The following is a 115,343-nucleotide window of genomic DNA, read 5'->3' as shown; positions in this document are numbered from 1 at the left end:
AGATACTATAAGTGCATTTGTTATATAAGTTTCTCGGTATAAATTTATAAATAATTCTTTATCTGTAAAATCTGTTAATGCATGTAATACTACTGTATATTTATTTCTCATTAATTTCTTATATAGTTCTTGTTGATTTATAATTTCCTCATCTTTCTCTATACGCCCATTATCAATACTATAAAAGTATACTTCAAATTTTTCTTTACCTAGACAATGCCCTAATTTATCTATTATAAATTTCTTATCTTTTATTTCTTTATCATAAATAATAATATTAATATTTTCATCTAACTTTCTTTTAGACTTAATAATCTGTGACCCTATATATTCTCCTGATCTTACATCTAAATCATAATTTTTATTTTTTCCCCAATCTTCTATGACTTTTCTTGAACTTTCTATAGCATGTTTCTTTTGATATATATTGCCTGCGGTAGATGTTTTGCTTACTCTCCAATGGTATAAAATTTTAGGAATATGCTCAATCTTTCCTGTATTCTCACACATTCTTAGTATAAATTCATAATCTTGACTACCTTCATATCCTTCTTTTAATTCTCCATATTTATCTATTAATCTTTTTCTTACTACAAGAAAATGACAAATATAATTATAACTTAACAAAGTCCTAGGAGACCACTTAGGCTTAATATGCGGTTCAAAAAATTTATTTCCTTTTTCATTTGTTTTATCTTCATCTGAATAAATAATATCTGGTTCCTTTTGTAAAATACAGTTAGCTACCTCAGATAGGGCATCTTGTGTTATAAAATCATCATGATCTAAAAATGCTATAAAATCTCCTGTTGCTAAAGAAATAGCTTCATTAGTATTTAATGCAATTCCTTTATTTATTTCTAGTTTCTTATACACTATTCTAGTTTCATTTTTTTGATAACTTAATATAATCTCTTCATTGCTTGAAAGATTACCTGCATTTACTAAACACAATTCCCAATAAGGATATATCTGTTTAATAACTGATTCTATTAATTCAATTAAAAATCTATCATCTACATTAAAAACAGGGACTACTATACTTATTTTAGGATAGTTATTTACTTCATTTATAAATTTAGTATTTATATCCCTTTCTTTCTTTTTACATGTATCGTAATAATTATAGGAAATAACTATCTGTTCTACTTTATTAATACATTTATAATATGTTTTCCTTATACCATCATATTTTATATGCTCATAAATTTTCTTAAGGTTATTCATTTTAACCCTACACTCCTATCTTTTTAGAAATGTAAATAATTTAATCCATACGATATTTAAAATAAGAAATACCACATTAATAAATATTATTTGTAAAATATTTAATACTTTAGCATATTCAATTGTTAATACTAAGTTATTTTCTGCATCTTTCCATGCAGTAATTCCTTCATTGGAGTTATCTGAACTCAACATTAAAGTATATACATGGCCTTTTTCCACATTTATTCTTAGGTTATCTAGTTCCAAATATTCATTATCAATTATTTTACTATTGTCAATTTCATAATTAAATATTTCTTTATCCCCGTCTAATAGAGAAATATTAGTATTCCCTGGATTTTCTCGATTAAAGGTTGAAAAAAATATTTCCATTCCTACTATAGTATCATTATTAGGTATAAGTGTCTGTATTATAGTATTATTCATATTAATGTCTTCTGTTATGCTTACTAAATTCTGTCCTATAATTTGCTCTTCATTCTGAGGAAATACCATAAACCTAACAAAAATAATAAGATTCACCATCAAAGTCAATATAAACAAAAAAACACATTTTTTTATTTTACTATTCATTTTCATCATCCTTACTTAAATAATAGAGGGAATTATTTATTCCCTCTATTATTTATAAACGAAATATTTTATTTGTTACTATAAATATTTTCTAATATATCTATGCTTGGTTCCCATTTCCATTCGCTAGCTGTTTTATATCCATTCATAACTAATTGTTGTCTTAATACTTGATCTTCAAGCAATCTTCTTAATGCTTGATGTGCACCTTCAACATCTCCTTGTTCAACCACTAATGCATTATACTCATTCGTAATATACTCATCATAACCTGTTACCTTACTAACAACACATGCTCCACCACATGCCATCATTTCTAATGGAGGGCCAAAAAATCCTTCTACTCTACTCATTTTGAGAAATATATCACAACTTGAGTAAATATACTTCATTTGTTCCATAGGTACCTTTTCAAAAAATCTATCACAGTGCCATTCAGGTTTTGGTCTTCCTGCCGAACTAATACACCATACCTCACAATCTAGTCCATTAATTGCATTAAATGCATCTTCCATACCTTTAAATGGAATATCTATAGGCCCTTCTAATAATATCCTTAGTTTCTCCCCTTTAGGTACCATTGGCTGTGTTTTATGTATAATTTTTTCATCTAGCCCATTTGGAACATAATGGGCTTCTTTACCAAATTCCTCTTTTAACCATTTCTGTATCCATTTAGCTTCCGTAATAATCTCATAATCCATCTTATATGTTTCTAAAGCTCTTCTATATTCATAGGATTCTTTTTCATAAAAACGGCTTTCATCAGACTGTACAAAATAGTACTTTTTATTCGCATTAATATGTTGAGCTGTATAGGCTGTAGACCATCCTGTTGCAACTAAGATATCAATATTAGTCGGCACATTCTCCATAGTCACTATATCCACATTCTGATTCGGGAACCAATCAATAGTTGTATTATCGTCTTCTGTAATAATTAAAACCTCATAGCCTCTTTTTTGTAATCGATTGATATGCTGACATATAACTGCAATGCCACCAGAAATTCCACATCCTGGTATTAAATATGCTATCTTAGGCTTCATTTTAATCAATTTAGTATGTTCTTCTAACATAATATTAAACCATTTATTATCTTCATCTTTAAAAGTCAACTCTAAATTATTCTCATGTAATCGTAAATTAGTTAAAATTTCATTTATAGCTTTAAACTTATAGCCACTATAAGCTAATCTAAGCCATAATTCGTGATCCTCTCTATATCTCATAGTAGTTTTTAAGCCCCCAACAGTCCTAAGCGCTTCTGTTTTTGCCATGACAGTACTTTGACAAGGAACACATATTTCTTTTAGCATATCATAGTTACAATCAGGGCTAAATATCTCTTGCCCATCTTCAATATTTATTTTTCTACTCCCATCAACTAATGCTCTCCAACCACCATACACAACATCTACATCATATTTTCTCATATATTCTATAGAAATTTTAATTCTATCTTGTTCTGCTATATCATCACTATCCTGAAATGCAAAATATCTACCTCTTGCTTCCCTAATTGCCTTATTTCTTCCACGAACTGCATTCCCACTATTATCTTTATAGTAAAATACTCTTACCTTAGGATGCTGCTCATATTGCTTTACTATATCAAGTGTTGATTGTGGAGAACCATCACACACCAAAATCAATTCAATATTATCATATGATTGATTAAGAATAGATTCAATACTTTGAATTAACACATCTGTTCTATCATAAATAGGTATTACTACTGATACTAAATCATCATAATTTTCAATATCTTTATCACTCATCCTTTTATCTTCTAAACTCAGTACGGGGTTTAGACGCAATTTTTTAATCACTAATTTAGGATTTTTTATAGCCTTTTTAAACTTTTTTTTAACTCTTCTATATTTATCTAAAGCCTTCCAACCTCTACAACTATAAATTTCATTTAGTATCATATCTTTTTCTGCATTAAGTTCTAACAAGTACTTACAATTTGCTTCTTTTTGCTCAAGTTCCTTGATTTGTTGATTAATGATATTTTCTCTTTCTAAAATTTCTTTTTTAATCTGTAAAATCTCTTGTTCTTTTTCCATTATTGTCTCTCTTTTATTTTCTAATTGTTTACTTATCTCTTTTATTAAATTTTCTCTATTCAATAATGTACTAGAAACTTCTCTAATAACATTCTCTTTATTTTTTAGTTCATTTTGTTGTTGAACTATAATAATCTCTTTTTCCTCTATAACCTTATTGCTAATATCTATTTTTTCTAATAAGTCATTAATTTTTTGATTCTGTTCCTCTATTATCAGCCGCTGTTTTTCATTTTCTAATGCTTGCAGATTAGTTTTATCATTAATATTATTTATTTCATTTTGATAATCTATTTTTTCTGTTTGGAGCTGCGTGTTAAGATTAGTTATTTCATTAATTTTTATTCTTCTATACATATTATACTTATATTCACGAACTAATGCCTCATTACTTCTTTTGACTTTTTGATATTTTCTTCTTACTTCATCTAAATTAACCCCAATATTACTCTTAAATACCTCTTCTAGTATAATATTAAGATTTTTTTCTAGACTGCAATACTTTCTAACAAACTCTTTTAGCTTAATAAGGTTTAGTTTACTATGGCTATATCCCTTCAATAAGTCTACATATATTTCTTCTGCTAAATACCTTTTAAATCCTCTTCCTGAAAAATTAGTATTAAAAGTATCATAAATATTTTTTTCATCTATCCATCCTGGTCCTCCATGAATATCATAACAATATAAAGGAATCCCCATTGCCATTGCATACTGAACAGTTTTTCCTATTGAAATAATTAAATCATAACCAATAAGTATTTCTGGAGTTATTAGTGTTTGTATATATCCTACACCATAAATATCCACTTCTACTCCATCTTCTCTTAATAAATCTATTAGCTGAATTTCTTCTATAGGTAAATGATTTGAAACTATCGCTACTTTTTTGGGCAAATCATTTCTTCTGTCCCATGTATACTTAAAAAATTCTTCATCTACGTAATTAGGAAAAACATAGATATTGGATTCTTCAACATTCTCTTCCAATATTTTTTTTCTAGTTTCTTCACTATTAGCTAAACATAGAGTTAGTTCATTTGCATAATAAGGTGCGACCTCTAAGGGTTCAAAGGGAGATAGAGAACTAAAAATTATTTTATACCCTTTTATTTGTTTTATAAAAATCAAATAATCTAATACTATTGTGTGATGTGCCCAAATTAAATCATAACTCTTTTCTTTTAATTCTTCTAATAATATATTGGTAACGATTATTTCACTTTTTTCAAATTTTTCTCTGATAGGTTCACCAAAGTTAAAAGTCGCTACCTCTACTATTGCTCCCATTTTCTTGAATTGTAGAGCTAAGCTTAAGCAATTAATTTCTGATCCTGCAAATTCAGCTATAGAATAATTAGTTATTAATATTTTTTTACCCTTTATTCTATCCATGTTTCCACCTCCTCTTATTTATGCAGATAAATCTTATAAACTATTCTTATCTATATATCCACTTATGTTTTGCACGAAATTGTCCTTCTGAAATAGGTATTCCTATTTTATTATTTACAGAATTAATTTCAAACTTAGCAATATACTCTTCTGTATCATAAGGATACATAATCATATCATCACATACACTAGCTGAAATATAATATGTGCCACTTAAAAAGTCGTTTTTAGGAATTACTAGTTTTATTTGTCCTATATTTTTTTCTAGTAGAATATCATCTCTTATTGTATTAAATAGTGTTACAATATCCCCTTTACTATCTCGTATAATAATTCCTATTCCATATTTAATTTGTTCTGTCATAAACTTTAAGTCTATACATATTTCTATATCTTCATCAGTATAATATAGTTCCTTATTCAACGATACTCCCATAATACAGATTTTATTTTTAGCCTTTATTGTATGATCTATCGCTCTTAATTCTGTAACTTCTATTTTCTTATTAAAATCCTCTAAATATTTTTTGTAACTTTCGCATACATCTTCTGCTTTACCTTGTAATTTTAATTTTCCTTTCTCTATCCATATAGCTCTATCACAAAAATTTCTTATTGCAGGTAAACTATGACTTACAAATAAAATAGTTGCACCTTTGTTTACCATCTGCTTCATTTTTTCAAAACATTTTTCTTGAAAATACATATCCCCCACTGATAGTGCTTCATCAACTATAAGTATATCAGGTTCAACATTTATAGATACCGCGAATGCCAGTCTAGCAAACATTCCACTTGAGTAGGTTTTAACAGGTTGATAAACAAAATCTCCTATATCTGCAAAGTCGATAATATCTTGTAATCTATGTTTTACCTCTTCCCTTGTTAATCCCATCATCATACCATTCAAATATATATTTTCAATTCCTGTATATTCCATATTAAATCCTGCACCTAATTCTAATAGTGCAGATATTCTACCTCTTACTTCTACATTTCCAGCTGTGCTATTAAGTACACCTGTTATAATTTTTAGAATAGTTGATTTTCCAGAACCGTTAGTACCTAGTATACCTACTGTTTCTCCTTTTCTGACAGAAAAAGATATTTCTTTTAGAGCATGAAATTCTTTATAATATTGTTTTTTTTTCGTTAAAGATAATGCTTCTTTTAACCTATCTGTATTTTTATCATATAATTTATAAGTTTTTGTTAACTTCTCAACCTTAATTACTGTCTCCATTCTTTTCTCCTATAATAAGTCTGCAAAATGTGGTTTTAACTTTTTAAATAAGAATGCTCCTAAAATAAATATACCAATTGCAATACACCAAAAATAAATTCCTTCATCTAATCTTTCATAAATAGATATATTGTATATCAACGAATCTCTATATCCTTGAATAATATAGTATAAAGGATTTAGCTTTAATATCTTTATCCACTTATCCGAAAATATTGTAGGATTCCACATAATAGGTGCTAACCAAACTCCAAACTGTAATATAACCACTACAATTTGACTCACATCTTTAAAGAATACATTTATTGTCGCTGTAACTAAGGATATTCCTATTATTAGAAAGATTAAACACCCTGTATAATATAATAACTGTAAATTAAATAAACTAGGTATATATCCATGAAGTAAAAATATATACATTAATATCCATATAAAAAACAAATGTATGAATAACGCAGATATAATTTTTACTAAAGGTATTATACTAACTTTAAAAACTACTTTTTTTACTAGATAACTATACTCCGTAAAGCTATTAGTGGCACTAACTATTGATTCCGAAAAGAAAAACCATGGTACTAATCCTGATACTAACCAAAGTAAATATGGGACTCCTTCTACAGGTACTATTCTAAACCCTATGTTAAATATAAACCAATATATTAAAATAGTCATTATAGGGGGTACAAACCCCCATACAATACCTAATGCTGATCCACTATATTTATTCTTAAAATCATTTTTAGACAAGTTAATTAACATTGTCCTACTATTAAACAACTCTCTTATTAACCTCATAATTTCTCCTATAATTTAGCATTCTACACATCTAATTTAAGCTAACCTACTATTAAGAAATATCCCTTACTTTAATCAAGTATTTTTATACATCTGTGAATAATATTCTCTATACTCACCTGACACAATTCTTTCCATCCACTCTTGATTATTCAGATACCATTCAATAGTTTCTTTAATACCTTGTTCAAATGTATAACTTGGACTCCATCCTAATTCAGTAGTAATTTTAGTATTATCAATAGCATATCTTCTATCATGTCCTGGTCTATCTTGAACATATTTAATCATCTCTTCTGATTTACCAAGGTTTTCAATAATTAGTTTAACAATTTCAATATTAGCTTTTTCATTGTTACCGCCAATATTATAAACTTCACCAATTCTACCTTTATGAAGCACAGTATCAATTCCTGTACAGTGATCTTTTACATGAAGCCAATCACGAATCTGCATACCATCCCCGTATACAGGAAGCTGATGACCCTTAAGACAATTATTGATCATGAGTGGAATAAGTTTTTCTGGAAATTGGTATGGCCCATAGTTATTAGAACACCTTGTAATGTTAATTGGCATTCCAAATGTTTCATGATAAGCTCTTACGAAAAGATCTGCACTTGTTTTAGATGCTGAATATGGGCTATTTGGTGCAAGAGGTGTTGTTTCTGTAAACATACCCGTTTTACCAAGTGTACCATATACTTCATCTGTAGAAACTTGTAGGTACTTTACACCTTCTTTAAACTTACGGCAGTATTTATCATGAGGATTTACTTTCCAATGTTTTTTTGCCGCATCTAATAAAACCTGTGTACCACGTACATTAGTCATTAAGAATATCTCTGGATTTTCAATACTTCTATCTACATGCGATTCTGCAGCAAAATTGATCACTGTATCAATCTTATATTTCGTAAAGATTTCATCTACGAGTTGTACATCCGTAATATCTCCTTTAATAAAGGTGTATTTTTCATCATTCTCGATATCTCTTAAATTTTCTAAGTTACCTGCATATGTAAGTGCATCTAAGTTAATAATATTATAATCATATGTACTAAGCATATGTTTAACAAAGTTTGTTCCTATAAAACCTGCCCCACCTGTTATTAATATATTTTTCATATCAAAATGCCTCTTTTCTTTTTAGTTTTCTCAAAAATCTATTACTCCATATGTGCTATTTGCATCATATATTGACCATACTCTGTTTTAGCCATAGGCTCAGCTAATGTTATTAATTGTTCCTTACTAATCCATCCTTGTCTATAAGCAATCTCTTCAATACATGCTATGTATAACCCTTGTCTTTTTTGAACCGCTTGTACAAAACTACTCGCCTCTGTAAGCCCTTCACAGGTACCTGTATCAAGCCAAGCCATACCACGTCCAAAGAGTTCTACTTTAAGCTTACCTCTTTTCAAATATTCTTCATTAATAGAAGTAATTTCTAGCTCTCCTCTCCATGAAGGCTGAATGCCTTTTGCAATCTCTACAACATCATTATCATAGAAATAAAGCCCTGGAATAGCATAGTTAGATTTTGGCTGTTGTGGTTTTTCTTCTAATGAAACAACATTTCCTTCTTGGTCAAATTCTACCACTCCAAAGGCATGAGGATTACTTACATAGTACCCAAAGATTACAGCTCCTTCTTCAAGCTCTGATGCCTTTCTAAGCGCTCCTGTAAAACCTTTGCCATAGAAAATATTATCTCCTAATACAAGTGCGACTTTATCCTGTCCAATAAAGTTTTCTCCTATTGTAAATGCCTGCGCAAGCCCTTTAGGCTCCTCTTGCACGGCATATTCAATTCTCATCCCCAATGTACTACCATCCCCTAATAATTCCTTATAGACCGGTAAATCTCTAGGTGTAGAAATAATCAGTACTTCTCTTATTCCTGCTAACATAAGTGTTGAAAGAGGATAATAAATCATAGGTTTATCATAAATAGGTAAAATCTGTTTTGATACTGCCTTTGTAATTGGATAAAGTCTCGTTCCTGATCCCCCTGCTAAAATAATGCCTTTCATAAGTCACTCCTTTTATTCTCTATTTACATATATAAATCCATAAATTTTATATATGTAAAATGATACTTTTATTACTTTATTATAGCATACTTTAAAATATCCTTCGGCTTTTTTCCGTAAATTTCTACAGTTAAATATTACAATTAAATTACATTTATTTGGTATATGTATTATTTTGTACTTATTTATCACATATAGTATAATAATATCTATCATGTTTTAAAGGAGTCTTCTTATTATGATTCGTGAAAATCAAAAATATCTAAATAGACTACAAGTCTTTCTAGATTTAATGGTTATACTTATTTCATTTTTAATCGCTTATTACATACGCTTTTACCAAATGGATGATGGGATACATGCCCTTACTTTCCAACAGAACTTACGCCCTATACTCCTCTCAATGCCACTCTACCTTATCTTCTATAATATATTTGATATTTATAGTACAAGGCGCACGAAACCCCTTCATGTAGAGCTTTCTGCAATTGCTAAAACGAATATTTTATGTGCTATCTTTATCATGGTAGGCTTATTTATCTTCAAGATTGTAGATTACTCTCGAAAATCTCTTGTGTTATTTTTTATCATTAATACTATACTTACGATGTCGAGTAGATTAGTAATTCGTCTGATTCTCAAAAAATATAGACGCAAAGGTTATAATCTAAAGCATTGTCTTATTATAGGTGCTACCGATAGCAGTGCTCTCTTTATTGATAAAGTCAAAAAAAATAAACACTGGGGCTATAATATCGTTGGTATTATCACTTCTCCCTTTAATCATCACAAAAAATTTAAAGGTCATCCTATAATAGGGAATACTATAGAACTCGAAAAAATCCTATCAGAAAAAGCTATTGATATCGTGATTATAGGAGTCTCTGGAGCAGACCTAAGTGAACTAAGACATATTCTTCAAGCTTGTGAGAAGTCAGGTGTTAAAACGCAGATTATTCCTTATTACCATAAATATATACCTGCCAAACCTTATATGGACGATCTAGATGGCTTACCTGTGATTGATATACGTCACGTTCCTTTAGATAATGTGTTTAAAAACTTCTTTAAGCGTAGCTTTGATATTATTTTTGCTTTGGTAGCTCTTATTATAACAACCCCAGTATTACTCTTTGCAGCAATTATGACTAAACTTTCTTCTCCAGGTCCTATTATTTATAAACAAGAACGTGTAGGACTAAACCGAAAAAACTTTAATATGTATAAATTTCGTTCTATGCGTGTTCAGACTACTGAAGAAGAAAGGGATAAATGGACTACTCAAAATGACCCTCGCAAGACCAAATGGGGAAGCTTTATGCGTAAAACAAGTATTGACGAATTACCTCAGTTTTTTAACGTTCTCAAAGGAGATATGTCCGTAGTAGGTCCAAGACCGGAACGCCCTTACTTTGTGGATCAATTTAAAGAAACTATTCCTCGTTATATGATCAAACATCAGGTACGCCCAGGTATTACAGGTTGGGCACAAGTATGTGGCTATAGAGGCGATACCTCTATTAAAAAGCGTATTGAACACGACCTTTACTACATAGAAAATTGGACCTTTAGTTTTGATTTAAAAATTATCATTCTTACGATTTTTAAAGGATTTATTAATAAAAATGCTTATTAGAAAAAGCCCTCAAAAATTATGTTTAAATAATTTTTGAGGGCTTCTATTCTTATATATGCTTCTTATTTTTCATCAAAATAGTCGCATGTTCTAATGTTTTCTCATAATCTCTTCTTTCTTTTTGAATAATAAAATTAACAGCCATACCCGTACCTAATAATATCCAAAAGATAGGTGCTACAGATACTACAGAGTCATTGAAAATGCCTGCTCCTAAATAACCTATAATACCTAAAAAGAATGCTATTCCTATTATCTCGAATTCACTATAGCCTTTTCTACAAGCATAAAGCTTTATACTTTGTACTATATACGTACCTATTAAAATCATAAAACCTACTAAAGCAACTACACCTTGATTCAGTGCAATTTGTAAGTAGAGATTATGAGGTTTATCCACTATCATATTCGTTGTGCCATAAGCATACCATTTCCCAAGATAATCATCTTGCGGGAAATATAAAGCATAATTATCTGGTCCATATCCTGTTATTAATGTATCTTTTAGTAAAGGTAAACTTCTAGACCAAATATATCCTCTAGCTGAACCCAAGCGTTCTTTTCCATAAAATCCCACCCGCCTAGGATCCTCTAATACATCTCTTTCATATGTAATCGGATTCACATAATATACTTCATCTTGCTCTACACCTAAATAAAAAATACGCTCTTTATCATATTCAACAAGCCATTTACTTGCCGTTTCAGATAGTTCTGTACGTCTATCTATTGTAATATGTATAAATCGTTCGTCCTCAAATCGGTATGTTTCCCCATCTAATATATTCGGAATTACATTTCCGTCTATATCTTGGAAAATTAGGGTTTGGTCTTCTGCTTTTTCCTGCCCAGCTGAACGAATAACCATATCTCCTTGAGACGTTTTTAAGATAACCTTATTCTCACTTTCCTGTAGCCCCTGAATGGGTAATTTTTGTTTAAAGTCTTCTTGTTCTGAAGGACCTTGCACAAGCTGTATGGCATCTGAGATTAAACTTGGAATTCTAGCAAAAAGCTTTCCACCTAGTGCACTATTTAAAACAATTACTCCTATTAACCCTATTCCTGCAATAGGTACAATCCATTTCCAAGATTTTAAAATCCTCTTACAAAATACAATAACAAACACCAAACTTGTAAGTCCCGCACCAATAAGCCCCGCTCTAGAAGTACTTCCTAGGAGAACAATAACACCACATACTGTAAGCCCTCCAAATACTACTCTATATTTTATATTATGCATAAATAAAAAGAGTGTTAAAAAGATTGGTACAATGAGTGCTCCAAAACTCCCTACATAATTATAATGGTACATTGTTCCATACATCTTTCCCGGACCATGTACACCACTTAATCCTTCTCTATACTGTGCATAGGCTTCAGGAACAATTAAATTTTTCCCAAAATCGGTTGTCAAAACAATATCCTTCCCAACATATTGACAAATGCCCAGTATAGCCACGATACATGTCAAAATTCCTAGGGGTATAAGTATTAATTGTATATTTTCTTTCTTCTGTACCATATAATATGTATAATACATCATCACTATATAGGCTAATAACACAACAGTTCCTTCTGCTCTATCTGCAACTCCCCACCAAGCTATATCTTGATGCTGAGATAAAACACCTGATAAAATGGTAAAAATCAGATATATTCCAACCCCTATACTCATTATCTTAAAAACTTTATCTACTTTTAAATCCTTCTTATTAAATGATAAAAAGAGCATAATTAACATCACAGCAGCAATACCTAGTATACTTCCTGCTTTATATTGAGAAAATATATCTACAATTTGCACTTGATTAAATAAATCTGCATACTCTTGATCTGTAATATCTACTATAGTCATCCTCATTATTAATGGTATGATGCCTACACCTATCATAATAGGTATATACCACAACCAAGAGAAATTAAATTGGTATCTCCCCTGACTTTCCTTGACTTTTTCCAACTGTATCACCTCTTTATTTTTCATAATGAGTTTATTATAACATAATTTTATAAAAGTAAGCAAAAAAGGTGCTCCCTAAGGAGCACCTTTTTTTATAATTCATTATCACAGAATTATTTTACTTGATTTGTGAAAGTAATTGATTTTGTAGCTGCATCGTAGCTGTAGCCGATTCCAAGACCGTCTGCAACATATTTGAATGGTACGTATGTTCTACCTTTTTCAATTACAACTTTTGTATCCATTGGTACGTTGATACCATTTTTATTCATGATGTTTGATCCGTTTTGGAATTGAAGAACAGCACCATCTTTGAAGATTGTTACTGTACCAACACCATTGATTGTACCGAAGTCAACTTTACCGAATTCTTCAGCTACGAATCTTACAGGAACCATTGTTCTGTTGTTTTTATCAATGAATGCAGCAGCATCAGCAGTTTTAGCTTCACCGTTTACTGTGTAAGCTGTATTACCGATTGTTAATACAATTTCTTTAGCTGCAGCAGCATTTGGAAGATCTTCTGTATTTTTTGTACCTACTACGAAGAAGTCTTTAACAGTGATTGCATCTGTTTTTTCTTCATCATCTTTGTCGTATCCTGGATGACCTTTAACGTTCATTTCAGAGATAGCTTCACCGTAGAGTTCTACGTCGAATGAACCTTCTGGAACATTTCTGTTTGTTGTTACTTCAACACCTGAAATTGTGATTGTAGAAGCTTCATCAGATGGTCTCTTAACTGTAACTTTAATTTGTCCAGCTTTCTCACCTCTTGTGATTACTTCTGATTCAATTTCAAGGTCACCTTCTGTAACTTCTACTTTTGCATCTTCAATTGAGAAGTATTTTGTTGGAGCAACGTAGAATACTTCATCTCTATCGAACATTTCTTCTTCTGTTTCAGCGATAGTGATTTTACCACCTACTTGACCTTGAAGACCAACTTTAACTGTCATAGCTTCTGCTTCTACTTTGAATGGAGCTTTTACAGTACCAATTTCTGCTTTAAGCGCTTCTTCAAATCCTCTGCTCTCTGCAGTAATTGTAATTGGACCATTTTGGTTTACATCTGCATATACTTCAAATTCCATTGTAATTGTGTTGATTTTATTTTTTTCAATTACACTTGTATCTAAAGTAATTTCACCTGTTTTTGCATCAACTGTTGCTGCACCTTTTTTCTCTGTATCATTTACTTTTACAGTAACAGCTGTACCTGTAGTAACATGTGCACCTTCTACTGTGAAGTAAACATCTCTTTTAGCATCTAAGCTGTCGATAGCTGTTTCTTTTAATTTTACATTAACTTTTTTAGCTTCTTTACCGCCTACTAATTCAACTTTTTTGTCATCTACTACAGAGATATTGATATCAAAGTCTGCAATATTAGCTACTACTAATTCTGTTTTAGCAAGTTTTTCTGATTTACCTGATTCTACTACATCTTTTACATCAACTTTTACTTCGCCAATTGAGCAATCTTTTCTTGGGTTTTCTGGTTTAACACCGATACCTTTAAGTACGATTGAACCTCTTTGTGCATCTTTATCAAAACCTGTTACAGTTACGATTAAAGATTTACCATCATTTGTTAATTTACCATCTGCAACTAATTTTGTATTAGCGTGGCCTCTTTTACCTTCTACTTCTACAGAACCATCAAATTCTAAATCTGATCTATTTGGTAATTCGATTTCGAATTTAACACCATCTGCATCATTGTAGAATGAACCAGCTACTTTTTCTTCGATAGTGATATCAGCGATTTCACCTACACCTTCGATAGAAACATTTTTTGCATCACCAGCTGTAGCTACGTATACTTTATCCCCAGCAATTTCTGATGCTGTTAAAGTATATTTTCCAGATGTAACTACTGAATCTTGGCCATCAACGATGATTGCAGGAGTTCCTTTTTTAACTTTACCAATAACAGGAATTTGAACTTCTTTATCACCTGCTGTTACAGTTACTCTAGCTTCAGTTTTTGATAAAATTTCTACTTTAACATCTTTCCCTACATATACACCTGTTGTTTGACCAGCAGTTGTATATTCATCTTTATTGAATTCGAATGCTTCTGTTTTTAAGAAGAAAACAGTATCTTTTGTTGATGATGCTCCTTCAATATCTACATTTAAGTATACATCACCTTTTTCTACTGGTGTATTTTCTACAGCAGAAATAGTTTTACTAATTTCATTTGTTGATTTAGCCATTGTTGTTACTGGTACTGCTGTTACTACCATAGCTGCAGCTAATACCATAGCTAATTTTTGACGTAATTTCATGATTAACGTCCCCCTTCATAATTATAATTCATTATATAACTTTCCATTTCATAGTAAATTATATATGTGTATATTTTTAAAGTCAATCTACTAAATGTAATTGTAACTTTCTTGTAATAAATTTTAGTTTAATTTTAGACGTGTATCGTAAGTTGCAATAACATCTTTACTTTCATTCAATACGTATACCGTAGCATCTGTATCAAATTCTGTTTCTACATCATCTTGAATATCTTCTAAATAACTCTCTAGTTTATTTTTAGCTGTTCCATCCATCTCATTCCAAGCTCTTTTAGCTATACTTAAGTTAGCATAATCTGTGTAAATCTCAATTTCCAAATCTAAATCATCTTCCTTAATAGTCATATTACGTACACGTATTGAACCACCATCAAAAATTCCACCTAAGTTTAAAGACGGAAAATCATCGTATTTATTTTGTATAAACTCTGTATATTTTTTAAGATCTTCCGCACTAAATTCACTATTTCCTTTGTACTCAAATCTAAAACTTCCTTTTGCAGATATTGTAAATGTTGCTTTTTCTACTTTTTCCCTCTTATCGTAAATTTCACCTTCAACTTTAATATCACCGCATTCTTTTTGAATATCTTTCACAATATCTTTTGTCATTTTCTCTAGGTTAGCTTTTGAAATATCTTTAAATTCATCACCAAACTTCATACTATCATAACTCATTTTAAACTCTAATTTATCCTCATCCCCTTTAAGGCTTAAGTCCCACTCTATATTATAGCGATCATCATATTCTTTCTCTAATTCTTTAAGTGCCTCTTCTAAGACTTTTGCAAAGTCTACATCCACATCTTCTTGCTCATTATCCTGTTTATTTTCTTCTTTATCTGTAATCCCTAATTTTTTCTCATACTGCTCAATTTTAACTTGCATTTTTTGTATTTCTGATTTAGCTACTGCAAGTTCATGATTTCTAGCTGCAAGTTCTGCTTCAAGTGCCGAATGAGTACTGGTATTGATTTCTACTGTATTTGTAGTGCCATTCCAGTTTACTTGACTTCCAATTAATTGTCCTGCGTCACGAAGTGATACATATACAGAATCTCCAATAAAAAATGGTTCCATATTAGGCACTTTATGCTCACCATCTACTTTAACATTAATATTGTTATAACGAAGCTGTACATTTTTTGTAAGGTTCGCGGCACTTACTGCAAATGCTCCTGTTCCGATAGCACTTGCCATAAGTACTGCCATGATTTTTTTACTTCTTATTTTCATTATCATTGCCTCCTTATGTAAAATCACTAGATTGATTTCCTTGATTAATACAAGTATATTATTGACTTTAAAGTTATTCAACTACTGTAGTCAAAACTTAATATTACATTAATATTAAAACAATATTAATGTATCCCCTTTTACTTAAATTCCTTAAAAACCCCACCTATTATTCTACCTTCTATATAACAAAAAGAGACATAAGCCTTAAGCCTATGCCTCTTTTGAAGGGGTAGTTATTCATTAAAATTATCTATTTGTAAATGTAGCTGTTTTTGTTTCGTTTGACCATTCAACTTCTACGTTTAATAGTCTAGCCATTTCACCTACTGGTACATATGTTCTACCATCGATAATTGTTACTTTTTCATCCATAGGAACTTTAACACCATTTACAAGTGCAATGTTGCTTCCGTTTACTACTTGAAGTACACGGCTACCAGCGAAGATAGTGATTGTTCCACCATTTTCTTTAGAGAATAATACATCTTTACCATTTACACCAAATACGTCTGATACGTATTTAACTGGTACCATTACACGATTTGATTTAGCAACATATGGTGCTGCATCCATTTCTTTCACTTCACCATTTACTGTGTATTTTCTTTCTCCAACTTTGAAGATACCTGTACCTTTTTTAAGACCGTTAGATGTATTGTCTTCTGTGTTTGGAGTACCAACTACTAAGAAGTCTTCAGCTGTGATTACATCATCTGCATGTTTAGAAATTGCTGAACCACCGATTGTTAAATCGAATGAACCTTCTGGAACAGTTCTATCTGTATCTACTTTGATATCTGTAATTGTGATTGTACCAGCTTCGTTTGATGTTCTATCAATTGTAAATGTAATTTTACCATCTTTAACTTTTACATTTTTAATTTGAACATCTTTAGCTTCTACTTTAGCATCTACTACATGGATACCGTTAGCTTTATCTTTAGCTACTTCAACTACGATTTCTTTACCACGTGGTAACATTTCAGCTTCTGTTTCAGTGATAACTACTTTCCCACCTTTTTGACCTTTAAGACCAACTTTAACAGTCATAGCTTCTGCTTCTACTTTAACAGCTTCTTTAACTGTACCAACTTTAAGTTCGATATCTTTTTCAAAGTTTCTGCTTGATGCTACTAATACAACATCACCAGTTTGGCTCGCTTTACCTTCAACTTCGAATTCGAATACAACTTTGTTTGCTTTTGTATCGCTAAGTTTAGCTGTATCTAATGTAAGACCTGTAACTTCGTCTTTTTCTGTTTCTTGAGTTAAGATGCCTTCTGCACCTTCAGTTACTTTAAGTGTATCTTTAACAATGTTTGCGCCTTCTAATTCGAAGTAAACATCTTGACGTTTATTTAAGCTTGCAATTGCATTTTCTTCTAATGTAACTTTTACAGTTTTACCATCTTTACCAGCTACAACTTCAACTTCTTCTTCAACGTTAAGTTTAACACCGAAGTCAGCTACGTTAGCCACTACTAATTTAGCATCTTCCATTTTGTCAGCTTTAACTGCTACTTTTACTTCACCAGTTTTTACTTCGTATCTTGGGTTTTCAGCTTGAACTTCGATCCCTTTGATTTTAATTCCGCCTCTTGATGCAGATGAAGTAATACCTTCTACTGTAAGTTCTAATACTTTTTTATCATTATCACGGTACTGAGCTTTTACTTTTACATCTTGACCAGCAAGCCCTCTAAGCCCTTCAACTTTGATATCTGAACCAAGTTTAAAGTCTAAGTCTGAGCTATTTGGAAGTGATACTGTGATTACACTACCGTTTTTAAGTGCTCCAGCAGTTTTTTCTTCAACTGTAATATCTGCGATTTGGCCTTCGCCATCTACAGAAATGTTTTTAGCTGAACCAGCTGTTGCTACTAAAGCTTTATCTGTTACAACTTCTGAACCCGTTAATGCATATTTACCTGATGTAGCTAATGAATCTTCACCATCTACAACGATTGCTGGGTTACCTTTTAATACTTTACCGTATACAGGAATAGAAACTTTATTTCCAGCTACCTTTACTGGTACTGTTACTTTAGCTTCTGTTTTTGATAAGATTTCTACTTTAAGACCTGTTGTTGCATCTACGTATACACCTGTTGTTTGATTAGCTGTTGTATAAGCATCTTTGTCAAACTCAAAATCTTCTGTTTTTAAGAAGAATGTTGTTGTTGTATCTTGAGTTGTTTGATTTGCATCAAATTGCATATCTAATGCAACACCTTTAGTTGCATCTAAAATAGTACCTTCTACAATAGATACTACTTTATTCATTTCATTTGTTGATTTAGCCATTGTTGTTACTGGTACTGCTGTTACTACCATAGCTGCAGCTAATACCATAGCTAATTTTTGACGTAATTTCATAATTAAGCCTCCCTTAAGTTGTCGTTAGGCAATTACAAGGTTATGTGTATGTAATGTTTTGTAATATTTATTTAATATTTTTTAATATATTTATAATAAAATAAAACACCTTGTAAATTGCACATCTTTTTTGTTTCACAGTCCGATTATACAAGATATATCTAAGTATTATCAAGCTTTTTTATGACATTGTAATATTTATGTAACCTACCAACATTAACCAATTATGGTTTTCCCTTGTATTTTCAAGGGGTATCCCCTAAGTAATTACAATATGGAAATTTTTTCTTTTACCTTGTCTCATTTAATATTTCGTAATAATTACTTAAAAATTTAAATGGCAGTAAAAATTTAATTAAGATATAAAAAAAATAACCCATAACTCTTTATACGAGTTATGGGTTATTTAAGGGGATAATGCTTGATTCCCCCCTATTATAACGAAACCTTGTCTTTCTTATCAACAGGCAAGTTATGGTATTCGATCTTATGCTTTACTTACAACTTCCTTTAAATAAGTCATAAATTCATCACGTAAATCAGCGCGATCAAGTGCAAAATCTACAGTAGCTTGCAGGAAACCAATCTTACTTCCTACATCATAACGTCTACCAATAAAGTCATAGGCATACATTTTCTCTTGCCCAGCTAACTTACAAAGTGCATCTGTAAGCTGAATCTCACCACCTGCACCAGCTTCTTGTTTCTCAAGTAATGGAAAAATAGCTGGTGTAATAATGTAACGACCAAGAACCGCCACATTAGAAGGTGCTTCTCCGATTTTTGGCTTCTCTACCATATTTTCTACTGTATACATTCTATCAGCAACTTGTGCCCCTTGCACAATACCATATTTATTCACTTGATCTTCTGCCACTGTCTGAACCCCTAAGATCGTTGATTCATACTGTTCATACATGTCCATCATTTGCTTTAAGCAAGGTACTTCTGATGTAATCACATCATCCCCTAGTAAAACTGCAAAAGGCTCATCCCCAATAAAAGTTTTTGCAGTGAGTACTGCATGTCCAAGCCCTTTTGGCTCTTTTTGTCTAATGTAATAAATATTGGCGATTTCAGATACGGATCTTGCAATCTCAAGAAGTTCATCTTTACCATGTTTCTCAAGTTCCATCTCAAGTTCTACAGACTTATCAAAGTGATCTTCAATAGACTTTTTAGTTCTACCTGTAACAATAATAATATCTTCAATACCAGAAGCTACTGCTTCCTCTACAATGTACTGAATAGTTGGTTTATCCACTATTGGAAGCATTTCCTTAGGCTGTGCCTTTGTAGCGGGTAAAAATCTTGTCCCTAATCCTGCCGCTGGTATAATCGCTTTTTTAATTTTCATCTTTCAAACCTCTTTTATTCTCTTTTTCTTTTTGCTTTGCTTTTCCCTATAACACTCTACTTTACTCTCTCAATACAATATATATTATCACTTATTTTTTTACCTTGCATCATCATTTCGTATTTTATCTTTAAGTTTACATCTTTTTCTGAGATTTCACTTTCAATTTCATGCGTAGTCACATAAATATTAAGTTTACCATAAGGTGTCTCATAATGGGTTGCATAAGGTTTCTCTACGTCAAAAATCATAGTAGATTCAAGGGCTCCACTGCGTTTAATCGAAACAATACCATTTTTAATTTTAACTAAGTTGTTAATCGTTACATTATAATGAGGGTCAACTTGCTTGAAAGTAATGTAAGAACTGCCATTACGTTCTGCTACTACCCCCTCTATAATCATTTCATCTACATTATCATGTTCCTCATACTGCTGAGATGTGACAAGTTTTAATTTTAAGTTCTGCATATTTTCTCCTTCTGCACTATCAAAAATGAGAGTGGATGCTCCGCTAAGCTTAACGGAACATGACACCCCCATCTTTATGCTACTCTTTACTTGATCATACTTTAGTAAGATTCAATATCTACTTTTTCTACTTGTGTAACGGGATAATCTAAAAAGATTTGAGCCATCTTCTGCATACGACTTGGATGATCACTCACATAGAATTTATATGTAGCAACCTCCCCATCACTTTGTTTATCTGTACTTTTAAGAAGTCTTTTAATATTAAAAGCTGCTTCTGTAGCTGGATTAATCAGTTTAATAGAAGGCCCTAATACCTTTCCAATTTGCTCAGTAAGCATTGGGTAGTGGGTACATCCTAAAATAAGGCTATCAATACCTGTACTTGCTAGTGGAAGAAGGTACTCTTCTATAACTTCTTTTGTGATTTTGTGCTGCGCCCAACCTTCTTCTACTAATGGTACAAAAAGTGGGCAAGCTCTATCATACACTTCAAGCTCTGGTCTTTCTGCTTTAAGAAGCTCGGGATACTTACCACTTGCTACAGTCGCCTCTGTCCCTATGATACCAATTTTATTATTCTCTGTTGCCTTAAGAGCCATACGTACACCCGGTTCTACTACTCCTTCTATAGGAAGACCTGGGAATAATGCTCTTAGCTCTTCAATACAGTTGGAATTTACTGTATTACAGGCAATAATAATGGCTTTAACATCTTTAGTTTGTAAAAAACGAATAATTTGTGCTGAAAACTTTGTAACAGTCTCTTTTGACTTACTTCCATAAGGCACTCTCGCTGTATCACCAAAATAGATGATTGATTCATTACTAAGCCTTTCCATGACAGCTTTAACTACAGTGAGCCCACCTACTCCTGAGTCAAAAATGCCTATTGGTCTTTTATCCATAACGTTCTCCTTACAGGCATGCTAAATCTAGTAATCTTGTAATAAGGTCTTTTGTCTCTATACCTGCTGCTCTCCAAAGCATTGGGTACATACTAATAGAAGTAAAGCCAGGAAGTGTATTGATCTCATTAAAGATAATACCTCCATCTTCTTTAACAAAGAAGTCTACCCTAGAAATTCCTTTACCTTCTACTGCTTCAAATACATCTTTTGCATAACGTCTAATTTGCTCTTTAATAGCAGGATCTAAGTCTGCATCCACTACCGTTTTAGAATCTGGGTTATTATATTTCCCATCATAATCATAGAACTCTGCCGCTGAGAAAATTTCACCTACACCCGATACTTCTATATCGCCATTACCAAGTACTGCAGTCTCTACTTCACGTCCTACAATGGTCTCTTCTACAAGCACTTTACAGTCATGCTCAAAAGCAAGTTTAAGACCTGCTAAAAGTTCTACTTTATTCGCTGCTTTTGAAATGCCTACAGATGAACCTGCATTAGCTGGTTTAATGAAGTATGGATAAGGGAAAGCCGCTTCAATTTTGCTCACTACTGCTTCTTCGTCTTTTAATTCTCTCTCATAAACAAGTACGAAGTTTGCTTGAGGCACACCTTTTTCTTTCACTACTATTTTAGTGAAGGCTTTGTCCATAGAAACTGCAGAAGCTAATACCCCGCAACCTACAAATGGAATTTGTGCAAGTTCAAATAGACCTTGGACGGTACCATCTTCACCATTTCTTCCATGTAATACTGGGAATATCTTATCTATTTTAATGTAAACGGGTACTTCTTCCTCTTTTAATACAACAAGGCTTCTTTGAGTGGCATCTGGACTAAGAACAGCCGGAATACCTACTTCTTGCCATCTATTGCAGGTAAAGTCTGGGTTATTACCTGTATAGAGTAACCATCTTCCCTCTTTGGTAATCCCTACAGGATAAACTTCAAATTTACTATGATCTATATGCTTCATTACAGTTGTAACGGATTTTAAAGATACTTCATGTTCAGATGATTGCCCCCCAAATAGGAGTAATACACTTTCTTTCATTCTTACTTTCTCCCTTCACTTATACGCTTAAGCTTAATTGTATTACTTTTATTATAAATATTCAAGACTTGCCCCCATTTGTGCATTGTCTCCATGTAAAATAAAAAATGGCTCTATTTACCGAGCCATTCTACAATTTTAAATCTTATATCATAAGGTTTATCTGCTTGGAAAGCTACAATATCATATTGTTCTTTTGTAAGGTTTTCTTGTAACTCTTCTTTGCCTTCTAAAGGCACCACGCCTGTTGCGGCATCTACATAGCATAAAGGTGGAAACATGACACACCACCAGTTTTGTCCCTTACCTTCTCCAATCACAATACGGCATGCCTCGTAGTTGCCCGCAGGGAATACAATATCTCCATAAGACTTCGTTGGGAAATCTTCATGTGTAAGCTCTGTATAAACACTATAGTCCTTACCCCAGTTCGTAATAATAGTCTGTGCGACCTGGGTAATCTCATCCATATGATCATTAATACGACTACGTGTCTCTTCAATACTAGGAGAATCTGCTAAGATAGGTTCCATATACATAAGCACTGCGTCACGTACATTCTCCTTAAGGAGCTGATCCTCTGTGGTATCACTATTCGCAATGACATGGAAGCGAATAACACTTTCACTTAAACCTGAAGAAATAGTCTGTGCATAATCCGTCATTAAGAAGAAAGAAAAAGCAAGCATAAAACAGATCACACTTGATATGTAAACAACTTCTAACCAATATTTATTGATAAACTTTGTCATGGTCATAACCTCCTCAAATAATCTAATAGGAGTATTACCATAACCTATATTTTTATACCTTAATTTAAATATATTTTTAGTTTTTTCAAACTATAGAGTATAATAATGTTAACCTTATACTCTAAAAAAGGAGTGTTTATTATGAATTATGATTTTGACCATCCTCTAGACCGCCTACATACAAACTGCTACAAAGTCGATGCAAAAGCTTACTATAACATGCCTGAAGATGTCTTATCCCTATGGGTAGCGGATATGGATTTCGCCACAGCCCCTTGTGTGCAAGAGGCTATCGTTAAAAGAACGAGCCACCCTATTTATGGTTATACTTTTATTCCTGATGCTTACTATGATGCCATCATTCACTGGATGCATTCCCGCCATAACTGGCTCATTCAAAAAGACTGGATCGTCCCTACACCTAATATTCTCTGTGGTATGTATATGGCTTTACAAACCTTTCTTTCAAAAGGAGACAAAGTTATTATCCAAAAACCTGTCTATAATAACTTTGAAACAGCTATCTTAAACAGTGGATGTGTACCTGTTAACAATGCGCTTCTTTATAAAGAAGGAACATACACCATCAACTTTGAAGATTTGGAAGAAAAGCTGAAAGACCCAAAGGTGAAAGCCTTTATTCTCTGCAATCCTCATAACCCTGTAGGCCGTGTTTGGACAAAAAAAGAACTTACCCAGTTAGGTAAGTTATGCGTTCAATACAATGTCCTTATACTGTCAGATGAAATCCATCACGACCTCATTTATAGCCATGCTCAGCATACTTCTATGGGCAATCTTTCACCTGAGATTTTAAACCAGCTTATCGTATGCACTTCACCAAGTAAGACGTTCAACTTATCCGGTATAAGTTCTGCCAACTTCATTATTGCCAATCCTTCCATTAGAAAGCAGTTTACAGCTCAGCTTAACTGCCTTTCTCTTCATAACTTATCACCACTTGCCATCGATAGCCTTATTGCAGCTTATACAAAAGGTGCCGAATGGGTAGATGCCTTAATAAGTTATTTGGAAGCGAATCGTAACGATGCTCTAAACTTTATCAAGAAAGAACTTCCTCTACTAAAAGTAACACCTTGTGAAGGCACTTATCTGCTTTGGATTGATATGAGCGCCCTTCCTTATAGCCAAGATGAACTCATGATCTTCCTCTCTCAAAAAGCTAAACTCTGGCTAAATGCTGGTACAACTTATGATAGTGATCATGTAGGGTTTGTTCGCCTTAATTTTGCTGTACCAAAGGCTGTACTTGAGAAGGCTTTAAATCAGCTTAAAGCTGCTTTTGATGCATAAAATTTCCAATCAGTGTAGATATTAAAGATAACCTATTTAGAAAGAGGGTCTTTATGTCTACACTTTATTATTTAACCTTTAATTTCTTATTCTATTCCTTTTTAGGTTATCTTATCGAACAGATTTATGCTCGCTTTACACATGGACATTTTAAAAGTGAGGGATTCTTATATGGACCTTTTAAACCCATGTATGGTTTTGCTATGACTTTTTTAATTGCCATGCTCTATTTGTTCAAGGTAAGTCCTATAGCCATGCTTGTCCTGTGTCTTGTTATCCCTACAGCTGTAGAATACGTCAGTGGTTTTTTAATTAAGACCTTTTTTCACGTCTTATATTGGGACTACTCCCTTGTTAAATGTAATTATCAAGGTCTTATTTGTCTGCCCTTCTCCTTAGCTTGGATGGGATTATGCTTTATTGGCATTTATTATTTTCAGCCTTTTTTAAATACCTTCTATATGAGCTTTGCAAATTGGTGGAGTATTTTATTTTGGCCATTTCTTATTTATTTGGCTTTCGACTTCTTCTTGACTGTACGTCGGCTAGCCGTTTGAGTGTGCGCACTTCCTCTAATAGGATGTATACGCTCTAAACTTAATTTAAGCTTTTCATCGCCACAGATTTCTTTCACTTTATCTACTTTGTATTTCACACCGGCCTTGCTCTTGCCATTGACTTCATTATAAATAGCACCAAAGGCCATCCCTACATAACGCATATCCAAACGATTACGCATCATTTCCTCAAGACCTGCTTCTTTTATATACCCTTCAAGTAAACTGTGTACCCTCATTTGGTCAGTCCACATATTCTTATTATAGGTATGAAGGATAGATTTTGGATTTTGTACATAATGATATAAGAATTTTGGTACAATACATAAACTCTCTACTTTTAATAAAGCTCTTACGTTAAAAACTAAATCTTCCATAAAACCTATACATTCTTCAAAACGAAGGTTATTTTTTTCTATAAAGCTTCTCTCATACAAGCAGCGCCATACACAACCCATGACATAGTTATAACGAGGCATAATATCATCTACCCCTACCATATTGCTTACTATAACTTTTATAACTTCCTGCTGATTTAAAATTTCTTTCTTCACCTTAAAGCGTTTAGGGACGCTATTATTTTTATCATCTTTATAATAATTACACAGACAAACAGGACACCCTAATGAATGGATCTTCTCATACATTAGGGCATACATATCTGGTTCAACCCAATCATCTGGATCTACAAATCCTACATATTGCCCACTAGCTCTATCAAGACCCGCATTTCTCGCAGCTGATACCCCTGCATTTTTCTGGTCAATCACGATAATACGTGAATCCTTCTCCTCATAAGCTCTACAAATGGCTAAACTATCATCCTTAGAACCATCATTAATAAGTATAATCTCAATATCTTCTAATGTCTGAGCTAACAAAGAATCTAAACATCTATTTAGATAGTTTTGAGCATTGTAGATAGGAACAATAATACTTACTAACTTCATCTCTCTCCTTCACTTCCTTTAAATAGTCTCTCTCTTTAGATTATACTACCAAAATGTAGAATATGTTAATTTTCATCTCTACTTAATCTATTTCTTCCTATTAGCATCTCCACGCTTAATTTATAGTATTCTTTTTTAAAAAGAGGTGATAACAAAATAGGCTATTTCCCTTTGCTATCACCTCCTTCTTATTATTTATTTTTTATTTTGTGTGACTTACTTCTACTACTTACCCTCTACACTCTAAGGCACCCACCTATTCTACTCATAACAGTCCTTTTCATTCCTTCAGTCCTGTGTTCCACACCTCGAAGTTGCATGTCTGAGCGAAGCGAGTTTGCAGCCTCCATAAGCCTATCAAACTTAGAGCTACTTATCATTCTGTAAACAGAAGCTGGAAAAGTATCATCACCTACTCCTTCCACAGCAGTTCTTTTTACTACTTCACTCCTGTGTTCCACACTTCGAAGCTGCATGTAAGGCTAGGTGCGCTACTCTGTAGGTTTCCTTTGGAGGAATGTCTAGAAGCTCTTAGTGAAGATAGACTCATGGTATTTAGCTGCGTGTCTGAGCGAAGCGAGTTTGCAGCGTTCATGAGACTATCAATCTTAGAGCTTCTTACATTCCGGAAACAGAAGCCGGAAGAGTAGCTCACCTAGCCCCTCCACAGCAGCTTTTCTACTCCTCAATTCCTGTATTTTGGATATCAACATTAACACCTATACTAATAGGCATATTTTGATAAGTCTCTCTAAGCCACCCCGGTTTATATTTGGCCCACATCTTAGGGTACTTACGATACATAGCTTGACCTATCCCAAGAAAATCTATATTCATTTCTTTAGATTTATCAATTCCCACACCTACTTGAGTAATAATTTCTTCTGCTAGAAGTGTTTTAATTTCTTCTATAGTCCCATCTTTTGTAAGGTTTGTACCACTTTCAGTAAGGTACTCTGAAATACTGCCTTTTACATCCATTTCAATCAGACATGTTGGTCCTTCTGGTGTATCTTTAAATTTAATCTTACTCTTTTCATCTTTAATTTGGTAAGTTAAGAGATTATCCTCATAGACCACTACCACAGGTGAATTCCTTACCTTTCCTTCTACTAGAAGTTGCCCACGTACTTCTTCCTTAGTAAGGTAGCCTACTAGTTCATTATTATGAATAACGGCCCCACCACTTATATCAATCTGGCCTTTCATTTCTTCTTTATCGGTCTGATCAACATGGAATACAGGTAGAGTGGAAACACCTGTGTCCTCCATTTCTTTAATATAAGTGCCTACTAATTGTTTTTTGAAAAAGCTTGTAGCACGCTCTTTATTATTAAAGTAGTCCATAATATAAAGTCCTAGTATAGGTTGCTCATTATTCTCTATTTCAGTTGTCGTACTCGCCTCACCATTTACTGCCAAAAGGGGTACATTTCTTGCAATAAGCATATCTCTCGATAAAGCATCTAGGGTAGCTTTAAAAAGTTTAGGATCCTTTAAAAGGTCTTCCCCTAAAAAAAGTGCTTTTACATGACTAAAGCTAACAGAATTCTTACTACGTAGCTCTATATCCGCAATACTCGTTGCTATGGTCGCTGACTGTGAAGTTAAATTGGTTTCTACATCTTTAGCGAGACTATCCGTACCTGAGAGCTTACCAAAGTCAGGAATTGTATAAGAAATGGTATAGACAGGCTGACCATCTAACAACCTTTCTGGATCGTACTTATAATCAGTATTTTTATCTATAGCAAGCTCTAATATAACAGACCGACTATTCACCTCTGTACTATCCCAGCATCCTGTTAGCATCATAGGGAGCATACATAAAACCATAATTTTTATAAACTTCTTTTTAATCATGTACACGCCCTCCTAAATTTCTGAGTTTTGCTAGGATAAGCAAAATAAGTGGCAATATAAATAAGAAGAAAATACCTATCTGCCCATTAAAACGTACTAAATAAGTATAAGACTCTGCTAAACTGCTTGGAATCATACTGATAAAGAAAACAATAGGAACAAGAGGCAGTGTCGTCACATTTTGCCTATGAAAATGTACAAGTCTACTGATTGTAAGAGAAGCCACATACATAGCCCCACTAATGTACATATAAATACTCATAATCCACCAGCACATCATAAAGATTTCTTGATTCTCCACAAAAGAACCAGGCAACTGTATACTCTGCATTAAAGTGAGTACCGGCCAAAGTTGTTTAGTACTTGTGACCATACCTACCCCTGTAAAGGTAAGGGCAATTAAAATCACTTCTACGATACTAATAATACCTACTGCCCATAAGCATACACTTTTTAATTTTCCTGGCTTATTGAGTAAACAACCTGTAATAAGTAGAAACTCTAGAGGCATAAAAGTCATACTGACATAGTACGCCCCTACCAGCATTCCCTGTGGCCTAGCTGTAAACATAGGTAGGAGTTGCTTATAATCTGTCTTAATAATAACTAAACAAAAAATGAGTACAAGAGGTGCAAAAACAAAATAAATGACTACTTCTGCCATACGCCCGCAAGCCTCAATACCTGATTTAATCAAATATTGAGCAGCAAAAAGTAAAATTAAAATAATCACCGGAAGAGGTGTTTTAGGTAATAGTACCTGTGATACCATCTCTGCAAACATACGTAATTCAAAGCCTGCACCCACAAGGAGTTTAATTACATATAACCCAACAATAACAAGGCCAATCCATTTGGTCAGCACCTTAGGGGCTATAGTATCTAGCCCTTCTCCTGGGAACCTTTTAAGAAGAGATGTAATCGCCCAGATGTAAAGGGTACCTATTGCGAAGCCTATAATCGGAAGCATATAGCCATCATGTCCTGCTATCTTACCTGCAATACGAGGAAGAATAAGCATAGACATATTGAACATTTGGAGAATAAGCAAAATCTTTGCCTGCCTTATTGAAACATTGGCATTATGTGTATACATGATTATTCATCCCCTTTCTTTGGTTCACCTTTTATATCTGTAGCAGTCTGAGCGCTATCCGGTCCTGGAGGTGTTTCTGTTACACTATTTGAATCTGATAAACGAATACGTGTCTTTTGATGCTCTCTTGCATAACGTGGTCTACGATTTTGTAGGAAAATAGGGAATCGAATCATCGTATCCCTAAAGTCTCTATAGCCATTTCTATCTCCCGCTGTATAAGGTGCAAAGAATGGTGTACCAAAACTTTCAAGAGAGGATAAATGTGCTAAAAGCCAAATAAGCCCAATTAAAAAACCATAGAGTCCAAACATGGCACAAATAATAATGAAGATATATCTGAGTAATCTATAGGCTGCTGTAAGGCCATAGTCAGGAATAGCAAAGGTTGCTATAGCTGTAATGGCAACAATAATAACTATCATAGGGCTAATAAGTTTAGCATCTACCGCTGCCTGTCCAATAACAATACCCCCAACTACCCCTATAGCATGTCCTACCGGTCCCGGTAGCCTAATTCCTGCCTCACGAAGTAGCTCAAAGGCCGTCTCCATAATAATAATTTCTAGTACACTGGGTAGGGCTATCCCCTGCCTGGATGCCGCAAGGGACACAGCTAATGACGTAGGCAACATAGCTGGATGGAAATTAAGTATAGCAAGATACACGCCTGGCAAAGCAAAAGATAAGAAAGATACAATATAACGGAGTATCCTTGTAAAGCTCATAATCTGCCATCTTTGATAGTAATCTTCCGATGCTTGATAGAAGCTGTTAAGCGTAGTGGGTACGACAATAACAAAAGGTGAGTTATCTACAACAATAGCCACTTTCCCTTCCATCAAACTTGAAGCCACTTTATCTGGCCTTTCTGTAGCCTGTGTCTGTGGGAATGGACTCTTCCAGCTATCCTCTATAAGCTGCTCGATATAGCCACTATCAAATACACCATCTATGGTGTATTTCTTAAGTCTTGTCCTTACTTCTTCTACTAAAGATTCTTGTACGATATCTTCCATATACATGATAGCTATATCTGTTCGGCTTCTTGTTCCTACTGTAGTCATTTCTACCTTAAGCTTGGTATCACGAATACGTCTTCTAACGAGAACTGTATTAAAACGGATCGTTTCTACAAAACCATCACGAGGCCCTCTAACGACAGCCTCTGTCTCAGGTGCACTAACACCTCTTGTTGGCCATCCTCTTGTGGCAATGACCAAACCCTTAGACTCACCATCAACAAAAATTGCAGTATCACCTGATAATACTGCATTGACCATATCATCCATTTTCTCTACTTCTTTAATATCAAAAGTCGCTGAGAAATGATCCATAATAAGCTTAGTCTTAGGCTTATCAACAGCAATACGTTCTTCATTTAAGTTTTTGTAGTCAATAATACGCGATAAGAAGAAGTTTTCTATAATATCACGGTTGACCATCCCATCAATATAAACACCATAAATACGAATAGGGGTAAGAGTACCTATATCGACCTCTCTTTTAACCACATCCATACAATTTTTGAAAAGGTAATTAATATTTTTTATATTAGCATCTAGAGATTCAGCTAAAGGCAATGTAATTTTATTGTCTTTATCATGAAATGCATCTTCCCTACTTGGGCGATTGACCCTTTCTATTTTATCCATACCCACTCCTCCTTCCTAATCCACAAATAAAATAAGCGCACTGCAAATGGCTATAATAATATAGGCGTAACCCACAAACTTTGTAAATTTAGCTTCCTTCTTTAGATGATTAACAGCAAGAAAGGTACGTGTCTGATGAAACGCCATATAAACACCAATTCCGAACATAACCAGCACAATATAAATACTCAGCATTTCCTGTAATTTTGCCATAAACACACCTCAACCTATTATGTTTTGCTTCTAACACATTTTGTGAAAAAATGTGGAAAAATATGCACTATACGAGGTAGAAAAAGTATATTAGAATACTTGTAAGATGGTTTTAAGCGGAAATTAGAAATAACGCCTCAAACTCGCTACGCTTAAACATGAGGCTAAGTACATTTCTCTTGATATCTCATGAAGTTCTAATCAAAAAGTTCCAAAGGCAGGTTCCATAACCCTCCTCCCCTTTCCCTCTCTATGCGCTCGGGTAAGCTTTAGGAATTCTCGTAGGCTTTCGGCATACAACAAGGCATCTAGCAAGTATTTCGGGAGGGGGGACGAAAGAAGGGAGAGCTAGGGGTACTCAAAATATCCATCAAGAATTTTGAGCGTAGAGACTAGAAGAATAAAATAAGATAAGTACTCTAGTTATGCTTAGTATAGAAATAATTAAGTATTTAAAGAGTTATTTGATAAACTTATTATTTGTATAGTAAGTATAAGTCATACTTATTTTAAAGTAAGTAATATTATAGGATGTAGTAGGAGGATATAAACGATGAGATTTACCGGGGATTTACTTGAACTTGACTTTGGTTTAAATGAAATGAAGCAATTCTTTGGATTAATGCTAGATGAGGACGTTGAAGTTGTTCAGCTAGGTCATGATGAAGAAATTTGCTTACGTATTACACGTGGTGATGTAAACCGTATTGAATATAAGGCAAAACACCACTTCTTTAGAGGGGTTAGCCTTTACATGCAATTTGCTGAGGAGGGGCAAACCACTTTTAACTACTCCGAGAAAGCTTACATCCCTGTTTGTGGGGCTATGTTTGATGTATCTCGTAACAGTGTTTATAAAGTGTCTAAAGTTAAGGAGCTTCTTGTTCACCTTGCTATGATGGGGCATTCTACTTGTATGCTTTATAGTGAAGATACTTACACAATTCCTGAATACCCTTACTTTGGTTATATGCGTGGCCGTTACAGCGAAGAGGAAATTAAAGAAATTGATGAATATGCTTATCAATTAGGTATTGAACTTATTCCTTGTATTCAAGCTTTAGCCCATATGAAACAAACTTTAAAATGGAACTATGCCCTTCCTCTTAGAGATACAAATGATGTACTTCTTGTAGGAAGTGAAAAAACTTATGAATTCTTAGACCATATGTTTAAAGCTATTCGTAGCACTTTTAGAACCAATCGTATTCATATTGGTATGGATGAAGCTTGGGACCTTGGTCGTGGACGTTCTTTAGATGTAAACGGTCATAAACACCACTCAGAGCTTATGTCTATTCATCTTGAACACGTTTGTAAGCTTCTTGATAAATACGGATTCGAGCCAATGATGTGGGATGATATGTTTATGCGTGGTGCTGCTCCAGATAGCAATCACTATGACTTAAATGTTAATATTGATCAAAAGGTCATTGATAGTGTGCCACACAACATGTCTCTTGTTTACTGGGATTACTACCATCTTGAAGAAGATTTCTATAAAAAATCCATTGAACTTAAAAAAGGTTTCCAAAAACCTATTATCTTCGCAGGCGGTGTATGGAAATGGGTAGGTTATGCACCTAACTATGAACGTACTTTTCTAACTACAAATGCTGCTCTTATGACTTGCAAACGTGAAGGCATCAAAGAAGTATTTGCCACAATATGGGGAGATGATGGTGATGAGGCGCCTGTTGATATTACCCTGCTTGGCCTTATCTACTTTGCTGAACATTGTTTCTTAGAAGAAGTCGATATGGATTGGGTAAATAGACGCTGTAAATACTTAACAGGACTTACTGCTGATGAATTTAGAAGTCCGGAAGAATTAAACCTAATTGAAGGTGTACCTTCTCCAAACATTGGTTCACTTAACCCTTCTAAACAATTCTTATATCAAGATATTTTATTAGGCGCTTTTGACTTCTATGTAGAAGATCTTGACTTATCAAGTCACTACTTAGCTCTTGCTGATAAATACAGTGCTATTGCAGCCAAAAGTTGTTCTTATAAATCTATGTTCAATATGTATGCTACCCTTAGTACAGTGCTTGCGACTAAAGCTACTGTTGGGGTCGAAATAAGACAAGCTTACCTTGAACAAGATACTGAGACACTTGCTATGATTGCAGAAGAAGTCCTTCCTATGCTTATATCAGATGTGGAAGACTTCACAAATGCTCTTCGTACACTCTGGTATGAAGATTGCAAAGGGCATGGCTTTGAAATTTTAGACACACGTCTTGCAGGTATTATGGGTCGCTGTAAAACAGCTATTTGGCGTATCGAACAGTACTTAAACGGCTCAGTTACTGTTATTGAAGAATTAGAAGAAGAACGTCTTCCATTTAAAATGGGCTGGCATAACCATGATGGCATGATTAATCATGACCAATATGTAACGATTGCATCTCAAAACGTTATTTCACACGGATTATAAAGTGCTTCCTTTTATACCACTTAACGGTTCATAAGCTCATTAAAACTATCCGTAGCATGCGTACGAAAGAGGTTATCCCTTTCACACAAAATGAAAATGAAGTTACGCTTGACCTTACTTCATTTAATGTAAACGATGCTTTCTACGCTGAAGGTTTTATCCTAGAAGAAATGTAATTGTATTTTTCTTCCTTTTTATTTACATATTTTTATATTTTTATTTAAAATATTTAAAATTAATTGTATAATAATTGTAATTACACTTAAAGGGGAGAATAAAATGAAACGTTGTCCAAACTGTCAATTTCCAAATATAGATTCGGATTTAAACTGCTTTAAATGCGGCACCTCGTTACCTGATGAAAAGACCGAAGAGTCTGACCAACTAGAATCCGATTCATCTTCTACTACTTTTGATACTAAAACGAATATAACGACCTTTATACATACACCTACAGAGGAGCCTCATACTGAACCTCAAGAAGCTATAGCTAAGACAAAAGAAGAAACCTGTGTTACAAGTGAAGTGCCACTATCAGATGAACTGCCTCCACCTCTTACTACCAAAGCGCCTACTTTACCTACACCCACACGTATTCTTCCTAAATATAAGTCACTTCCTAGGTTAAGTATTGCTTCAAAACTCTTAGGTCTTGTACTAGGGCTAGTCTTTATTTTCTTAAGTGTAGGCTTCTTGCTACTATTTCCTAGTATTTTCAGCATTGCCTTATGTATTTTAGGTATATGCTTTGGAACCGTTCATATGCTTATGGGCTTTATCATTGCGGCTGGACTCGATTGGCTTAACGATGTAGAGTGTAACCAGCGTAAACAGCAGGAACTTATGAATCATATCTATCATAAACTACCTGAATAAGGCTAAAACCTAAGAGAATTTTGCTTATTTTAAGCTTTCTCTTAGGTTTTTTATTGATTTTATGGCTTATTTATCGTATAAGTATTGTTAGAACTCCATTTTTATTATAAGCTTAGAGAGAGTTTTAGAAATATATTAGAGGGGTGCAAAAATGTCTGAACCTATTTTAGTTATTATGGCTGCCGGCATGGGAAGCCGTTATGGTGGTCTAAAGCAAATTGATCCAGTAGGAAGTCATGGTGAACTTATCATCGACTATTCTATCTATGATGCTTTAAGAGCAGGATTCAAAAAAGTAGTATTTATTATTAAAAAAGCCGATGAATTAGCTTTCAAAGAGTCTATCGGGAATCGCATTGCAGAGGTAGTAGATGTGGAATATGCCTTCCAAGAACTTGATAAACTCCCTAACGGTTATAAAGTTCCTGAAGACCGTGTTAAGCCATGGGGAACAGCTCATGCTATTTTATGTGCAAAAGAACTTATTAATGAGCCTTTTGCTGTTATTAACGCAGATGATTATTATGGCCCAAGTGCCTTTAAAGCAATTTATACATTTCTTAAATCAAATCCAGCAGATGAAGCTTACCACTATGCAATGGTTGGCTATACTTTAAGCAATACTTTAACAGAAAACGGTCATGTTGCCCGTGGTGTATGCTCTGTCAAAGATAACATGCTTTGCTCCATTACAGAACGCACACATATTGCTAAACATGAAGGCATTACTCAGTTCTTAGAAGAAGATACATGGACACCAATTAGCGATGACAGTATTGTATCGATGAACTTATGGGGCTTTATGCCATCTTTCTTAGATGAAATTGAAAAAGGCTTTACGTCTTTCTTAGATCAAGCACTCATAGCTAATCCATTAAAAGGTGAATATTTCCTTCCATCTGTAGTAGATGGTCTTATCCATGAAGGTAAGGCAAAAGCAACTGTCCTTCACTCTACTGACCGTTGGTATGGTGTAACTTATAAAGAAGATAAACCTGTCGTTGTAGAAGCCATTAAAAACTTCCAAGAACAAGGCCTATACCCAGAGAATATCTGGACATTACCTTATTTAACACTTGCAAATCACTTTAAGTTTGAAGGTGATATTTTAACAGTAAACCCTACTGGTAATGGTCATATTAATGATACGCTCCTTGTTACAACGGATGCAGGTAAAAAATATATTTTACAACGTCTTAATCAATCCATTTTCAAAGAACCTAAAAACATTATGGAAAACATTGAAAATGTACTTTCACACCTTAAAGCAAAACTTGAAGGTATGCCAAATGTTGATTTAGAACGTGAACTTTTAACACTTGTTTATACAGATTCTGGCGACTGCTACTATATTGATAAAACGGGTGATTTCTGGCGTAGTTACCTCTATATCGATCATACTATTTCTTATGACATCGTACCGAATACAGAAGTTTACCGTAGCTGTGCCAAGAAGTTTGGTGAGTTCCAAAAACTCTTATCCGATTTTGATGCTTCTATTCTTCACGAAGCTATTCCAAACTTCCACAACACACCTGTTAGATTTGAAACTTTCTTAAAAACATTAGAAGCCGATCCAGTAGGTAGAGCTGCTAGTGTTAAAGAAGAGATCGATTTCTTATTAGCTCGTAAAGAGGATATGCATGCTTTAACAGATAAACTTGAAGCAGGCATCTTACCATTACGCGTAACACATAATGATACAAAGATTAATAACGTTTTAGTTGATGCTGACTCAAAAGAAGCACTTTGCGTTATTGACCTTGATACGATTATGCCAGGTCTTGCAGCATATGACTTTGGTGACTGCATCCGCTCTGGTGCAACATCAGGTGCTGAAGACGAACCAGACTTAACAAAAGTAAACTTCGTTACAGAACTCTTCGAAAGCTTTGCAGAAGGCTTCATCGGGGCAGTAGGCCAAAACTTCGACGAAGAAGAAATTATGTCCCTACTTATGGGTGCAAAACTTATGACACTTGAATGTGGTATGCGCTTCTTAACAGACCACTTAGACGGCGACAACTACTTCAAAATCCATAGAGAAAACCACAATTTAGACCGTGCGAGAACACAGTTTAAGCTTGTACAAGATATGGAAAATCAATGGGATGAACTTACAGCGATCATCAAAAAGTTCATCGTAAAATAAAGATTTATAAACTTAAAAAGAGAGAAGCTCACTTACATAGCCTCTCTCTTTTGTTTTCTCCTTATTTCTTATACTACGCAAATATCATCCCTCTTCCCTTTTCCTATTCTCCTTCCTGTAAAAATTATTTAGTTCGCTCCCCCACTTTTTGAGCTGAAGGGGTGGGTAGGAGGTACTATGGTGGTTTCCTTTCCCAAAAGAAGTATTTAGTTCGCTTCTTCCAACTTCTGTGGGCCGCTGGGCTGGGTAGGGGTGCTATGGAGGTTTCCTTTCCCAAAGGACATATTTAGTTCGCTTCTTCCAACTTCTGCGGGTCGCTGGGCTGGGTAGGGGGTACTATGGAGGTTTCCTTTGAAAGGTTGCTTAGAGCACCTTAATGAAGGTGTACTTACAGGTTTTAGCGAGATGTTTGAGCGCAGCGAGTTTCGAGCGTTTGTAAGTATATCAAGTTTAGGTGCTCTTAGCGTTCTAGAAGTAGAAACCGTAATAGTACCCCCTACCCAGCTCCCACCCTCACACAAAAAAGAGGACCCTAAGTCCCCTCTTCCCATCCTCTACTCCACAGGATTAATGCCCCATATTTCATTAGCATACTGCATAATAGTCCTATCACTAGAGAATACCCCACTGTTTGCAATATTCATGAGGCTCATTTGTGCCCATTTTTTCTTATTCTTATAGGCCTCAAATACTTTCTCCTGCTCCTCTTTGAAGGCTTTAAAATCTGCTAGTACATAGTATTGGTCTGCTCTATCCCAGTTAACGCCGTTAAGTAAAGAATCATAAAGCTCTCTAAAGCATCCAGTACCGCCGTCATTTAGTGTGCCATCTACTAAAGCATCTAGTACACGCTTCAAATCCGGATTTTGCTCATAATAGGCTCTTGGATTGTAGTTATTTTGCAGCTTTTCTATATCTTCTACACGCAGGCCAAAGATAAAGTTATTTTCTTCTCCACTCTCTCCTACTATTTCTACATTGGCACCATCATAAGTTCCAAAGGTTGGTGCACCGTTAAGCATAAGTTTCATGTTCCCCGTTCCTGATGCTTCTTTACCAGCTGTAGAAATCTGTTTAGATAAATCTGCTGCTGGCACTAATTTCTGTGCGTAAGATACGTTATAGTTGGAAACAAACACGACCTTCATCTTCTTTGAAACTCCCTCATCTTTATTAATGAGGTCTGCAATAGCTAAAATGAGTCTAATAATACTTTTTGCTCTATAGTAACCAGGGAAGGCCTTTGCCCCAAAGATAAAGGTAACTTTTGGTATATCTAACTCTGGATTTTCCTTCAATCTAAAGTATAAATCTAATATATAGAGCGCATTAAGATGCTGTCTCTTATATTCATGAAGACGTTTAACTTGGATATCAAAGAGAGAATCTGGATCAATTGTAATGCCTTCTTTCTCTTCAATATAATGTGCAAGCTGAACTTTCTTCTCATGTTTTATAGCCATGAGCTCTTCTAAAAAGCCTTCATCCTCTATATATTTCGTAAGCTGTTTAAGCTTTGTAAGGTCCATTGCCCAGCTTTCATTTCCTAATCTATTAGTTATAAGATGAGCTAATTCTCTATTCGCTAATACAAGCCATCTTCTAGGAGTGATCCCATTCGTCTTGTTTTGGAACTTGTAAGGGTAGAGTGTATACCAATGATGAAGTTCTGTTTCCTTTAGGATTTCTGTATGCAGTTTAGCTACGCCATTAAGAGCGAATCCCACATAAATAGCTAAGTTAGCCATGTGCACTTTACCATCCTTAAGAATCAAGCACGGATTCATCTTTTCCATGGTATATCCCTTATGACCGAGTTCTGTTTGCAACCTTTCATCTATAGCCTTAATAATCTGCAAAATACGAGGGAACAGTATCTCCATAAGTCTTATATCCCATTTCTCCAGGGCCTCTTGTAAGATAGTATGATTCGTATAAGCAAAAGTAGTCCTTGCAATATCTAAGGCCTTGTCAAATTCCTCTCCTTCCTCATCTACCAAAATCCTAATAAGCTCTGGTATGGCTAAAACGGGATGTGTATCATTAAGCTGAATAGCATGCCATTTAGCAAAATCACCCCAAACATTGCCATGATGCTTTTTAAAATCTCTTACAATATCTTGCATAGATGCACTTACTAAGAAGTACTGCTGCTTAAGCCTTAAGAGTTTACCTTGATCATTCGAGTCATTTGGATAGAGTACACGCGTAATATCCTCTGTACGATTTTTCTCTTCTAAAGCTTTATCATACTCTTGATTGTTAAATAAGTTAAAGTTAAATTCACATAAAGGCTCTGCTTGCCATAATCTAAGGGTATTAATGATCTCTCCACCATAGCCTATAATAGGTACGTCATAAGGAATAGCCTTTACCGTCATATCTTGAAATTTAACTTCTACTGTGTAATCGTCTTTACGGATACTCCAAGGATCTCCATATCCAAGCCATTCATCCGCTTCTTCTAACTGACCTCCATCCTTAAAGTATTGTTTAAAAAGCCCATTTCTGTATCTTAGTCCATATCCCTGTACAGGTAAATGCATGGTGGCACTGGAATCCATAAAACAAGCTGCAAGTCTACCTAAACCACCATTGCCTAGTGCTGCATCTTCTTCTACTTCCTCAATTTCATTTACGTTAACACCTAGCTCCTTTAAAAGCTCAGCAATTTCATCATAGGCCTGCAAATTAATAAGATTATTTCCAAGTGCTCTGCCCATTAAATATTCTGCTGATAGATAATAAGCCGCTTTGTGGGCTTTATATGCTTTTCTTGTATCATGCCACTTATCAACAATCTGGCTCATAAGTGCTGTACTTAATGCACCCCATATCTCAGGCTTCGTAGCATATTTTAAGTTCTTACCATAAGCTATTTTACTATACATTTCCATATATTCTTTGATACATTGTTTTTCTATCATGATAGGTTCCTCCCATAAAGCTTCGTCATACTATATATATGCTGAGCCAGTTCGTCCGTGAGCACACCTTCCTTCATACGCCACTTCCAGTTGCCTCCCAGTATACCTGGTTTATTCATTCGAGCTGTATCATCAAGCCCCAATATATCTTGCATCTGAGTTACCGCAAGGTCACTTACACTGCTCCAAGCCCCCCTAATAAATCCCCAGTTATAACCTTCTTCATGGTCTAGCTTTAAATAACTCCTCGCATGTTCTCCTACTTCTTTTTCTATGTCTTTAAACCAGCCTTTAATCGTACTGTTATCATGAGTTCCTGTATATATAACAGAATTTTTGATGCAGTTGTGCGGCAAGTAAGCATTCTCCTCATCTGAATCAAATGCAAACTGTAAGACCTTCATACCAGGATACCCTGTCTCTTCCCTAAAATCTAAAACCTCCTGTGTTAGAAATCCTAAATCTTCAGCAATAATGTCCATGTTTCCTAAAGCGATCTTCAAGGCATTAAAGAGTTTTATCCCAGGCCCCTTTATCCATTTGCCGTATCTGGCCGTATCCTCTCCATAAGGTACTGCCCAGTAAGATTCAAATCCTCTAAAATGGTCTATACGAATGACATCATAAAGCTTAAGCGATGCTTCCATACGTTTAATCCACCACTTATATCCTGTACGCTCTAAATAATCCCAATCATAGATAGGGTTACCCCATAACTGACCATCCTCTGTAAAAGCATCAGGTGGGCATCCAGCTACGACTATGGGCATTCTCTTCTCATTGAGCTGAAAAATCTCTGGATAAGCCCATGCATCACTACTGTCTGCTGCAATATAGATAGGTAGGTCCCCTATAATCTTTATGCCTATTCCATTAACATATTCCTTTAATTCTTGCCACTGCTTATAAAATTCATACTGAATGAAGACCCAAAAATCAATCTTCTCTTTTAGCTTTGTTCGATATGCCCTTAAAGCCTCTGGATAACGCTGTTTAATAGGCTCATCCCATTCTACCCAACTTTTATTATTCATAGCTTCTTTAACTGCCATATAGAGACTATAGTCCTCAAGCCAATGTCTGTTCTGACTTCTAAAATTTCCTATCTCGCCTTTAAACTTATCTTTTCCTTTTTCATAGGCCTTCCTCAGTACAGGATACTTAGTATAAAAAAGCTTCTCAAAGTCAACTCTTTCACTACTGGCTTCTTGTAGTGGCACTAAATCTTCTTCCTCTAGCAATCCCTCATCTTTTAATCTATCTAAATCAATAAAATAAGGATTACCTGCATAGGCAGAGAAGCATTGATAAGGAGAATCTCCATATCCTGTATGACCAAGCGGCAGTATCTGCCAATATTTCTGCCCACTTTGTTTTAAAAAGTCAGCAAATAAATATGCTGACTTTCCTAATGTTCCTATTCCATATTTCCCCGGCAAAGATGAAATATGCATCAAAATACCGCTTCCTCTTTTCATACGCTCACCCCTTTAGTTTATAGACAGACATACCCTCCACAAGCTTTGATTCTCACATTTCTTTTCCATATCCCTTGCCCATATGTAATCATCTCTCCTCCTGAAACTTATTTTGGAATCAGTTCGGATAACCCCTACTGGTATAATATATGAATTCCTATTATTTTCCATCACTCTATTTAAAATAAATAAAAACATTACAACACATAACGCTATTGTACTTCATCTCTACCCTATAAAAAAAGCAACTTAGTCTTTTAACTAAGTTGCTTTTTTTATAGGGTAGAGTAGATAAAATATGTTAAATCAATTTTTCTCAATCTAAAATTGTTAAAATACGATCCATAATTACCGCTACTTGTGCTCTTGTAGTAGAGTCTTTTGGTTTATATGTACCATCTGGCATTCCACTTATAATACCAGCTTCATAAAGCTCTTTAACTGCATCTTGTGCAAATGAGCCAATTGTATCTGCATCTTTAAATGGCACGTAGCTTCTTTCTCCTTCAAGTTCCACTGCTAATGCTGTAAGTGATCTTGAAATCATTACTGCCATTTCTTGATTTGTAATCGAATCGTTCACACCAAATGTCCCATCAGGACGTCCTGTTACAATACCTTTTTCATATAAGCTTACAACTGGTTCTGTATACCATTTACCGATTTCCGCATCTTTAAATGGTGATGTTGCTGCTGTCCCTTCAAATCCAAAGGCACGTGCTACGACAGCTGCAAATTCAGCTCTTGTAATTTGTTTACTTGGTCCAAAAGTACCATCTTCATAACCTTTTAAGATACCGCGTCCTGCCATTTTTCCAATTGCCTCTGAAGCCCAGTGACCCTGTGTATCTGCAAATTGTACACTTGGTACTACTGGTTTCTCTTCCTCAACTGGTTGTTCTGGCTCTACCTTGTCGCTTGGTTTATTGGGTTTATTTGATCCACTTGAACTACTTGATCCGCCTGAGTTATTTGAATCACTTGGTTTATTTGGCTTACTTGGTTTTTCTGGTTCTACTGGTTTTTCTGGTTCTACTGGTTTTTCCGGTTCTACTGGTTTTTCCGGTTCTACTGGTTTTTCCGGTTCTACTGGTTTTTCCGGCTCTACTGGTTTCTCCGGCTCTACTGGTTTTTCTGGTTCTGCACCAGTACTCTCATCTGTTCGGTCTACTCCTACATTTGGTGTATCTATTGGAGATAGGAAATAATCAACGACTTTATAGCTTGCCGAATCAAGGAATTGATCGTTACGCATATCTATTAAGTCTCCTAAAGTAGCTTCTCTACCTAGGTTCAATAATTGATTACTTGTAATATATATGCTTAATTTATTACCGTCTCTTACAGTAAAGCTATAAGCCTCTTTATCTTTTGGCTCGAACACAACATCTTCTGTAAGTGTATCTTTAGTTAAGAGCTCTATCTGAATACCATAGATGTCTTTTGGGATATCCTGAACTTTTACTGTTACAGTGTTGTTCGCATTATTGTGTAAATTTATGCTTGGAGTAGCACCGAATACGGTACTACTTCCAAATATAAGCATTGCTGCAATAGCTGAGGCAAATTTAGTTCTCTTCATACATGTCCTCCTGTATTAATGATGTCGCTCCCTGATTAAGTATAATCTCTGGCATAGAATCATAAGAAGGTGTTCCATACCATAATGTTGTACTTGTTACCCTTGGTGTTCCAGTATGCTCAATTGTATCATATCTATACATCTTCGCCATAATTTCTGTTGGAAGCACACTTAACTGTGAACAGTCACCTTGTAGTTCTTCTTCTTTTTGCACATCTGGGATAAAGATAAATAATCCATCACTAATATCACTTGTTTCACCATCTTCAGGTACTTCAGCAAACATTAAGAGTTCACCATTAATCGGTCTTTCTACATAAGTCATCTCTTCATCTAAACCTGATTTTCCAGCGTATCTACCTACAATATGAATAGTATTATAAAGTGGATCTCCTCTATAAGTACCTACAATAACAAGTGTGCCTTCTTCAATTGCACTCACACCATCTACATCATCATACTCATAGTCTTGTCCCATAATACCTACTTTGTAATCTTCAAAGGCTACATTATCACCAGGGTAACTTAATGGTTCAACATCAAATTGGCTAAGGAAATCTTCATCAATGTTTTCACCTGTTATACGGATTACATCAGCATCATAAGTCCAAATTCTTGTATCTTTTGAAGATGCTCCAGGTTTATTGAAGTAAGTAATGAATTTGCTTGCATCTGCCGCTTCATTAAACTCAAAGTCACCTTCTTTAGCTGTAAGGTAATGGTATCCATCTCCTGCTTTTTTACCTACTGCTATCTCAAATGTTCCCTCAGGTAAGGTACTATTATTTTTAGCTTTTACCCTAATACCTGTTACTGGTGTCTTTTTATTGAAAGATAAGATTAGGGCTGGTCCTGTAGTTGTTAAAGCTGGTCCTGTAGTTGTTAAGGCATCTCCGCCTACAAATTCAATACGATATTGACTTCTATCAATAACATTGTCATGCTCAATTCTAACTTGCCCTGCATTTACTTTTCCATTATTAACGTCAGCATTTACTATATTTCCTAGTGAATCAATGGCTCTTACTTCGTATTTAAATGCTTTATTATTAGCTGAGCCTATTACATCCTCATAAGTAGTGTCTGTAATAAAGGCAATTTGTTTACCATCTCTGAAGATTTCATATCCTAATAAATCTTCTTTAATACTTTTATCTGAACGAATGGTGATCTTAACTTTATTTGCATTTGATTCACCTTCTGAAGGATCTGCAACGGATGCTGTTGCATCAAATACCACATCTTGGATTCCCGTACCACCATTTAATCTATATCTTCTTGACTCATCTGTAAGGTACTGAATCTTTCTTTCTTCTTGAGAGTAATTTTTCATCTCCGCTTTTACAGCATCTGATAAGTCCATGCCCCACTTGGTGAAGAATTCTGTTAAGTCTTTTTCTGCTGCCATACTTGCAGCTACTGCGAACTTATCCTCTCCAGTAAAGCCATTTACTTTACCACTATCGTATACCTTGAATAATTTATTATAGAAACTTAATGGTCCATTAGCTTTATCATCTGCACCATTGTCATAGGCAAGATGTAACTGCCAGTACATACCTAACTGTGTAAATCCATCGTTTGACATTCCTTTATCGCCTACTGCGACTTTTTTATAAATGTCTTCGTACTTATCAGATAATTCTAATCTTGATGGAAGCCTATTATCTTTACCATCATAAGTCTGCATCATAAGTGAATAAATATTATTTGTAATTTCAGCTTTGCCTAATCTATCCATATTATGACCAATTTCATGGGCAATTCCCCATCCAAATAGACCATTTGCATTGCCTTCACCTGTTACAGATGTTGGTTTTCCTTGTACTAATGCACCTGTTGAACCGTATCCAACACCAATATGGCTACCTGCTGCATACATAAATGCATTCGCGAACATTCTCATATATCTTATATTTTGTCTGCTCTTAAGGACATCTAATGGATTATCAAGTCCATATGTAGTATGTGTGATCTTAATCACTTCTTCCCAAGCAAGCATATTATTGTAAAGTTTCTCGATTTGAGCCTCTTTATCTGGTGTAGCAGCTGTAATACCTGCAAGTACTTGATCTGCTGGTAGAGATAACAGGATATTTCTTCCTGATATTTCTGTAGAGTTTGCTGGGTTCGTATCTTTATTGTTTAGTTTATTAGGCGCATATGCTACAAGATCATCAATATATTTTGATATTCTTGCTTTTCTTTCTGTTTCGCTTAATTCATACCAGTTATAAAGTTCTAAAGTTGGGATTTCTTTTACTGCTCCCTCAGTATCTCGAATGTGTAACTTAATTTGGTCACCTTTGTTACCTGAGTATCTATAGTATAATGATCCCCCCCTTGTAACTTGAAGGTTTGTTATCCTTTCGATTTCAATGATATTTCTACCATTTACAAGTTCAATAGGTGTGTCTGATAGCGAGTTTGCTTCTGAATAATACTGGGTAGGTATAATCTCTATCTTCTCTCCCTCTGGGATATCTGCATAGATTGTTACCTTCTTACCTGCATATCCTACTAGGCCTAATGGGCTCCAGTCATTGATACGTTTAACATCCTTACTTGCATCAATAGATACAAAATCATTTTTAATCATACCTAATTTAGAAGTATCTTTTGCAAGTAATGCTTCTGCAAGGTTAAGCTCATCCGCTAAAATAGTTGAATCTACATAATAAGAGTCTTCATCCTTTAATTTTGCACGAATTGCATCAATATCTTCTTTTGTTACATCTGGTGCTAAAGTTGTAAATGCATCATCTGCAAATAATGATTTGATTTCCTCATCTACACTATAATAGTCATAGAATGCTATTTCTGATGCACTATGTAATGCTGGTCCTCCATCTCTCATTCTACCTCTTACACCAATTTTCTTTACTTTTGTTTTTGGGAATTCAAATACAGCATACGCTCTTCCATCTTTATCTGTTCTAAGTTGGCGTGTTTTATCTGTTATAATCTCTTTTCCAGGACCAGATAAATCATCCCCCTCTTCCCATACAGTAATATGATATCTTGTAAGGGTGTTTGTATATTTAGGATCATCTACCCTTGGTACAAAAACAACATAGTTCATCTCATGCGGTGTTTTAAAAGTAAAGTCTATTCGGCCACTTACCCACCAGTCTTTTGCAGTCCAGTGTGTTGCATAGTCATTATCTACTACGTTTTTAATACCATCCTTCGTGTCATTTAAATTATATTCTAGGTTAAATCCGTTTGGATAGAATGTCTCATCTACGTTACTAGGAACTGCAAGTTTTACATCTTCGATTTCACTTACATCGATTCTATTTTTACTTGGTAAAATAGGCCCTTCAAGTGTCACTTTCTCTGGTGTTCCTGTCACGACTAGTGAACGATTACTCTCACCTATATTATTACCTGCAACAACATATAAGTTATATTCTACATCATTTTTAAGACCGCCTATAGCTGCTGATGTAGCTACTATTTTACCATCTTCACTTCCTGCTGGTATAAATTGCTTATACTCTATATCATCTGCACTTGCTTCTTTATAGAAGACTTTGTAATAAGTAGCATTGTCTGTTTTTCCCCAGTTAAGTTTAAGCCCACCATTCATCTCTTCTACTTTTAAGAAATCTGGAGGTAATGGTTTTTCTGAAGGTTGTGGAATACCTCTGTATTCCTCTGATGGTGTTCCCATCCAGTCCTCTGATGTAGCTCTAATCATGAAGTAGTAAGGTGTTAAGTTTTCAAGCCCTTTTACGGTTGCACGTGCTTCATCTACATTTAACTCACCTGTATACTCGCCTGATTTTTCCCCATAAAATACTCTATAGCCTTCTACGTTTGGAACTGGATCCCATTCAAGAGTAATAGCTTCATTCTCTTCAGTTAATATAACATTTTTAATTGCAGTCTTATCATTAGGGGATACATTGGATGCAATATCCTTAACAAAGGATACCTCTTCCATTACAACATAGCTAGGATTTCCATCTTCCCCAACTACCTTATCTACTGAAACGGTTACTCGTTTCACCGGAACTCTTTTTCCAAGATTAATAACAATCTTATTTTTATCTTCTGAGCGTCCAGTGTATCTTATACCTTTATAGCCTTCTACTGATGAACCAAAAGTTTGGATCTCTCTTTTTGTTTCGCCATTTTCCTCATACTCAACAATGACAGTTCCACCTTCAAGTCCACCTTCAGCTACAGGGGATACAAGCTCAATCACTTGTGCTTCTATACCTTTATCACCTAGATTAATAGGTATCTCAAGTTTTCCTTCATCTGAAGTTTTTTGTATTTTAACTTGAGTTTCGCCTGTGAATAAATCTGCTACACTATTTCCATCAGCAATTTCAAGCCCTGCATCTTTAATGGATTCATCAACGGATACCATAACACTTTGTGAAATAATAGCCGCTAAATCCGTTTGTACTTCTTCTCCTTTAGCTTCAAGCTGTTGTTTCACATATGTTAATTCTACAATATCAACTTTATCGTCTCCGTTAATATCATGATCATGAATACCATCTTTTATATTTTGTTCTATTTCCTTAAGGTCATCTTCTGTTACCTTTTGATCTCCATTAATGTCTCCATAAGAAAAAGTAGCATCACCTGTCCCTACAGTTACATTTTTTGAATAATCGCTGATGATGATATCTTCTGTGGTATAAGTTTTATAACCTTCACCTTCATATACGAAATTATATGTACCTAGCTCTAGATCTTTTATATTGATATAGTAAGAACCTATGACATCTTCTGTAGTCATTTCCACATCGTGAACATTCTTAGCAACGATTTCTACAGGGTAATTCCCTAGATTCTTAGCTACTTCTGGCTTAGCTCCAAGTTGTATTTCTACTATACTACTATTACCTTTTTTTAAGCTTACCTTAATATCTTGACTCTTTACTTTTTTATAAGCAAATGGATAGTCAAATCTGATAGAAGTAGATATATTACCCTTAGCATTAGCATCTTGATCCTTAATATCTACGGTCTCACGTGCATATACTGCTGTTAATGGTGTAAATGTTTGTACCATCATCGCACATGATAAAATCATTGCCATTTTTCGAATTAATTTTGGCACTCTTTCACTCCTTTTCATATTTATAGTTGCTACTAAAAATATTAATTATCATCTAATCTTTTTTCTTTACTATACTAGCATTTCTATATACATATGACAAGCAAAAATTTACCTTTTCTTAACTGCCTGGCAACTTGTTATTAACAACTTATTCATTTTTATACATACTGGGATAACGATAACATGGATTAAAATGCTGAAAATACCCCCTCACTTCGCAATCAGCAAAATGAGGGGGTATTTAATCCCTAAAAAGTTTATTTTTTCTGGGCAATCTTCTGTTTCCCATATGTTGACGGGGACATACCATAGTATTTCTTAAAAAGCTTACTGAAGTAATAAGCATCTTCATAGCCTACCGCTTTAGCTACCATATTAATAGGTATGGTATTGTTTTCTAAAATTTGCTTAGCCTTCTCAAGTCTAATTTGAATGAGATAATTAATAGGGGAAGTTCCTGTTTCTTCTTTAAAAATCTTAGAAATATAAACAGGACTTAAATACATATTTTTTGAAATATTATCAAGAGATATATCTTCCATATAATAAGAACTCATATAGTCAATAAGACTTTGTACGATAACTTTCTTATCTCTGCTTGCAAATTGCGAAGCTTCTAAAGATGGTGGTTGACTGCATTCATCCATTTCACGGTAAAGGATTAAAATCAGCTTCATCACTAATGCTTTAAGCATAAAGCTATGTCCAAGCTCTCTTAATCTCTGTTCTTTCTCTATTTCTTTACAACACTGCTCGAATTCATTTCTATATTTCTCAATGGTTACAATAGGTGGCCAACTTAAGGATTTCATATAATTAGGTGCATTACAGTCTATATTAAGATTACCTATACCAATATGTAACTCTGTACATGTTATACTAGCGTCTACTAATGCCTGATGATGTACACCAGGATTAAATACCATCACATCCCCTTTTTTAAGCACATAGTGCTCCCCTTCAATGGTATAGTGAGCCTGACCTGAAGTGACGATAGAAAGTTCTACAAAATCATGTGAATGATAGGTAGTTGGGTAAACATTATCTTTATTGGTTACTGCATGAATAATAAACATAACATGCGGATTAAATGAATCTATACACTGTATGGGAATTAACATAACAACCCTCTTTTACTTCCATTAATATTATACTTTAAAACTATTGTATACCATGATAAGAAAATACAGCAATAGGTTAATATAATACATTTTTATTTCTACCATTTTTTATATAATGAACTGTGTTAGTTTGAATTAACTTATTAGGAGGGACATATATGGAGACATTTAAATGGATATGGGGATATCTGAAAGACTATAAGTTTAGATATGGCGCATGCCTTGTTTTAGTACTTATAGCAGCTTTAATCAGTATGATTAACCCTATCCTAGGTGGTACTATTGTTGACCGTGTATTAGAAGGTGGCGAAACAAATATCTTAGTACCTATTCTACTTGTAACAATTGCAACAGCTCTTGTTAAAAACATCATATCGTATACTTACCAAATGAACTTTGAGCGTATCTCTCAAAATATCTTGTTACGTATTAGAAAAGACTTATTTGATAAGCTTCTAACTTTAGATGTAGACTTTTACAAACAAATGAAAACGGGTGACCTTATGGCACGTATGACAGGAGATACTGACCTGCTTAGACACTTTATTGCCTGGGTTGTTTATAATATCTTATATAATGTAAGTGTATTTGTAATCGGGATTGTGTGTATGTGGTTTATTAACCCTATACTTACTTTAGCCATGCTTCTTGTTTGCCCATTCATTGTACTTTTCACAATGAAAATGAGTAAACGTATTGGGCCTACTTTCCACAAAGCCAGAGAAGCTTACTCTAGACTTAACTCTGTTGTACAAGAAAATATCAGTGGTAATCGTATTGTTAAAGCCTTTTCTAAGGAAAACTATGAAATTGAAAAATTCAATAGACAAAATGCCTTTTATAAGGAAGCAAATATGGACACTGTTCATGTAACACAGCACTACTTACCTATTCTAGAATTCTTAGCAAGCTTCTTGACTGTTGTTATGATTTTTGTAGGTGGAATCTTAGTTATTTATGACCAAATGACAATAGGTGACCTTATGGTCTTTAACGGTTTACTTTGGGCCCTTAATAACCCTATGCGTTCTGCTGGTTACTTAATTAATGACTCACAGCGCTTCATTGCTGCTTCAGCTAAAATCCGTGAACTTTTAGCGACTGAGTCTAAAATTCAGAACCGCGAAGATGCACATGCTCCTGAGCGCATTAAAGGTAAAATCGAGTTCAAAAATGTATCTTTCAGTTTTGAAGATACAGATGCGCTTAAGAAAGTATCCTTTAAAGCGGAACCTGGCCAAACCGTTGGTATTATCGGCCATACTGGTGCTGGTAAATCTACTTTAATTAATTTAATCTGTCGTTTCTATGAACCTGTTAGTGGTCAGGTCCTTGTGGATGGCAAAGATATTCGTAGCTATGATATTAAAACACTACGTGAAAGCATTGCTATGGCTATGCAAGAGGTCTTCCTTTTCTCTGATACCATTGAAGCTAATATTCGCTATGGTGTACCAAGTGCTTCATCAGGCCAAATTCAACAATTCGCCGCTATGGCTGAAGCCGATAGCTTTATCCGCAACATGCCTGAAGGCTATGACACCATCGTAGGTGAAAGAGGGGTAGGTCTTTCTGGTGGGCAAAGACAACGTATTGCTCTTGCGCGTGCCCTTATTAAAGACCCTTCAGTGCTTATCCTAGATGATACAACTTCTGCACTTGATATGGAAACAGAAATGAAAATCCAACAAAAACTTAACGAATCGACACGTAAGCGTACAACTTTTATCATTGCACACCGTATTTCTTCTGTTAAAGCAGCGGATCTTATTCTTGTACTTAAACGTGGACGCGTTATTGAACAAGGTACACATGATGAGCTGATGGCACTTCAAGGTGAATACTACAAAGTATTTAATACACAGTTTGGTGACTTTGATGAAGAACTTGCTGAGCTTACACAAAAGGAGGCGAACTAGATGGCACGTAATACCTTCGACCAGGATGAAACGTTAGAACAAGGCTTTAACATGTACCATGTGAGACGCCTTTATGATTATATGAGACCCTATTTAAAACCGATCATATGGTGTATGTTCCTCATGGTTATTTCAAGTCTACTTGGCCTTTTAGGCCCTTATATTATTAAAATAGCTTTAGATGATTTAATTCCAGCTAAAGATTTAACAGGACTTTGCATCGCTACAATAGCCTTTATTTTATCTCTTATAGGCATTAGCTGGATTATGAAAAACCGTCTTATCACTATGGGGCGTGTAGGTCAAGATATCTTAATTGATATGCGTCATGATCTATTTGTAAACCTTCAGAAATTACCTTTTACATATTACGATAACCGTCCTCACGGGAAAATTCTCGTAAGGGTTGTAAACTACATTAACTCTTTAAGTGATTTATTAAGTAACGGTTTTGTTAACTTAGTAGCAGATATTTTTAGCATTATCTTAACTATGGTGTTTATGTTTGTACTTGATACGAGGCTTGCACTTGTCAGCTTAATTGGTGTACCCATTCTTATGAGTATCATGTACCCACTTAAAGCGCTTCAAAGAAAGGCGCATCAAAAACTTAGTACGAAGCAATCTAATATGAATGCTTATGTAAGTGAAAGTATTAATGGTATGCGTGTTACACAAGCCTTTGCCCATGAAGAAGAAAGTATGCGTGTGAATGAACACGTATGCGAGGAATACAGTAATGCTTGGCTAGGCGCTGTTAAACTAAACTTCTTAGTTTGGCCTATTATGGATAACGTAGCAACACTTACTGTTGCGCTTGTTTACTTCAGTGCTGTATTTATCTTTGTCGATGATATTTCAGTTGGTCTTCTTGTTGCTTTCGTAGCTTATGTATGGCGTTTCTGGGGTCCTATTACCAACCTTGGTAACTTCTATAACACCATTATTAATGCTATGGCAAACCTTGAGCGTATCTTTGAACTTATGGATGAAAAACCAACTGTACATGACTGTGATGATGCAACTGAGCTTCCTAAAATCGAAGGTCATGTAGAATTTGAAGATGTAAAATTTGCTTATGAAGAGGATGAAATGATTCTAAAAGGTATTAGCTTTGAAGCTAAACCTGGTGAACGTGTAGCTATTGTAGGACCTACAGGTTCAGGTAAAACAACCATTATCAACCTCATTAGTCGTTTCTACAATATTAACGATGGTCGCATCTTAATTGATGGGCACGATATTAGCAAAGTTACCCTTACTTCTCTTAGAGGCCAAATGGGTATTATGATGCAAGACTCTTTCATCTTCTCTGGTACAATTATGGAAAATATCCGCTACGGTAGACTGGATGCGACAGATGAGGAAGTTATTGAAGCTGCTAAAGTGGTTAAAGCCCACGACTTTATTATGACTTTTGAAAACGGCTATGAAACAGTCGTTAATGAGCGTGGAGATAGACTCTCAGTAGGTCAAAGACAACTTATCTCCTTTGCAAGAGCACTTCTTGCTAACCCTAAAATCCTTATTCTTGATGAAGCCACTTCCAGTATTGATAGCCAAACTGAAGTACTTCTTCAACAAGGACTTGATGAACTCCTTAAAGGTAGAACATCATTCGTTATCGCTCATAGACTTTCTACTATTAAAAACTCCGATAAGATTATTTACATCCAAGATGGTCAAATCTTAGAAATGGGTACACATGATGAACTTATCGCTAAAGGCGGTGGCTATTGTCATCTTTATACAACACAATATGAATTGCTTAGAGCGTAGCATAAGCTAAAAATTTAAACATGCATGAGAGGGAGAGGGCCTCTTCCATACACTTATTTCCGCTTTTGGAGAACTTCTAGTCGCTATCTAACTCCTGAAGTTCTTCCCAAAAGCTCCAAAGGTGTATTACAGAGCCCCCTCCCTCTTTTCATGTTCTTGGAAGGAGTAGCCTAATGCTTCGCTTAGGATAGGGGCAAAAAAATAATGTAGTTGTGCACTATATGTGGCACTTCCTTCATAAACTAGTAGTGATACACATCCTGCTAAGGGAAGTAAGGGGGAATAGTGATCATGATTCTTTTTATTTTAGTATGGATGCTTGTTGTGATAGCCTTTATAAAATGCCTCGCAAGTGAAGCAAAAACATGGGATGAAAAAATCATTGAAATTGTATGTGAACAAGTACTAGATACCCCAAATGAAGATATTCTTGAACCGAACTTAGACTTAGATGGTTTTATTGATGTACTTGAACAGCTTTATGCTGACTACTTCACTGAAGAGGCCTTCAAGCGTTTTATCCAAATACGTTATGGTGATAAATATCATGTAGTAGCTAATGAAACTGGTAAGTTTATTAACATTAAAGCTATTACAGTAACTCAAGATAAACAAAATAGCCAATCTTATCATTTCGAAGCACGCGTGGAAATAGAGGATCACTTTAATCAAGTTATACCTGTTAAAGTCCTAGGCCATGCTACTCTAGTGAATCATAAGATTACACAAATTGAATTCCTTGACAAAGCCCTTCTTAGAGCTCTAACTCAGTAAATAGCGTGATTTATAAAGCCATCCTCTTAAAATAGACTATTAACTACTAAAGGCAATTAACACCCCTAAAAATTTGAGGTATTAATTGCCTTTATCGTTGTACTATACACCCTATCTAAAACTCATGTTCATGTCCTTTAAAAAAGTTATAGTAGCAGCGTACACTTTCTAATTCAGTCCACTTTTTCACAGATACGGGATACTCATCTAGGTCATATATCTTGGCACCTTTAATAGCTAACAGAAAAGGGGAATGGGTGGATATAATAAATTGGCACCCAAAATACCTAGCGGAGTCTTCGATAAACTTAATTAATTCTAGCTGCCTTTGTGGAGATAAGCTATTTTCAGGCTCGTCCAATATATATAAGCCATTTTCAGCTATTTTTTCAGTAAAATATCTAAAAGCACTCTCGCCGTTAGAATACTCACGAATATTATCCATAAGATTGCGTCTTACATACTTAGACTGGGTCCTACTTCTTGACTGATTCACCTTTTTAAGCTGTTCATAATCCTCTAAGGACTTCATCTTAAACTGGGAATACTTCAAATCCAAATACTCTACAAATAAATCTTCTCGTTTCGTATCTATCCCCTCGTTAATGGTACGGATATTGAGCATATAATTAAAGACATCATCACTTGTGATAATCCTACTCTCCATTGGAATTTCCTCTACTATTTCCATATCACACATATCAATATAGTCCCCATAAAAGTTTGTTCTATTATAAAGGGATTCTCTTGTAATGCTGAGCTTTTCGGCAATGACATTTAGTGCAGTCGATTTTCCTGAACCATTTCCACCATAAAGAATGGTAATGGGTTCAAAATCTATTTGTCTCAAATCATTTTTTGATAATATTCTAAAAGGATAAAACGAATCGTAGCATTTTCTTTTTATCGAAAGAATAAATCTAAACTCCCTATCCTCATTAGGAAATGTAAAGGATTTTAAATATATCATACTATCACCTATATGCCATTTTTAGCTTCATACTATCACTTGTCTCTATATATTTCAAATTATTTTATCAATTCCCTAAAATTTTTCAGGGAATTTTCATACCTTGGGACTATATATAAGATGTAAAAGCTAAAACACATCCTAGGTAGTTTGAACTTTTACACTTCTAAGAAAAGACTCTTAGTTAGCCCCCCTTCTAATAATGAGCCTTTTCTTAGCCCTAACAGTTAGCTGTGTGGTAGCTGCTCTCTGTTAGATTTATGACTAAAGTAAGGCTTTTCTTTCTATGCCTACAGGCTAAGGCTATGCCTACCAGCGTACGAAGGTGCCTTTGCTAGTGCCAGTATGATTGCAGTGATATATGCAGTGGCATCCCTTTCACTGGCAACATACCTGGGCTATGCATAGGACCTGTCTATTCTGAAGGTTACACCAAAGGCTTAACGGCATCAAGGCTAAGCTCTAACTTTACTTAACACTTCTACCACACTAAAAGCCGATCTAAAGAGCTGCCATAAGGGGGCGGCAGTCTCTTTAGATCGGCTTTTTAATTCATAAAATAATTATTGGATTTAATAAGAATTAAGCTTATAATCCTTGTAAAAAATGCGCTGCTTGTCTACGGTTTCGTAAAATAATGACTTGAATATCTTCTTCTCTACTTAAGATGTCATAATACCTTTTTCTATTCTTTTTATTAAAATTCCAAACAAATTTTATAAAATCAAAATCAAATCTTTCTGGGCAATATCCTCCCATATCAGGACGACTTTTACCATACCCTGTTACAACTCGTTTTATTACACCATAAAGACAGCTTATACGAGAATAATCCATATAAATAACAGTATCACAGTATTTCAATCTTAATGGTATGGTTCGTTCATAATTTCCATCTATAATCCATGTCGGCTTTACAACTTCAGCCCATAGTAAATCATCAAATTCTTCTTTAGATATATTTTGCCAGTTATCTCGCCAATTAAGTTTGTCAAGATGTATCAAAGGTAAGTTTAACTTATTAGACAGTTTTTTAGCTAAAGTTGTTTTTCCACTACCACAACAGCCAATAATCATTATTTTTTTCATGGATACACCTACTCCCTATTATCTACGTAACCTCTATTTATTCTATTGATAGGATATCACTTCGACCGAGGTCATGCAATTATCAATACTTACATCCTCATGACAATTTCTCACTTATGAGTTGAGTAAGCTAAAAAATCAAGTTATTGTTTTGATATTTTAACTTAAGTACAATAAACTTAGTTGATGCATCAGCCTACTCTAAAGGGGGTTTTTAAACAATGAAAATCGAAATCGGACAACGTATTAAAAGTTTACGTATTGAAAAAGGTGTTACACAAGAAGAGCTTGCCAATCATTTAGGTCTTTCCTATCAAGCTGTATCTAAATGGGAGAATAACATCAGTACACCTGATATTCAGCTTCTGCCTCTTCTTTCTGTTTATTTTGGTGTTACTATAGATGATTTATTCGAAATGCCTCATGAAGTGCATCTCGATCGTATTGACCAAATGATTGATAATGAACGTATAATGAGCACTGAGAACTTTAACTATGCCGAGCAGTACTTAAAAGGCATCTTAGATGAAGATCCTAAATGTGCACGTGCTTACTATCTCCTAGCTGCCCTTCACTATCACCGCGCAGAAAGTGATAAATACTTAGCCTCTGAATATGCTAAATCTGCTCTTTTCTATGCACCCGATGATAAAGCACACCATAATATCTTCAACAAAGCCATGGGTGGTGTGGCCAGTGATGATTATTACAATAGACACGATGCTCTTATTGAATACTATGAGAATTTTGTTAAAACACATCCTACCAATAGAAGAGCTTATCTTTATCTACTTGACCAGCTTATTGCAGATAGACATTTTGAGCGAGCTAAAGAAGTCCTTGAGCAAGTTAAAACGCTTAAGCATTCCTGTCTAGATGCCATCTATGAGGGTGATATAGCCTTTGCTAAGGGGAATGAAGAAGAAGCTCTCACTTTATGGAATGCATCCGTTACAGAATTCCCTAATGCTTGGGAAGCTTATATCTCTCGTGGCGATGGTTTTGTGAAACTAGGCCGCTATGAAGAAGCAATCTCAGATTACGAAAAGTGCTTCTCTCTTATGGAAAAACCACGTTACACAGACCCATTAACTTTCATGGCTAAGGCCTATGAACTTAATGGGGATTATGCAAAGGCTATAGAAACACATCAACGCGTTATAAAAATACTTGAACAAGATTACAACATCGTTTCTGGTGAATTAGTCGATGCACCTATGCGCGAAATCAAGCGTCTTCAAGCACTTATTTAACCCATCTATACTCACTATCAAACTGCTTAGATTCCCTTTTATCATGCTCATTACTTCTATCTATGGCCTATGAAGCCTATTACTTATGTACTACTTCTACTAGCCTTCTAGTACAATACCTGCATAATCCTGCTCATATTTTGTCTTGAGTTTCTTTAATACATAGAAGTAGGCCGGAATTAAGAATAAATCTGCCATAATCCATGCTACAGGTCCAGCAAAACAAGCTGCTGTGTAACCAATCATAGGTACAAAAACAAATCCAACCATGCCACGTGCAATCATTTCACATACACCTGCAAACATGGCTAGGTTCCCAAATCCCATACCTTGAATAGAGAACCTTACAATATTCACCAATGCTAATGGGAAGAAGAAAAGGCTTGTATATTTCAGCAATAGAGCTGCATTTTTAATGACCTCTACCTCTGCTTTATTTACAAAAATCAAAGCTAGCGTCTCTCCGAAAGCACTTAGAATAATACAAGAGATTACGGAGTAGATGATTGCCATGATACTACATGCTTTAGCCCCATCTGTTACACGGTCAAATTTGCCTGCACCTACATTTTGTCCTGCATAGGTCGCCATGGTCGAACCCATAGCATCAAATGGACAGCAGAATATCATATTAATTTTATTCCCAGCTGTTATAGCTGCTACAGCCATAGATCCTAAAGAGTTAACTGCTGTCTGTAAAATAACACTTCCTATTGCTGTAATGGAATATTGAAGCCCCATAGGTACACCCATCATACAAAGTGTTTTCATCAATTGTCCATTAGGTACCCACTCCTCTTTCTTTATCTTTAAAATGCTGTAATTTTTCATCATATACAATAAACATAGTATACCTGAAATGCCTTGAGAAATAACAGTTGCCCATGCAGCACCACCTACACCCATATCCAGCACTAAAATTGCAATTAAGTCTAGTACGATATTGAGTAAAGAGGAGATAATAAGGAAATAAAGAGGCGTTTTACTATCTCCTAACGACCTTAAAATACCTGATAATAAGTTATATAAATAAACGACTGGAATGCCTAAGAAAATTACAAAAATATAAGCATAAGAATCTTCAAATATATCACTTGGTGTACCCATCCACATAAGTATTTGACGACAAAGCACACAGACTATGATTGTCGTTACAAGTGAAAAGAGAATAGCGAGCCATACACTATTGGCTACATACTTCCTTAAAGAAGATTCATCTTGTGCACCAAATGCTTTTGCAACAGGGATGGCAAATCCATTACACACTCCCATGCAAAAACCAATAATCATGAAGTTAATGGATCCTGTCCCGCCTACTGCAGCTAGTGCTTTCGCACCTAAAAATTGTCCTACTATCATGGTATCCATCATATTGTAGAACTGTTGAAATATCATCCCTAACAATAAGGGCATAAAGAATCTCAAAATTAACTTACTTGGAGATCCTTCTGTCATACTTTTTACTTTACTCTTTTCCATTACTTAAATCCCCTCTTATGATACATTTAATCTCTCGCTCTTTTGCCTCTAAATCCTTTTCTTTATGATTTAATTGAGTCGATAAAGTACTTACTATTTTTCTTATTTTACCACAGATAGCGACTACATTGTCTCTTGACTGACTGATTTTAGACTGCATATACCAGTCCGCAATAAGACCATCAAAGAAGAAATCAGCAAATACTGCACCTCCTGTAATGTGAATACTCGAATCTAGACTCATGTTCACATCTTGAAGTTCAACTTGAAGCCTTTGCACATAAGTCTGGGCATTCAAAATAGCCTGTTTAGCTTTATCAATTTTATCATGCTTCATCATATCTGCAACAAGGCCCCCGCCTAGAAGGTCCCAAGTCCCCCAGTCACCTGCACTATCCAGCAGTTCTATTGCTTCATTCAGTGTATTAATAGCCATATTCCCTGGTGTGATGGCCTCCTTAAGCTCCTTTATTTCCCTTCTGATAAAGCTCATTTCTTTTTCAAGCTGCCCAATCTTAGCATACTCTGGCATATTCAAGCTTGCCATAACCCTGCGTTTTTCTTCATATAAGGCGTCAAGTTTATCTTGAACTTTGCTCATTTCATAGTGCTTGTTGGTTAATTGACTTAGCTTATCCGTTAGTTCGTCTACACTTTTCTTACAGCTCTCATATTTAAGTACCGCTGCAAGGGCTTCCTCTTTTTCTTTTGCCACCTGCTTATCATGGGTACCTAAACATTTATAGAAAAGTGTCTTTAAGCTTGTTTGGCTCATTTTTTCCACGTCTAGTTGCTCTTTCTCCATAATGCCTTCTAGCTTTTTCAGCTCATAACGCGCATTTTCTAACATTGTTTTAGTTCCATCTATCTTCTTATAAAGACTATCTGGATGCGTATAATCTTTAAGTAGCGCTTCTATTTCTAAATTAATTTGTTCTAACATTTCTTTCCTCCTTCTCTATAGCTACCTCTATGGCCAAACATTTTAAAAAGCTGTTGTAATGTACTTACCTTACTCAAATCTACTTGTACCCCACCAGTCTGGGATTAAAGTACTTAGTTTAACTAACTTTTCAATTTAGCTTTCACCATTGGTAATCATATTGACTATAGCATTTCTCTCCGCACACATACCTAATGTGCAAGATGTATCAATACACACACCTGTGTAGATGTTGCCACCCTTCGTTAAAAGAGCTGCTGCTACGCCTCCTGCATCAATAAAAGGTATGCATAGTTAGCATTCTTTCTGAACACCTAAATTTTTTGCCTCTTCTTCTGTTCCTACCCCACAGGCTACTTCATAATAATGAATCTTATGATTGATTTTTTCCATATGTTTATAAAGGTCTTCAATCTGCCTTTCTACTTGCTCCTTTTGACTTTTAAATAGAGCTAGCCTATCCTGCAAGGTAGAATCTCCTTCTATATACCATTCAATAAATTTTCTAATATCCTTAATCTTCATGCCTGTACTTTTTAAGCAAGTAATGAGTTCAATCCACTCTATATCACTTTCTTCAAAGATCCTTCTACCTGAATCTGTTTTATGAATAAAAGGTAAAAGCCCCTCCTTATCATAGTATCGAATCGTATGTGCTGTAAGTCCTGTTCTTTTCGTCACTTCCATAAGCGTATAAGCCATCCCTGCTCCTCCTATCTTCGCCCTAAAATAACCATTGACTTAGAGTTTACTCTAAGATTTATACTCTCATTATATCAGAAAATTTAATACAACAATATAAATTATGGAGGGTTCAAAATGAATTTTAATTATTACATTCCAACTAAAATTTTATTCGGCAGAGGTAAATTAAATGAACTAGGTGATCAAATTTTGCCTGGTAAAAAAGCTTTAATTGTTACATCTAATGGGACATCTGTTAAGAAATATGGTTACTTAGATAGAGTGAAAGGACAACTGGAAAAATATGGTGCTACTTATATTCTCTTTGATAAGATTCTCCCTAATCCTATTAAAGAGCATGTTATGGAAGGTGCTGCTTTAGCTAAAGAAAATGGTATTGATTTTATCGTAGGTCTTGGTGGTGGCAGTAGTATAGATGCTGCAAAAGCGATTGCTGTTATGGCGACCAATGAAGGTGACTACTGGGATTATATCTCAGGTGGCACAGGTAAAGGTCTTCCTGTTCCAAATGATCCACTTCCTATCGTTGCAATTACCACAACTGCAGGTACAGGTACAGAAGCTGACCCTTGGACTGTAACAACTAAATCCGAAACGAACGAAAAAATCGGCTTTGGCTATGATAAAACTTTCCCTGTCTTATCCGTTGTAGACCCAGAACTTATGCTCACCGTTCCTAAACATCTTACAGCTTATCAGGGCTTTGATGCCCTCTTCCATAGTACAGAAGGGTACCTTAATACAACGAGCTATGTGATGAGTGACCTATACGCCTTACAAGCTATCGTCCTTATTGGCAAAAGCCTAGCTACTGCTGTACAAAATGGCTCTAATCTAGATGCTAGGGAAAATGTAGCACTTGCAAATACCTTAGCAGGTATGGTTGAATCTACATCTGGCTGCACCTCTGAACATAGTATTGCTCATGCTATCAGCGCCTACCATCCAAACTTCGAACACGGCGCTGCCCTTATCAGCATCAGTATTGCATACTATACTCACTTTGCTCAAAGCGGCAAATGTGATGACCGTATGATTCAAATGGCTAAGGCACTAGGCAAGAAAGATGCAACTTGTCCTATGGACTTTGTAGAAGCACTTAGAGACTTACAAGTAGCTTGTGACGTAGCAGATATTAAAATGAGCGATTATGGCGTTACTAGAGAAGAACTTCCGGCTTTAGTTACTAATGCAAGAGAGACCATGGGCGGTTTATTTGAAGTAGACCCTACTCCACTTAGTGACGAAGATGTATTAGCTATTTTACAAGCTTCTTATAAATAATAAGTTCATCGTTTTCAATTTCTAAGTAAAAAGAGAGTATCTTAATGCTTTCTTTGGCATTTTGATACTCTCTTTTATGTCCTTCTATTTAACTATCCTTCTTGTTTCAACTGCTTAATTTTCCATTGGCACTTCCATACCACACGTAAAAGCCCTAAAACGAGCATACCTATTAAGGCTGTAGCTGCCCATATTTCAAATTCCCTCAATTTAATAGCTACATTAAGCTCTTGTAAGAAGCATATCAGCTCTATTACTAACCCCGCTGTTAAGAATCCTTTTATTCTCTTATATTGCTCTATTTTAGACTCTATATCTGTATACATTTCAAAAGGCCCATTTTCTGCCCTTTTTCTAAGAAAGACCCAGCGATACCACTGCGATACCACTTCTACATCCATCTCGCTCATAAAATCAGCAAAGTTTCTTTTATCTCCATTCCAGTTATCCAGTAAGTCAATTTGATAAATATATTCTCCTGCCTCACATGGTTCAAAAGTATAGACACCTAAACAGAAACTTTTTAGTGCCCATCCCTTATTAGCCATCTCTTGTATCCAAACTTGCTCTTCATCTTTATCTAAATAAAACCTTACTTTCTTCATAGCTACCTCCCCATTCTTTTACTATTTTCTAATAACTCACTTAATCTTTTAACTTCTTGATTAAAAACCTCTATCCCTCTTTCAGTAATCAGGTACTCCTTCTTCTTTCTAGATTCTTTCTCCTCGCTATATAAGTGAATCCATCCCTTAGATACCATAGAGTTAATGGCACCATACAAAGTCCCTGGCCCAAGTACCACTCTTCCATCTGTCATCTCACTTATCTCTTGGATAATGCCATATCCATGGTTTGGATTTCTTAAAGCTAATAGTATATAAAATATGGCTTCTGTTAATGGTGTACTATTTTCCAAATCTATCATCTCCCAATATATCATCTGTCGATATATTAAATATATCATCACCCGATATATTAGTCAATAAAAAAATCTGAATATTTCTATTCAGATTTCTTACCTTTAGCCTATTTCTCATTTCTTGTCGCTCTTAGATTTTATCTCTTCGTAACGCCCTATCTCCCCCAATATGCTCGCGTGCAGTACACAGGAATAATAACTCTATAGGAGATGATATTCGTCATTGTAAAATTAATGGTATTCGAGTACTCTCCCGATTCTATAAAGTAACGACATGCCATTCCCAATCTTATTCCTTGATAATATCAACCTCAAGTTGAATTCACTGACTTAACAAGTTCTGGAATTACCCTATAATCTTATTATACTAGTATTAGAAACAGGCCTGTTTAAGTTAATTTGAGGAGTGAAATTTATGGAGATTTATATCGGATCAAATATTAAGCGTCTACGCCACCAAAAGAATACCACACAAGAAAAACTCGCGGAACATTTAGGCATATCTACTCAAGCCGTATCAAAATGGGAACGGAATGAAACCTATCCTGACATTACCATGCTTTTACCTCTTGCAAGCTATTTTGGTGTATCGAGCGATGAGCTTTTAGGCCTTAACGAGTCTAAGAATCAAGCCAAAATTAATGAATACTTAACTGAAGCCCGCCGTCTTGGTGCTCTAGGGAAAGTAACCAAGCAATTTGAATTAGTATGTGCGGCCTATAAGGCTTTTCCTAATGACTTCCGTATTATATAAGAGTATATATGGCAATTAAATTATGATCCCCATTGCACCCAAGAGCCCTATGGAAATGAGCTCCATAAGGAAGAGATATATAAACTTTGTGATCTGATGCTGATCCAAGGACCAAAATCCGTATCTTACAAAAAGCAGTAGATTTAATCAACCTTATATACGATGAAGGCGACTATGGACTTTCTTACTCTCATCTTTGTGAATTATATACTTGGATTGGCTGTAGATATATTGACTTAAAAGAATATACTACCGCTTTTGAATACATGGATAAAAGTTTATCTTACGGAAAGGCATATGATGAATTACCTATACTCTCAAAACATACTTCATTCTTGGTAAACTACCCTTCATTCGATAAGATGAATATTTCATCTTCGCAAACTAAAAATGAAGTCGCTCGTCAACTTGATAACCTTAAACTCTATTATGCTGATAGCGATATCGGAAAAATGGATGGCTTCAAGACTCTTATTGAAAAATATACACCTTATGCTCACCAAACTAAACAATAGCACACTAAAAAGGTTACTGTAATCTCTGGTTTAGGATATCTGCTGAATTGTCATATAGCCTTCATTTAACAAATGCTATGCCCTTTGATTTCCGATGGGCATAGCCCTTCCTATCGTTAGTTTAGGATAATTTAATTAAAACATTTTAATGTAATCAAAATAAAAAGCGCTAGCGCGCTTTTTTATAGGCTTATTTATATTTTTTATCTGCAATAAAAACTTCTTATTCTTCTTAAATCAATTCCGAAATACACCCATCTTCTACCTGTATACCTCCAACCTGCTATCGAATTACGTCCTACAAAGACAATATATGACCAAAAACTTCTTCCATTATTGAGCCATATATAAGTAAATCGAAATCGACAAGGAAAAATTGCTCCTGCATCAATTGCAAAGGTTGATACGTCTCCTCCTGGCCCCGCACTAAGTGTAGTTGCTTGTGCTTCACTAGGGATAAAATTCGGAGGTGGCCCTGATGGTGGTGTATTACTTGATGCAGCTGGTGGTCCTCCTTGCTGTCCTCCTGATGGACCTCCTGGCGGAAATCCTGGTTGCCCTCCTGGTGGGAATCCCGGTGGCCCTCCTGCTGGGCCTCCTGGTGGGAACCCTGGTGGAAATCCTGGCGGGCCTTGTGGTGGTCTTTGTCTACTTTCTGGTGTTCTTTCAAATGGCATATTAAGAGTCTCCTTTTGAGTAGTCTCTCTATATTATATTCATTCTGAAAAAAAATGTTCTTTTAACCACATTATCCCAACCTTTATTATGCTGTAGATATCTACATTTTTAATATACTAAATTCCTCCTGCTATTTATTAATTTAAGCCTACAGCAATCTAAGAATATATTATCATGAGATAATCATGCTATTGCGTAAAACAAAAAGCCCTAACACCCCTTGTAAACTAACCCAAGTAATGTTAAGGCTTTATTTACTGCACCTAATAAGCTTTAAACTTACGACGTACAGCTTAGGAAAACTACTGAACTGCCATGTATGACAAGTACTTTTGTTTCTTTTTAATGTAATCTTTATATACCACAATACAATAGTTAAAGTAAGCCTAACACCTCATATTATAAAATCACTTACTCCTCCTACGAAATTAAATGTATTGACATAGTGCCATTACTGGCGTATTCACTCTATAAATGGTCTAGTTCCAGCTTTAATCTATCGATAAGTTCTTCTGCTGTTGCACTTAAACCTTTTTTGATAAGCTGAATCATTGTTTCTTCCATACTTATAATCTTAAAGCTACTTTGATAAAGTTTTACTTTATTAAGCAAATCACTTGATAAAGCAACTTCTACCTTTTCACTAACTACCTTTTTCTCTACCTTAACCTCTTCATACCATTCAGGTATACCTATGCAACGTCCAGTTTCTGTTTCTACAAATATTAATCTTGGTTTATTACCCTTGTCTAACCTAATGTTACGCTCTAGCGTCTGTGACAAAGATTGAATGGGGTCCTTTGCCATGCTAGGTGCTACCATTTTTCTCTCTTGAGCCATTCTTGCTAAATCTTTAGATTTAAGAGGCTTTCTATACTCAGATAAAAGTTCTGCTGCTGCCTGTTGTATTGTAATTGTCTTCTCCATCCTATTCCTCTTATCCTTAAAATAATTATTCTTTCTTTCTATTATAAGAGAAGTTTTATCCCTTTATCAATATCCACTTATTTACACCCCATCCTAATTCATCTTCTTTTCATCTATTCCCACTCCAAACAGCATCTTTCTTTCATCCTTCAGACATCATCCATCATCACACATAATCACTTTTTCATCCTATCTGCATCATACATAATCACTTTTTCATCATCACATGATGGTTGATGATTTTCAAAAATCTTATCTTGCTGAACCTTTTCCCTTTCCCCCTTCCTACTGTGATTTTCAGCCCCTTTTTCACGTAAAGCATCCCCTTAATTTCCATTGATACACATACATTTTCCTATTTATAATCACCTACTGTGTAAATTCATCCTAGGTGCATCACATCTATTTATTTAACTTGGCTTTGCTTTTGTATTTCACCTTCTTCACATTCTTTTCTTTATATATTTATCTTTATATATTTATCTTAATCTATCATCCATTACATCCTCCATTGTACGTATCCTTCTCTATGTAAAAGCCCCTCATGATTAACATCATTTTTTGCAAATAAAAAAGCAGGCATAGTATGATTCTATACCTACTCTTTTGATGCAGTATTTTTACTTAATTAATTCCATTTATTTGAGTCTCCTGTTTGATGTCATAGTGATGATGACTAATTGAGACTTACTTCATAATTCATCAAAAAACAAAAAGCCCTACAATACTTGAAAATCAAGTAATTGTAAGTCTTTATTTAGTATAGACACGATTTGAAAGTACGACGTACGAATTAGGAAACCGCCCATTACCTCACTAAAAGTTTGGCTCCTCTCCACCCTAACTGCCCTAACAAGGTAGCTCTCCATGTTGTCTGGAAAGGAGGGTTGTAGAAGAGCATAGACTTTCTTCGTAAGTCTCTCGTGCAACTGCTGATAGGTTGGCTGAGAAGCTCGTAACCTTCCTTTGGAGTATTTGAATAGAGTTTATCAGCCAACCTATCACTTCACCAGAAGGTGGCGCATTGCCCAGCCCCCCATCACCTCCCAAATGCAAAAAAGCTGCCCCATAGGGACAGCTCCTTATTACATTACTTATCTTTTTACTTTGTATCCACAGTAGTCAAGTACAAGTTCACAGAACATTGCATTTGCCCATGAGAACCATTCTCTTGTGTATTGAGTTGGATCATCTACGTTGAATCCTTCGTGCATTAACTCTTTGCCACCATCTGTGTTTTTCATCATTTCAAGGATTTGTTTTTTGTATTCCATATCATTTGATGTTAAACCTTGCATAGCAAGAGAAATGTGCCAGATGTAGTTTACTGGTGTATGTGGGCTACCGATACCTTGTGCTGCAGAACCTTTGTAGAAGTATGGGTTCATTTCGCTAAGGATCATTTTTCTTGTGTTTTGGTATACTTCATCATCTTCATTTACATAACCGATGTATGGGATTGAAAGAAGACTTGGAAGGTTAGCATCGTCCATGATGTTGTATTGGCCGAAACCATCTACTTCATAAGCGTATACTTTACCATATTGGTAGTTTGTTAATGTACCGTAAGCTTCGATTGCTTCTCTAAGTTCAGCTTTAAGTTCAGCTGCAAGTTTAGCAAGTTCTTCATTTTTAAGAATTTCTGTAGCGATTTCTACTACATAACCCATAACAACTTCTGCGAACATGTTTGATGGGATAAGGTATCCGTACATACAAGCATCATCACTTGGTCTGAATCCTGACCATGTAAGACCGATGTTTGATTTAACTAAAGCACCTTTACCATCTCTTGAAAGAGTATCTGTGTAGTAGCAGCCTTTTCTTACGAAGCTGTATGGTGATTTATTTTCGTGGTCTTGTTCTGTTCTAAATACTTCGATAACACGGTACATCGCTTTTACGAATTCTTCATCGAATTGACCTGTTCTACCTGTGTTTTTCCAAAGTAAGTAGCTCATTTGAATTGGGAAACAAAGTGAATCGATTTCGTATTTTCTTTCCCAGATCCAGTCACATTGATCTGTTTCATCTTTTTCCCAGCAGTTACCGTTTTCTTCTTCGTTGAAAGCGTTTGCGTAAGCATCGATTAAGATGTATTTCATTTGTCTTTTTACAAGACCTTCGATCATATCAGCGATTTCTGGATCTTTTTCAGCTAATACATAGTATGGTCTAAGCTGGCATACAGAGTCACGAAGCCACATCGCTGGGATATCACCTGTGATTACATATGTAGTACCATCGTCCATTCTTTTAACTGTAGTATCTAAAGTATTTGTATAGCAGTTTTCAAACATTTTAATAAGTTTGTCGTCGCCTGCTAATTTTGCTCTAACTTCTTCAAGGAGATTTTGCATTGATTGTGGTAATTGTTTTTCCATGAGTAAGCCCTCCAATTTGTTATTTTTATATGTGTATTATACAAGATTTTATGTCATTAGAATAGCTTTTTGTATCTTTTTGTAAACCTATTTGTAAAGTATTTTAAAGTGCTTTTAAGAAATGATTGACTCTTTCCTCGTAATCCCAATAGTTAAGGGAAAGTACTTCATGGTTTTCTCTTCGATAAGCACCTTTCATCTGTTCTAAATGATCGACTTTCATAATACCTTTAATGGCCTCATAAACAGCTTCTTTATCTCCTGTTTTCTCTACATAAGCTTTAAAAATCATATAGTCACGGATACCTTTCTTTAAGTTCTTATATCTTAAACTATAAAGGGGTTTTCCATTTTTACCTGGGTAGACAAAGTGTGTCCCACCTGCTCTAAATTTTTGATAATGGTAAGATTCATAGTTAAAGGGATCATTAGGCCATAGCCAGATTGCCCATCTCAAGAAACCATCCATATTCATATAATAAGAAAGCCAAGGGAGTACTCTACTCTCTGCTAAATGGCAGCTTAAGAAAGTATTCGGCGTCTTAGGATCAATGGCTACATAGTAGCTCATGGTACTATCCTTTTGCTCTCTTATTTCTTTAATGCGCTCTTCTTCTGATAAGATAAGAGGCAAGTTAATGACATAATCATCAATACCTTCAAAGTCTTCAAGTACAACTTGAAGGCTACAGATGGTTACTTTAAATTTCATATGTGGTGTAAGCTTAGATAAGGTACCTAATGTATTTTTAAAGAGGTTAATATCTCCTGGCTCATCACATACGATTTTAGCCAGCTCTTGCCATCCGTTATCTGCAATATTTTGATCAATCGCTCGGATATACCCTTCTAAATCTGCCTTATGACGTATATATTTATAAGTCCCTGTGGCTTCATCAAGGTAACGTACTCTAATAGCATCTTCACTATCTTCTATGACTTTACCATAGCCTGCATCAGCCATCGTCCATATGCCTAAAAGGCCAAAAATCTCTATTTCTTTATTAATACCATAACTTAAACATAAGTTAATGTAGCGGTTCATGGCTGTGAAATCATATTGCCACTCGCCCTCTAAGGTGCGTTTAATGCTTACCATATTGTACTCAAAGTAATCTGAAGCATTGGTACGGTAATAAGAGGACCACTGCCCAGACCAAGGTGCTTCTGATACAATAACCGTTATAGCCTTCTGTCCAAGTTCTTTAAGGACTTTAAGGTGTTCTTCAAGGAGTCTAAAATGCTCCTCGCTCCAAAGCGCCACTTCATAAGTTCTCGCAATGGAAGTGTGATGTTGCCAAAGATCGAGATAAAAGTCTCCTTCATGTAAAGGTTTAAGTAGCGCTGGCATTACTTCTAGCTGAATACTTATCTCTTTATGAAGTACTTCATCACCAAATAGGTCCGAGTAATAGACTTTAACCTTACCTATATATTCACCAGGCTTAGTCTCCTCACTTGTCTTAACTTCTATCCATACAGGCTGCACTTTAAGTTTTTCATTAAACCTTCTTTGCTCTCCAAGGATAACTTCTGATTTGTAATTCCCATCATCATCTCTTACAAGTCCTACAAGATTCATTGTCACTTCATGACCTGTAAGCCCCTCAAAGCTTGTCTCTACTCTCACTGTCTTCACAGGATAAGTCTCATAAAGAGCTGGCGCCTTGTCTACTGTTACCATCATTTCTTCTTCACTATAAAGGAGAAGCTGAGCCGCTGCGCTGTCATTTCTTGCGCAGGTTAACTTCATACTTTCTCTTTCCTTAAAAGGCACTTCCCAAGGATTGTAATTCCCATAACTATACTTGTACATTTCACTTACGAGTGTGCAATATAATTTCATGTCCCATATCCCCTATCTTCTACTTAGAATCATTTTTGCAACTTCTTCAAGTCTTGGGTAACTATATTTAAAAAATGTCTTATAAGCTCTACAGAAGTAGTTGCGTCCCATTTTGCCATTGTCAAATTGGTCTCTATCACGTCTGCATCCGCCATGGCATAAGCGGTACCACTTACACTTCATACATCCTGAGTCTTTAGCTTGTGACTGAGGGATAAAGTTAATGGCTGTTCGGTTTACTTCTAGTGTTTCAAAATCATCTGTTAGGAGGTTTCCAATTTTATACTCATCCATTACATAGAAGTCGCAAGGGTATACCCCTCCATCTGCTTCTATAACGTACTGATGTGTACAAGTTCCCATCATGCCGCAGGCTTCAGGATAGTAACCCAACATCTTTTGAAGTAAATTCTCAAAGTATCTTATATAGATAAACTCACCTTTTCTAAGGGTCTCATACCATTTATCAAAGAGGTCTTTAAGGAAAACTTCATAATCCTCTGGTAAAAGTGAGTAATCTTTGCTTCCTTTTTCATCTTGTATATCATCAAGGCAAGGAATGAACTGTAAATATCTAAAGTTATGTGCTATGTAAAAATCATAAATCTCTTTAATATTCTTTGTAACCTGCTTTGTGACAACGGTTAGGATATTGTATTCTACCTTATACTTATCAAATAAGGCTGCTGTCTCCATGAGCCTCTCAAAAGTACCTTCTCCATTTCTAAAACATCTTAATCCATCGTTCACTTCTTTTGTACCATCTACAGAAAGTCCCACTAGGAAACGGTTTTTACCAAGGAACTTAGCCCATTCTTCTGTAATAAGTGTTCCATTAGTCTGAATAGCATTTTGTACAGTTAAACCAGGTTTAGCATACTTCTTCTCAAGTCTTACAAGCTCTTCATAAAACTCTAATCCTACTAATGTAGGCTCTCCTCCTTGAAAAGCAAAAGTACAGCTTCCTTCCGCTCTTTCCATTGCTTTTTTTACAAGGACTTCTAAAGCTTCTACTGTCATTTTCCCATAACTTTTTACACTTCTATGGTCACTGACATCTGCATAAAAACAATATTTACAAGCTAAATTACACCCACTTGAAGCAGGCTTAATCAGTAAATGAATTGGTGGCATAATGTTATAACTTCCATTCTTTAATTCTATTTATCTTACAAAAAGCATGGCGCGCTATATCTCCATGTGCACTCATCCAGTCTGCGAAATCATTTTTTATGTTTAAAATAAGCTCTTGTTTATCTTCTTTATCAATAAGGTTATTCATCTCATAAGGGTCCGCTTGAAGGTCGAAGAATTGATCTTCCCCTGCGCCATTAAAGACATATTTGTACTGACCTTGTCTATACATACGCTGAGTTGTAATGACATCAAAAGCACCCATACCTTCTGTTACAATGTCATTTGCCCAACCTTCCTTAGATTCACTTTCTATAAAACGTGTAAGCGGCCTACCGTCGCCAAAGCCATAAGCATCTTGAGGCACATAACCTGCTAAGTCTAAGATCGTTGCATAAATATCACAAGTTGAAGCAAAAGCATCTTGTGTGTAACCCTTAAAGTCTGCTACTGCTGGCTTTATAAAGAGTGGAATATTGGTTGTATCTTGGTACATGCTATAAGATTTATTTTCCATACCACCATGACAGCCTTGATTGTCCCCATGATCTGCTGCAAAGATAATGACTGTATCTTCATAAAGTCCTTTAACCTTAAGATGCTCTATAAGTCTTCCTATCTGTGCATCAATATGAGAAATACATGCATAGTAATGCCTTAATGTATTTTCAAAGAAACTCCAATCCTGTTCTGGTCTTCTAATAAGCTCGTAGATTTTAGGCATAGATGCTGCATCTTCTCTAAAGGAAGGAGACTCCGGTATTTTCATCTCTCTATATAAATCTAAAAACTGAGTTGGTGCAAAGAAAGGCTCATGTGGTCCCCAGAAGTTAAGTGCAAAGAAGAAAGGTTTATCTTCCTGTGTAAGCGTATCAATAAGGTCTATAGCCCTTTGTGTAAGATAGTACTCAATCGTGGATTCTATAGGTGATACCACTTCTGCCCAAGTAGAATGATCCCCTGCCCTATTGCCATTACCTTTATTAATCATCTTTACTTCTAAGTTATTGTCTGCTAAATACTGATGGAACTGTGGATAAGTCCATCCACCATTCCCATGTCCTGGGAAATTATCCCCAACAAAGCCCACATCTGTTGGTAAGGTTCCATAATGTTCGTAAGCTGCACTATCCATAAAGCCCTTTACTTGTTGCGCTACTACACTACGCCCCTCGCTACTTCCTGCTTTATCTGCACCTAATCCTAAGTGCCATTTTCCTGTATAGCCTAAGTTGTATCCTACAGTCTGTAGTCTACGGCTAAGTAGGTACGGTGTATCTTGAAGTTCATGTGTCCTACATCCTGATTGATAAAGGTTAGTCTCCATACCTGTTTTAGAAGGATAGCTCCCCGACATCAATGAACTCCTAGCTGGTGAGCATACAGGACAAGTTGTATAAGCATTGTTAAATACAACACTTTCTCTTGTTAGTGCGTCTATGTAAGGTGTCTGGCATAAAGTATCTCGGTTGTAACAAGATAATGTATCGGCTCGATGTTGGTCTGTGAAAATAAGTAAAATATTCTTTTTCTTTGCCATAGGGTATACCTCTCTTTCTCTCTATCCTCTTAATGTTTTACGTCAATGTTGCAGTATTCAGTATGGTAACCTGGCCATGGATGAGCCCTTCTGTGTCTTTCCCCATCATTAAGCGGTGGTATAGTCGCAAGTTTACCATCTTTTGAGTGGCCTAGCTTTTTACTATACTCACTGTTTATAAGATCCTGTTTAAGTTCTTCTTTAATAGCCGCATACGCTGGGTCATGGACTATATTTTTAAGTTCCATAGGGTCTTTTTCAAGGTCAAAAAGTTGTTCACACTGATCTTCCATATACCAGATGTACTTCATCTTACCATCCGTTAGCCCAATGGATTCGAGCATGCCCATCTCGGATACCATCTCTACATATTTTCTTGGCTCTTGTTTTTTCTCAAGCACTGCAAGTAAGTCTTGCCCATCTACATCTTTTGGTACCTCTCCACCTGCAAGCTTTACCAGTGTAGGTAAGATATCTGCATGAGTTACAGGAATATCTACCTTTGTTCCACCTAATGTATCATTTAAAGTTGGCGGTAGGCGTAAGATAAATGGTACATGTGTAGAAGGCTGATGTAAGAAGAATTTAGCCGCTGTATGATGGTCCCCTAAATATTCACCATGGTCTGATGTAAAGAGAATAAGAGTATCTTTTAGCATATCAAAGTCTTGAAGTGCTGAGAAAATACGTCCCATGTTGTAGTCAATCTGAGTAAGTAGCCCGTAGTAGGCTGCTTTTGCTTCCTTCATGATTTTAGGACTAATTTTATCATATCCCCACATTTGTCTAAGGCGTTTAAAGGCAAGTGGTGCATGCTCATCATCTGACCAGTCTCCAAATACAGGTTCTGCTATATCTTCATTACGATACATTGAGTAGTATGGCTCTGGTGGATCAAAAGGTGGATGTGGCTTGGAATATGAGCACCACATGAAAAATGGCTGTGATGGATCACGTCTATCTCTTATGTACTCTACGCATTTTTCTGAAATCCAAGAAGTCATAGTCATAGCTTCAGGCACTGTAGATAAGGCTGGATAAATTTCATTTTGTCCCATACCATGACGCATAGGTTGAATCATACTTCCTGAACGTTGCATCTCTCTAAAGTAGTCATCCGGAATAATCATCTCATCAAAACCATGTTTAGCACGTTGTGGCCCAAAGTGCATTTTACCAATAGCAATAGTTTGGTAGCCAGCTTGTCTCATTAAGTCTGGAAGCGTATCTCTTGTACCCATCACATCTGTTGTCTCACAGTTTGTAGTAGCGCCTGTAGTATGTGGGAATTTCCCATTCATAATGGAAATTCTAGCTGGTACACAAAGTGGACATTGTGAGTACGCATTGGTATAACTAATCCCTTGATTAATCAGATATTGAGTATGTGGCATACGCATATAGTCTGGTGCTAAATCTCCGATGGTATCATAACGTTGCTGGTCTGTTGTAATTAAAATAATATTGTACTTCTTATCTGCCATTTGTATTTCCCTTCTTCCTATAAACTGGTAGTAAGCCAGTTTTTAACTCTATCCCATCTGATAAGCCATCTTCTGGCCTTGTTGCCAAGTAATTTACCATACGTTTACGCCATTTTTCTATTTCTGGTTTATAAACCTCATCTTGGGCTAAATCATAACATTCATAAGGATCTTCTTCTAAATTAAAGAGCTGCTCCTTACCTGTATGTGTGAACCATATATATTTAAATTTGCCATCTGTCATAAACTGCATAGCTTCTTCTTGACTATAGCAACTGGAATGCTCACCATGAATCCATTTTCTCTCTAAGCTTTGCTTATCATTAATAAGTGGCATTAGATTGACACCCTCTACATCCTTTGGCTTATCAATACCGGCATAAGCTAAGATGGTACTGTAAATATCCTGAAGCACAACAGGTGTTTCCTCTTTTGTGCCACCTGCCTTATTCTTTTGCCAAATAATAAATGGTACAGCCGCACTCCCTTCATAGGCATAAGTTTTTCTAAAAAGGTGATGGTCCCCTAACATTTCTCCATGATCAGACGTAAAGAGAATCATATCTGGCATTTCGCCTATATGCCTAAGTTCTCTTATAAGTCTACCAATTTGTGTGTCAATATGGGCAATCTGTGCGTAATAGCCTAATCGCATTTTTCTTATTCTTTCTTCTGAAAGTCTACCTTCCCACACATTAAGGTCATAAACTTGCTTATCATGCTTCTTAGCCCACTCCCCTACAGGAATTTCCTCTAAGTCTTTTTGCATATACTCATCCCAGTAATAACGAGGTGGGTCTATTGGTGGATGTGGTCTATGAAAAGATAAGTTTAGGAAGTAAGGTCTTGTATGATCCCTTCTTCTAAGGAACTCAAGTCCTTTTGTCACAACCCATGTGTTATTATGTAACTCTTCTGGCAGCGTGCTTGGTCTAGCATGCCAGCTGTTATCATCTAAACCATGATCTAATTCACTCATTAAGCCATTAGACTTTTCCTTTAACCATTCATGGTAGTCATTCACATAGTACGGGTCAAACTTCTGCCAGGCTTCATAGGATTCTAAGCCCTCAAACCCACCATGTTTACGTTGAGGGAAGAAATGCGTTTTTCCTACACAATGTGTTTGATAGCCATTGTTTCGAAGAACTTCTGGTAGCATATTTTCATACTCCCAGTTTACGCCATCTGTATACCCTAAAAAGCCTGTTAGGTTAGGACTCTTGCCTGTAAATAAACTCGCTCTAGCTGGCACACAGCTTGGAGCTGGTGAATACGCATTGGTAAATAAAGCCCCTTGTTTAGCTAAACTATCTAAGTTAGGTGTATCGACAGTAGGATGCCCCATAATACTTAAGCAATCCCATCTAAACTGGTCGCATAAAATAAGCAATATATTTGGCTGTTTCATAAAATCTCCTTTATCTATTGGTAGATTGTCTATACTGTATCTTACCACAAATTTTAACCACTTCATGCTCTCTATCTGGGTTATTAATGCGCCATACAACTTGCTCTGCTAAGCGTCTGCCTACTTGATGAATATCAATATAAACAGAAGTTAATTGGCTTTCTTCATCCCCTCTAAAAATATCATCAAATCCAGAGATACGTATATCTTCTGGTACCCTTACACCATAATTAGCTAGCTTTTTTATAACCTTTTGGGCTATAACATCATTGGCACATACAAAGGCATCAGGTAGCAAATTAATATCATGTACGAGGCTTTCTATTGCCCCTTCTGTTTCTTTTTCAAAGTAGAAATGTCCTTGCCTATGGCTCGTAAAACAGTATTCATTATGTAGCTTTAATCCTGCATGCTCATGTGCATTTACAAAGCCTAACCATCTTTCTTTAATACTTTTACAATAGCTTGTATCTCCTATAAAACCAAGTATCTCATCTCCTTGTTCGATGAGATGGCGAGTTATCTTATAAATGCTCTTTCTACCTTCTAATACAACCACATCTGTATTCATTTCTATTATATCAACCCCTAGGGGTATATCAAAATAGACAACAGGAATACCTGTTGTTGCTAACTTCTCCATGGCTTCTTTATTATAGAGATTCATGACAATAATCCCTGCAATATCTACTTCTTTAATGATACTAGGAACCTCAAATACCCTTTCCTGATCAAAATTCAAGAAATTATATAAACAAGTAAATCCTTTATCTGTTAATTCATTCGTAATCCCATTAATAATGTTTCCCCAAAAGGTTGAAAAGTCTGGTGCAATAGCGAGAACAAGAATATTTTTAGCTTTACTTACTTCTACTTCTTGATGCTCCTGACTCATTTTATGCTCTTTTAATAAATGCTCTGGTAACTTTGTATACCCTAGCTCAATGGCTGTTTCTATTACTTTAGTTCTTATATTATCAGAAACCCTTCCTCTGTCATTCATTACTTTAGAAACCGTATTACGTGAGATATCTAAATAGGTCGCAATATCATTTATACCTACTCTTTTCATTTCACTTCCCCCCTTCACGAATTTACCAATTATCCTCAAAATAAGTTTTCTTATTTTACATTTTTATCAAATTCTTTTACGTTTTATATATTTTATTATAACTTGTTTTCAGTTAATTTTCTAATATTTCAACAAAGAAGTTTTTAATTTTGTGTATTTTATATATTATTGGCTTAATTTTTTATTTGAAATTCATATGGATTTTGAAGTCTTAAATTTTACATATTTTACAGTTCTTTGGTTTGCTCTTTTTATATAAACTTGGAGATTTCGTAAAAAAAGCTGCCTCATAATAAGGCAGCCCTTTTGGTCTATTCTAATACTAAATGTGCTTCTACAGGATAATGATCTGATAGATAAATGCCTTCTTCTACATCATCCCATACTCCTATTTGATCACATATAAACTCTTTACTTTTATAGATATAATCAATTTTAATGAAATCCTGTGGTTTCCCAAAATTATGGAAAGTATATTCTATCCCTTTTGTCGTATCTTCAAGTATGCCATCTTCCTCTATAACTTGGATTTCCTTGCAGTCAGGACTTGCATTAAAATCACCCATTAATAAGCTTGGTAATGGGAAACATTCATAATCTTGTTTTATTCTCTCTAACACAAGGCCTATACCAAGAAGTCTTGCTTGCTCTCCTTCATGATCTAGATGTGTATTATAAACACGTATTGGTTTAATCCCATTCTTATGTTTTAATAATGCTACTGTACATACTCTAGGACAGATACTTTGCTCCTCAAATCTACTACCTGGTAAGTAAGGTGTAGGAGAAAGCCAAAATGTCTCTAGTCCAAATAACTCAAAAGTATCTTTTCTATAAGCAATCGCATTATGCTCATCTGTATAATCTTTCGCTCTTCCACATCCTACAAGATTATATTCTGGGAAGCTTTCTTCAAACCATACTTTCATATGAGGTAACATTTCTTGAAAGCCTATAATATCAGGTGATTTCTCTTTAATTTTTCTAATTATGTAAGGTTTACGATATTCAAAGTTATTTTTTCCATCCTCTTTACAATCATAACGCATGTTATAAGTTACTACTTTTAGTTTATTCATTGTCATACCTCTCTCCTTATTGTTTCGTGGGATTTATTGAATTCCCCCTATCTATATATCATTCTAAAACTTTTAAACTTTTTAGTATAGTATAAAATTCTATAATTCAATGATAATAAAAGGAGCAGAAGATCGCCCTTCTACTCCTTTTATTAATTATTATTTTCCTAAATAAGCATCAAGTTGTGCTTGAATTTCATTAACAATATCACGGATACCAGCTTTTTCGAGTTCTCCCATCATCTTAGGAATAACTTCTTCTGGATTCATAGATCCTGTCATAAGTGATGGTTGATATTTATCAATAATATTAGAACATGCAGCAATTTGATTTTGTACAGGTTGTGTATTAGCTACAAAGCCTAAAGCTGGTGAAGCAAATGCTTCTTCTTGTTGTTTTTGAAGGTCAGTCCACATTGTTTCTGGTGCTGGTGCGACAGTATACATATTAAAGAATGTGCCTTGTGTATAAGCTGGTACATCATATCTATCACTTATTTTTTCAATACTGTTATCACCTACTTTATTGTAATGCTCGCCTTCAATACCATAAGCAAGTAAGTTTCTTAAATAAGAATCTGTATTAACAAGTTCAATTAATTTAAGTGATTCTTCAACATGTTGTGAAGCTGCTGAAATAGCTAAGAAAGAGCCTTGAATAGTTCCTGTAGAGTAAGCTGGTCCAAAGAAATGGTTATCTGCTCTTGGATAATCAGTAGCATTTTCCCATGCATGTGGGAATCCTTGTGCTGCATATACCGCTCTGTATTTAGGCGCCTCAGTTAATGTAGCAGCATCTGGATTAATTAACCCTTCATTAAACCATTTATGAATAATTTTTAAGTTTTCCATTAAATCTGGATCTTCCCATGGTACTACTACTGTTGCAGATGCATCATCATATTTCACCGCAACTCCTGTTGCTAAAGTATCAAAATTACAGATTGCTGGCATAAATCCATTAATACCCTCACTGCCTGCTAAAATTAATGGATATTGAGTCGGATCATTTTCTTTGATTTTTCTAAGTGCTGGTTCTAATTCTTGTAAAGTATGAATTTGAGAAACATCTATTCCTAATTTTTCAACTAATTCTTTATCCCATACCCAATATTGAGCTTGTGCAGAATCTTTAAATGCTGGAACCCCAAAAATTTGTCCATTGGTTGTTACCCCTCTCCAGAGTTCTTCAGGAATAAATGCATTTAAATCTGGTGTTACTGTAGGAATAAGATCTTTTAAATCTGCAAAATAACCCTTATTAGCTAAATCTGCATAACCAGAAATTGAAGATCCAAAAGCAATATCATATGCTTCACCACTTTGAACAATGTTAGATAATTTTTTGCCATAATCTCCCCAGCTAGCATACTTAAAAGTAACTGTTACATTAAGCTTTTCTTTTGTATACTCATTTATAGCATCACTAACCATTTGATAGTCTTTAGGTTCATTACCAATAGTCCACCAAACTAAATTTACTGGCTCATCTGAGTTAGTAGCATCAGATGTTGATTCTTGTTTTCCATTAGCTGTACTTTCTCCTTCTTGCGCCGCTTTATCTGTACTACACCCTACCATTGTAGATAGTGACATTAAACCTACGAGTAATAATGCTGTCATTTTCATCTTCTTATTCATTATAATTCCCCCTCTAATTAAGTGTTTATTATTAAATTCTTGAGAACTTAATAAGCTCTTATTCCTTAACTGCACCAATTGTAAGCCCTGAAATAAAATACTTTTGGAAAAATGGATAGGAACATGCAATAGGTAGAACAACAATTACAACAATTGCCATACGCACACTTTCTGAAGGTAGCTTGGCAATAAGTTCTGCAGCCGATGCTCCTAATGTACTTAAATTGTCATTAATAAATGCGATATCATTTTGAATACGATTAAGCATAGCCTGGAGTGGCACGAGCTTATTATTATCAATGAATAATAAGGCATTATACCAGTCATTCCAATATGCAAATGTCAAGAATAATCCTACTGTTGCAATAGCTGGTAAAGATATAGGTAATACAATTGTAGTAAATATCTTAAACTGACTTGCCCCATCAATCTTTGCAGATTCAATAAGTGAATCTGGAACTGTCGTTTGGAAAAAAGTACGTAACATAACGATATAGAATGAGGATACAGCCATCGGTAAAATTAATGCCCATAACGTATCTTTAAGTTTTAATACTGTAGCTACTGTAATGTAAAAGGAAATCATACCTCCACCAAATAGCATCGGAATAAAGATAACCCATGTAAAGAATCCTCTAAATTTAAAATTTCTTCTAGATAAAGAATAGGCAATACTCGTATTCAGTAAGAGCCCTACAATAGTTCCTAACACTGTTACAACAATCGAAACAATAAAGGATCCCATAATACTTTCTTTAGATTCCCATAAAAATCTATACGCTTCTAATGAGAATTCTTTAGGCCAAAATCTATAACCATATGTTGCAATAGATTGTTCTGAACTAATAGAAATCATAAATACCAAGATAACTGGCATTAGGCATATGATAGCAAAGAAAATAAATAATGCTGATAAACCTATATTGGTCGTTTTAGAAACACGATTAAACCGTTCAACACCTTCTAATGCTTGCTTTTCATATCTACTCATCTTCTTCCCTCCTAGAACAATCCATTCTCACCGTCAATTTTCTTAACAATGGTATTTGCTGTTACGATTGTGATAAATCCAATAACTGATTGGAAAAATGCTGCCGCAGAACTCATAGCCATACTACCTGTTCCTTCAATAGCTCTATAAACATATGTATCAATTGTTGCTGTAGCATTAAATAATGCCCCTGCATTACGAGGTAATTGATAGAACAGCCCAAAATCAGATCTGAAAATGCCTCCTACTGCCATAATAAACATAATAATAATAATAGGTTTTATAAGAGGTATAGTAATGTATCTAATTTGCTGCCACTTTGTAGCACCGTCTATAATAGCTGCTTCATAATAAGTTTGATCAATTCCCGTTATAGCTGCTAAGTAAACAACCATTCCATAACCTACGGATTTCCATATATGCATAAAAACAATTATATAAGGCCAATATTTAGGATCCATATACCATTGCACGGAAGATTGACCCATAGAACTTAAAAGTTGATTAATAATTCCTTTATCATAGCTTAGGAATGCAAATAAGAAATAACTTACAACAACCCATGATAAGAAATGTGGTAAGAACATAGCTGTTTGACAAGTTTTAGCTAGCTTTTTACTATAAAGCTGATTAATTGCAATAGCTAATGCTACCGGTATTACTGTACCTAAAATAATAAAGATAACATTATAACATACTGTGTTTCTAAGAATAATAAGTGCATCTGGTGTTTTAAAAAGGAACTCAAAGTTAGTTAATCCTACCCACTCACTACTAATTAAACTTGCAATAAACCCTTTGCCTGGCATCATTCTAAAATCTTTAAACGCAATTAAGATACCTATCATAGGGAAAAAGCTAAATACAAGATACCAAATAGTAGTAGGTAATGCTAAAAGAGTTAGTTCTATATCATCTCGACTTACTTTGAACCTTTTTACTTTATTTTGTTTATCCACACTATCCCCCCTAGTTTTATTAAGTTGTATTTTTTTATAAACAATAAATTAAAATTTAGATTTTATTTGTAAATATATATTTTACAAAATTGTTTACTTATTTAAATTTATATTAACACCATTTTTGTACAATTTCAACCTATTATATTATTTTATGTATATTTTTTTGTTATATTTTATTTTATTCCTAACACAATTAGCATATTCACAATATTTTTATTCATTTTCTATTCATATTACCAAGTAAAATTTTTTTGATAATGTAAATTGATTTTTACTCTTTATGTTAGATTATTTGATTTTATGCAAATAAGCCTATATATTCTTTCTCCTATACCTTCTACGCTTTCCATATATATTTATATTAAATTAGCTCCGTAAAACTTTTACCTTCTTAAAGTATGAATATAAAAAAGGAGTTGCCTAGGCAACTCCTTTACTATTTCTTACTTTGTATAAATTTCATTATAGAACTACATTGTGTCTCAATATGTTTAGTCGCTAACTGAGATGCTAACTCGCTATCTCTGTTTTTAAGTGCCTCTAACATTGCATTATGTTCTGCAATAACAGCACTGCTTTCTTCTGTATTCTTAAGATACGTAATACGGTAGCGTTGTACCTGCTCTCTCATATTATTGTAAAGCTGAACAAGCTTTTCATTTCGAGAAGCTTCTGCGATAGTATCATGGAATTCAATATCTTTTTGAATCATCACTTCAATATCATCTTCTTTGGCTGCATATTCATACTCTGCAATAATAAGTTGAAGTTTTAAGAAAGAACGCTCGTCCATATGTTTGCACGCAAGTTTTGCTGCTAATGCTTCTAAAGAAGCACGTACTTCTAATACATCTTGAATGTCTTTTCCTGTAAACTGTGCAACTTGTGCACCTTTACGTGGAACCATGATAACAAGACCTTCAAGCTCAAGTTTTCTAATCGCTTCTCTAATTGGTGTACGGCTTACACCTAGTTTCTCACCAAGTTGTGTTTCCATTAATCTTTCGCCAGGCTCTAACTCCCCATTTAAAATTGCCTTACGTAAAGTTTGGAATACAATATCCCTTAATGGTAAATATTCATTAATTTTCATGTTTGAACTTTCTTCTCTCACGTCTTTTCCCCTCTCTTTTGGCTTTACAAAATGTACTTGTCACATGTACCTCTCTGAGTCCACATTGATTTTTAAAGTATTCTGCTGCCACTGCTGCTTTATATCTACTTGGGAAAATACCAAATACTGTAGGCCCACTGCCACTCATCATACTTCCTAATGCACCATACTCTAGCATATCTTGTTTAATCTGTTCGATTTGAGGGTGCATCTTAATGGTTACGTCTTCTAATACATTATCCATATTGTTTGTAATAAACTGTATATTACGTGCTTTAATAGCTTCTACATACTCGTCTGTTTTAGGATGCTTTGTAATTTCATCTACCTTTAATGCTTTGTATACACTTGCTGTAGAAACACTAATATTAGGCTTTGCAAGTAAAATATGCATACTTGGCAATGAAGGTAATGGTGTAAGTACTTCCCCTATTCCCTCTGCAAGCACTGTTCCCCTTAAAATACAAAATGGTACATCTGCTCCTATTTCAAGTCCTATCTCCATTAACTTCTTCTTACTAAAATGCGTTTCAAATAATTTATTAAGCCCTACAAGAACTGCTGCTGCATCACTGCTTCCACCAGCTAAACCTGCTGCTACAGGTATACGTTTAAAGATATCTATATAAACACCACTTGTTATATTCGCCTCTTTTAAAAACTTCTCTGCTGCTTTATACGTAATATTTCTATCGTCTTTTGGAAGCCATGCTAAATTATTATTAATACGAATACCTGGAGTTTTAGTCTTTTTAACGGTAATAGTATCATACAGATTAATTGTCTGCATAATCATTCTCAGGTCATGATAACCATTGTCTCGTTTGCCCACTACATCTAGCGTAAGGTTAATCTTACCTCTTGCTTTAAGTACTATTGTATCCATGTGTAACTCCTTCGTGATTTAGCGTTTTTTATATTATACCCTTTTAAAAAAGTGTTAGTCAATAAAAATGTATTTCGTGTATACAATAAACAAAAGAAGCTATTATAAGCTTACCACATTAGCCACTTCATAAGTGTGCCGTAGCTCTTTTCTTGTATTGATGCTTAGTAGTCAGCGTGGGGATGTGTTCTCCAGAACCTGCCTACGTAGCTTTCAGCTAAGAAACACATGAAATGAAAAATGAATAGTGTTTCTCTGAAAGTGAAGTGAAGCAGGTGGGGGAGAATACATCCCCACATTGCCATCTACTCATTCTAATAGGAAAAGAAGGGCCGCTTTGCAGCCGCCCCTTTAATTTCTATTAGAACTTTGTTTTCTTAAGGATAATGAGTTTCTGACCAATATTAATTGGTGCATTTTCATCTAAATCATTAATCTCTACAATATCTTGTACTGTTGTATTAAAACGTTTTGCAAGATTCCATAAGGTATCACCTTTTTTAACGATATAAACAGTAATACTTGGATAGCTGTTAAGCTCTTCTTTATCCATATCTGCTACATCTACTTGATTAATCGTTTGAATGTTACCTTTATTATAAACGTTAGCCATATAATCAAGTCCATATTCAAGCATAATATCATTCTTATTGTATACGCCAGCTTCAACATCTTTAGGTTGTACTTTAACTTCTACATAAGAATCTTCATTAAGCCCTTCAAGTGTAAGATCTTGGCTAAATGGAATCATCTCCATAGCTGTTTGAATCATGTTCACACTTTCTGGATCAATATAAACAACTTTAGCTTCAAGCATACCGTTAATTGTCAGCTTGTCACCTTCAACTTTCTTTTCATCAATAACAGGTTTTAAGTTTACACTGAAAATTTGATCGATCATAGGTGCGCCGTTTTCAAGTGTAATGACATCTTTCTTAGATGCCTTAGCTACGCCTTTTGAAGCAAGCGTCATATAGTCTTCAGATGTATTCGTCATCTTAACTTTTTTACCTGGGCAATAGACATCATCTATAATTGTCTCAGTATCTTCATCAAATGTGTTGTATTTGGCTTCTACAATACATTCTACTTCTATGACACGGTCTTCCCCATCAAAGTCAGGGCAAACCTGCATATAGATAGGTTTAACACTCAAGTCACAGTTCCAGTAAGCTTCTTCACTTGGTTTTGGAAGGTCTGTGCTTCCTGCAAAAGGAATACGATGTTTAACAATTTCAACTGGCATATCAGGCTCTTGAGTTTTATACATTGTACTTACTTCTACAATACCATTGTAAAGAATTTCGCTGTCTGTACGTTTCGTTTGTTCTTCTTTAATACATGTATTCATTTTAAGAACTTCACCAATGCTACATTTGCCTTGTGGAATTGTAAGTTCGTCTTTTACTACAAGTTTTTCTGTCCCACTTTGAGAAGGTTTAATAACACTTAATGTACCTGTATTCGTCTGAACAGCAACATCACCTCTAACCTCTGTCACAAGCTCCATTTCTTTTGGTTTTGTAGCTTCCACACAAACCCCTATAATAGACTTCACGTTAAGCTTACGTTCATTTAAAATATTCCAATGCATATGCTCAATATTATAGTTAAAAGCTACACGCTGATTATTGCTTACACCTTCTAAGATAACAAAGTCTTCAAGTGGAATACTTCCCTTCATCGTATAAATTTCTTTTGAATTGTTTTCAGGTACATATAAAATTGTTGTATCTAATTGCCCTTTATAAACTACTCGATCCTCTTGTACATCTATCTGGTCAATATTAATCTCTCCGTCTAAGTAAAGTACTCTTTGCATGTCAGGTTTTCCATCTGGAACAATAATATCTCTTTCTTTGACAACTTGTACTGCTTCTTTTCTTGTCATTTCATTTAGTCCAATTTGTTTCTTTACCAGTTCTAATGCCATTTTTACGCTCCTCCTCTTCTAACCTTTACACTATACCTATGTATATGAGTATGAGTTATCCAACTTCTATTTCATGTATATTCATTCTGAAATAGAAATATGTATTTTTTCTAAGCATAAAATAAAAGAGACAGCTGGCGGATTGCTGCCTCCTTTCTCTATTTATAAACGAACACACTAAGTAAACACATTTCCTGCGCCGTTAGGATAATGAGTCTACTAAACCTACCACTGGTCCTCCTTTTCGTGCTACCCCTAGAATTTCATACCCTCCTATCCCTTTAAACTGGGTTAATGTATTTTTTATGGCATGTTCTATGGGGAGCACTTCATTAAATGGACAATAAGCGATACGCTCGACAATAAACACAGGATCTAATGCATGAATAAGCACTCTTGCAGGGGAGGCTGCATAATCTGCACCTGCCTCTAACAATGCCTCGAAGTAGGACTGACAGGCACCTGCAAATATAATGAGTTGCTTGTTATTTTGGCGGGCTTTTCGGGCTTCTTTAACAGCCTCAATAAAGTACTTTGAGTTTTTATACTCATTAATATCATAAAGGTTCTTGTAATTTTTATTTAAAGAGTCATGTCCAGTTAAAACAAGTATATCTGGGTTATGTTTTTGTAATAAACCTCCTATTTTTTTAGGTTGCTCAAACTCAAGGACATTCTCACCAACCGCTGGTACCCCCAATGTCTCATAGTACTTCATACACAAATTAAGATAGAATGAGTCTCCATCTATATGCAGTACTTTCCCTGTTTTTTGGAGCACGGGTTTGTTTTGGTCCTTAAGTATTTTCTTCTCAGCCACTAACATTTTTACTCTTTCTTGGATCTGTTCCATCAAATAGCTTTCTTTGTTTGTAAATCGCATCCCTCCTGCTAGCTCCAAATCTTCCATTGGTGCATCTGCTATAATTCTATAGGATATCCCTTTTAATTTTACAATGCCGTCAGATTTTATTTCCAATACTTTAAATAGCACATCACGATTGTAAGAGATACGTACAACATAATCTCCAACCTGAATCATCATAGATCTTCGCTCCTAGACTATCTATATCTCTATATCTTATTACAAGACTAGGAAGTCCTATGACTACCTTATGTAGGTGCTATACAGCTTCTTTTACTTAAGGACTGTATATTTCTAATGTTGGCTCTCTAGAATGAACACTCATTAAATCTATGTAAACATCCTCATATGCTTTAAGCACTGGACGTGGTTTTTTAAAGGCACTTGTTAAGTAGATCACATTATTTTCTTTCTTGTATACACTAAGATGTCTTCTCGTATCCGTTTTATGTTTAAGACGCTCCATAGCAAAGGTAGTTTGTTTTTTTCTAGTTCCTTTTTGTGGTGCTTGCTTCGAAATACTCTTGGCAGTTCCCATGCTTGTTTCTTCTATAGTGGTTTCTTCCGCTGATAATGCTTTTTTAGCCCTTTCTTCTTTAGCTTTTTGGTAACGGGCTTCGACCTGCTCAGTCACCTCATGAATCTTCTCTTTAACAGTATGTACTACTTTACTGACCGTTGTAACCACTTGCATAACCTTTTCTAAAATTCGTAATTTAAACATTACTTATCCCCCTCAATTTCATCGTTTATTTTTTCAGCTGTCTTGCTTGGACTTATCCTATCACACAATTCCAATTAATGGGAATATTGAAGTAAAAAATAAGATGCTTCATCAGCTCTTAGCCATTGAAACATCTCAAAAATTTTTTTCAAATATTTTTTACTTTATCCAAGGTGCAATTAAAACATTAATAGCCTCTTTAATTGCTTGAACCTTACAAGTAGCATCTTCTTCACTACTTCCCTTTACACCAATATAGAACTTAATTTTGGGTTCCGTTCCTGAAGGACGTACACATAACCATGCAGCATCTGTAAGCTCATAGTAAAGTACATTGGATTTTGGCAAATGACCTACTCCCTTTTCGTAATCCCTTGTACGAACGACTGTATACGTACCAATAGTACTTAAACCCTCCTCTCTCAGATTTTTCATCACATCTTTTATTTTACTTAGTCCTTCTATCCCTTTTAAGGTAATAGACTGTACTTCTTCTTTATAGAAACCATATTTCTCATATAAAGAAATAAGTCCTTCATATAAAGTCATACCTTTTGTCTTATAGTAAGCCGCCATTTCTGCTGCAAGCATGCACGCTACTACTGCATCTTTATCTCTTGCATAAGTGCCTGCTAAGCAACCATAACTTTCTTCAAATCCAAATAGATACGCTTTATCTCCATGACTTTCAAATAATCTAATCTGTTCTCCTATATATTTAAAGCCTGTTAATACTTCCATTACCTCTACATTGTAGGCCTTACAGATTGGCCTAATCATTTCTGTTGTAACAATGGTCTTAATAACTACACCTTTTGAAGATAGCATACCTTTAGTTGCCCTTTGGGACAGAATATATTCTGTCAGCATAGCGCCTAACATGTTACCTGTTAATACCTCATAGTCTCCATTATGATTACGAACAAGTACACCTACTCTATCTGCATCAGGATCCGTCCCCATAATAAGGTCTGCCTGTACGTCTTTTGCCAAGCCAATTGCTAACTTAAAGGCTTCTTTATTTTCAGGATTAGGGCTTGTAACAGTAGGGAAGTTCCCATCTGGCGCTTCTTGCTCTTCTACGACATAAATATTTTTGAATCCCACTTCTTTAAGAATCGTCCTAACAGGTATATTGCCAGTTCCATGAATAGGTGTATAAACAATCTTAAAGTCCCCTGCTACTTGATCAATTGCATTTTGGTTTAATACTTGTTCTTTTACACAAGCTATGTAGGCTTCATCTACTTCTTTACCTATAATAGTAAGAAGTCCATTTTCTAAGGCCTTTTCCTTCGTGATAGTCTTAATTAAGTTAAAGTCTGTTAGAGCATTAACTTCTTCTATAATCATCTGATCATAAGGTGCTATAACCTGTGCCCCATCACTTCCATATACTTTATAACCATTATATTCTGGTGGATTATGACTTGCTGTCACTACAATACCTGCATCGCACTTTAAGTGACGTACTGCAAAAGATAACTCTGGTACTGGCCTTAAAGCCTCAAATAAATAAGCATGAACACCATTAGCTGCAAGTACAAGTGCTGCTTCTTTGGCAAAAACATCTGAGTAATTTCTTGAGTCATAAGCAATAGCTACTTTAGGATCTATTAAAGCTTGCCTATTAAGAAAATTAGCAAGTCCTTGCGTAGCTTTTCTAACGTTATAGATATTCATACGATTTGTTCCCGCTCCAATAATCCCCCTTAACCCTGCTGTCCCAAATTCTAATTCTGTATAGAACCTGTCTTCAATTTCTTTAGGATCTTCTTTAATCCCCCTTAACTCTTCTTTAGTTGCTTCATCGAAGGCATCTCCTTCTAACCACTCTTGATACTTATGCATATAACTCATCTGTATTGCCTCCTTACACATATTCCATTTTTTTACACTTCTTAATTATATTATAATTTTCACACTATTTAAAGTAAAAAAGAGTAGACATATGATACTCATATCTCCACTCTTTTAGTTAGGCTGGTATACGTTCACTCGTCACCCTCAGCCCCTTGCTTTAGAACTCTGATGGTATAAAGATTATCCTCTAGTCCTACTAGTTCAAGTACATCTTGATCCTTTACATTATGCATATTGGTGAGTTCACCTTGTTCATTAAATATAAGTGTATGTCCTGTATGGTGATAAATCTGTCCCTCAAGCTCAATCTTTCTGTTGGAATGATCTATTTTAAGATTTGTCCCATTAGTCTTTTTAAAAGCCTTGGCTGTAGGCTTAATACCTATTAAACTTTCTTTTTCTGGTTGATAGATAATATCTACTATTTCCCCAACTTCAATCTCTGAAACAGATATTACATTCTCTTCTTTATCGGTTATCTTGGTTGTAGGTTTAATTTTATGCGCCCTAATCTTTTTTCTCCCTATATCTAAAAAATGAATTTCTTCCTCATTAATTTCTCTTACCACACCTATACTTGTTATATAAGATTCCTCATCCTCTTCTTCTCTAGTGATGTGCTCTTCTTCTATAGCTGGTATAGCTGTCGCTAAAAAATACTCAATCCCCTTAAACATTAACATTAACAATCCAGTAAGTCCTATACATGAGATAATAATGACTGCTATTATAAACCTTTTATCCCCTCTCACCCTTTAACCTCCTTTGTAACTTGCGAACTTATTTCTTCTATTTAAAGTTCCTTTGCAAGTTCTTTAGCGGCCAAACATTGAGCCTCTTTATAGACGAGCATATTTTCCCACTTATGTTCAAACATACTATAATTATTACGGTGCTTGGAGTTTGTATACTTATAGCAAATGCCTGCATACTTCTCTGGAAAAATCAACATTGCTTTAAGTACATTAATTTCATTATAACTTAAAGTATGAATCGCATTATAACTGGCAATAAGCTTATCAAGAAGTGCTATATTCCAGTTATTTTTCTGCATGATTTTCGTCAGTACATTAGCAAGGTCTATAAGTTGAATATTATATGTGCATGTATCGAGGTTATTAATCATATAACAGTCACTGCCTTCAATCTGTCCTACTGCATGATAGGTATAGTCATTATGAATAAGAGTTTTTTCTAGACGCACCTTATTAATAAGTTCAGCTGCAATTTGTGGTGTAATCAAATCTAGTGCCATATATTGAAGTGCTTCATATGCTTTATAATCATTTAGAAACATGATCTCAAACTTCGTTTTTTGTGAGAAGTTTGAAATTTTCTTTCTCATATGCTTTCCATCTACTACACGTTTTTGGAAATACTCATAAATATTTTTAATACTAGCATTCTCTACATCTCTCGTTTTAGACTCTATATTTTTAGCTACTTTATGAAATTTTGCCAGTACTTCTATAACTGCCTTAAGGTCCTTCTCACTGGTAAAATCTATTTCAATTGTTTTATTATAAGACTGTAATATATAATACCGATCTTGATAAAGTCCATAAGGGTTTTGTTTTTTTGTTAAATAGATTTTTGCAATCTCTGTGAAACCTTTGTGGAGAAGTTGTTGTGTCACTTCATATTGAAAGCAGATTTGATCTTTTGGCACAATGGTTTTCCTAAGCATCAGGCTACCTTGCTTAGTGTCTAAATAATAATTACTACGATTATATTGAACTTTTTTTATACTCATATCATATTGTGCAAAGAGCTCATTCCCCATCGTTTTCATCTCTATCCCCCCTTCTAAACATTGATTTATCTCATCCCTCTTATGTATATGTTCAGTCCTAAAAAAAAATATCTATTTTTGTACGAATTCGTTCACAATTATGTGATACAATAAATGCCGTTAAGCATTACATATTTTTTTGAGGTGATTTTATGAAACGCAAAGGCTGGTTTATTCCTATCCTAGTATTCTTCGTTTGTACATGGCTTCTTATCGTTTATCAAAAAAGTACAAGTGAGCCCTATCTTGCACAAACTTCTAACTTAGCACAACTTCCTTGGGATAAAGAAAGTGCTGAAATTGAAAAAGTAGTTTTTTCCGCCCATTCTTCGGTCATTACCGCTAAAAGAACACAAAATGACTGGTTCCTTATAGAACCCTTAGAAGTTATGGCAGATCCTACATATGTTTATAATGTTATTTCGCGCTTTGTCAGCCCAGGTCTGATTCACACGGTTGCATCTGAAGTTGAAGACCCAACAGCCTTTGGGATTTATGAGTATTCACCTTCTATTTCTTTATACGATTTAAATAATATGGAATATAAACTTATTGCAGGTAATGCTGCTGATGAAACAACTTATTATGCCTATAGTCCACTTACAAAATGTATTTATACCATAAAGAAAGAAATTTTTGATTATGTCTCCACAGACCTATCTCTATGGCGTACAAAAGATTACTTAGGCTTTTCTACAGATCATACTTCCAAAATAGCCTTATCCAAAAAAGGGGTTTTACATACGATTTTACCAAGTGGTGATAAAGAAACTTATACATCTAGTACACTCTCTATGGCGCAAATTACGAATATTATTTCTTTCTTATCCAGTTCTAAGGTCCTTAATTTTATTATGGATAATGCACCATCCCATATTGTTTCATCCTATGGGTTTAATACACCTGATTTTATTATCACCCTCTATCAATCTTCTGGAAATACACAAAGTTTTTCCTTTAAACTTTCAGAAGATGGCCTTGCTTACTATGTTCTTGAGCAGTCTAATAATAACATTTATAAAGTACCATTTTTCCATATTTCAATTTAATAAAAGGGATGCTCTACCACTTATGGTTAAGTGGTAGAGCATCCCTTTCTGTTATTATTTTCCTATAAGTACTACTCTTCTCCTCATTTCCTCTATTCTTTAATGTACTCTACAAGTTCCTCTTTTATATTCTTCTCAGGATACTTTATTACATACTTTAAAGCCTTTTCTAAAGCTTCACCTACCGCCTTACCTGGTGCTATACCTTCTTTAATTAGGTCTCCCCCATTAATAGCAAGCATCTTTAAGTTATAGCATTCATGATTTACTACTATTTCTTCTTTTAACTTTCTTACATAAGCAATTTGCTCAAGTTTCATAGGTAATTTATCTAAACTTTGAGCCCTTGCATCTGCTTCATTAACTAAAAGTAATTGATCAAATAGCACTTCACCTGTTACTTTAAGGATCTCTTTAATATATACTTTAGTGATTTTCTGTCTAAGATGATAATCATGGTAACTTACAAGAAGTGTAACTTCTTTAATGGTCTGATTATCTAACCTTAAATCCTTAAGTACTTTTTTTGCAATCTCTGCGCTCACTTCAGGATGCCCATAAAAATGGTCTATTCCTTTTTTATCTGTCGATCTTACCTTAGCTTTTCCTATATCATGGAGTAACATAGAAAGTCTTAGTACTTCATCCTTTGGTGTATGTCTCATGGCCTCTATTGTATGATGTGCCACATCATATAAATGATGCGGATGATTTTGTGCAGTTGTATAAGTTGGAATGAATTCAGGTAATATATATTCTAACAATCCTAGTTCATAAAGTGTATGAATAGCCTCTGGCCTATCTGACATACAGATTTTAAGGAATTCATCACGAATACGCTCTTTGCTAATATTCTTTAGAAGGTGCTTGCACGCTTTAATGCCTTCTATTGTATTATCATCTATCTTAAAACCTAATTGAGCAGAAAATCTAACAGCTCTTAAAATACGTAAGGCGTCTTCTGTAAAACGTTCTTTAGCATCACGTACAGATTTAATAAGATTTTGTTCAATGTGTTTCTTCCCATTATAAGGGTCTACAAAACCTCTTACTGGATGGTAGGCAATAGCATTCATGGTAAAATCTCTACGAGATAAATCTAAAGTAATATCTGTTACAAAGCTTACATGCTCTGGTCTTCTAGAATCTTTATATTCTCCTTCTATACGATAGGTAGTTACTTCATAATGCTCTTTATCCACAATAACTGTTACTGTCCCATGCTGAATACCTGTATCATAAGTACGTTTAAAAGCAGCTTTCACTTCTTCTGGTTTGGCAGAGGTTGTAATATCCCAGTCATTTGGCTCACGTCCCATAATCATATCACGCACACATCCACCTACTACATAAGCTTCGTGACCATGCTTTTCAAGTGTATCTATTATAAATAAGGCATCCTTTGGAATTTGAGTATGTTCCTTCACTATTTGTTCCTCTTTCTCATCTTTGTTTAAATAGTATTGCCTTAATTATAGCACATTAGCCTTCTATTTATCCACAGCTTGGCTTTTCTAGCCTTTGTCTTATTCACAAATGCTCTAGTTATTAACATAAATCTTGTGTATATGTACATACTAATCTCTGAAATTTTAATTTTAGGAGGTTCTTATGTCATTCCCAACTTCTTTTCCCTCACAACATCAAAGTCAGCACCCTGGCTTAGAGCATATGATGAATCCACTCCCTGTGTATGATGATGATCAATATGTAGGCAAGGGAATTATGCTTCAAGATAAGGTCGCTCTTATTACAGGTGGTGACAGTGGTATCGGGCGAGCTGTTGCTCTAGCCTTTGCGAAACAGGGTGCCAATGTATGTATCGTCTATCTTAACGAATCCGAAGATGCTAACACTATTAAAACCCAAATTGAAGCTCTAGGTAGACAATGCTTTCTTATTGAAACAGATATTACAGATAAGGCAAATTGTGAAATGGCTATTAGTAAGACTATCAATCACTTCAATAAACTTGATATTCTCGTTAATAATGCAGCCGTACAATACACTACTCAAAAGTTTGAACTTATTTCTGATGCACAATTTGATAAAACTTTTAAGACTAATGTATACGGTGCTTTTTATATGACGAAGGCAGCTCTTCCTCATTTAAAACAAAGTTCTAGTATTATTAACACCACCTCTGTTGTAGCCTTTCATGGTAATGAAACCCTCATTGATTATTCTATGACTAAAGGAGCCTTAGTTGCCTTGACCCGCTCTCTTGCTATGTCTCTTGCTAAATCTAAATCAGGTATTCGGGTGAATGCTGTAGCACCAGGTCCTATATGGACACCATTTATTCCATCCTCTATGGATGCTACGCAAATTACTAGCTTTGGTTCTAATACCCCACTGGGCAGAGCTGGTCAACCTATAGAATGCGCAGGTGCTTATGTCTTTCTAGCATCCGATGCTGCTTCCTATATTACTGGCCAAACCATCCACGTTAATGGCGGCGAAATTGTCAACGCCTAAATCCCTCTGACACAAAAAAAAGATATTGAATACGTGGCGCTCATATGGCTCATATGGCTTAAGATTAGCATTTTTTATAATCAAATTTAATCCTTTAATAAGAGCAAATAAAAAGAGCCCTTAGGGCTCTTTCTATCTTCTTTATTTTTTGTTTCTATAGCTATCTCCAGCACCATGTACACCAGAACTCATTGCCGTTTTAAAACCATTCCCTGCATTCATCGCATCTCTTGTATTATCTATTCTACTTTGTAATTTTGCTTCTTCAGTTTTCTGTTTTGCCATTATTATGCCTCCTACTTAAAGTATTTAATAAGATTTTGCCCTAGTCTAATGAATTTATACTTTTCTTCGAATGTCTAAACCTGCCAAGTCTTGTGCCGTTAGATTTTCTAACAAATGCAAAGCTATGTAATAAATATTAAGAGCAATGGCAACACCTAATGTAACTTGTGTCAACAAACTTGAATGCTGTGGCAACAAATAAATCACAATAACTTTTGCTGTCATACCCGCTGCTGTAGCCGCAAGTGCTGGATAGAAAAACCATTTCGAAGCATTAATTTTAATCGTTGTTACTTTAATGAGTCGTCGCATTTTTAAAGTTGCTGTTAAAATATTAATTCCAATATTTAACCCAATAAATCCTATAACCCCTTTGATTGGTAATAAATAATAAATTAAAACTACACTTAAAATAGCTTCTATAATTCTATAAATTAAGCAACTGTTTTGCTCCCCTAACCCCTTTAAAATACCATCTATTACAATTTCTATATACATGAACGGTGTTATAAAGACAAAGAACTGTAAGAGATGCCCTACTTGCCTATTGTTATAAATCAGTAAGCCCAGCTCCTCTCCAAAATTCCCAAATACACTTACTACAATCATAGCTAGCACCATAATAAGATGTATCGTCCTTCCCGATAAACTTTCAATACGCTCTGACATATTTCTAGCTTTTGCCCTTGCTATTTCAGGTGTCAGTACTGTAGAAGATGCTGTAAGCAATGCTACCGGAAAAAATAAAATGGGTAATACCATGCCTTCTATCATACCGTACATACTCATAGACTCCATCTGAGTTAGACCTGATTTTCTAAAGCCTAATGGTATAAGCACATTTTGCAACAAAGTAATAATTGAACTTAAATAAGCTGTTAAAGTAATAGGTAAGAGGATCTTAATAATCTGGATGAAGATATCTATACCTCTACTTGTTGATATCCCTCTATTATGTCTTCTATCTGGATCTGTTGTATAAAGGAATACCATATAAGAGAAAGAAAATACTTCTCCTAATGTCATCGCAAGGCTGATAGCCCCACAAGCATGGGCAAGTGAACCATTCCCCCACCTTTGTAGAAAAACGATAACCATAAGTACCTTAACTATCTGCTCAAATACATCTGAACTTACTGGCTTAATCATCTTCTTCACAGCATAGAAGTATCCTTTTAAACAAGACGATACTGTCATAAAAGGTACACTTAATGATAAAATTCTTAGTCCTAGTATGGTTCGGCTATCTTTTATCACATGGTTCGCAATAAAAGGTGCATTAATAAAGACTAACCCCGATATAGTCACACTAGCCGCTATACTAATAAGAAAAAAGACTTTCATGATTCTTTTAACGCCTTTACTATTTCCTTTTCCAAGTTCCTCTGCTACTAATTTAGATACAGAGGTGCTCATACCTGCCGATGCAATGGTATAAGCCATCATATAAATGGTCATAGCCAATTGATAAAGACCTACCCCTTCTGCCCCTATTCTATTCGATATATACACTGTTGAAATCATACCTAATGTTTTCGTTGCAACAGAACCTATCGTTGAAATATAGGCACTCATTGCTAATCCTTGTTTTTTCACAGTACCACCTACTTTGTCCTATTTCTACATGCTTATTATATGTGGACAACACCGTATACTATGACTTCAATAAATCCTTTTATTTTTATCACAGATTACATTTTTTTACATAATATGTTATTAACAGCTTTATTATTAATGAATAAAAAAGGAGTTTAATCTATGGATAATCACTCAATTCTTCCAACCAGTTACGAAATTTTTTCTGATTTTGATGAACTTCAACCTGATGCTTTCGCTAATTTAAAAGGTGGTCCATTGGCCCCCAGCCTTAGAGGGCGTATCTTACTGTATCAATTATCTGATGGCGTTTATATTAGAACATATATTGTAGGTATCCCCGTTAACACTACTACCGGGCAAAAAGTAGACTTCCATGGTTTCCATATTCATGAGTTTGGTAACTGCACAGTTGGAAATCCTGCTGATCCTTTTACAGCAGCTGGTGGCCACTGGAACCCAACCAATCAACCTCATCCCTTCCATGCAGGAGACCTTCCACCTATCCTCTCTACTAATGGAACAGCGATGATGTCTGTCTATACAAGTGCATTTAATGTAAGAGACGTTATAGGAAAGTCCTTTATCCTGCACGAAAAAGCCGATGACTTTATGACTCAACCTGCTGGTAACTCCGGCCTCCGCCTAGCCTGTGGCGTCATCCAGTCCACTACCCCATCCCGCAGCACTGGCTTCTTTGGAAGACGCTAGTAGCCTACCTATCCCTTACTGAAAATACAAAAAGGGCTACCCTCAGGTAGCCCTCTTCTTCTATTTATTCCATCCTCTTCAAATGTATAACATGTCCTTTTAAAATGGCCATTTTACAAGAGGTCTGTTTTCTCTGTGATATTATTTATATTTTTCCTCTAATTTGCTAAGCACTTCTAAATAAGAATCTTGTACACTCTTTTGAGCTGCTTCCTGTTCAAAAGCTAAGCATGCTTTATTAACCTCTTCAACGATTTCTTGCGGAAGCTTATTTAGTGCAAATGGATAAATGAGCTCATCTTCCTTTGCTATATGCCTTGTAAGTAAATGTGTATAGCTAATAGCGTTAGCTATCACATCAAGTTTACTTTCCTCATCCCCAGCTTTGACACGTTCAAGTGCTTCTTCAAGGTCCTTCACGTACAGTCTACCTAAATCATGTTCGACCAACATGCCACCTTTTATCAGCTTTTCACCTAAAGCACCTAAATGGATAAGCATTTGGTTAAAAAGGCACTTTTCTTCTTTCCCATGATGGTGTTCATCTGAGTAAACCCTTATAAAATCTATAATCTTTTCAAAGTCCTCATAGCAAATAGGTTCCCCATTCATAATGCCTTTGCAAATTTGACGTACTACTATAATAAGGCGTTCAATAGCTCTATGTTCATTCATCATAATTTCTATTGCTTTCATCTCTTTACCTGCTTTCTTAATATATAAGTTTCTTACACTTATTATAGCGTCCCCTTTTTTATTTTTCTGTAGCTATAGCTACCAATTTACAAGGGCGTTTTTTCTTGTGCGAGCTTTGCTTCACATAATTTTATAAGACCTTCTTTAAATTTAATATTATCCTCTTCTGTACGTTTTTTAGGCCCTTTAAGACGCGCACCTGATTTCCTCGCAACCTTTACTACATGCCTTCTAAAAAGAATCTGATCAATATTTCCTTCTGTATAGATAAAACCATTTTGATTAATAGCTGCTGCTTTTTTAGATAAAATCATAGCTGCTAATCCATAATCTTGAGTAACGACAATATCCTCTTTATGAACATTGTTTGCTATCATAAAATCTACTGCATCCATGCCTTTTTGTATAATAATTGTTTTAACTCCAAGCCTGTCTATCATATGTGCTGTATCACAAAAAATAACTACTTCTATACCATATTTTCTAGCTACTTTAATGGTAAGGTCTATAACTGGACATCCATCTCCATCAATAAGTATTTTCATAACTTCCCCCCTTACGTTGCTTCTTAGTTTCATTATATAAAAATTTATGCTGCTTGTCCCATCTTTCCTACTACTTAGGTACACTTACGAGTAAATAATCCCCACATTTTAGCTGTACCACATCGCACCTCATGGCTTTAGCAACGTCTAGACTAAGTTCACTGGCTTCTTCAGGCGTACTCGCATAAAGCATAAGCCCTGCACCATTAAGTACTCTATCTTTCTTTGTTGTAACATACCCAAGATATTCTAAATAATTCGTTCTCTCATGCATGATTTACTCTCCTTTACTGATATATTTATGTTTCATAATACCATGATACTTGGTTACATTTTCAAGTAAAGGTGTCTCTTTAATCACCTGCATCATAAACATTTCATCTCTTATAATCGGTACAATAGCTACTACAATTTTGCCTTCCTTATATTCCTTACGCGTAAAATGATACCGCTTTACTCCTAGCGCTCTACATACCTCAAATAGAATGGCCTGCCTTTGCCCAAAATTATCTAATGTAATACGATAATGTTGTTCCTTGGGTGTAATGACTGCGGCCATTCCTTCTTCCGCCATCATCTTATGAGCATTTTCTGTTCCTAATGTATTACATACATAAATATCATCTACAAAAAGCTCTGCTCCCTTTACTTCTACCTTTCCAATAGCTACATCAGCTACTTGTCCTACGGTCTGACCTCTTGTAAAAATCCTAAGAAAAGTAAAAGTAATACTTCCTGCTAATACGCCTGCTCCAACCTGCATAGGGATACTATGATCTTCTAATAATTGCATCACAATCCCTGTAACTAGTGATACCATAAGCACCATATAATTGCGTGATTCAAAAGTCTTAGAAATACCATCTATATAAGCGTCTCCCCTTACCGTAAACTCTGTATTTTCAAGAGAGACTAAGCTTTCTCTTTCTGCACGCCTTACATCTCTAAATTGCTGAATAGCAATAGTTAGAAAAGTCATCGCTACAAAATTTTTGGTCTTTATAGCTGGCATAGCTACAGCACCTATGGCTGCGGCTATAAATCCCAGTACACAATGAGTAAAATAGCCATTAGGGTAACTCGGATATTGTCTATAATCTAGTTTAAGTGTAATAAGTCTCGTTAATGTGCCCATAATAATGGCTGTTGTAATAAGAATGAGTGTTTCATCTGAAATAGTTGCATTATTCATAAGCCCTACTCCCTACGTGTGTTATAATCTTCCACTTAATATACCCATTCCCTCATAATTTTACTCCATCATACACATGCTACGAGTAACTATAAAGTATAAGGAGTAGAATTATGAAATTATTTATTGATACAGCCAATGTAACAGATATTCGTAAAGCCAACGAACTAGGGGTTATTTGTGGCGTTACCACTAACCCTTCTCTTATCGCCAAAGAAGGACTTGTTTTTGAAGAAGTTATTAAAGAAATTTCTTCTATAGTAGATGGACCTATCAGCGCAGAAGTCATTACCTTAGAAGCTTCTAAGATGGTAGAAGAAGGCACTACTCTTGCTCAAATTCATCCTAATATTGTTATCAAAATTCCAATGTGTGAAGAGGGTTTAAAAGCAACAAAGCAACTTACTGAAAAAGGTATCAAAACCAACGTTACACTTATCTTCTCCGTTCAACAGGCACTTCTTGCTGCACGTGCCGGTGCCACTTATGTCAGTCCTTTTATTGGTAGGTTAGATGACATTGGTTTTAATGGCATGTCACTTATTGAAGACACTGCTGAAATCTTTGAAATTCATGGTATCTCTACAGAGATTATTGCCGCTAGTGTGCGCCACCCTATTCATGTTCTTGAAGCTGCTAAAGCTGGTGCCCATATTGCTACTATTCCTTACAGTGTTATTACCCAAATGATTAATCACCCTCTTACTTCTAGTGGTATAGAGAAATTTTTAGCAGATTGGCAAGGGCTACAATCTAAAATAAGTAAATAGATTGTATAATAAGATGGACAAAGGGCAGTCCCACAACTCACTCATGTGTTGTAGGACTGCCCTTTGTCCATTTATAATATATAGCTCTCTTCTGTAAAGAGTTTACGGATTTCGTCTATATTCGTTGTTTTACCAAGACCAAGCATAAGTTTTAATCTTGCTTTAGGCCCCCTCATTTCTCCACCCATAATAGCACCTAAATCTGAAAGCTCTTTACCACCGCCTTCATAGCCATAAGACTCAAATACGCGTCCTGAACTACATCTTGAAACAATGACTACAACGACACCCTTTGAAAGTGCATATTTAACCCCTTCAAGCATTTTAAGTGGTAAGTTACCCCTTCCCATTGCTTCTACTACAATGCCTTTTGCCCCTGCATCTACTGCAAGTCTAATAAACCTATCATCCATATCGAGTACAGCTTTAATTAGGTCTACTCTATGTTCTACTTTATCTGTATCAATATGCTGTCTATATGCAATATCACGATAAACTATCAAATCATTTGTATCAATAATTCCTAATGGCCCATAAGGTGATTGGAAAGTATTAAGTGATAAAGTATTCGTTTTTGTAACCTCTGCTGCAATGTTAACCTCATTATTAAGGACAACTAACACCCCTTTACCAACTGCTTTTGGAGAAATAGCTGTACATACTGCTGCTGCTAAGTTGCTTGAACCATCATAACCAAGTTCCGAACTGTTACGCATCGCGCCTACTACTACTACCGGCTTTGTATGATTGATTGTTAGGTCTAAGAAGTAAGCTGTTTCTTCTAAAGTATCTGTGCCATGTGTTACGATAACACCTGTTATATCATCTCTATCTAAAGTTTTCTTAATAAGTGCTTTAAGTTCTAATAGTTTACTAATGGTCATATGAGGACCAGGAATCTCACATAAATTCACAACTTCTATATCTGCTAATTTATCAATATTTGAAACCATTGATAAAATTTGTTCCCCTGATAAGGTTGGAATAGCTGCTCCAATATTCTCATCTACTGTCATGGAAATGGTTCCACCGGTAAAAATAATACATACTTTTGGCTTTTTCATGTTGTCACACCCCTTTTTATTAACTGTTTCTATCATATATTTTATTTATTTTAACTTCAAGGATTTTATCACACCCTGCTTGTCTATGCATACACTATATAAGAAGGAGGTGAGTGAATGCAAAGTAAAACACCTTTAATTTATATTCCTGGACTATTCGGCTCCTTAGGCACAGAAATTCTTCCTGGTATGGGATCTTGGCACTTCGGCCCATCTCATTATACAGGCAAACGCTTTGTAAAACAGCTACTAGATTATGGATATACGATGAACACTGACCTTTTTATTATGTTTTATGATTGGCGTCAAAAAGTCGATGACCTTGCTCTTTATACATTAGGTCCTCTTATTCATAAAGTCAAACAAGTTTCAGGCGTTCCTAAAGTCAATCTTGTATGTCATGGTACAGGTGGCCTTATTGCCAGAACCTATGCACAATCAGACTCTTATGACTATAGTATTAATCACATGATTCTTATCGGCACTCCCAATGCTGGCTTGATCCCTGCTTTCAGCTACTTAAATAACGGTAGCATTCCTATCACTTGTATGTCTAACCCTGACTTTATTTCTTTAAACCTAAATTTGTACCTGCAAGTTTTTTCAAAATCTAATAGAATGCATACACCATTTCTACGCAATAGTTTCCCTTCACTTGCCCAATTTATACCTTCTGGTGACTATGGAGATTATCTCTTCTATACCTATAAAAATAGAACTTATTCCATCCCCCAACATTATATGTCCCTCACAAATCCTTTTCTAGATGACCTTAATGCTAAAGCTCACCTTTTAAAGGACCGCCATATAGAAGTTACTCTATTTGGAGGCATCGGGGAGGACACTACTGAATCACTCGAAGTTATTCCTGCCTGTAATGCGGAGAAATACCATGACGGCAAAATCATTAGCTGTCATCAAAGTAACCAAGGTGATGGATGCAGTTTACTAAGAAGCGTATTTGCTATAGAAGGTCAGCAATATATTCTTAATAGTGATTATGGTGAATTACTCTTGCAGAGTGCTAATTTACTCCCTTCTATTTTATAGTAAGGGAGTTTTTTGTCTCCAAAACTTCTCTACAATTTCCTCCACTTGCCCTAAATGCACACACTTTCTATCACTTAACTCTAGTGGCATCAAGCTACTGTACAGTGGACTATTAAAACGGTCATCGATAAGCACAATAACCCCTTCATCCTTTTCCGTACGAATAAGCCTTCCTACTGCTTGAAGTACCTTATTCATACCTGGATAAGTATAGGCATAGTGATAACCATCTTTGCCTTGTTCTTCAAAGTGATACTTAATTAAATCTTTCTCTAACCCTATCTGTGGCAATCCTACACTTACCACTAGAACACCTATAAGTCTATCTTCTGTTAAGTCAATGCCTTCAGAGAAAATTCCTCCAAGCACACAGAAACCTATCTTTGTCTTTACGGGATTTACCTCAAACTGTGATAAAAATGCTTCCCTTGACTCTTCATCCATACTTGTGTCCTGCATACAAATATCATATCCCTCATAATGGGTTATAAAGTAGGCATGTACATCTTTCATATATTTATAAGAAGGGAAAAAGACCATATAATTGCCTACTTTACCCTGGCTTACTTTTCTAATATACTCACAGATTTTCTCATAGCTTCTTTCTCTATGCTGATACCTAGTAGATACATCTGTTGCAATAAGCTTTAGAGCCTTCTCCCTATCAAAAGGTGAAGGAAGAGCAATGGCACGCTCTCCCTCTCCACCTAACATATATTTATAATAATCGATAGGCATAAGGGTAGCAGAGAAGAAAATAACACTTTTACAGGTGCTAATCATATTACCAATTAAATAAGAAGGATCCATACAGAATAGCTTAAGCATTAAGTCTCCCTCTACTTGGTCTGCATACGTAATATATCTTTCATCAAAGAACTCATAGATTTTGTTAAAATTATAAGCTCTAAAATACAGCTCTAGTAGGTCTTGAGGTAACTTGTGCATAGCGCCCTTTTGCAGTTTCTTATCACATTCATTAATAAAAGTTCTAAGAAGCCTATACAGCTTAGTAGGCTCTTCCTTACTAATCATACTTCCAGTCAAATCAATATAATCCTTACGGACACTTAGCATATAATCATTTAGCTTACTTAAAGACTGAGCTATTGTGGGATACTGCTTGCTAATAGACCTTCTCACACTTAGAAACTGATTTTTAGATACACTCTCGGAGTACATCTCCCTTGCTCTTTCTACTAGGTTATGAGCTTCGTCTACTAAAATCACAAAGTCCCTCTGGTCTAAAAAGCGTTTAAGCGCAACTGTAGGGTCAAAGACATAATTATAGTCACAAATAACCACATCGGCATATATGGCTAAGTCTAAAGCTAATTCAAAAGGACATACATGATACTTTTTTGCATATGCCTCTATCACTTCTCTTGTAAATAAGTCTGTATGCGTAATGGCATCATATACAGCTTCATCTACTCTATCAAAATGACCCTCTGCATATTTACAAAAGTCTGGGTGACAATTCCGTTCATCTAAAAAGCATATTTTATCCTTAGCCGTCAGAGTGATAGCCTTTACACGTGTCCCTTTATCATAAATCATCTTAATACTTTTTTCTGCTACCGTCCTGGTAATGGTCTTAGCCGTTAAGTAAAAAATCTTACCTACATGACCTTCTCCCATAGCTTTTAAGGCTGGAAAGAGCGTAGAGATGGTCTTACCTATACCTGTAGGTGCATTAACATATAACTTAGCCTCATTTGTAATACTTTTATATACATTAACCGCTAACTCCCTTTGGCCTGCCCTATAATTTTCGAAAGGGAAGGATAATGCCTTTAGGTACTTTGTACGCTCTGCTCCCCAATCCATATAGAAACGAATCCAGAGAGCGTACTTCTCTATAACCCCCTTAAAGAAGTCCTCAAGTTCTTCATGGGTATAAACTTTTAGAAGATGCTTAGTCTCCTTGGTATCGAGGTTGTAATAAGTTAAGCGTACATTCATATCTTTTAAGTGATGCTCACTTGCATAGAAATAAGCATAACACTTAGCCTGCGCCCAGTGAAAGGGATTGTAGTCTTCATCTATTACATCAAGACTTGTACGGGTAGACTTAATCTCATCTATAGTCACAGCAATAAGGTCCATCATAATTCCATCCGCACGACCTTCTACGATAAAGGTAATCCCAGAAGCTTCACATTCATGGACAAGTTTAACCTCTTTCTCATAGTTTGCATTCATAGATTCCTGAATTTTCTTATGTGCTTTGGTCCCCTCTACAGCTCTTGCTCTACTGACAAAGGAAGCAAAAATACTACCTGAGCGCATGACAAACTCTACAAGTTCTCTTACTGATATATTTACAATCCCTTCCGTTATACGCATAATCTCTCATTTTCCCTATTTCTTATTTTTTATTTAAATTAGCAAAGAGCTCTGCAAATGCAAAGTTACCTTCATCCTCTTTCTGCTGTTGTTTCATATATTTTTGTACGGATTTCTTATCTACTTTACCTGGTTTATCTTCAAAACGCTTTTTAAAGGCATTTGCTTTTTCTCTAAATGTACACGTTGTACATACATAGATTTGTCCATCACCTTGACCGCGTAGTTCAAGTCTTTTATGGCATTGTGGGCAGCGTGCATTCGTAAACTTACTAATATTTTCTCTATGACCACAGTTTCTATCCTGACATACATACATCATGCCATGTTTGCCTTTTACTTCAAGTAGATTTTTGCCACACTCTGGGCAACGTTTACCGACTATATTGTCATGTCTAAACTTATCTGTACTGCCCTTTACAGCATCTACTAGCTCACCACTATATTTACGCATACGCATAGTAAAGTCTTTTGGATTTTGTTTGCCTTTACTGATTAAGTCTAGTTCTCTTTCCCATTTAGCTGTAAGAAGTGGTGACTTTAAGTCTTCTGGCACAAGATCAATAAGTTGTTTCCCTTTTGAAGTTGGTATAATACTGTTGCCATTTTTCTCAATATAGAACATATTGTAGAGTTTCTCAATAATATCTGCTCTTGTAGCAACTGTACCAATACCACCTGTCTCTCCAAGTGTTTTAGCTGCTTCCTTACTTACCTTCACGTATTTATGTGGGCTTTCCATAGCTGAAAGAAGCGTAGCTTCTGTAAAGCGTGCTGGTGCTTTCGTCTGAAGTTTTAAGCATTCTACACCTAGTACTTTAAGTTCATCTCCTACTTTAACTTCTGGTAAGTTTTCTTTGAAACCTTCTTCGCCATCTTCGTCTTTATCAAATACCATCTTCCAACCTTGTTTAAGCATAACCTTACCTTTTGCAATAAAAGTATGCTCGCCTGCGTTAGCCTCAATAGTTGTTTGTTTATACTCACATGGTGGTAAAAGAACACTTAAGAAACGTTTAATAACAAGCTCATAGATTTTACGCTCGTCATTACTTAAGTTTGATAGCATGACACTTTCCTCTGTTGGAATAATAGCATGATGATCCGATACTTTGCTATTATTTACAAAATGTTTGCTCGGTTTAATGCCATTTTGAAGAATACTCTTTACTGCTGCTCTATAAGGTCCCACGCTAACAGCTTCTAAGCGATCTTTCAGTGTTGGCACAATGTCCTGGGAAATATAACGTGAATCTGTTCTTGGGTAAGTAAGGACTTTATAGTTTTCATAGAGTCTTTGCATAATAGAAAGGGTCTCTTTTGGGCTCATGCCATAAAGCCTATTGGCATCTCTTTGAAGCTCTGTTAAGTCATAAAGGGCCGGTGCATAAGCTTTTTTATTCGTCTCATCTACCTTTGTGACTTTAAGTGCCTTACCTTCTACTTCATCAACAATTTTCTTAGCTACATCACTTTTATAAATATGAGGCCCTTTTGCACCTTGCCAATCTAAACTAAAGCCTTTAACTTTCGCTTTAAGGTTAAAGTAGTCTTCTGGTTTGAAATTTTTAATTTCTTCTTCTCTTGCTACAATCATAGCAAGAGTTGCTGACTGTACACGTCCTGCTGAAAGCTGTGCATTATACTTACAAGTAAGAGCACGTGTTACGTTAAGCCCTACTACCCAGTCCCCCTCTGCACGGCATACTGCTGCTTCATAAAGGTGATCGTATTCTTTAGCAGGATGAAGATGTTTAAATCCATCTAAAATAGCCTTGTCCGTTACAGAAGAAATCCATAGGCGTTTCATCGGCTTATTCACCCTAGCTTTTTCAATAATCCACCTTGCTACAAGTTCTCCTTCACGTCCAGCATCTGTAGCAATAATAATTTCACCTACATCCTTACGATTCATCTGCTCTTTGACAGCATTAAACTGCTTGCCGCCACCTTTAAGAACGACTAATTTCATTTGTTTTGGAAGCATTGGAAGAGACTCCATTGTCCAAGTCTTATATTTATCATCATAAGCTTCTGGGTCTGCAAGTCCTACTAAGTGACCTAATGCCCAAGTTACAATATAATCATTACCTTCTATATATCCATTGCCTTTTTTGCTGCATTTTAGAACACGTGCAATATCACGTGCTACGCTTGGCTTTTCTGCTAATACTAATTTCTTTGCCATTTGTATAAACTCCTTTAAAGTTTTAGTTCTATCTCTTCTTATCATAACATACTTTGTATAGACCTGAAACGTGGCCAAGCTACTTAGAAAGGAGGTCTTTAAATGCTTGAGCACCTCATTAACCAATATCTTCCTACCCTTATTCATCTCCTTGAAACAATGGGTATCATTGTCCTTGCCGTAGGGGCTTTTGATGGCTTTTACTGCTACCTTAAAGGCCTCTTACATAACAATTTCACTATTACCAAAAGCCACTTTGCTAACTCTATGGCCATGTCTTTAGAGTTTAAGTTGGCTGCCGAAATTCTTAAAACTGTGCTTGTTCGTACTTTAGATGAGATTATCATCCTTGGTGCTATTATACTCTTACGTGCCCTTATGACGCTTATTATTCATTGGGAAATAAAACAAGATGCACATGCCGATTAGCATGTGCATCTTGTTTTATTTTGTAAGTTCCATATAGTATTCATAACGTGAAGCCACATACTGCCCTTCAGTATATTCAAAGACTTCATCATTTTGGTCATAGCCTACTCTTTTTAAAATAAGCATAGGTCCTTTTTTATTACAGTTTAATTCTTTAGCAAGAACTTCATCTGCAAGACCTGCGGTAATACGCTGTTTAATCTTAGAGATTTCTATTCCTTGTTCTCTTCTTAAATATTCATAAAGAGACTCATAGTATAAGTTAGAATCTAAAGACATATCTATTGTACTTTTAATATAGGTCTTAAAGCGTACAATAGGAATACCATTGATACATCTCACCCTGATTAATTCATAAACAGGCATGCCCTTCTCAATACCTAACGCTTCCCCGCAGTCTGCATCAGCCTTTACCAGTTTAATCATAGCCGAGGCAGTAGTTGGAACTATCCCCTTCGCTCTCATCTCATCCGTGAAACCTTCTATCTTTAATAATGGTTCGGATTTCCTATATTTTAGTACGATAGTGCCCTTACCCTTGATACGCTCAACATATCCTTTTTGTTCTAACTCACCAATGGCTGCTCTTACCGTAATACGGCTTACACCATATTTTTCTTCATAATCAATCTCTCTAGGTAAGAGTTCACCTTCTTTGTATACGCCAGTCTCAATATCTGATTTAATAATACTGATTAACTGCTCTTTTAGCGTAGGTGCCCCTTTACTTCTTACTAACATATAAGTCCTCCTACTTTTACCTTCTTATCTTACATAAGCTTTGATTGTAGCAAGTTTTTTCCCAACAGATGGTCCATGTGGTCTAATAGTATAAGCTTTAACACTTTCAGGAATGATAAATGTTTCTGCATAATGTACAACAAACGGTTCAAACTCACCTGTAGGACTCTCTACAACAGCTTCTTCACCTTCTACTAAATTTAACACATTTACACTGCCTTGTGTAGTGTGGTGTACAGTTTCTGTAAACCAATGTCTACGTGTTTCAATAAATTCACGCTCGTGTAGGCCTGTACGTTCTTCTATATAGCCTTCACCTTCTGCTACTTGCTCCACTGGATTTACAAGTTCTCTTTCTACCCAAGCAGTTGTACGTGTCCAGTCGATTACTTTTTCACCATGCTCAATATGGATTGGGCGTGGCAAACCATCTAGACCAAGTCTATCCCAGTCCCAAAGCTTAAAGGTAAAGATATAAGGTGTTGCACTAATTTCAAGTACCATCGTATCTTTACCAGAACAGTGAATAGTTCCTGCTGGAATAAGGAAATGGTCATGCTTTTTCACATCAAAAGTATTAATATACTTCTCAGCATCAAAGCTCATTTCACCCCTTTGAGCTGATTTTAAGTCTTCTATCATCTCTTCTGGCTTAATACCTTCTTTAACACCTAGATAAACTTTCGCTTCTTCTTTACAATCTAGTATGTAATAACTCTCATCTTGGGTATAGTGCATACCAAAGGTTTGCTGGATATACTCTGTAAGAGGATGCACTTGTAAAGATAAATTTTGGCCTCCCATTGTATCTAGGAAGTCAAAACGAATCGGGAACTCTGTACCAAATCTTGCATGAACTTTAGTTCCTAATAAAGCTTGTGGTCTATAGAACACAACATTAGTAGAAGGTACTTCAAGTCTTACATCACCATATCGAAGATATAAACTATTCTCTTCTGGCACCCCATCAAAGCTCCACGCAAAGTTTTCAGCTTCTCTGTCTAGGTCACATACTTCCTTCATCCATTGACCACCCCATACCCCTGCATCGAAATATGGGACAACTCTAAATGGTCTATGTGCCGTTTCATTAAGACCTGCAAAGAAGGCTTCACCGCTTACAAGTTTAGGTTCATTTGCTACATTTGTATCAAGTACATAATCAAAGTTCTTGTAATGAGCAACTTTGTGTCTATCTGCCATGCGCCACTCTACAAAGAAACCTCTTTTGTACTTGGTTAAAATAGGTGCGTCACTATTTTCTACATTCCAGTTAGACATACCTTTACGGTAACGAAGCTGAATCTCCCATCTGGCAAGGTCTGCAAAGATATAAACATCTCCTGTTGTAATCAGTCCTGCACCTGTTCCACATACAAGTACATTCCCCTTAGCTCCTTCAATCTGACCTTTAGCTTCCCCTATCTTATCCTCTCTAAAAACATCTTGAAAATTCTTTGTTGTAAGAACACCAAATACACGATCTTCTGTAAGATATGCATCAATGGCTGCTGTTAAAGCTTCCCCTTTAAGTGCACATTCATCTGAATAAATCACTTTATCAAAATTAAGTGTACTTAGCCCTTCTACTACCTCTTTAACATCTACGCCTGGGTAGCAATCTACTACCACTACATTTTTACTATTTGAATTTAATCTTTCTTCTAATACCTTAGTAATCTGATCATAACCTTGCCAAGCACAGTGGTCATAACCTTTTACTTTAACTTCTGGATATTTATCATATTTTGCCATCTTCTTACCTCTTTCTAATCGATCATAAATGTAACAACACCGTAGTCTTCATCCTTCATAGCTTTAAAGCTACCTTCTACTTTTTCTGTTTCTATCATATTTAAGCTGTAGCAGAATTCTGTAATACCTGATAAATCCATTTTGAAGTTTGTTTCCCAGATATTATTCATAATCCAAGAGTATACATCACGTTGGTTGTTTTCTTCTTTATTGTCGCATAGTAAAATCGGATGATGTTTAAGTTCTCCCATATAAACCATTGGGGCATCTTTTGTTTGGATTAAAATACTGCTCTTTTCTGTTTCATAGACTAGGCCATTGTCGATAAGGTAGTATTCCATACAAGTTCCTGGAAGCTGGTCTACTCCTGGTTTAAAGGTAACATCACTCTTATCCATATAAAGTGTTCTGCCAGGTAGATCTAATGTTAGAGGAAGTAAGATATTTTCAATGTCTTCTGAAAGTGTTTTTGCAATTTTATACTTGAACTCAATCTTTGGCAGTTCATTGTACATTCTAATCACTACAGAACTGAAATAGGTACCTTCTAATTTATAAATAAGCTCTATAGTTTTGAAAACTTTACCGTTATCGATAAGTTTAACTTCTGTTAATTCTCCTATATATTTCTTAGCATGAAGTCCTCTAATATTTCTACCTAGGAGACGTCTTTCTTCATAGATATCTGTACGAATTTCTGTATTTTCATAGATTGGTGTGAAGAATTTCGCATCTCCTTCTTTAAGCATCTCTCTTTCTTCTACTTTATTATAGAAGGAAGTAACCCCTTTACCCATTTCATAACGAATTCTAAAATAATCACTTTCAATTTGATATGGAAGTGTATAAGTTACTGGATCATAGCTATTAATGATATCTTTAACTCTTTCAGAGCCCATGTAAGCTACACGTGAATTATTTTTTGAAGCTACTTTAGGTACCTCTTTAAACGTATAAACTTTTTCTTCAAAAGCATTGAAGTCGTCAATAAAGCTAATCAGTACCCCTCTTGGATGGCTTGAAATTTGGGTATTCATTACCTTACCTGTTGCCACCTCTACAACTTCTACATCATCATATCCCCATACTTCAATATAGAATTCTACTACTTTTTTACCTACTCGGTCCGATGTATTAATCGCTTTAATTTTACCATCTCTATCATAGTATCTTAACTTATCTCCTCTACTGTGTAAGATACGGTTAAGATTCTTAGCAGCCGCTTCATGTGCCTTAGAAGCATAACTATTTTTACGAATATCAAGGTTTTGTACCATCGTATCATAAGGATTTGTAATAGTTGAAGAATGCCCCCATGTATGCTCTGAATAAACCAGTAAGTTATCTTCTGCATCTCTTACAAACTGTTCTTTCATTACTTTATGTTCAGGGTCTAGCCTTTCACATAAGTGGTACATACGTTGTGCGTCTTTATAATGTTTAACAGGATATGGTGTACTCCCTACGCCGTGTGCCCACCAATCTGTTAAATCACCTTCGTAAGTTGGAATCTCACCTAATCTATCCCTAATAGCCTCATAAAGCTCTGCTACTGTTACCATTCTGATTTCAACTTCATCACCATAAGCCTTATTAAATTCTTGGATCATAGTGAGAATATCCATGTTTGGTGGTGCATTATCACTAAATACCCCTGATACACTTGTAGGAATGAAATCATATGGATAATCATTATCTGCACATTCTTTAAGATAAGCATAAAGATTATCTTTTAAGCTCTCTACTGGCGTCTTTGGTTTTGCTCCCGCAAAATAATTCTGTGTCATAAAGTTAGCATGCTTATTCGGTACAAGTCCTAAAGCATTCCCTAAGTTATAATGCTCACCACTCCATACAAGTAATTTTTTACCTGCTTTATTTTTCCAATAATAAGGTTTTTGATTTTGATAAAGCGGGTACATTCCATGGTGACAGTGAATATTCATGTACAAGAACTCAATATCATTATCTAAAAGTGCATCTAATGCTCCAAGTGAAATCCCATTAATATCTGCATTCATAGCAACTTTAACAGGCAGCTCATATTGCTTAAAGTAATCTACCATCTCTTTTGTACGTTTTGTCAATACTGCTTTATCTACTAAATCTGTAAAGTTTAAATAAGTTGCTGATAAACCAATACCATTTGCCTTGATACGTTCTATAAACGCTTTTCTTTCTTCTTCATCTACTTCTTCAAGGAATTTTTCTACGCAATAGTATGTTTCACAATTCCATCTAAATTCTGGAACTTCTTCAGTCATTTTAACTGCTGAACGGATATAATCTATGTGGTTGTACATAATTTTTTCTTGTAAATCTGTATAACCTATGTCTGTATGAGAATGATGAATAACATAAATCTGCCATTTACGATCAAGCATAATAGCCCTCCTAATAACCTCATGGGAATTTTTAAATCTATTTTGATGTTATCATATGTTATAACATATTTCAATATGTTATAATGTTTAATGTCATATTATAATATATTTTAGAAAGGATTACTTTATGAATACATTTATCGCCTTAGATGTAGGTGGAACTTCTATTAAAACAAGTGTTATTACACCTAATGGTACACTCCTTACACCAGGTATTACCCACTACCCTTCTCTTGCAAAAGAAGATAAGGAAACCTTATTAAATCATTTTACTCATATTATTTTAGATAAAATTAAAGAGGCACCTTATCCTATACATGTTATAGGTATTGGTATGGCTTTCCCTGGTCCTTTTGATTATGAAAAAGGTATCCCTCTCATGCAAAATATTAATAAATACGATAGTTTGTACGGCATCTTTCTGGGGAAAGAAATCTTATTACGACTTAGAGAAAATAAACTTTTTAATGAGGTTGCAAGTCCTAACTGTAAAATTAAATTTGAAAATGATGCTAGCTTGTATGCTTTAGGAGAAACTGTATTAAACCAAGCCCTTATGCAAGGTAAGGTTCTTTGTCTTTGCATCGGTACAGGACTTGGCTCAGCCTTCTTAGAAGATGGCAAGCTTATTACAAATCATCCTAATGTCCCACTTAATGGCTGGGTTTATGATACTCCTTTTCTTGATAGTATTATTGATGATTATATTTCTGCTAGAGGTATTCTTAAACTACATGAAAGCCTCCATCATGTCCTTGTAAATGATGTTAAATCCATCTATGATTTAGCCTTAGAAGGTTGTGAATCTTCTCTTAAAACTTTCCATATCTTTGGTGCCCGCTTTGCTCAGGCTATTACATGTTTCTTACAAACCTTTCAACCAAACACCCTAGTCCTGGGCGGACAAATTGCTAAAAGTTTCCCTCTTTTTAAAGAGAGCTTCTTAAACCAATTACAGAAAGTAGCACCCGATCTTACTGTTACATTAAGCCTAGATTCTTCTTTAAGTACTTTAGTAGGTGTTACAAGGCTCTTTGAATAGTTCTCATTTTCATCTTTTAGAGATTATAGGAATTATTATAGTTATGATAGGACCTTTTAAAGGATTTTATCACTCCCTTAAGACCCTTATCGTTAAAGATCATTACATAAAAAAAGCCTTTAAGTACTTTAATAACGTACTTAAAGGCTTTTTTATCTTTGCTTTTATTTATCTTCACGTAATAAGTAATCATTACCGTCTTGATCTTTAAAACTAAACATTTTGCCATATGGCATAATCATAATATCTTGCACTTCCACACCATTTGCTTTCATCTTCATATGTGCCACTTCAATATCTTTTGTGCTTAAAAGAATGCTAGGATGTGTTAAAGCCATATCTGGTTTCTGCATTTGCATTAAGGCCTTATTATATAACACAAAAGTAGTAAAAGCTTCTTCTCTTGGACCTACTTCAAGCCATGTCATATTTGGCCCCATCTGTGCCTCAAACTTTACTACAAATTCCATTTTCTCTGTCCAGAACTTCTTTGCTTCTTCTTGATCATTCACATAAAGTGTAATTTTACCAATTTGATTAATCATGATGTTCTCCTTTGTTGTCTGTTTCTTTTACTATAACATGGCGTTTGAGCAAATTCAAACATATGTTCGATTTCAAACTTTCTTAACCACTCTTTATGAGATTGTCTTAATCCATTCCTTTTATACAATACATGGCGTAAAGTCCACCTCAAAGTTTGCCTAATGGAATCCTATGTAACCTCTCTTATTGTTCGTAGTCTACAACAACCCTTGATGTAGCCACCTGTCTTACAAGATTATTAGCTACCTCTAAATGCTTTGGATGGGCTTGATAGAAAGCAAGTGCTTCTTTGCTTTCTAATACAGAATAAAGTACTACATCATAAGCAGTTTCTGCAGGATTAAAGTTCATCCCCACTTCTATTTCTACAAGCCCTTCTATTTGCCCTTTAAGCCCTTCAAGTCCAGCTTTAATCTTTGCCATGACTTCTTCCTTACTCCCATGTACCGGGTGCTCTGCTACTTTCCACATTACAATATGTTTAACCATCTTATCCTCTCCTCTAACCTTTTATTAAAATAGCCTATATAAAAAAAATATACACCCAATCCACTAAAAAAACACCCTAAAAGGGTGTTTTTTTAAGCTTTATATCCTATTAATTCTTTTACTATTTCCCCAGCAATAATAAGACCTGATACAGAAGGTACAAAAGCTACTGAAGCTGGAATTTGTCTTCTTGTCCAACCTGAAGCTGGGATTTCACCTGGTTCTGGTTGTGATGGTTTAAGAGGAGTCTCTTTTGAATAAACTACTTTAAGTTTTTTTACGCGTCTTTTTTTAAGCTCTTGGCGCATAACTTTTGCAAGTGGGCACACACTTGTCTTATAAATGTCACTTACCTCTAAACGTGTAGGATCCATTTTATTTGCTGCTCCCATAGCACTTATAATAGGTATGTTTTTCTCCTTACATCTTACTACAAGGTCAATCTTAGAAGTTACCATATCAATAGCATCTACTACATAGTCATATTCTTCGCTAAGCATACTTTCTGCAGTTTCTGCATTATAAAGCATTTGATAAGTTGTTACCTTAGCATCTGGATTAATAAGCGCAATACGCTCTTTCATTACTTCAACTTTTGGTCTACCTACCGTCTCGGTAGTAGCATGAACTTGTCTATTAATATTACTTACACAAACAGTATCGCTATCTATAAGCACTAGATGGCCTACACCTGTTCTTGCTAAAGCTTCTGCTGTATAAGAACCTACACCACCTACCCCAAAGATAGCTACTGTACTATTTTTAAGTGTTTCCAGTGCTTCTGAACCTAAGAGCATCTCTGTTCTTTGAAAAGCATGTAACATATGTGGAATCTCCTTTTATATCTTCACTAAATACTTATTTAATAAATATTCTTCTTTATTATAACAAGAACTTCTCTACTCTACTAGGTCTTTAGTATATTTCAGATTTTAATTTTTATACATATTTATGTAAATTAATCATTGCATTTTTATAACTTATAAATTATACTGTTACAAGATTTGATAGAACGAAATATCATTACAAGAAGGGAACATAAAAATGAAGAAATATTCATTCACATCTATGATTAAATTTATTGTCCCATCGCTAATCGGGATATTTTTATTTATGATACCAATTACTACAGAAAGTGGCATTACTATTCCAGTGGCTATTTTATCAAAAGGACTTCAAGGTATCCTTAGTGATTTTCTTCCTTATATTTTATTAGTCATTACTGCAATTACAGCTATGGGAAGTATCATTGCTAAAGTAGTAAAACCTAAATGCATTCTAGAAAATGAGTTTTTAAATACACTTTTCAATGTAACACCTGTATGGTTTGTTATCCGTTTATTAAGCGTTATATTCCTTACATGTGCTGTATTTGAAATCGGCCCAGAATTTATCTATGGCGGAGCTACAGGTGGTCTTATCTTAGCGGATCTTCTTCCTGTACTCTTTACTATTTTCTTCTTTGCAGCACTTTTACTTCCTTTATTATTAAACTTCGGACTTCTTGAGTTCGCAGGTGCATTACTTGTAAAAGTTATGCGTCCTGTATTTAAACTTCCAGGTCGTTCTGCAATTGACTGTATTGCTTCTTGGCTTGGTGATGGTACAATTGGTGTACTTCTTACAAGTAAACAATATGAAGACGGTTTCTATACAGAAAGAGAAGCTTGTGTAATCGGAACTACTTTCTCACTTGTTTCAATTACTTTCACACTTATTATTGCTGAAACAGTAGGCCTTAGCCATATGTTTATTCCATTTTACTTAACAGTAACACTTGCAAGTATTATAGCAGCAATTTTAGTACCTAAATTCGGACCTTTAGCTAAGAAAAAAGATTTACTTATTGATGGTTCTGCTCCAAAATACACTGAAAGCTTACCAAAAGGATACACTTCTTTCACATACGGTTTTGAGAAAGCACTTGATAAAGCTAAGCACCAAAGCATTAAACAATGTATTCTAGTAGATGGTTTCAAAAATGTTATAGATATGTGGTTTGCAGTTATTCCTGTCGTAATGGGTGTAGGAACAATTGCTCTTATCATTGCTGAATATACACCAGTGTTTAAAATATTAGGTTTACCATTCTATCCTTTACTTGCAGTTCTTGGTATACCTGAAGCATTAACAGCATCTAGTACACTTCTTGCTGGTTTTGCAGACATGCTTCTTCCATCTATCCTTATTTCAGGGGTAGAATCGGATATGACACGTTTTGTAGTAGCTTGTGCATCTGTATCACAGCTTATCTACTTATCAGAAGTAGGAGCACTTTTACTTAGCTCTAAAATTCCAGTAAATTTAAAAGAACTCTTTATTATCTTCTTACAAAGAACAGTTATCACACTTCCTGTAATTGCACTTATAGGACATTTATTATTCTAATAGGAAAGAGGTTATCACTTTATACGCATTGATATGCTCCCCTTAAGGTAGACAGTTTAAATAATAAAACTGTGGAGTTGTCAATAAAAAGTAGACACAAAGTTAAGTTGATTTTATGAATTTAATTCTTCAAATTGTGCAGGTGAAA

General features: G+C 35.1%; 90 protein-coding genes (1 of these 90 running past the window's edge). 20 read left to right on the top strand and 70 right to left on the bottom strand.

Annotated features, from left to right (window positions below):
* From H8718_RS05235 to rfbA, 7 genes are all read right to left on the bottom strand, one after another.
* Nucleotides 1-1,227, bottom strand: the 5' portion of a protein-coding gene (locus H8718_RS05235) for a glycosyltransferase family 2 protein (RefSeq protein WP_249332097.1). Its footprint begins 378 nt before the window's first position; the window shows 1,227 of its 1,605 coding nt (coding positions 1-1,227); the start codon lies at nt 1,225-1,227; its stop codon lies beyond the left edge, outside the window.
* A 15-nt stretch (nt 1,228-1,242) separates the two neighbouring features.
* A complete protein-coding gene (locus tag H8718_RS05230; RefSeq protein ID WP_249332096.1) occupies nt 1,243-1,803 on the bottom strand; it encodes a hypothetical protein in 561 nt (186 codons plus the stop codon).
* Between the two features lie 68 nt (nt 1,804-1,871).
* Complete coding sequence (locus H8718_RS05225; RefSeq protein ID WP_249332094.1) at nt 1,872-5,270, bottom strand: glycosyltransferase; 3,399 nt, start codon at nt 5,268-5,270, stop codon at nt 1,872-1,874.
* A gap of 46 nt (nt 5,271-5,316) precedes the next feature.
* Nucleotides 5,317-6,513: an ABC transporter ATP-binding protein gene (locus H8718_RS05220; protein WP_249332092.1), complete on the bottom strand. Its 1,197-nt coding sequence runs from the start codon at nt 6,511-6,513 to the stop codon at nt 5,317-5,319.
* 9 nt (nt 6,514-6,522) lie between these two features.
* The gene (locus H8718_RS05215) at nt 6,523-7,311 is read right to left on the bottom strand and encodes an ABC transporter permease (protein ID WP_249332090.1); all 789 of its coding nucleotides are present in this window, start codon (nt 7,309-7,311) and stop codon (nt 6,523-6,525) included.
* Between the two features lie 75 nt (nt 7,312-7,386).
* Nucleotides 7,387-8,439, bottom strand: coding sequence for a dTDP-glucose 4,6-dehydratase (gene rfbB, locus H8718_RS05210; RefSeq protein WP_249332088.1), 1,053 nt, complete (start codon nt 8,437-8,439; stop codon nt 7,387-7,389).
* Nucleotides 8,440-8,480: 41 nt separating this feature from the next.
* Complete coding sequence (gene rfbA, locus H8718_RS05205; protein WP_249332086.1) at nt 8,481-9,350, bottom strand: glucose-1-phosphate thymidylyltransferase RfbA; 870 nt, start codon at nt 9,348-9,350, stop codon at nt 8,481-8,483.
* 238 nt (nt 9,351-9,588) lie between these two features.
* Between rfbA and H8718_RS05200 the strand changes: the two genes are divergently transcribed.
* The gene (locus tag H8718_RS05200) at nt 9,589-10,986 is read left to right on the top strand and encodes an undecaprenyl-phosphate glucose phosphotransferase (protein WP_249332084.1); all 1,398 of its coding nucleotides are present in this window, start codon (nt 9,589-9,591) and stop codon (nt 10,984-10,986) included.
* Nucleotides 10,987-11,035: 49 nt separating this feature from the next.
* On the opposite strand, the gene H8718_RS05195 is transcribed toward H8718_RS05200, so the two are convergent.
* The 9 genes from H8718_RS05195 to spoIIR form a co-directional block, all read right to left on the bottom strand.
* Nucleotides 11,036-12,949 carry an O-antigen ligase family protein gene (locus tag H8718_RS05195; protein WP_249332082.1) on the bottom strand — a complete coding sequence of 638 codons (1,914 nt, stop codon included), beginning with the start codon at nt 12,947-12,949 and terminating at the stop codon, nt 11,036-11,038.
* Nucleotides 12,950-13,062: 113 nt separating this feature from the next.
* On the bottom strand, nt 13,063-15,243 hold the full coding sequence (locus H8718_RS05190) for a stalk domain-containing protein (protein ID WP_249332081.1): 2,181 nt from the start codon (nt 15,241-15,243) through the stop codon (nt 13,063-13,065).
* Between the two features lie 123 nt (nt 15,244-15,366).
* A complete protein-coding gene (locus H8718_RS05185; protein ID WP_249332079.1) occupies nt 15,367-16,500 on the bottom strand; it encodes a stalk domain-containing protein in 1,134 nt (377 codons plus the stop codon).
* Nucleotides 16,501-16,749: 249 nt separating this feature from the next.
* Nucleotides 16,750-18,879, bottom strand: a complete 2,130-nt coding sequence (locus tag H8718_RS05180; RefSeq protein ID WP_249332077.1) for a stalk domain-containing protein — start codon at nt 18,877-18,879, stop codon at nt 16,750-16,752.
* 487 nt (nt 18,880-19,366) lie between these two features.
* On the bottom strand, nt 19,367-20,236 hold the full coding sequence (gene galU / locus H8718_RS05175) for a UTP--glucose-1-phosphate uridylyltransferase GalU (RefSeq protein ID WP_249332075.1): 870 nt from the start codon (nt 20,234-20,236) through the stop codon (nt 19,367-19,369).
* Nucleotides 20,237-20,292: 56 nt separating this feature from the next.
* Nucleotides 20,293-20,706 (bottom strand): DUF1934 domain-containing protein, encoded by a 414-nt coding sequence (locus H8718_RS05170; RefSeq protein WP_249332073.1) that lies wholly within the window; start codon nt 20,704-20,706, stop codon nt 20,293-20,295.
* A gap of 101 nt (nt 20,707-20,807) precedes the next feature.
* The gene (gene murI, locus H8718_RS05165) at nt 20,808-21,614 is read right to left on the bottom strand and encodes a glutamate racemase (RefSeq protein ID WP_249332071.1); all 807 of its coding nucleotides are present in this window, start codon (nt 21,612-21,614) and stop codon (nt 20,808-20,810) included.
* Nucleotides 21,615-21,624: 10 nt separating this feature from the next.
* Nucleotides 21,625-22,674: a D-alanine--D-alanine ligase family protein gene (locus tag H8718_RS05160; protein ID WP_249332069.1), complete on the bottom strand. Its 1,050-nt coding sequence runs from the start codon at nt 22,672-22,674 to the stop codon at nt 21,625-21,627.
* A 113-nt stretch (nt 22,675-22,787) separates the two neighbouring features.
* Entirely contained in the window at nt 22,788-23,426 is a 639-nt protein-coding gene (gene spoIIR / locus H8718_RS05155; protein ID WP_249332067.1) for a stage II sporulation protein R, read from the bottom strand.
* Between the two features lie 141 nt (nt 23,427-23,567).
* Between spoIIR and H8718_RS05150 the strand changes: the two genes are divergently transcribed.
* On the top strand, nt 23,568-24,740 hold the full coding sequence (locus tag H8718_RS05150; RefSeq protein WP_249332065.1) for a MalY/PatB family protein: 1,173 nt from the start codon (nt 23,568-23,570) through the stop codon (nt 24,738-24,740).
* Nucleotides 24,741-24,793: 53 nt separating this feature from the next.
* Complete coding sequence (locus H8718_RS21030) at nt 24,794-25,297, top strand: putative ABC transporter permease (RefSeq protein WP_408646567.1); 504 nt, start codon at nt 24,794-24,796, stop codon at nt 25,295-25,297.
* Here the strand turns inward: H8718_RS21030 and H8718_RS05145 are convergent.
* The 5 genes from H8718_RS05145 to H8718_RS05125 form a co-directional block, all read right to left on the bottom strand.
* Entirely contained in the window at nt 25,249-26,247 is a 999-nt protein-coding gene (locus tag H8718_RS05145; RefSeq protein WP_249332063.1) for a glycosyltransferase, read from the bottom strand. The two genes, H8718_RS21030 and H8718_RS05145, sit on opposite strands and share 49 nt — an antisense overlap.
* 678 nt (nt 26,248-26,925) lie before the next feature.
* The gene (locus H8718_RS05140; RefSeq protein ID WP_249332062.1) at nt 26,926-28,110 is read right to left on the bottom strand and encodes a Ger(x)C family spore germination protein; all 1,185 of its coding nucleotides are present in this window, start codon (nt 28,108-28,110) and stop codon (nt 26,926-26,928) included.
* A complete protein-coding gene (locus tag H8718_RS05135; protein ID WP_249332060.1) occupies nt 28,103-29,206 on the bottom strand; it encodes a GerAB/ArcD/ProY family transporter in 1,104 nt (367 codons plus the stop codon). Before H8718_RS05135 ends, H8718_RS05140 begins: the two co-directional genes overlap by 8 nt.
* 2 nt (nt 29,207-29,208) lie before the next feature.
* Nucleotides 29,209-30,861, bottom strand: a complete 1,653-nt coding sequence (locus H8718_RS05130; protein ID WP_249332058.1) for a spore germination protein — start codon at nt 30,859-30,861, stop codon at nt 29,209-29,211.
* A 15-nt stretch (nt 30,862-30,876) separates the two neighbouring features.
* Nucleotides 30,877-31,074 (bottom strand): CLC_0170 family protein, encoded by a 198-nt coding sequence (locus H8718_RS05125; RefSeq protein ID WP_249332057.1) that lies wholly within the window; start codon nt 31,072-31,074, stop codon nt 30,877-30,879.
* A 553-nt stretch (nt 31,075-31,627) separates the two neighbouring features.
* On the opposite strand from H8718_RS05125, the gene H8718_RS05120 reads away from it, so the two are divergent.
* The 3 genes from H8718_RS05120 to H8718_RS20510 all read left to right on the top strand — a co-directional run bounded on the left by H8718_RS05120 (nt 31,628) and on the right by H8718_RS20510 (nt 36,545).
* Nucleotides 31,628-33,517, top strand: coding sequence for a beta-N-acetylhexosaminidase (locus H8718_RS05120; protein ID WP_249332055.1), 1,890 nt, complete (start codon nt 31,628-31,630; stop codon nt 33,515-33,517).
* Between the two features lie 279 nt (nt 33,518-33,796).
* Entirely contained in the window at nt 33,797-34,393 is a 597-nt protein-coding gene (locus H8718_RS05115) for a zinc ribbon domain-containing protein (RefSeq protein WP_249332053.1), read from the top strand.
* A gap of 151 nt (nt 34,394-34,544) precedes the next feature.
* Nucleotides 34,545-36,545 (top strand): phosphotransferase, encoded by a 2,001-nt coding sequence (locus H8718_RS20510; protein ID WP_283246155.1) that lies wholly within the window; start codon nt 34,545-34,547, stop codon nt 36,543-36,545.
* A gap of 554 nt (nt 36,546-37,099) precedes the next feature.
* On the opposite strand, the gene H8718_RS05100 is transcribed toward H8718_RS20510, so the two are convergent.
* The 5 genes from H8718_RS05100 to H8718_RS05080 form a co-directional block, all read right to left on the bottom strand.
* Nucleotides 37,100-39,472 carry a glycogen/starch/alpha-glucan phosphorylase gene (locus tag H8718_RS05100; RefSeq protein ID WP_283246154.1) on the bottom strand — a complete coding sequence of 791 codons (2,373 nt, stop codon included), beginning with the start codon at nt 39,470-39,472 and terminating at the stop codon, nt 37,100-37,102.
* Nucleotides 39,469-40,950 (bottom strand): 4-alpha-glucanotransferase, encoded by a 1,482-nt coding sequence (gene malQ / locus H8718_RS05095; protein WP_249332052.1) that lies wholly within the window; start codon nt 40,948-40,950, stop codon nt 39,469-39,471. Before malQ ends, H8718_RS05100 begins: the two co-directional genes overlap by 4 nt.
* A gap of 316 nt (nt 40,951-41,266) precedes the next feature.
* Complete coding sequence (locus H8718_RS05090) at nt 41,267-42,532, bottom strand: S-layer homology domain-containing protein (protein ID WP_249332050.1); 1,266 nt, start codon at nt 42,530-42,532, stop codon at nt 41,267-41,269.
* The gene (locus tag H8718_RS05085; protein ID WP_249332049.1) at nt 42,519-47,615 is read right to left on the bottom strand and encodes a M60 family metallopeptidase; all 5,097 of its coding nucleotides are present in this window, start codon (nt 47,613-47,615) and stop codon (nt 42,519-42,521) included. The genes H8718_RS05090 and H8718_RS05085 overlap by 14 nt, the downstream gene beginning before the upstream one ends.
* A gap of 257 nt (nt 47,616-47,872) precedes the next feature.
* Nucleotides 47,873-48,736 carry an AraC family transcriptional regulator gene (locus H8718_RS05080; protein ID WP_177671882.1) on the bottom strand — a complete coding sequence of 288 codons (864 nt, stop codon included), beginning with the start codon at nt 48,734-48,736 and terminating at the stop codon, nt 47,873-47,875.
* A gap of 158 nt (nt 48,737-48,894) precedes the next feature.
* Here H8718_RS05080 and H8718_RS05075 point away from each other — a divergent pair, with 158 nt between their 5' ends.
* The 3 genes from H8718_RS05075 (at nt 48,895) to H8718_RS05065 (ending at nt 53,208) form a co-directional block, all read left to right on the top strand.
* Complete coding sequence (locus H8718_RS05075) at nt 48,895-50,655, top strand: ABC transporter ATP-binding protein (RefSeq protein ID WP_249332047.1); 1,761 nt, start codon at nt 48,895-48,897, stop codon at nt 50,653-50,655.
* A complete protein-coding gene (locus H8718_RS05070; protein ID WP_249332045.1) occupies nt 50,656-52,434 on the top strand; it encodes an ABC transporter ATP-binding protein in 1,779 nt (592 codons plus the stop codon).
* A 291-nt stretch (nt 52,435-52,725) separates the two neighbouring features.
* Nucleotides 52,726-53,208: a hypothetical protein gene (locus tag H8718_RS05065; protein WP_249332044.1), complete on the top strand. Its 483-nt coding sequence runs from the start codon at nt 52,726-52,728 to the stop codon at nt 53,206-53,208.
* 115 nt (nt 53,209-53,323) lie between these two features.
* Here the strand turns inward: H8718_RS05065 and H8718_RS05060 are convergent, their stop codons facing one another.
* Together H8718_RS05060 and H8718_RS05055 are read right to left on the bottom strand one after the other, a co-directional pair.
* Entirely contained in the window at nt 53,324-54,178 is an 855-nt protein-coding gene (locus tag H8718_RS05060) for an AAA family ATPase (RefSeq protein WP_249332041.1), read from the bottom strand.
* 588 nt (nt 54,179-54,766) lie between these two features.
* Nucleotides 54,767-55,267 carry a EutP/PduV family microcompartment system protein gene (locus H8718_RS05055; protein ID WP_249332039.1) on the bottom strand — a complete coding sequence of 167 codons (501 nt, stop codon included), beginning with the start codon at nt 55,265-55,267 and terminating at the stop codon, nt 54,767-54,769.
* 221 nt (nt 55,268-55,488) lie between these two features.
* Between H8718_RS05055 and H8718_RS05050 the strand changes: the two genes are divergently transcribed.
* Complete coding sequence (locus tag H8718_RS05050; RefSeq protein ID WP_249332038.1) at nt 55,489-56,520, top strand: helix-turn-helix domain-containing protein; 1,032 nt, start codon at nt 55,489-55,491, stop codon at nt 56,518-56,520.
* A gap of 99 nt (nt 56,521-56,619) precedes the next feature.
* On the opposite strand, the gene H8718_RS05045 is transcribed toward H8718_RS05050, so the two are convergent.
* The 3 genes from H8718_RS05045 to H8718_RS05030 all read right to left on the bottom strand — a co-directional run bounded on the left by H8718_RS05045 (nt 56,620) and on the right by H8718_RS05030 (nt 59,644).
* Nucleotides 56,620-57,999 carry an MATE family efflux transporter gene (locus H8718_RS05045; RefSeq protein WP_249332036.1) on the bottom strand — a complete coding sequence of 460 codons (1,380 nt, stop codon included), beginning with the start codon at nt 57,997-57,999 and terminating at the stop codon, nt 56,620-56,622.
* Nucleotides 57,986-58,942: a coiled-coil domain-containing protein gene (locus H8718_RS05040; RefSeq protein ID WP_249332035.1), complete on the bottom strand. Its 957-nt coding sequence runs from the start codon at nt 58,940-58,942 to the stop codon at nt 57,986-57,988. Before H8718_RS05040 ends, H8718_RS05045 begins: the two co-directional genes overlap by 14 nt.
* 294 nt (nt 58,943-59,236) lie before the next feature.
* Nucleotides 59,237-59,644: a MerR family transcriptional regulator gene (locus tag H8718_RS05030; protein WP_249332033.1), complete on the bottom strand. Its 408-nt coding sequence runs from the start codon at nt 59,642-59,644 to the stop codon at nt 59,237-59,239.
* Nucleotides 59,645-59,761: 117 nt separating this feature from the next.
* Between H8718_RS05030 and H8718_RS05025 the strand changes: the two genes are divergently transcribed.
* Nucleotides 59,762-60,931, top strand: coding sequence for an iron-containing alcohol dehydrogenase (locus H8718_RS05025; RefSeq protein WP_249332031.1), 1,170 nt, complete (start codon nt 59,762-59,764; stop codon nt 60,929-60,931).
* A 92-nt stretch (nt 60,932-61,023) separates the two neighbouring features.
* Here H8718_RS05025 and H8718_RS05020 read toward each other — a convergent pair whose 3' ends face one another.
* Complete coding sequence (locus H8718_RS05020) at nt 61,024-61,536, bottom strand: DUF2812 domain-containing protein (protein WP_249332029.1); 513 nt, start codon at nt 61,534-61,536, stop codon at nt 61,024-61,026.
* A gap of 2 nt (nt 61,537-61,538) precedes the next feature.
* Entirely contained in the window at nt 61,539-61,850 is a 312-nt protein-coding gene (locus H8718_RS05015; RefSeq protein WP_249332027.1) for a PadR family transcriptional regulator, read from the bottom strand.
* 418 nt (nt 61,851-62,268) lie between these two features.
* On the opposite strand from H8718_RS05015, the gene H8718_RS05010 reads away from it, so the two are divergent.
* Nucleotides 62,269-62,607 (top strand): helix-turn-helix domain-containing protein, encoded by a 339-nt coding sequence (locus tag H8718_RS05010; protein WP_249332026.1) that lies wholly within the window; start codon nt 62,269-62,271, stop codon nt 62,605-62,607.
* A gap of 718 nt (nt 62,608-63,325) precedes the next feature.
* Here H8718_RS05010 and H8718_RS05005 read toward each other — a convergent pair.
* The 21 genes from H8718_RS05005 to H8718_RS04905 all read right to left on the bottom strand — a co-directional run bounded on the left by H8718_RS05005 (nt 63,326) and on the right by H8718_RS04905 (nt 89,448).
* A complete protein-coding gene (locus H8718_RS05005) occupies nt 63,326-63,799 on the bottom strand; it encodes a hypothetical protein (protein WP_249332025.1) in 474 nt (157 codons plus the stop codon).
* 469 nt (nt 63,800-64,268) lie between these two features.
* Nucleotides 64,269-64,727, bottom strand: a complete 459-nt coding sequence (locus H8718_RS05000; protein ID WP_249332023.1) for an HTH domain-containing protein — start codon at nt 64,725-64,727, stop codon at nt 64,269-64,271.
* A gap of 1,094 nt (nt 64,728-65,821) precedes the next feature.
* Nucleotides 65,822-67,111: a glycoside hydrolase family 125 protein gene (locus H8718_RS04995; protein WP_177671857.1), complete on the bottom strand. Its 1,290-nt coding sequence runs from the start codon at nt 67,109-67,111 to the stop codon at nt 65,822-65,824.
* A 103-nt stretch (nt 67,112-67,214) separates the two neighbouring features.
* The gene (locus H8718_RS04990) at nt 67,215-68,957 is read right to left on the bottom strand and encodes a DUF4091 domain-containing protein (protein WP_249332021.1); all 1,743 of its coding nucleotides are present in this window, start codon (nt 68,955-68,957) and stop codon (nt 67,215-67,217) included.
* A gap of 12 nt (nt 68,958-68,969) precedes the next feature.
* Complete coding sequence (locus H8718_RS04985) at nt 68,970-70,091, bottom strand: anaerobic sulfatase maturase (RefSeq protein ID WP_249332019.1); 1,122 nt, start codon at nt 70,089-70,091, stop codon at nt 68,970-68,972.
* 4 nt (nt 70,092-70,095) lie between these two features.
* Nucleotides 70,096-71,631 (bottom strand): sulfatase-like hydrolase/transferase, encoded by a 1,536-nt coding sequence (locus H8718_RS04980; protein ID WP_249332018.1) that lies wholly within the window; start codon nt 71,629-71,631, stop codon nt 70,096-70,098.
* A gap of 29 nt (nt 71,632-71,660) precedes the next feature.
* On the bottom strand, nt 71,661-73,115 hold the full coding sequence (locus H8718_RS04975; RefSeq protein ID WP_249332016.1) for a sulfatase-like hydrolase/transferase: 1,455 nt from the start codon (nt 73,113-73,115) through the stop codon (nt 71,661-71,663).
* Entirely contained in the window at nt 73,105-74,526 is a 1,422-nt protein-coding gene (locus tag H8718_RS04970; protein WP_249332014.1) for an arylsulfatase, read from the bottom strand. Before H8718_RS04970 ends, H8718_RS04975 begins: the two co-directional genes overlap by 11 nt.
* Nucleotides 74,527-74,536: 10 nt before the next feature.
* Entirely contained in the window at nt 74,537-75,598 is a 1,062-nt protein-coding gene (locus tag H8718_RS04965) for a LacI family DNA-binding transcriptional regulator (protein WP_249332012.1), read from the bottom strand.
* 311 nt (nt 75,599-75,909) lie between these two features.
* Nucleotides 75,910-76,683 (bottom strand): endonuclease/exonuclease/phosphatase family protein, encoded by a 774-nt coding sequence (locus H8718_RS04960; RefSeq protein WP_249332010.1) that lies wholly within the window; start codon nt 76,681-76,683, stop codon nt 75,910-75,912.
* Between the two features lie 153 nt (nt 76,684-76,836).
* Complete coding sequence (locus H8718_RS04955; RefSeq protein WP_249332009.1) at nt 76,837-78,318, bottom strand: ABC transporter substrate-binding protein; 1,482 nt, start codon at nt 78,316-78,318, stop codon at nt 76,837-76,839.
* A gap of 58 nt (nt 78,319-78,376) precedes the next feature.
* Nucleotides 78,377-79,309 carry a carbohydrate ABC transporter permease gene (locus tag H8718_RS04950; protein WP_249332007.1) on the bottom strand — a complete coding sequence of 311 codons (933 nt, stop codon included), beginning with the start codon at nt 79,307-79,309 and terminating at the stop codon, nt 78,377-78,379.
* Between the two features lie 11 nt (nt 79,310-79,320).
* Nucleotides 79,321-80,268: an ABC transporter permease gene (locus H8718_RS04945; RefSeq protein ID WP_249332005.1), complete on the bottom strand. Its 948-nt coding sequence runs from the start codon at nt 80,266-80,268 to the stop codon at nt 79,321-79,323.
* A gap of 439 nt (nt 80,269-80,707) precedes the next feature.
* On the bottom strand, nt 80,708-81,385 hold the full coding sequence (locus H8718_RS04940) for a GntR family transcriptional regulator (RefSeq protein ID WP_330597584.1): 678 nt from the start codon (nt 81,383-81,385) through the stop codon (nt 80,708-80,710).
* On the bottom strand, nt 81,354-82,271 hold the full coding sequence (gene ispE, locus H8718_RS04935; RefSeq protein ID WP_249332004.1) for a 4-(cytidine 5'-diphospho)-2-C-methyl-D-erythritol kinase: 918 nt from the start codon (nt 82,269-82,271) through the stop codon (nt 81,354-81,356). Before ispE ends, H8718_RS04940 begins: the two co-directional genes overlap by 32 nt.
* A gap of 361 nt (nt 82,272-82,632) precedes the next feature.
* Complete coding sequence (locus H8718_RS04930) at nt 82,633-84,204, bottom strand: SPOCS domain-containing protein (RefSeq protein ID WP_249332003.1); 1,572 nt, start codon at nt 84,202-84,204, stop codon at nt 82,633-82,635.
* Nucleotides 84,205-84,406: 202 nt separating this feature from the next.
* Nucleotides 84,407-85,249 (bottom strand): sporulation peptidase YabG, encoded by an 843-nt coding sequence (yabG, locus tag H8718_RS04925; protein WP_177671844.1) that lies wholly within the window; start codon nt 85,247-85,249, stop codon nt 84,407-84,409.
* Between the two features lie 97 nt (nt 85,250-85,346).
* On the bottom strand, nt 85,347-85,793 hold the full coding sequence (locus tag H8718_RS04920; protein WP_177671843.1) for a hypothetical protein: 447 nt from the start codon (nt 85,791-85,793) through the stop codon (nt 85,347-85,349).
* Nucleotides 85,794-85,952: 159 nt separating this feature from the next.
* Nucleotides 85,953-87,653 carry a phospho-sugar mutase gene (locus H8718_RS04915; RefSeq protein ID WP_249332001.1) on the bottom strand — a complete coding sequence of 567 codons (1,701 nt, stop codon included), beginning with the start codon at nt 87,651-87,653 and terminating at the stop codon, nt 85,953-85,955.
* Nucleotides 87,654-87,787: 134 nt separating this feature from the next.
* Nucleotides 87,788-88,408: a hypothetical protein gene (locus tag H8718_RS04910; protein WP_249332000.1), complete on the bottom strand. Its 621-nt coding sequence runs from the start codon at nt 88,406-88,408 to the stop codon at nt 87,788-87,790.
* Between the two features lie 41 nt (nt 88,409-88,449).
* Nucleotides 88,450-89,448, bottom strand: coding sequence for a protein kinase family protein (locus tag H8718_RS04905; protein ID WP_249331998.1), 999 nt, complete (start codon nt 89,446-89,448; stop codon nt 88,450-88,452).
* Between the two features lie 152 nt (nt 89,449-89,600).
* On the opposite strand from H8718_RS04905, the gene H8718_RS04900 reads away from it, so the two are divergent.
* Nucleotides 89,601-90,497, top strand: a complete 897-nt coding sequence (locus H8718_RS04900; RefSeq protein WP_249331997.1) for a DUF4340 domain-containing protein — start codon at nt 89,601-89,603, stop codon at nt 90,495-90,497.
* Between the two features lie 92 nt (nt 90,498-90,589).
* Here the strand turns inward: H8718_RS04900 and H8718_RS04895 are convergent, their stop codons facing one another.
* On the bottom strand, nt 90,590-91,924 hold the full coding sequence (locus H8718_RS04895; RefSeq protein WP_249331996.1) for a CCA tRNA nucleotidyltransferase: 1,335 nt from the start codon (nt 91,922-91,924) through the stop codon (nt 90,590-90,592).
* A gap of 184 nt (nt 91,925-92,108) precedes the next feature.
* On the opposite strand from H8718_RS04895, the gene H8718_RS04890 reads away from it, so the two are divergent.
* On the top strand, nt 92,109-92,975 hold the full coding sequence (locus tag H8718_RS04890) for an SDR family oxidoreductase (protein WP_249331995.1): 867 nt from the start codon (nt 92,109-92,111) through the stop codon (nt 92,973-92,975).
* Between the two features lie 141 nt (nt 92,976-93,116).
* Here the strand turns inward: H8718_RS04890 and H8718_RS04885 are convergent, their stop codons facing one another.
* Complete coding sequence (locus H8718_RS04885) at nt 93,117-93,260, bottom strand: hypothetical protein (protein ID WP_177671836.1); 144 nt, start codon at nt 93,258-93,260, stop codon at nt 93,117-93,119.
* Between the two features lie 54 nt (nt 93,261-93,314).
* Nucleotides 93,315-94,856: an oligosaccharide flippase family protein gene (locus H8718_RS04880; RefSeq protein WP_249331993.1), complete on the bottom strand. Its 1,542-nt coding sequence runs from the start codon at nt 94,854-94,856 to the stop codon at nt 93,315-93,317.
* Between the two features lie 258 nt (nt 94,857-95,114).
* Here H8718_RS04880 and H8718_RS04875 point away from each other — a divergent pair, with 258 nt between their 5' ends.
* Nucleotides 95,115-95,567 carry a superoxide dismutase family protein gene (locus H8718_RS04875; RefSeq protein ID WP_249331991.1) on the top strand — a complete coding sequence of 151 codons (453 nt, stop codon included), beginning with the start codon at nt 95,115-95,117 and terminating at the stop codon, nt 95,565-95,567.
* Between the two features lie 141 nt (nt 95,568-95,708).
* Here H8718_RS04875 and H8718_RS04870 read toward each other — a convergent pair whose 3' ends face one another.
* From H8718_RS04870 to H8718_RS04855, 4 genes are all read right to left on the bottom strand, one after another.
* Entirely contained in the window at nt 95,709-96,263 is a 555-nt protein-coding gene (locus tag H8718_RS04870; protein ID WP_177671833.1) for a hemerythrin domain-containing protein, read from the bottom strand.
* Nucleotides 96,264-96,349: 86 nt separating this feature from the next.
* The gene (locus H8718_RS04865) at nt 96,350-96,808 is read right to left on the bottom strand and encodes a YaiI/YqxD family protein (protein WP_249331990.1); all 459 of its coding nucleotides are present in this window, start codon (nt 96,806-96,808) and stop codon (nt 96,350-96,352) included.
* Between the two features lie 70 nt (nt 96,809-96,878).
* Entirely contained in the window at nt 96,879-97,082 is a 204-nt protein-coding gene (locus H8718_RS04860; RefSeq protein ID WP_177671831.1) for a capping complex subunit for YIEGIA, read from the bottom strand.
* A gap of 3 nt (nt 97,083-97,085) precedes the next feature.
* A complete protein-coding gene (locus H8718_RS04855) occupies nt 97,086-98,000 on the bottom strand; it encodes a YIEGIA domain-containing protein (protein WP_177671830.1) in 915 nt (304 codons plus the stop codon).
* A gap of 113 nt (nt 98,001-98,113) precedes the next feature.
* Between H8718_RS04855 and fsa the strand changes: the two genes are divergently transcribed.
* Nucleotides 98,114-98,770 (top strand): fructose-6-phosphate aldolase, encoded by a 657-nt coding sequence (gene fsa, locus H8718_RS04850; RefSeq protein ID WP_249331989.1) that lies wholly within the window; start codon nt 98,114-98,116, stop codon nt 98,768-98,770.
* Nucleotides 98,771-98,841: 71 nt separating this feature from the next.
* Here fsa and H8718_RS04845 read toward each other — a convergent pair whose 3' ends face one another.
* On the bottom strand, nt 98,842-99,834 hold the full coding sequence (locus H8718_RS04845; protein ID WP_249331987.1) for an asparaginase: 993 nt from the start codon (nt 99,832-99,834) through the stop codon (nt 98,842-98,844).
* Between the two features lie 117 nt (nt 99,835-99,951).
* Between H8718_RS04845 and H8718_RS04840 the strand changes: the two genes are divergently transcribed.
* A complete protein-coding gene (locus H8718_RS04840) occupies nt 99,952-100,884 on the top strand; it encodes an esterase/lipase family protein (protein ID WP_249331985.1) in 933 nt (310 codons plus the stop codon).
* Here the strand turns inward: H8718_RS04840 and H8718_RS04835 are convergent.
* Both H8718_RS04835 and H8718_RS04830 read right to left on the bottom strand, forming a co-directional pair.
* Nucleotides 100,879-103,233 (bottom strand): ATP-dependent DNA helicase, encoded by a 2,355-nt coding sequence (locus H8718_RS04835; protein WP_249331984.1) that lies wholly within the window; start codon nt 103,231-103,233, stop codon nt 100,879-100,881. The two genes, H8718_RS04840 and H8718_RS04835, sit on opposite strands and share 6 nt — an antisense overlap.
* A gap of 22 nt (nt 103,234-103,255) precedes the next feature.
* Nucleotides 103,256-105,421 carry a DNA topoisomerase III gene (locus H8718_RS04830; protein ID WP_249331982.1) on the bottom strand — a complete coding sequence of 722 codons (2,166 nt, stop codon included), beginning with the start codon at nt 105,419-105,421 and terminating at the stop codon, nt 103,256-103,258.
* Nucleotides 105,422-105,523: 102 nt separating this feature from the next.
* On the opposite strand from H8718_RS04830, the gene H8718_RS04825 reads away from it, so the two are divergent.
* Complete coding sequence (locus tag H8718_RS04825; protein ID WP_177671824.1) at nt 105,524-105,850, top strand: DUF1622 domain-containing protein; 327 nt, start codon at nt 105,524-105,526, stop codon at nt 105,848-105,850.
* Nucleotides 105,851-105,865: 15 nt separating this feature from the next.
* On the opposite strand, the gene H8718_RS04820 is transcribed toward H8718_RS04825, so the two are convergent.
* From H8718_RS04820 to H8718_RS04810, 3 genes are read right to left on the bottom strand one after another with little or no spacing between them, the layout of a single operon-like run.
* Nucleotides 105,866-106,591 (bottom strand): GntR family transcriptional regulator, encoded by a 726-nt coding sequence (locus H8718_RS04820; RefSeq protein ID WP_249331980.1) that lies wholly within the window; start codon nt 106,589-106,591, stop codon nt 105,866-105,868.
* Nucleotides 106,592-106,615: 24 nt separating this feature from the next.
* Entirely contained in the window at nt 106,616-108,346 is a 1,731-nt protein-coding gene (locus H8718_RS04815; protein WP_249331978.1) for a class I mannose-6-phosphate isomerase, read from the bottom strand.
* A gap of 14 nt (nt 108,347-108,360) precedes the next feature.
* On the bottom strand, nt 108,361-110,730 hold the full coding sequence (locus tag H8718_RS04810) for a glycoside hydrolase family 38 N-terminal domain-containing protein (RefSeq protein WP_249331977.1): 2,370 nt from the start codon (nt 110,728-110,730) through the stop codon (nt 108,361-108,363).
* A gap of 127 nt (nt 110,731-110,857) precedes the next feature.
* Between H8718_RS04810 and H8718_RS04805 the strand changes: the two genes are divergently transcribed.
* Complete coding sequence (locus H8718_RS04805; RefSeq protein WP_249331975.1) at nt 110,858-111,772, top strand: ROK family protein; 915 nt, start codon at nt 110,858-110,860, stop codon at nt 111,770-111,772.
* A gap of 164 nt (nt 111,773-111,936) precedes the next feature.
* On the opposite strand, the gene H8718_RS04800 is transcribed toward H8718_RS04805, so the two are convergent.
* The 3 genes from H8718_RS04800 to H8718_RS04790 form a co-directional block, all read right to left on the bottom strand.
* The gene (locus H8718_RS04800) at nt 111,937-112,317 is read right to left on the bottom strand and encodes a VOC family protein (RefSeq protein ID WP_249331973.1); all 381 of its coding nucleotides are present in this window, start codon (nt 112,315-112,317) and stop codon (nt 111,937-111,939) included.
* A 184-nt stretch (nt 112,318-112,501) separates the two neighbouring features.
* Nucleotides 112,502-112,807: a Dabb family protein gene (locus tag H8718_RS04795; protein ID WP_177671818.1), complete on the bottom strand. Its 306-nt coding sequence runs from the start codon at nt 112,805-112,807 to the stop codon at nt 112,502-112,504.
* 92 nt (nt 112,808-112,899) lie between these two features.
* Entirely contained in the window at nt 112,900-113,631 is a 732-nt protein-coding gene (locus tag H8718_RS04790; RefSeq protein ID WP_177671817.1) for a tRNA threonylcarbamoyladenosine dehydratase, read from the bottom strand.
* A gap of 289 nt (nt 113,632-113,920) precedes the next feature.
* On the opposite strand from H8718_RS04790, the gene H8718_RS04785 reads away from it, so the two are divergent.
* Nucleotides 113,921-115,195 carry a YjiH family protein gene (locus H8718_RS04785; RefSeq protein ID WP_330597583.1) on the top strand — a complete coding sequence of 425 codons (1,275 nt, stop codon included), beginning with the start codon at nt 113,921-113,923 and terminating at the stop codon, nt 115,193-115,195.
* The last annotated feature ends 148 nt before the right edge of the window (nt 115,196-115,343 follow it).

It is taken from the genome of Zhenhengia yiwuensis (assembly GCF_014384995.1).
Taxonomy (GTDB): Bacteria; Bacillota; Clostridia; order Lachnospirales; family Cellulosilyticaceae; genus Zhenhengia; species Zhenhengia yiwuensis.
Note: the sequence above shows the minus strand (reverse complement) of the source record. Positions and strands in the feature narration are given on the sequence as shown.

Excerpts from the sequence above, each read along its gene's own strand:
- H8718_RS05230 (WP_249332096.1), bottom strand. The coding sequence starts at position 1,803 with ATGAATAGTAAAATAAAAAAATGTGTTTTTTTGTTTATATTGACTTTG.
- H8718_RS05225 (WP_249332094.1), bottom strand. The coding sequence starts at position 5,270 with ATGGATAGAATAAAGGGTAAAAAAATATTAATAACTAATTATTCTATA.
- H8718_RS05220 (WP_249332092.1), bottom strand. The coding sequence starts at position 6,513 with ATGGAGACAGTAATTAAGGTTGAGAAGTTAACAAAAACTTATAAATTA.
- H8718_RS05215 (WP_249332090.1), bottom strand. The coding sequence starts at position 7,311 with ATGAGGTTAATAAGAGAGTTGTTTAATAGTAGGACAATGTTAATTAAC.
- rfbB (WP_249332088.1), bottom strand. The coding sequence starts at position 8,439 with ATGAAAAATATATTAATAACAGGTGGGGCAGGTTTTATAGGAACAAAC.
- rfbA (WP_249332086.1), bottom strand. The coding sequence starts at position 9,350 with ATGAAAGGCATTATTTTAGCAGGGGGATCAGGAACGAGACTTTATCCA.
- H8718_RS05200 (WP_249332084.1), top strand. The coding sequence starts at position 9,589 with ATGATTCGTGAAAATCAAAAATATCTAAATAGACTACAAGTCTTTCTA.
- H8718_RS05190 (WP_249332081.1), bottom strand. The coding sequence starts at position 15,243 with ATGAAATTACGTCAAAAATTAGCTATGGTATTAGCTGCAGCTATGGTA.
- H8718_RS05185 (WP_249332079.1), bottom strand. The coding sequence starts at position 16,500 with ATGAAAATAAGAAGTAAAAAAATCATGGCAGTACTTATGGCAAGTGCT.
- H8718_RS05180 (WP_249332077.1), bottom strand. The coding sequence starts at position 18,879 with ATGAAATTACGTCAAAAATTAGCTATGGTATTAGCTGCAGCTATGGTA.
- galU (WP_249332075.1), bottom strand. The coding sequence starts at position 20,236 with ATGAAAATTAAAAAAGCGATTATACCAGCGGCAGGATTAGGGACAAGA.
- H8718_RS05170 (WP_249332073.1), bottom strand. The coding sequence starts at position 20,706 with ATGCAGAACTTAAAATTAAAACTTGTCACATCTCAGCAGTATGAGGAA.
- murI (WP_249332071.1), bottom strand. The coding sequence starts at position 21,614 with ATGGATAAAAGACCAATAGGCATTTTTGACTCAGGAGTAGGTGGGCTC.
- H8718_RS05160 (WP_249332069.1), bottom strand. The coding sequence starts at position 22,674 with ATGAAAGAAAGTGTATTACTCCTATTTGGGGGGCAATCATCTGAACAT.
- spoIIR (WP_249332067.1), bottom strand. The coding sequence starts at position 23,426 with ATGACAAAGTTTATCAATAAATATTGGTTAGAAGTTGTTTACATATCA.
- H8718_RS05150 (WP_249332065.1), top strand. The coding sequence starts at position 23,568 with ATGAATTATGATTTTGACCATCCTCTAGACCGCCTACATACAAACTGC.
- H8718_RS21030 (WP_408646567.1), top strand. The coding sequence starts at position 24,794 with ATGTCTACACTTTATTATTTAACCTTTAATTTCTTATTCTATTCCTTT.
- H8718_RS05145 (WP_249332063.1), bottom strand. The coding sequence starts at position 26,247 with ATGAAGTTAGTAAGTATTATTGTTCCTATCTACAATGCTCAAAACTAT.
- H8718_RS05140 (WP_249332062.1), bottom strand. The coding sequence starts at position 28,110 with ATGATTAAAAAGAAGTTTATAAAAATTATGGTTTTATGTATGCTCCCT.
- H8718_RS05135 (WP_249332060.1), bottom strand. The coding sequence starts at position 29,206 with ATGTATACACATAATGCCAATGTTTCAATAAGGCAGGCAAAGATTTTG.
- H8718_RS05130 (WP_249332058.1), bottom strand. The coding sequence starts at position 30,861 with ATGGATAAAATAGAAAGGGTCAATCGCCCAAGTAGGGAAGATGCATTT.
- H8718_RS05125 (WP_249332057.1), bottom strand. The coding sequence starts at position 31,074 with ATGGCAAAATTACAGGAAATGCTGAGTATTTATATTGTGCTGGTTATG.
- H8718_RS05120 (WP_249332055.1), top strand. The coding sequence starts at position 31,628 with ATGAGATTTACCGGGGATTTACTTGAACTTGACTTTGGTTTAAATGAA.
- H8718_RS05115 (WP_249332053.1), top strand. The coding sequence starts at position 33,797 with ATGAAACGTTGTCCAAACTGTCAATTTCCAAATATAGATTCGGATTTA.
- H8718_RS20510 (WP_283246155.1), top strand. The coding sequence starts at position 34,545 with ATGTCTGAACCTATTTTAGTTATTATGGCTGCCGGCATGGGAAGCCGT.
- H8718_RS05100 (WP_283246154.1), bottom strand. The coding sequence starts at position 39,472 with ATGATAGAAAAACAATGTATCAAAGAATATATGGAAATGTATAGTAAA.
- malQ (WP_249332052.1), bottom strand. The coding sequence starts at position 40,950 with ATGAAAAGAGGAAGCGGTATTTTGATGCATATTTCATCTTTGCCGGGG.
- H8718_RS05090 (WP_249332050.1), bottom strand. The coding sequence starts at position 42,532 with ATGAAGAGAACTAAATTTGCCTCAGCTATTGCAGCAATGCTTATATTT.
- H8718_RS05080 (WP_177671882.1), bottom strand. The coding sequence starts at position 48,736 with ATGTTAATTCCCATACAGTGTATAGATTCATTTAATCCGCATGTTATG.
- H8718_RS05075 (WP_249332047.1), top strand. The coding sequence starts at position 48,895 with ATGGAGACATTTAAATGGATATGGGGATATCTGAAAGACTATAAGTTT.
- H8718_RS05070 (WP_249332045.1), top strand. The coding sequence starts at position 50,656 with ATGGCACGTAATACCTTCGACCAGGATGAAACGTTAGAACAAGGCTTT.
- H8718_RS05065 (WP_249332044.1), top strand. The coding sequence starts at position 52,726 with ATGATTCTTTTTATTTTAGTATGGATGCTTGTTGTGATAGCCTTTATA.
- H8718_RS05060 (WP_249332041.1), bottom strand. The coding sequence starts at position 54,178 with ATGATATATTTAAAATCCTTTACATTTCCTAATGAGGATAGGGAGTTT.
- H8718_RS05055 (WP_249332039.1), bottom strand. The coding sequence starts at position 55,267 with ATGAAAAAAATAATGATTATTGGCTGTTGTGGTAGTGGAAAAACAACT.
- H8718_RS05050 (WP_249332038.1), top strand. The coding sequence starts at position 55,489 with ATGAAAATCGAAATCGGACAACGTATTAAAAGTTTACGTATTGAAAAA.
- H8718_RS05045 (WP_249332036.1), bottom strand. The coding sequence starts at position 57,999 with ATGGAAAAGAGTAAAGTAAAAAGTATGACAGAAGGATCTCCAAGTAAG.
- H8718_RS05040 (WP_249332035.1), bottom strand. The coding sequence starts at position 58,942 with ATGTTAGAACAAATTAATTTAGAAATAGAAGCGCTACTTAAAGATTAT.
- H8718_RS05030 (WP_249332033.1), bottom strand. The coding sequence starts at position 59,644 with ATGGCTTATACGCTTATGGAAGTGACGAAAAGAACAGGACTTACAGCA.
- H8718_RS05025 (WP_249332031.1), top strand. The coding sequence starts at position 59,762 with ATGAATTTTAATTATTACATTCCAACTAAAATTTTATTCGGCAGAGGT.
- H8718_RS05020 (WP_249332029.1), bottom strand. The coding sequence starts at position 61,536 with ATGAAGAAAGTAAGGTTTTATTTAGATAAAGATGAAGAGCAAGTTTGG.
- H8718_RS05010 (WP_249332026.1), top strand. The coding sequence starts at position 62,269 with ATGGAGATTTATATCGGATCAAATATTAAGCGTCTACGCCACCAAAAG.
- H8718_RS05005 (WP_249332025.1), bottom strand. The coding sequence starts at position 63,799 with ATGCCATTTGAAAGAACACCAGAAAGTAGACAAAGACCACCACAAGGC.
- H8718_RS05000 (WP_249332023.1), bottom strand. The coding sequence starts at position 64,727 with ATGGAGAAGACAATTACAATACAACAGGCAGCAGCAGAACTTTTATCT.
- H8718_RS04995 (WP_177671857.1), bottom strand. The coding sequence starts at position 67,111 with ATGGAAAAACAATTACCACAATCAATGCAAAATCTCCTTGAAGAAGTT.
- H8718_RS04990 (WP_249332021.1), bottom strand. The coding sequence starts at position 68,957 with ATGAAATTATATTGCACACTCGTAAGTGAAATGTACAAGTATAGTTAT.
- H8718_RS04985 (WP_249332019.1), bottom strand. The coding sequence starts at position 70,091 with ATGCCACCAATTCATTTACTGATTAAGCCTGCTTCAAGTGGGTGTAAT.
- H8718_RS04980 (WP_249332018.1), bottom strand. The coding sequence starts at position 71,631 with ATGGCAAAGAAAAAGAATATTTTACTTATTTTCACAGACCAACATCGA.
- H8718_RS04975 (WP_249332016.1), bottom strand. The coding sequence starts at position 73,115 with ATGGCAGATAAGAAGTACAATATTATTTTAATTACAACAGACCAGCAA.
- H8718_RS04970 (WP_249332014.1), bottom strand. The coding sequence starts at position 74,526 with ATGAAACAGCCAAATATATTGCTTATTTTATGCGACCAGTTTAGATGG.
- H8718_RS04965 (WP_249332012.1), bottom strand. The coding sequence starts at position 75,598 with ATGAAAAGAGTAGGTATAAATGATATTGCGACCTATTTAGATATCTCA.
- H8718_RS04960 (WP_249332010.1), bottom strand. The coding sequence starts at position 76,683 with ATGACAATGAATAAACTAAAAGTAGTAACTTATAACATGCGTTATGAT.
- H8718_RS04955 (WP_249332009.1), bottom strand. The coding sequence starts at position 78,318 with ATGAATAAGAAGATGAAAATGACAGCATTATTACTCGTAGGTTTAATG.
- H8718_RS04950 (WP_249332007.1), bottom strand. The coding sequence starts at position 79,309 with ATGAGTAGATATGAAAAGCAAGCATTAGAAGGTGTTGAACGGTTTAAT.
- ispE (WP_249332004.1), bottom strand. The coding sequence starts at position 82,271 with ATGGATACAATAGTACTTAAAGCAAGAGGTAAGATTAACCTTACGCTA.
- H8718_RS04930 (WP_249332003.1), bottom strand. The coding sequence starts at position 84,204 with ATGGCATTAGAACTGGTAAAGAAACAAATTGGACTAAATGAAATGACA.
- yabG (WP_177671844.1), bottom strand. The coding sequence starts at position 85,249 with ATGATGATTCAGGTTGGAGATTATGTTGTACGTATCTCTTACAATCGT.
- H8718_RS04920 (WP_177671843.1), bottom strand. The coding sequence starts at position 85,793 with ATGTTTAAATTACGAATTTTAGAAAAGGTTATGCAAGTGGTTACAACG.
- H8718_RS04915 (WP_249332001.1), bottom strand. The coding sequence starts at position 87,653 with ATGAGTTATATGCATAAGTATCAAGAGTGGTTAGAAGGAGATGCCTTC.
- H8718_RS04905 (WP_249331998.1), bottom strand. The coding sequence starts at position 89,448 with ATGAAAACGATGGGGAATGAGCTCTTTGCACAATATGATATGAGTATA.
- H8718_RS04900 (WP_249331997.1), top strand. The coding sequence starts at position 89,601 with ATGAAACGCAAAGGCTGGTTTATTCCTATCCTAGTATTCTTCGTTTGT.
- H8718_RS04890 (WP_249331995.1), top strand. The coding sequence starts at position 92,109 with ATGTCATTCCCAACTTCTTTTCCCTCACAACATCAAAGTCAGCACCCT.
- H8718_RS04885 (WP_177671836.1), bottom strand. The coding sequence starts at position 93,260 with ATGGCAAAACAGAAAACTGAAGAAGCAAAATTACAAAGTAGAATAGAT.
- H8718_RS04870 (WP_177671833.1), bottom strand. The coding sequence starts at position 96,263 with ATGAAAGCAATAGAAATTATGATGAATGAACATAGAGCTATTGAACGC.
- H8718_RS04865 (WP_249331990.1), bottom strand. The coding sequence starts at position 96,808 with ATGAAAATACTTATTGATGGAGATGGATGTCCAGTTATAGACCTTACC.
- H8718_RS04860 (WP_177671831.1), bottom strand. The coding sequence starts at position 97,082 with ATGCATGAGAGAACGAATTATTTAGAATATCTTGGGTATGTTACAACA.
- H8718_RS04855 (WP_177671830.1), bottom strand. The coding sequence starts at position 98,000 with ATGAATAATGCAACTATTTCAGATGAAACACTCATTCTTATTACAACA.
- fsa (WP_249331989.1), top strand. The coding sequence starts at position 98,114 with ATGAAATTATTTATTGATACAGCCAATGTAACAGATATTCGTAAAGCC.
- H8718_RS04845 (WP_249331987.1), bottom strand. The coding sequence starts at position 99,834 with ATGAAAAAGCCAAAAGTATGTATTATTTTTACCGGTGGAACCATTTCC.
- H8718_RS04840 (WP_249331985.1), top strand. The coding sequence starts at position 99,952 with ATGCAAAGTAAAACACCTTTAATTTATATTCCTGGACTATTCGGCTCC.
- H8718_RS04835 (WP_249331984.1), bottom strand. The coding sequence starts at position 103,233 with ATGCGTATAACGGAAGGGATTGTAAATATATCAGTAAGAGAACTTGTA.
- H8718_RS04830 (WP_249331982.1), bottom strand. The coding sequence starts at position 105,421 with ATGGCAAAGAAATTAGTATTAGCAGAAAAGCCAAGCGTAGCACGTGAT.
- H8718_RS04825 (WP_177671824.1), top strand. The coding sequence starts at position 105,524 with ATGCTTGAGCACCTCATTAACCAATATCTTCCTACCCTTATTCATCTC.
- H8718_RS04820 (WP_249331980.1), bottom strand. The coding sequence starts at position 106,591 with ATGTTAGTAAGAAGTAAAGGGGCACCTACGCTAAAAGAGCAGTTAATC.
- H8718_RS04815 (WP_249331978.1), bottom strand. The coding sequence starts at position 108,346 with ATGGCAAAATATGATAAATATCCAGAAGTTAAAGTAAAAGGTTATGAC.
- H8718_RS04810 (WP_249331977.1), bottom strand. The coding sequence starts at position 110,730 with ATGCTTGATCGTAAATGGCAGATTTATGTTATTCATCATTCTCATACA.
- H8718_RS04805 (WP_249331975.1), top strand. The coding sequence starts at position 110,858 with ATGAATACATTTATCGCCTTAGATGTAGGTGGAACTTCTATTAAAACA.
- H8718_RS04800 (WP_249331973.1), bottom strand. The coding sequence starts at position 112,317 with ATGATTAATCAAATTGGTAAAATTACACTTTATGTGAATGATCAAGAA.
- H8718_RS04795 (WP_177671818.1), bottom strand. The coding sequence starts at position 112,807 with ATGGTTAAACATATTGTAATGTGGAAAGTAGCAGAGCACCCGGTACAT.
- H8718_RS04790 (WP_177671817.1), bottom strand. The coding sequence starts at position 113,631 with ATGTTACATGCTTTTCAAAGAACAGAGATGCTCTTAGGTTCAGAAGCA.
- H8718_RS04785 (WP_330597583.1), top strand. The coding sequence starts at position 113,921 with ATGATACCAATTACTACAGAAAGTGGCATTACTATTCCAGTGGCTATT.